This window comes from Halogranum rubrum, assembly GCF_900114455.1.
GTDB lineage: Archaea > Halobacteriota > Halobacteria > Halobacteriales > Haloferacaceae > Halogranum > Halogranum rubrum.
Window position 1 is genome coordinate 459,058 of record NZ_FOTC01000001.1, and the last position, 115,036, is coordinate 574,093.

A 115,036-nucleotide genomic window follows, 5' to 3' on the forward strand; every position below is an offset into this window, starting at 1 on the left:
GCCCGCTCTCGGGATTCGATTCTTCTTCCGCCATGAAACACGGTTCGCGCCCTGTCTTGATATAGGTTGAGGAGGTTCGCTCTATATTGAATCTCAATGGGCTATCAGGTATGGTTGGTTGTCCCTTTTCGGTTCCAACCCACACCGGGAGGGACCGGCGACACCACCGTTGTCGTCTCGGCTTGGCTACGTGGTGTGTGAACCACCCCACCCTACCGCTCGCCTGACGGCTCGCGCTTGAGGGTGTCGTCAGAACTCTCTGAGTTCTGACTGCTAACCAGAAGTCTGTGACTTCTGGTGATGGGGCTTCCTGTTTCGACGACGCGCTTTGCAGGAATCGCTAAGAACCTACCAGAAAGAGAATAAAAATTAAACAGACATATCGAAGACATATAATGCGACACAGGAGAATACCGACTGCGATATCGGTGCCATCTCTGCCCAGGGATGAAGCTGTATCGTGATTAGAGACCCCACCTTCTCTCCCAATCCCGAGGTGGGTGTCTCTCCTCAATGTGCCTCTCTCATTGACTAATCGTACCGGACACAGGATGTACTTAGGACACAACCCATTCACCAGAAACATCCAACGCACAGACAGATGCTCTCCAGACAGCCAGCTCATTCAACAGGCGTCACCCGCGGCCTGCATTCCTTTCGGACCCCATGCTTTACGCGGGGAGGATGTCAAGATACGGAGACGGTCACTCCTTGTTCAACCTCATCGTTTCTAAAACCCCACCTAAGCGCTCGAACGTGTCGGCGTCGTATGCTCGAATATCATAGCGATTCGCGCTGTTGCGAGCGGTGTGCAGTGAGATGATTCCGAATTCAACCACCAGTGGCAGCATTTTCCCAAAGACCTGTGAGCTGATTAGCTCATCATCGAGTGGTGCATAGAGTTGACGACTTGTTGGATAACTGTGAGTCGTGCCATCGAGAGCAGCTTTGAGTTCCGAATGATAGTGTTGCAGGTGACCAAACTGCTGTGGCGAACGGGCTCGTAGCGTCTCTGCTTGCGCTCTAAGACTCGTGACAGTCCGCGTTGAGACAGTCTCATCAGCATTCGGTGGTCGTCCATCAGTCATAACTTCGTTATTAATCAAGTTCACATGTGAATTGCTTGCTGATAACTATTTGGGTGAGAACAAGATAGAGAGTCTCACAAACCAGATAATTACACCAGTGTCTGTGTCGACTACCGCAGATCACCCACGGCCCACCGCAGGACACAACTCAGGTGAGACTGGACACGCCGCCGCTGGTCCAACGAACCCCGATGTCGAATGGACACGGAGTCGAGGGTCAGAGTCTGTCACACGACCTGCTGTTCGAATACCCCGATCAGCACCGTCGCGTACGCACCCAGCACAACGCCAATCATAAGAGGTACTCTAGGCAACGCCGGAGGCGGCGTCACCGACACCACTTCTGGGCCGACCTGTCGTGCGACAGTCGCCCACTTATGTACACATCTCCCCAAGCGAGTTTTATGCAGACACGTCACGCCGTATTGGGGCTGGTTCTCGTAGTGACAGCAATAATGGGCGCGCGCGGTATCGTCGCCATCCTCAATGGTGATGTCGGTACCTTCGCCCGACAGGTCGCCGTCGGTGGGTTTATTCTTGTGTTCGGTGTCGCGCTGTACCGCAACTGGGACGCGATTGGAACCTGAGCGGGTAGCCCACTGCGTTACGTCCAGTTCCTACGATCTGTGTGATATATTCTCGCACGTCAGTCCCCACTATTGCGGGAGAGTTGTCGGAGGACAAACCCCACCTTATGATGCTCGAATAGATAGCGATGAATATAAGCAGATTAGCCGACCTCGTTTCGCACAATGTTCAAATGTTAGACATACAATATCACGATCCATGATTGACCCAGTCCTCGGCAGTCGCTTGCAGTTCGCGCTCACGACGATCGTCCACATCATCTTCCCGGTGATGAGTATGGGGCTTGCACCCTTCTTGATCTACTTCACCTGGAAGGACATCCGGACCGGGAAACCGGTGTACGAACAGCTCAGACGCTTCTGGACGAAGATTTTCGCCGTCTCCTTCGTCGTCGGCACCGTCACGGGAATCGTCTTAGAGTTCGAGTTCGGGACGAACTTTGCGGCGTTCTCGACGGCCGCCGGCGAACTATTCGGTGGCCCGTTAGCCGTCGAGGGGATGATGGCGTTCATGCTGGAAGCGACTTTCCTCGGTGTGTTCGTCTTTGGCCGAGAGCGGGTCTCCGATACACTATATATGATCTCCGCGCTGGCGGTCGGCGCCGGGACGTGGCTGTCAGCGGTGTGGATTCTCATCGCCAACTCGTGGATGCAGGTCCCCCGCGGATACGAACTGGTGACTGAGAACGGCCAGACGGTGGTTCATCTCGTCGATCCCATCGCGGCGTACCTCAACCCGCGATTCGGGTTCATGTACATCCACATGCAGAACGCCGCCGTCGAGTCGGTCGCACTCTTCATGGCCGGCGTGGCGGCATACTACGTCTTTCGGCATCACGTCTGGGAGTATCCAGTCGAGAATATCTCCTTTTGGGAGACGACGCTGAAGATTGCCCTCGTCGCGTTGCTGATTACAGCGCCGCTGCAGGTTCTCCACGGCGACCTCTATGCCCGGCACGTCTACGAAACCCAGCCTCAGAAATTCGCCGCGATGGAGGCCGTCTGGGAGACCGAGTCCTACGTCCCCGAGTATTTGATTGCGGTCCCGACTGACCTTAGTGATATCACCGACCCACGTGCGAAAGAGCTGTTCGGCCTCGGCATTCCCGGTGGGGCATCGTGGCTTGCAAGCGGGGGTGATCCGAACGCCGAGATCACCGGCTTGAACGAGTTCGACACGGAAGCCCCGCCTGTCGCCATCGTTTTCTGGGCGTTCCGAGCGATGGTTGGGTTGGGCTTTTGGTTCATCCTGCTGGCGTTCTGGGGCGGCTACCGCTGGCTGACGGGTGACCTCTTTGAAGACGACCTCCTGCACAAGGCGTTGATGGGGTCGAGTCTACTCGGCATCGTCGCGGTCGAAGTCGGCTGGATCGTCACTGAAGTAGGCCGCCAACCGTGGGTTATCCAGGGCGTGATGAAGACCCACGAGGGTGTTTCACCCGGCCTCACCGGTACCGAGGCGGCGATTACCCTCGCTGGGTTCGCCCTCGTCTACACCACCCTGCTCGGCCTCTACACCTACGTCATTGCACGGATCATCCGCGCCGGCCCACCCGGCCGCGATGACCTCCGCGACCACCCAAAGCGTCGGGATACCGGCGACAGGCCTGAGGCACCCGCGGGGGTCGCAAGCGATGACTGACCTCGCAGGACTCGCCGACGGCCCACTGTTCGGCCTCCCGCTTCCCGAACTGTGGTTTGGCCTCATCTTCGCCATGCTGGGGACGTTCCTGTTTCTCGATGGCTTCGACTTTGGGGCCGGCGCGCTGTTTGCCACCCGCGAAGACGACGAAGACCGAGAGATGATTCTCGCGGCTATTGGGCCGTTTTGGGACGGCAACGAAGTGTGGCTCGTCGTCTTCGGTGGGGCGCTGTTCGCCGCCTTCCCAGCAGTATACGCCAACTTGTTCAGTCGGCACTACCTGCTGATGTTCGGGATTCTCGGTGCGCTGATCCTCCGAGGACTCGCCCCAGAGATGTACGAACAGCGCCACGACAAGCAGTGGCAGCGCTGGTGGGGGCGGTCGTTCGTCGCTGGCAGCATCCTCGCACCGTTTCTCCTCGGCGCATTCGTCGGCAACTGGGTCGCCGGGACGCCACGGTCGTTCACCCTTGTCGGCATCCTCGTCGGTCTGACAACCGTGGCGCTCACGATTGTCTCCGGAACCGCCTTCCTGCGTGTGAAAACCCGCGGGACGCTTCGTGCGGACCTGCAGTCCTACGGCGAGCGCGCTGTCGTCGTGTATCTACTCGCCGTCGTCGCCACCCTCGTCGCCCTCGCAGTGGACGGCCTGCGAGCGGCGATCCTGTCGCCGGTCGTCCTCGCACTCGTGGGTGCGTCTGTCCTCCTGGCAGGGGGCTACGTGCTTGCGCTCCGCCAGGGGCGTGATCTAGTCGCACTGGCCGCGAGCGCTGGACTGACCTACGGGCTGACCGTGGTCGTCGCGCTGTTGTTGTACCCCTCAATCGACCCAGTCTCGGGACTGACCGTCCGCAGCGCGATCGTCTCGACGCTCCCGCTGAACCTGATGTCAGTGGGTGCGGCGCTGCTCCTTCCGCTGGTGGCGAGTTACTTCGTCGTCCTCTACTCGGCGTTCAGTGGCCCCGCCGACCCCTCGGAGGCGTACTGATGGGTGAACGTACTGCAGAACAACCGACACCGGACACGACCCAGGAATCCGACACGGACACCGGGCGTCGGTCACGCCCGGCGATGCTTGCTTCCCGAGCGTTCGTCACGTGGGCACAACTGGTCGTCGTTGGGTTCGCGGGGTCGGCACTCGGCGGGGCGACGTCCGGACCGCCACAGTTGGTTGTGTACCTCGCGACGACGCTCCTCTCAGTCGGCGTCCTCTTCTACAACATCGACCAGCTGATTCAGGGTCGGACATCGGACGCTGCTCGCCCCTGAAGGGAGTCGCTGTCACTAGACACTCAACTGACGGACGCTCGACGCAGGACGCTCACTTCTGATACGGGAACCGATTCTACAACTGAACCAGAACAGATTCACCCGAGTAAGAACACCATCGAGTAATGCACGAGTTCCTGTTCTCGCTCACATACGAGACGGGGGTAGACGACTATGCTGATGTGTTCATCGAACACGACGACCTTCGCTCTGAGGCGGTTTACTCGTGTCTGGACCCCTCACAGTTGTGGCGGCTCGAAGTGCTCACGGGCGACATTCCGACGCTCGAGGAGGTGACTCCGCTTGCTCTCGACGAGTCGTGCGACCGGGAGTCGATTAGCGGACGGTCGTGCGAAGCAGCCCGCCAGTGCAGTCTTCTTTCCGATACCAGGTGCCGGCGCGTGGTGTACTCGCATCTCTCGGACGTCCGACGGTGTGATGCCGTCCCCGTGATCGCCGCGAAGTACATCTCCGGCGGACTGCTAATAGAACAGACGCGACGCGGCGCCGAATCCCAGTGGCGGATTCTGATGCAGAGCGAAGAGAAAGCTGGCATGTTGTACGACACCCTCGGCGCTCGGCTTGCCGACGGCGTCCGATTTCGCTTCGAGCGGTTCGCTGAGGTCACGACGTGGCAAAACACGGTGCTCACGGCGAACTCACTGCCGAACGAACAGTACCAGACGCTCGCACTCGCCGTTGAGCAGGGCTACTTCGAGACGCCCCGTGAGGTGACGCTCGACGAACTCGCCGAGCAACTCGACATCCCCAGATCGACAGTTTCCTACCGCCTCCGACGGGCGGTCAGCGAGGTCGTCAAGAACGTCGTCTGGGACTAAGTCGTCGAGAACGGCGTCGATCTCATTCGTGCCGTTTCACACAGATGCAAGGAGGAAGTCCACTCGTGGGAGGAAGCCGACGTCCTGCGAGAACGGTGGAGACGATCTGCCGTGAACAGATACCTGTCAGCGTCTACCCGGTCTAGAGACTGTTCTCTTCGTTAGGTTCGACTCGGAGAACGGGTATTTGCAAGTGAGGCTTGTCGGCGACGGTGGACGGCCGACTACAGCGATTCGGTGGCCTCAGCGTCGCGCCGTCCGGTGCCCCCGGTGAGTCCGATTCCCGCCAAGAGGAGAGCCGTCGGGACGAACAGCACCCCGCCAAGCGCCGTCACGATGTCGTTGTGCGTGAGTCCGTACACGACTGAACCGATTGCAAGCGACAACGCGAGCACAGCGCCGAGACAGTACCGGCAGTCTCGGTCGGCCTCTGCCACTCGGTCCGACAGCGCTTTGATCATAGTCGTATCGAACGACGGGATCAAGATAGCTGTTCAGTTGTCACGCGACAACTGTCACGCGAATCGACGCACTCTGCCGACCGAGGCGTGTCAGATGAACTGGCGCACGAACGTCAGGCTGTAGATTCTGGCACGAAGACAGTCGATTACCCGGTTGTGAGCAGCTGCGGGAGGAAGACGCCGATACCGACCAAAACGAGAAAAGCGAGCGCGAAAGCCGTCTGTTCTTCGACCCCGACCGATTCTAACAGAAGGTCTGTGAGGTACGCCACTGGGAGGGCGAGTACAACCAAGACCGCTGTGATTAGATTTCCCCGCGAAACCATCGCTGTCGCAATTGAACGGCCACTGGTAAAAATGTTACACAGGCGTCAGTTCGGCCAGTGAATCGTACGGTGATGACCGAGGTGTCCTCCTCAGGTGACGCGGCCCTGTTCAAGGAGTTCCCTGATGCGTCTGAGTTCGGTGAGTACGTCCCCGGACATCAGACGTTCCTCCGATTCACGGCGAGACCGATTATCCGTGTCGCCACCTTCGGTCGCCTCCGGCGGGCGTCGTCGAATCTTCGCCAGTATCTGGTCTTTAATCTCCTCGTAGTCGCTCACCCCGGAAATGGTGAGTTCGGCGCCGGTCTGGCCGCCGAATCCGGCGGTGTGGACGCCGACTGACCCGGCGTCGACCAGCCGCTGGAGCGGGCCCTGTGCGGCATCAACGTTAGTGATGCGGTTGTACGGGACGGTCGTCTTCTGTCGGAAGAAGACGCCGCGTCGATACTCGAGTTCGTCGTCGGTGAGCCGATAGTCGGCGGTCGCGAAGAACGCCGGGATCCACCACGCCACGAACCCGAACACGACGAGGAGGATACTTCCGCCGACCACGACGACCCACTGGTTGACCTCGAAGAGGATGCCACTGATGCCGAGGACACCGACGACCGCGAGAACGACGACCAGCAGGATTCCCTCAACAGCGAAGTAGTACTGCTTCAATTTCTCCGGTTTGAACCACTCGTTTTCTCGCCTCATACACTTAGATACGGCTGTCACGGCCTTCTACCCGTCAGAGATTCTCGAAGGATGAGAACGACGTCGGGTCGATTCTTGGAGGCGTTCGGTTGTCGGTTCGGGCGAGATAGACAGTACGCTCGTTGGTCGTACGCGACCAGCTGAATCGGGACGCTTCGTGACCAAGGTTTAGGCACATTGTCGCTCATCGTCCAGTAGGGGAGCGACGCACCAGTCTCAGTCTTGGCCTCGAACGGTCCTCGAGCTAGTCGGTCTCACCGTCCTCACGTTCGTGATTGCACTCCTCGCGGGCGTCGTGTTCACCTGGAATTGTATCAGTTGTAGTACTACTATTCACCCTCGTCCTCGCCATGGTTAGCCACCATGTGGGCTGCACAGCATCTGAGTCGAGTCAGTGCCTCGTTGAACGTCTCAGATGAAAACTGAGGTGGACGCCAAGTGGCCGACTATCGCTCCGAACTCAGCACACTCTCGGGCTCTATCAGAACTGGCGTGCTGAATACAGAAAGTGTTCAGCGCATGGGGCCGTATGCTCCAGTCAGTTAGCGGCGACCCGAGAGCGATAGCTGTGGGCTACTCGCTAACTTCGGTCTTGATGACGGTCGCCGGCCGCGTCGTCAACCGGAGGACTCGGTCGGTGACGCTCCCGAGAAGCGCCCGGTACTCTGCGGGTCGGCGCTTCGTCCCGAGCACCAGCAGGTCAACGTCGCTCTCGTCGGCGTACGCAACGATCTGCTCGGCGGGTTGGCCGTGCTGTAACGCCTCGACGATGTCGACGCCGTGTTCGCTCGCTCTGATACGGATATCGGCGATCGCGTCCTCTCCCAGTTCCTCTAAGCCGTGTTCTGGACCTTCAGCTTCGTCGACGTACTCATCACCACTGTAGGACGTCACCACGTCCTCGTCGACGACGTAGAGGACGTGCAGTACGGCGTCGTGGACTGCAGCCAACTCAATCGCGTGCGATTCGGCTTCCTTGGAGGCGATTGTGCCGTCCGTCGAGAGCAAAATTCGGTCGTACATTCGGCGGAATTTCGTCGACGAATGATATAAAACCAGTTCTGATTCTCTCCGTCCGAGATATGCCTCGAAACGCTGGACACGTCGCCGATGGGTTGTTTGTCCGGGTTTCGGTTGTGAGTGGCCCAGATTCTCCCCATACTGTCTGGAGAGGCGTACAACAGGCGGCGAGCCGACACGGCACTACACATTCCACGCTACCAACTATCCACCAACCACCAAACACATATTCGATGGGCTCGCTTTCTCAACGGTTTTGTTTGTTCGGTCACAACGATAGGTATGGCATCTGACTTCGTGCGCTCGGTAGCTCCACTGGTCGTGATCGTCGCCGTCGCGGCGGTCGCGCTCACGAATGTGATGACCCCCTCGACAGTCTTCATGATGGTCCTCCCCTCGATGATCGTCTTCTCAATCGTCGCGTTTTTCTTCGGGATGAAACACGGCGAGTCCCGCGCCAGTCAGTAGCACTCCGGGCCGGTTGCGCTGGCAGCCTCGATACGGAATTGGGACCGTTCGGCGTCGGTTGCCGATGGGTTCGACCCAGAGGCTGAGGAAACATCAAAAGCCACGGGCCACGTGCCCGTACTCGCTCATTCAGCCATCGAGTTCGTCCACTCCTCTGCAGTGACAATAAGACCGACGTCGCGAAGTCAGTCAGAAAGCAGTTCGACAATTCCCGAGCTTGGCGTCAAGACACCGCCAGAGAACGGGGAGTCAATCTCCTCACGTGTACGATACGGGCACCGGCGTCGACTGCCTCGTCGTGGCACCGGTCGACCATCTCCCGAATCCAGGTGACTTCACCGGTGAGGTCACAATTGTCGTCCCTGCGGCGACACAGGCCTCCACGAGGGTGGCAGCATCAACGATATATTGCGGACTGGGACCGTGTGCACCGTGGTTTAGGTACATTCCTTCACGCAACGCCGGGATATCCGCACGCAGTTCCAGTGGAGTCATCGGTTCTGACCCCCAGCCACTGCCCGTGGAGGAGTTTGACGACACTCATCTCCCTCGACAACTCTGAACGGTAACGATGTGTTCGACGCCATTCTTTGGGAGTTTATTGTCCGACACGAATAATCTTGTAATTATTGTACAATAATTACACCGCTACCAACGACTGGTTACGATTCGCTTTGGGTTACGCTCGTCTCAGATTGTTCGTATTTCTTCTCGAATTCAGCAATGAGCGGACCCATCTTCGCGTACCAATCGTTGAGCATCCGCTGTAGTTCACCGCTGATTTTCGAGGGTTCTGTCGGGCTATATACATGGTAGTACCCACCATTGTCGTGGTTAATCTGAGTTTTCTGGACGAACCCAGCCGTTCGCAAACGCTGGACGGAACGGTAGATGGTCGAGCGCTCTCGGTCAACCGCCGCTGCGACTTCGTCGATCGTCAACGGGCCGGGTGCCTCTGTGAGTACCTCGAAACAATCTTCGTCGAGTTGACTCAGCCCGTGGAAACATTCGAGGAGACTCTCACAGCCCATGTCCCGTTGGAGTTGTTCGACCATCGAAGTCATATCTATACAAAACTATGGACTGCCACAGCAAAAGTATTGCCCGAAATATACAATTCTGGTCCGGCTGTGTTCCACGTCGCTCGGTATTCGGTGGACTCGCTGGACAGCACCGGCTTGGAGGTCCGGTGTGTGGAAACGACGAAAGCCGTTGTGTCGAAGCGAACGCGCTTTGCCCCCTCGTTGCTTGCTCGCCTTGACTGTTCGTTGGAGGTGGGCTTTCTACATCGTCGCGTAGATGGCAACCGTGTGATTCCCTGTGAGCCACCTGCCCGGGGGTCCAAGTAGGACCTGCGTACTCGGCATCCCGTGTCTCATCTGCGAGCCGCCGATTCGACATGTGAACCAAGTGGTATTTGCTTGTGAGACTGCTTCTAGTACATATGGCTCGACGACACCCTTCTGTGATGGGACATTTTACTCGGCGACAGGCGTTGCTAATGGGGGCGGCCGTATCCCTCACTTCTGTGGCGGGTTGTCTCGGCGACGGTGGAAACGGCGACACCGATACCCCAGCGGCGATTACGCTTCCAGATGATGCTACGTGTGACGTCTGTGGGATGGTTATCAGCCAACACCCGGGGCCGACCGCCGAAATTTTCTACATCGACAATAGCCCAGAAGGACACGATAACCCCGCACGCTTCGACAGTACGTGGGAGGCCTATCAGTACGACTTCGAACACGCCAATCAGGGGTGGGAGCACTCAGCGTTCTACGTCACGGACTACTCGAGCGTCGAGTACAGCCTCCCAGAGGAGCGAGGAAGCACGTTCATCTCGACACACCCCGAAAAAGAGGCGTTTGCCCTCGTAGAGGACGTCACTTACGTCGTCGGGTCTAGAGTGCAAGGAGCGATGGGGAGCGATCTTATCGGGTTCACTGAGAAGTCGGACGCAGAGTCGTTCCAATCCGAACATGGTGGTGAGCTGATAACGCACGGAGATGTCTCCCCAGAAGTCATCGCCGGCTTGGGAAAGCGATAAGATGGCGCTGCTGACACCGACTGGGACTCGGTGGCTGAGTGGGATACTCACAGTCGTCTTGCTTGTGTCGATGTTCTCGTTCGTATTGACTCCGGTCGGTGGCAAAGAGCTGCGACCAGTCCCGTTTGAGGATACGGTTGACGCCGGTGGGACGAGTGTCGATATCCAACGATCCCTCCAAGAGGGGTTTATCATCCCGCAGGCAGAGGTGTTTTACTCCAACTACCGGTATGTCGTCGGCTACTATGGCGTACGGATGGCCGCAGCAGAACTCGCCGACCCTGGTACCGAGCGACAGTTCGGAACACCGTTGGCGGTGTACGTGTCGGATTTCTCGACAGTGACGCCGACGCTCACCGACGAGGGATTCATCATCCCCGAGTCGGGACGGGCGGTTGGATGGGTCGCTGCGGACAGAGCCATGTACGTCATCGACAGTGAGGCACACATACCGTCTGGACCTGCAGTGATGCCGTTCTCCGACCGTACCGACGCCGAGCAGTTCGCCGAAACCTACGGCGGCGACGTCGTCGGGTGGAAGACGTTGCAATCTCGTGTCGACACCCCGTTGGAACATCGACTTGCTCGCTTCGACGAGATGACCGCATCGTACCAGACGTGGGCGAATCAAACCGTGGCCTCGTCTCGAGGCCTCCTTGAGAGGCCACGCTCGTTCACCGTTGGAGAGGATGCCCCGAACGTGTCGGCCGCAATCGCCGCTGCACCGCCGAACACGACGGTATATGTACCGCCAGGGCAATACGAAACGACCGAACTCGTCGTGACGAAACCACTCACGATCGTGGGTGCGGGCAACGAAACCGTCATTCGGGGTGACGGTACTGGAAGCGTTGTTCACGTTCGCGCCGACAATGTGGCGATTCACAACCTCCGAGTCGCAGGTGTCGGTGATATCGGGAGCCGGAGTCCCGAGAGAGCGAACCAATCAGTCAACTGGGACACGAACATCCAACTTGCCTATGGATATGGTGATGCAGCGGTCGTGCTCGATGGGTCGAACAACTCCGTCGTCTCGAACGTCCATATCAAGACTGCTTCGAGCGGCATCATCGTCCGTGAGAGCAACCGCAGCGTCATCGACAACGTGACCGTCGACGGCGCACCGACACCGAACGAGGGGTTCATGGGAGCGATTCTCATCGACGGTCGGAGCATCGTCCAAGACTCGACGTTCCGCGACGGCCGTGACGGAATCTACACGCATCGAGCAGATGGAAGTGTTATCCGTTATAACCGGATGGAGGGCGGCCGCTACGGCGTCCATGAGATGTACACCTCCCGGACGCTTGTCACGCGCAACGACGCCCGCGACACGCAGACAGGAATCATCGTGATGGGGCGCCCGACAGAGAACATCGTCATCCACAACGCCGTCCGCGATAGCGTCATCGGCATCGTCTCGGCTGGTGGCAACTCCTTGTACGCGAACAACACCATAGTGCACAATCGGGACGGACTCAGAGTGACGGGTGATCAAAACATATTCATGGACAACGTCATCGTCAGCAACGACGTCGGCATCAAAACCAACGAAATTCTGCCAGCGAACTGGGTCCTTCGTAACGATGTCGTCGGCAATGCCAAATCGGTTGACTCGCAACTGGGTCCCCTGCGTACGTGGACCTATCGTGGCATCGGCAACTATTGGGGTCCGCTTCCACTCCCAGACAGAGACGACGATGGCGTCTACGACCGAGCGTACGAGCCGACAGGGACGGTTGATAGTCGACTCGGGACGACATCAGGGGGCACGACCCTTGCCCAGTCGCCTGCAGCAGCGACGCTCCGGCGCGTCCGTGACGTTGTTTCCGGCCTTCGACAGTCAGGCGTAATCGATACCGCACCACGAACAGTACCGTTTCACCCCCAGCGGCTCGCCGACCTGAACATGAACGCCACGGCAGGTACCACAACATGAGCGAGGAGCGTGCACCGACTGCATCCAAGGAGTCACCGCCACAAGAGCGTACTCAGTCACTCACCGACACGAAGAGATCTATTGCGCTGCAAGCGACCAATCTATCTCGGTCGTTCGGCGATGTCACCGTTCTCGAAGACGTCTCACTCTCCGTTGGACGCGGCGAACTGGCGGCGGTCATCGGTCCGAACGGGTCGGGAAAATCGACGCTGATGGAAGCACTCGCGGGAATTCGCGCTCCCGACCGAGGGACCGTTACAATCACGTCACCAACAGAGGCGACGGCCGAACGACGGGCTGTCGGCTACCTGCCACAGCGGCCATTGTTTCGGCGGGGGTTCTCGACTCGCGACACGCTCGAATTTTACGCCCGCTTCGTCGACGACACAGCGGTGGACGTCGCTGTGACGGAAACGCTCGACCGGGTCGGACTCTCCGACGTCGCTGGGCGTACAGTCGGGTCACTCTCTGGCGGGATGACCCGTCTTCTCGGACTCGGCCAAGCGATTCTCGGCCACCCGTCGGTTCTCGTGCTCGACGAACCTGGAAGCGGACTCGATCCTGCCATGGTCGAACGACTGTTTAGCATCCTACGTTCGCTTGCAGACGACGACACTGGTATCGTCGTCACTTCCCACAACCTCGAAGCAGTCGAAAAGTATGCCGACACCGTAGTGTTGCTCGACCGGGGGGAAGTGGTTCTCTCCGGGACGTCGAGTGACATCCTCGCGTCGACCGAGAGTGAGACACTGGTCGAGGCCTTTCTCACGACAGTCCAAGGCGAGGAACGTGAATCGACAGTCAGAGCTGGACAATCGTCTGAGGTAAATAACTCGTGAACGTCCGTGAGGCCCTGAGCGTCGTCCGTTCGGTTGTGAATGACCTGTTTGTCGTCGCGACACGTGAACTTCGAACGGTCATCAGAACACCTGCGCTCGTCGCCTTGGCTGGAGTGTATCTCGTGAGTATTCTCGCTGTTGCATGGGCAGGCACTGGCGGCAGTGGGGGATTCATCCCTTTGACTCTCGACTTGCTCACGTTCACCGAAGTGTTGATTCCGCTGTTGGCGCTCGCGTTCGGCTATCGCTCGATCCTCGATGACCGACTCACCGGTGAACTCGATATGCTCCGGACCTTTGATGTGAGCCGTATCGCCTATATCGGCGGTGTCTATCTCGGTCGAGCGATTGTCCTCGTTGGGCTTGTCGTCGTGTCGCTGTTCGCCGCTGGCCTGCTCGTCCCTGTACTCACCGCGGATCAACCGACGTTTTTCGCGCAGAACCAGGCGGCCGACTCTGGGATTCGTTTCGTCCGTTTCGTTGTTTTCGCGGCCGGGTTTGCCCTCGTCACGCTTGCTGTCGCACTTGCCGTGTCTGCTGTGACGCGCACACTCCGGACGGCGTTTGCGCTCGCAACCACGCTCGCCGCAGCGTTCGTCGTCGGTATCGACACGACACTGATTGCCGGACTTGCATCAGGCGTCCTCCCGTCGGAGAGTGTTCCCCTGCTTCTTGCGGCCAGTCCGAACAGCGCGTTCCGGGGACTCGTCCTCGCGGAGGCGGTTGGCGCCATCGGTGGGGCCGCGGTCAACGCTGGCAGCACGCCGCTGAACGTCGTCGGATTGCTCGGCTGGTGGGTCCTCGCACTCGCGGTCGCAATGTGGCGTGTCTGGCCGACTGTCGTGCTTGAGACGACCGTCTCGGCCGACGCTCACGAAACGTGATGACCGTCCCTGCGTTTTTGACGGTGAAGCTCTGTGAGGCTATGTCTTCACCATCCTCTCGGTGGCGAAGTGGGTGCCATATCGACGGTCGGTCAGGGCCTGCTGACTGCGACCGTTGTGACGATTGCTCTGCTCGTCGCTGTGTGGAAGGGGCCGGGACTCGGCTTGCCACGAACTGGGGATTCGTCTCCTCTCGAGCCTTCGGCTACAGAGTCGGACTGACTTGTGTCGAATCCACCACGTCCAGTACACCTTGCTCAGAAGGATATCGAGAACACGTGAACAGACGACTCGGATTCGGACGGTCTCAGGGCTACTCCGGGTTTCGCGAGCGCCCGATCGCACCTGCGAGTGCGAGAAGATACCCTAAGCCATACTGGACGTCTGGGTTCCGAATTTCCCGAGCGAGTCCAAGTGCACCGACACGTTCGGGGTCCTCGGCTTCGGCCGTGCCGACTCCTTTGAGCAGCCGTTGTAATCCGTCTCGAGTCTCCGTGTCTGCTGCAGTATCTGCGACTTCACCGAGCGCAGAGCCCGTACTCGCGAGCTCCCGGACCATCTCGTCGCTGAGTGCGGCACTGCCCAGCGAAGCTACCTGGGCTAACTCCACGAGATCGTCGAGCGCGCCCGACTGCTGTAACGTGACGATTGTCTCGAGTGCCTCTTGAAGCTCCGCCCCGTTCTCGCCGACGGCTGCGGCAAGGCCGACAGTCTCGTCGGTCGCGAGGCCGTCTGCGGACTCCGCGAGTGTCGTGGCCGTTCCCGAGAGCTCTCGGACCATCTCGTCGCTGAGTGCACTCTCACCAAGGGACATCACATCCAACAGTTCGTTCACGGCGTCAAGCCGTTCGACGAATGCAGCGACTGCTTCTGGGTTCTCTGCAATCGCCGCTTCGAGCGCTTCACGCGATTCCGGCTGTTTCTCCGCCATGATTAGAGCAGTCCCCGTGCAGTGAGCCAGTAGGCCTCGTTGTACGCCAACTTCGACCAGTGCAGTTTCTGTGACGGCGGAACCGGATTTGGTGGGTTCTCGTAGTCGAACGCAACGAACGACGCTTCATCCATGCCCGTCTCGAGGAAACAGATCGTCTTCCCATCGTAGGTCGCCGTCGCCGGATACCCACGGACAGTACTCGATAGCCGTTGTGCCACGACACCGGCCTGATAGTGTGCGACACTGCCCGCCTTCGGGACACCGGTCTCGGCCGTATCACCGAGTGCGTACACGTCGTCTGCGTGCTCTGCTTCGAGGGTGTGTTTGTCCACGCTGACCCAGCCGTTGTCGCCAAGACCAGCCTCCTTGATGAGGTCGATGCCGCGGTGTGGTGGGATACTGACGAGGAGGTCGTAGTCGAGGTCTGGTCCCTCCATCGACGTGATAACCTTGGACTCCGGGTCGACCTCTTCTGCGTTGAAGAACGTCTCGACGTTGATGTTACGCTCGTCGAGCAGTGGCTTGGCCCACTCGGCGATGTTCGGATTCCCGTGGACACGGTCGGTTGGGTACGTATAGGTAATCTCGATAGCCTCTCGAAGCCCACGCTTGCGGAACCAGTCGTCGGCCATGAAGACGAACTCCAGCGGTGCGGCCGGACACATGTGGGGCGTCCCAATGACACTGAGCACGAGGTGACCCTCGGTGAACGGCAGCAGTTCCTCGCGAAGTGCCACCGCGCCATCCTCGCTGTAGTAGTCGTGGCCGCCCTTGGCGAGCCCCGGAATCTCTTCGGGTGCGAGCGTTGACCCCGTCGCGAGAACGAGAGAGTCGTAGTCGACTGACCCGGCTCGGTCTTGGTAGTGGAGTTGTTTGGCGTCGGTGTCGATTTCGCTGACCCGCTCATTTCGGAGATCGATTCGGTCGTCGATGAGCTCCGAGAGGCGGCGACGACCATCTTCGGGTTCTCGCTTGCCGAACGGAACATACAGCCACACTGGCTTGTAAACGTGGTCGGGACCATCGTTGACCAGCGTCACGTTGACGTCCCCCTCGGTAATCTCGGTATTGAGGCGCTCTGCGAGGTTGTTCGCCAGGACGCTTCCTCCGGTTCCCCCACCGACGATAACGATGTGGTGGCTCATGGCTTCGCCACGGAGAACCCGTCGCTGTCGCCCTGTCCGGTGGTCGCCAGCATTGTGTTCCCTGACTGTTCGGCCCACGTGGGACCAGCACTGAGCGGCTGTTCGGTGTCACTCATGAGCCCTAGAAGCGCCCCCGACTCAGCGCGCTCACTCGCACCGAGAATAACCTTTAGCGGACCAGGGTACGTTGCATCTGCCGCAGTCACCATCTTGTCGAGTTCTATTTCCGAGTCTGACATTATGCATCTGAGATGCCATCTGAAGATAGTTAATCATGTGGCATGTTCAAACATCACAAACGCACAATCGAGTCTCAATCACTCCGTTCTCAGCAGCGATTTCAAAGGACTTGAGGAAGGTGTTTAATTGGACCCCTGTGGGGCGAGTGTCAAACACCCGCGGCGGAACTCTCTTGAAGATGGGTCGCAGGGAGTCTGTATGCGTCAGAATTTCCTCTCGGTCTTGTTTGCACTTGACGCGACACTACTTGTGCTCCTCGTCATCGCATTCCAGTTCGTAGAGGCAGGCACAAGTGAGTACGCCATCCTGCAGGTCTCGCTCGTGATCATCCTCCTCACGGTCATCGGCCTCGCTCTCGCCGCCCGACGTGGCCAGCGACTGTTCGAATCGTAGGGTTGGTTCTCCTTCCACGAGTTCCGCTCGACGTGGGTCGCAGGCGTGTCCGAAGACGCGAATTCTGAGTTGATGAAAACGTCAATGTAATTATTTATTAGTCTCCTACAGCAAAACTATCATGAAAAATATATATGTATTACGGGCAGAATTGAGTGTCCATGTCCAAGACTCACACAGGACGGGGACAAAGGGAGCTACGAAAAACACGCCGTCGTTTCCTCCAGTCAATTGGAGTGGCCGGGACCGTCGGCGTCGCCGGCTGTGCTGGCTCGAACAAGGAAGCCGCCGTTGACGACGCGGGTGCATCAACCGCATCCGACGATGACACTACGGGCGGCGACTCAACGACGCAGACGACAGAGAGCGTCGAGATGACCGACCGGACGTTCGCCACGGCGACAACGAACGTCCCGAAGGACATGCAGTTCAACCCATACGGGCAGAAGTACCCCGACCGGGCGGCACTCGCGTTGTTCGAGAACCTCCTCTACGTCAACGAGGCGACGAGCACGTTCATGCCCGGCGTCCTCAGCGAGTGGGAAATTGGCGACGAGTTGGTGACGCTCTCGGTACGTGACGGCTATCACTGGCACAGCGGCGAGGCGGTGACAGCCGACGACGTCGCGTTCAAACTCAAACTCGACATTCACGACGGAGCCACCCTCAGCAACATCGTCGACCCCGAGGACGTCAGCGTCGTCGACGATTCGACGCTCGAACTCGGCCTGAAGCGCCCCGTCGCCGAGGAGGTGTTCCTCTACTCGCTGAAACCCATCGCGCTCGACACGCCGCCGGCGGAGTTCCAAGAGTTCCTCGACGCCTACGAGGCTGACGGCGAGGCACCGGGACTCACCGAGAAGACACTCGACGAACCCAACGGCACGGGTCCGTTCAAGTTCGTCCACGCACGAAACCAAGAACTGCTCAGCGAGCGTTTTGCGGACCACCCGGACGCCGACAACGTCAACTTCGCGGGGATGCGCTGGGACTACCTCCAGTCGAATCAAAAGCAGTGGACGGCACTCCGGAGCGGCAACGTTGACGGCATCGACAACGTGTTTACGCCCGACAACATCGCCCAGTCCTACGGCGACGACATTCAAGAGATTCCGATGCCCGCTAACTGGGGGTTGGGAATTATGTTCAATCACGAACATGAACACTACAGCCAGCAGAAGGTCAAGCAGGCTATCCAGTACGTCATCGACCGCGAGAAGCTCGCTCGGACCGCGGGCAGCAAGATGCACGTCCCTGTCGAGGTCCCCTGTGGACTACCGGGTAACTTCGATGACAGTTACAAGGACTGGCTCGGCGACTCGCTCTCCGAGTTCAACAAGTACGAGCCGAGCACAGAGAAGGCCGCAGCACTCCTCGAGGAGGCGGGCTTCTCGAAACAAGACGGTACGTGGGTCGACGCCGACGGCAAGACACTGGAGTTCCCGTTCAAGATTCCCTCCGGCTGGAACGACTGGACCGCCGGCGGACAGTCCGTCGTGCAGGACCTCAACGAGTTCGGCATCGAGGCGTCGCTCAACCCGAGTCAGTCCTATTGGGGAGATATCTACGGGAATCAAGAGTACGTCGTCGCCGGTCTCGGGTGGCCGGACGGCAAGCTCTACCCGTACTTCTCGCTCAACAAACTCCTCAACGGCTTCCGCTCGCGGGGCATCCTGAAGTTCCCGCGTTCGGTGGAGGTGCCGCCACTCGGTGAACCGAACGGCGAGACACAGACGGTCGAACTCGAACCCGAACTGGAGGAACTCGCCGGGCTGACAGGCGAGGCGGCCAAAAAGAAGACGCAGGAACTCGCGTGGATTGTCAACCAGCATCTCCCGATGGCGCCGCTGATGGAGAAAATCGACCAGTCGTGGCTGACGACCGACGACTGGAACACAGTCACCGAAGAGGACGTCTCCGCCATTGTCGATTGGCCGCAGTACTACCTGCCCCGTGAGGGGAAACTGACCGCCAAGCCGGAGTAACTCATGAACGGCTACTTCGTCAAACGAACGCTCCAGGCGGTCTTCACGACCTTCGTCGTGGTGTCACTCTCGTTTGGGCTGGTTAGGCTCATGCCGGGCAATCCGGCCGATCAGCTTCGCGGCCAGCTCATCCGCAACAACCCCAGTCTCTCACAGCAGGAGATCAACCGCCGGGTCGCGAACTACATTAACGTTGACCTCTCTGCCCCGCTCCACGAGCAGTACATCGACTACGTGCTCGGTATCCTACAGGGCGACCTCGGGCAGTCCATCAGTCAGAACGCCCCCGTCACGGAGGTGCTCGGCGAGGCGCTCCCGTGGACGGTCTTCGCGTTCTCTATCGCCATCCTGCTTATGTTCGTTGTCGGCATCTCGCTCGGCTCGATTATGGCCTACTGGGAGGGCAGTCGCTTCGACGTGGGGTCGACTGGCCTCGGTATCGTCCTCAACTCGACGCCGAACTACGTGACGGGACTGCTGTTCCTCTACGTGTTCGGCTTCATCCTCGGATGGTTCCCGACGAGCGGTCACATCTCCTCGGAGGTCGTGCCAATTGTCAACCCGCTCAAGCCCGTCGCGACGTTCCAGTTCGTCGCCGACGCGGTCTACCATGCGAGTCTGCTCATCGGGGCCGTCGTCATCACCGGCTTCGGCGGCGTCGCCCTCGCCATGCGCGGCAACAGCATTCAGGTGCTCGGTGAGGATTACCTCCGGGTTGCCCGACTGCGCGGCCTGTCGGACACGCGCATCGCGCTGCGCTACGTCGCTCGCAACGCTATCCTTCCGATGTACACGGGCCTGCTGCTCGCGTTTGGCGGTGTCATCGGTGGCTCGGCCATCCTCGAACAGGTGTTCACCTACCCAGGGCTTGGCTACTACATCGTTGCCGCCGTCGAGGCGCGCGACTACCCGCTGATGATGGGTGGGTTCATCCTCATCACACTTGCTGTCGTCGTTGGTGCGTTCATCGCCGACCTGACGTACGGCCTCGTCGACCCACGTGTCTCCACGGGAGGTGACTCCGCGTGAGCCGCGAGAGCCCGACACGAAGCTTCCCGGGTGAACGCGGTGGCTTCGACACAGTCGCCGACTCCTCGCTTACCCGTTCCGAACGCGTCCGTCGCCTGCTCGACCTGTGGCTCGCCGCGCCCCTGCGGGTCGTCTGGAACGACGCTCGCGCCCGCATCGGCGCGACGCTCCTCTTCGGCTTCCTCCTCATGGGCTTCGTTGGGCCACAGGTGATTGCCGAACCCAGCATCGGCCAGGCACCGCAGTTGCTCGGGCCGTTCCACGGTGGTATCATCGGCGGTAGTTGGTACACGTTGACGAGCGTCGACCTGTTCGGCGTCTCCGTTCCGTGGCTGGGACTGGAGTGGCTACTCGGGACCGATAGCACCGGTCGCGGCATCCTCGAACAGGTGGTCCACGCCACCCCGCGGATGTTCACGATGATTGCGACCGCCGGCCTGTTCGTCACGGCGCTCGGTACAAGCGTCGGCGCGCTCGCCGGCTACAGCGGCGGTCGCGTCGACCAGGTGCTCTCGACGGTCATCGACATCGTGATGACGCTGCCGGGGCTGCCCCTGCTGCTCATCCTCGTCGCCCTGCTTGAACCGAAGAGTCCGGTCGTCCTCGGCCTTGTCCTCTCGTTGCAGGCGTGGGCAGGGATGGCTCGGGCGATTCGCTCGCAGGTACTCACCATCCGGTCGACGTCCTACGTCGAGGCCGCCCAAGCGATGGGGCTATCGACGCCCACGATTGTCGCCAAGGAGGTCGTCCCCAACATCATGCCGTTCGTGATGATCAACATGGTCAACGCCATGCGCGGGGTCATCTTCGCCTCCGTCGGGCTGTACTTCCTCGGTCTCCTGCCGTTCTCGGAGGTCGTCAATTGGGGCGTCATGCTCCAGTTGGCTTACTCAAACGGTGGGATGCTGACCCTCGACGCCGCCCACTGGCTGCTCGTTCCGATGCTCGCTATCGTCCTTCTGTCGATGGCACTCATCCTGTTCGCACAGGGGATGGACCGTGTGTTCAACCCGCGCGTTCGCGCGCGACACGCGAACACGACAGGCGGCAGCGACGACGACACAGAACCCACCGAGCCGAAGACGAGAGCCGTCTCGACCGAAGGTAACCTATGAGTAAGACATCATCAACTCTGCACGAACGACAGTCCAGTAACGGTACAGCCGACTCCGGGTCGACGGGCGAAGACATCATCCTTGAATGCCGAGATCTCTCGGTCGCATTCGAGATGGACCGCGGCACCTCGCGGGTCCTCCACAACGTCGATATCGACATCCGCCGTGGCGAGATTATCGGTATCGTCGGCGAGAGCGGTTCCGGAAAGTCGATGTTCGCCTCCGCCCTCCTGAACGCCGTCGTTGACCCCGGGAAGACCAGTGGCACCGTCACCTATCACCCGTCCGACGACGAGTCCGACCCGGTCGACGTCCTCGGACTCGACAAGGGACCGCTCCGGACCCTCCGCTGGGAAGATATCTCGATGGTCTTCCAGGGAGCGATGAGTTCGTTCAATCCGACGATGGACTTCCGCGAGCACTTCGTCGAGACGCTCGACGCCCACGATTACGACGTCGTCGAGGGTATCGAGCGCGCCGAGGAACTTCTCGCGGATCTCTATCTCGATCCCGACCGCGTGCTCGACTCGTACCCCCACGAACTCTCCGGCGGAATGAAACAGCGGGCGCTCATCGCACTCGCGCTGGTGCTCGAACCGGAGGTGCTCGTGATGGACGAACCGACGGCTGCACTCGACTTGCTCATGCAGCGTTCCATCATCAGTCTCCTCTCAGACTTGCGGGACAAGTACGACCTCACGATGGTCTTCATCACGCACGATCTTCCGTTGGTTACGAAGTTGGCCGACCGCATCGGCGTCCTCTACGCCTTCGAGTTCGCCGAGGTCGGCAATACGGCGGAGATGGTCGAAAACCCGCGGCATCCGTACACCCGTGCGTTGCTCAATGCGACGCCCAACCTCGACGCACCGCTGTCGGAGATGCGCCCCATCGAGGGTTCGGCCCCCGACCCGGTGAACGTCCCGGCGGGCTGTCCGTACCACGAGCGCTGTCCGATGGCGACCGCGGATTGTGAGGACGTGAAGCCGCCGATGGAACTCGTGACGGACACCCACGAAGTCGCCTGTCACCACTGGCGCGACGTGGACGACGAGGTCCCCCTCTCCGTGGGGGTGGAGCGATGAGCGCCGACGAACCAGTGCTGTCACTCTCGAACGTCGACGTCCACTTCGAGAAGGCCGGTGGCGGACTGAACCCCTTTGCGGCCCGTGACACCGTTCGCGCTGTCGATGGAGTCAACCTCGACATCGAGAGCAACGACGTCGTCGCCATCGTCGGCGAGTCCGGCAGCGGCAAGACGACGCTCGGCAAGACAGCAGTCGGTCTCCAGAACCCAACCGGTGGCTCGATTAGCTACCGTGGCCAGGACATTTGGCAGGCCAAGGGCTGGCGGTCGGACCCAGAGATTCCCTTCGAGGAGATTCGCCGGTCGTTACAGATTATCCACCAAGACCCCGGCGCGTCGTTGAATCCGAACCGGACGGTGCTCTCGTCGCTCGCTGCGCCGCTGAAGCAGTGGCAACCCGACCTCGGTCCTGAAGACCGCGAAGCGCGCATCCTCCACTTCATCGAGCGCGTCGGGATGTCGCCGCCGGAGGACTACGCCCACCGCTATCCCCACCAACTCTCGGGTGGCGAGAAACAGCGCGTCGCACTCGTCCGGGCACTCCTGATGAACCCAGACGTGATTCTCGCTGACGAAGCGGTGAGTGCCCTTGACGTGAGTCTTCGTGTCGAGATGATGGACCTGATGCTCGAACTACAAGCAGAGTTCGATACCTCCTTCCTGTTCATCAGCCACGACCTCTCGAACGCTCGATACATCGCCGAACACGCGGGTGGCCGCCTCGGCGTGATGTATCTCGGTGAGCTGGTCGAAATCGGTCCAGCCGAGGAAGTAATCCAGAATCCCCAGCACCCCTACACGAAGGTGCTGAAGTGGGCGACGCCGGAGCTCGGCGTCAACGAGGGACCGACCGAACCGCCCGTCCGAGAACTCGACATTCCTGACCCAGTGAACCCGCCAGCTGGCTGTCGGTTCCACACCCGCTGTCCGAACGCCACTGAACAGTGCCGTCAAGCGACACCAGACGTGACCGCCGTCGGTAACGATGGCCGACACCGCGTCGCTTGCTACCGCTCGACCGACGACGACGCTTACTGGAACAGCACCCCGCTCGACGGAGCGGAGAAGTAACACGCTACATACATGACTGACGAACACACGATAGACGATACGAACGCATCGAGCGAATCGACCACAACCCACTCACTCAGTCGTCGCCACTATCTCGGTGGCGTCGGTACACTCGGACTGGCCAGCATTGCTGGGTACTCTTCCGAGGGCCGTGCAGCAGATTCGAGTGTGGTCAGCGTCGGCGCTGGCAGTTACACCACGACACTCCCCAGCGGGGAGGGGTCGCCGCCGGCGACGATATACGCCATGGGTGATATCGCCGCACCGTATCCGACGAACGATTGGTGGAGCAGCATCCTCTTCGAGCAGTACGGGTCTCCGCTGTGGGCACACCCCCTTGCCGGACAAGCGACGAGTGAGGGGCTGGACCTCTCACACCCGACGGAGTGGACGTTTACGAACGACTCGGGGGACAGCAACCGCGACAACATCGCCGCGATGGACGACAGTACCGATGTCACTCTCTCGACGACGGGCGATTCCTTCGCTGACACGCAGTGTGCTGGCTACGGAGACTGGCATACCGACATTCGCTGGGGGGCGGATGACTCGACCACTCCGACGCTCGACATCACCCTCACACAGGGCTCGCCGTTCGCGTTCGCAGAAATCTCAGACGCGGACGCAGAACTCACGTTCGCTGTGACCCCCACCGTCTGGGCCGACCAGGGCAACGTTCTCGGCGTCTCGGTCAACGGCCACCACTACGGTCTCTTTGCCCCCAGTGGGTCGACGTGGAATGGGCTCGGATCTACGACGCTAACCAGCGCGCTCAACGGGGCCGGCTACCTCACGGTTGCCGTCCTTCCTGAGGCGACGACGACGGCGCTCTCGCGCTACGAATCGTACGCCTACAACCAGATTACGGGAACCACCGTCTCGTGGACCTACGATGAGGCGGCGGGTGAAGTTCGGACGACCCACACCTTCGAGACGACCAACCGTGCCGAGTCATCGGCGACCGGCACGATCGCTGCCCTCTATCCACACCAGCACAAAAACACCACTACCACACTGGATGGCGACACGTTCGTCTCCCCACGCGGGTCGATGCAGACGACGACCGGCACGTCATTCGAGACGGTCCTCGACCTTCCACCGCTCCTGCCATACATGCCGGACGTCGGTAATGTCGACCAGACTCGGCTCGCTGGCTACGTCGACGACGTCGAAGCGGAGTCACCCTTGGTTCGTGTTGGTCCAGACACGCCCGGTGACGGAACCTACTGGACGGGGAAGAACTACGAGCGGCTCGCTCAGTTACGCCCCATCGCCGAACAGGTCGGCGATACGACTGCTGCCAATACGTTCGTCACGGCACTCCGAAACGATCTGGAGACGTGGCTCGATGCGTCTGTCTCGGGGTCAACCGACTCAGAGGACGTCTTCTACTACGACGATACGTGGGGGACGCTCATCGGCTACAACGACTCATTCGGTTCCGGGGCAGACCTCAACGACCACCACTTCCACTACGGCTACTATATCAAGGGTGCCGCCGAGATTGCACGGCGGAATCCGACGTGGGCCGACGCGTCCAACTGGGGCGGGATGGTCGACCACGTCATCCGCGATTACGCAAACCCTTCGCGGACAGACTCGATGTACCCGTTCCTGCGGAACTTCGCTCCGTACGCTGGCCACTCGTGGGCGTCCGGCAACGCTGGTTACGAACTCGGTAACAATCAGGAGTCCTCGTCGGAGGCCATCAACGCCTACGCTGCGATTCTCCAGTACGGCGAGTACACCGGGGATAACGAACTCCGTGACCTCGGTGCCTACCTCATCGCCCACGAGACGGCCGCCGTCGACGAGTACTGGTACGACGTGGACGAGGAGAACCACCCTTCGTCGTGGAACTACAGCTACGCCGCGATCGTGTGGGGTGCAGGCTACAAGTACGACACTTGGTGGACCGACGATGTCGAAGCTATCCACGGCATCAACGCACTGCCCGTCGGTGGACATTCACTGTCGCTCGGACGGAACCGTGCAGCTGCGGCGTCAACCTACAACGAACTCGTCGACGCCAACGGCGGCGACTACTTCGACTACTGGCCGGACATCCTCTGGGCGTACCGAGCGTTCAGCGACCCGGCCGACGCGCTGAGCCTCTTTGAGGGACGGGCATCCAGTTATGCCGTCGAATTTGGTGAATCGAAGGCACACACCTACCGTTGGCTGACGGCGATGGACGGTCTCGGTGCGGTCGACGCCAGTATTTCGGCTGATACACCGCTCGCCGCCGTCTTCGACGACGGTACTGTGAAGACCTACGTCGCCTACAACGCCGGCGACACTGAGACGACCGTGAACTTCTCCGATGGGACGTCGCTGTCGGTTCCGGCGAACTCGCTGGCAACGACGGGCGGCAGTTGCGACTCGGGGTCAGGTGGCTCTGACGGCTCGAGTGCACCCACCATCGACTCGATGTCGGTGAACGCCTACTCCCGCGGGGCGTGGAACAACGCCACCGTCGACTGGGCTGTCTCCGACGTCGACGGAGATCTCCAATCCGTGACAATCGAACTACTCGACGATTCTGGCACTGTGCTGGATACACAGACGACCTCCGTCTCCGGCAGTTCGGCCTCGGGGTCGACGAACGTTCGGTCGAAAAGCACCCCGTCATCAGTTACCCTGACAGTGGCCGATGCGGCGAACAATACTACCTCTAACACGACAACTCTATGACGACTCACGAAACGCAGATGACGCAGGCAGAGAAGATGGACGAGAACGTCGAGACGCTTCTCGACGAGATGACTCTTCGCGAGAAGGCCGCCCAACTTGCAGGCACCTACGTTGGCACGATGGATGAGACCCGAACTGTCGACGACACGAAAGAGATGATTCGTGAGCACGGAATCGGGTTCGCGACTCCCTTCGGGTACGGTGCCTCGCCGCACCGCGCCTCCGAGGAGGTTGTTGAGATCGCCAACAACCTCCAGCGTATCGCCCGTGAGGAAACCCGTCTCGGAATCCCGGTTCTCATTCCTGTCGACGCCATCCATGGGCATGCGTACGTCGAAGATACGACGGTCTTCCCGCACAACATGGCCGTCGCAGCCGCCCGCGATCGGACGCTCACCAAGCAAATCGGCACCGTTACCGCGACTGAAGTCGCCGCGACGGGGTCAAGTCTCACCTACGGGCCAACCTGTGACGTCGCCCGCGACCCGCGCTGGGGGCGCGCCTTCGAGACGTTCGGCGAATCACCGTATCTCGTCGGGGAACTCGCCGCGGCGAAAGCCCGCGGCATTCGTGGTGCCCCGGTTGACGTCGCAGCGATGGCAAAACACTTCCCAGCATACGGCGAGCCCGAACGCGGTGAAGACGCCTCGCCAGTCGACAAGTCGCTCTCGTCACTCTACCGTGACTTTCTGCCGCCGTTCGAGAAAGTACTCGCCGAAGGGGTCGAAGGCGTCATGCCGAGCTACAACTCTATCAACGGCGAACCCTCTCACGGCTCACAGTACTGGCTGACCGAAGTCCTTCGCGACGACTTCGGCTTCGAGGGCTACGTCGCGTCCGACTGGAACGGCATCAACATGCTTCATCAAAACCATCGGGTCGCGACGAGTCCGCAGGATTCCATCTACCAATCGTTCACTGCTGGCGTCGACGTTCATTCGCTCGGCGAGGTCACACACGTCGACCACGTAGTTTCGCTTGTTGAGTCCGGCGCAGTCGATGAAGCGGCTGTCAATGCATCCGTCCGCCGTGTCCTCCAACTCAAGTCCGACCTCGGTCTATTCGAGGACCCGTTCGTCGACCCCGACGAATCCGCAGACACGCTCGAAACCGACGCCCACCGAGATGTCGCTCTTGAGGCGGCACGCAAGTCGATGACGCTGGTGAAGAACGATGACTGTTTGCCGTTCGAGTCTGACGTCGATGAGCTACTCGTTACTGGGCCGAACGCCGATGACTTGACGAACCAGGTCGGCGGCTGGAGCCTCAAAGAAGCGCACGAACTTGATGGAACGACCATCAAGGAGGGCATCGAATCTGTCGTCTCCGCTGACACGGCAGTTCGCTTCGAGCGTGGGTCGGGCATCGACGAACCTGCTGACCTTGATGCGGCAGTTACAGCCGCTGAAGATGCCGACGCTGCCGTTGTCGTGCTCGGGGAAAATTGGTATCTCCACGAGTTCGGTCCACAAGATGTGAACGGGCCGACCGAGGCGTTCCCGAACCGTTCGGAGTTGACGCTCCCTGACGCACAGCGCAGACTCCTCGAAGCAGTTGTCGAGACGGGAACGCCGACGGCGCTCGTCCTTGTCTCTGGGCGCCCGCTTGCTGTCTCGTGGGCAGCCGAACACGTCGACGCCATCGTACAGGCATACTATCCGGGGGCGGACGGTGGGCGGGCAGTCGCCGAGACACTGTTCGGGCATAACAACCCGAGCGGCAAACTTCCGATCTCGGTGCCACGCTCGGAGGGGCAGCACCCAGTCCGACACAACTATCTTCCGCATCCGTACCCGATCGGTGAGGACGAACATCTGCCATCGTACGACCCGCTGTGGGCGTTCGGACACGGCCTCTCGTACACTGACTTCGAGTATCGCGGGCTATCGGTCTCAGCCGAGTCGCTCGCCGAGGATGAATCAATCACAGCCACAGTCACACTTGCGAACACGGGCGAGCGGGCCGGCGACGAGGTTGTCCAACTGTTCGGCGGCCGTGAGCACGCGTCGGTCGTCACGCCGGTCGAGGAACTCATCGACTTCCAACGAGTCTCACTCGACCCGGGTCAAGAGACGACCGTCACATTCGAGATTGCAGCCGAGACGTTCGACGTTGTTCGTCCTGACGGGAGCAGCCGATTCGAATCGGGTCAACTCTCACTCCGGTGTGAGTCGCTGGACGCGTCGATCACAGCAGTCGCCGATGACTGAAAGCCACTGTGTGCTCGGTCTTGAGTTCTGAACTAGCCGTCGGGAAATAGTCGCTTTCCCGGGGTGATTCCAACAAGCGATATCGTCCGCATTTCGACGTCTTCGAAGACGGCACCCCAGCCACCGACGATGACGCTTCGGGATTCGGTCTCGAGTTGGACGGTCTTGTAAGACCCCAAATCCGAGAGGCTCAGAATCTCTCGTGGTTGCTGATCACCAAGAAACGAGAGGTCACGTACTGTCCCTTCTAATGTCGTTGCCGACTCTGTCTCTAAGTCGATGCCGTTGACGACGACCTCTAATTCGTAGTTGTCTTCGAAGAGGGGGTAGTAATCGCGGATGAACTCCTCGAGCGTAACGTAGGTCAGCCTGTCGGCATCGTCGACATAGAGCTGTGGATAGAGGTCCCACAGACAGGTGAGGTAGTACCAATGGAATACGAACGGCAGGATGCGGTCGTTGATTAAGACGCCGTAGTCCTCATCAGAGCGAGTGTTCGGCGCGAAACAGGTCCGATGCCGGTCGATGATGACAAGGAATGGACCCGGGATGGTACACGCCCGCAGTTCTGAGAGACCATCAGTCGGATCGAACTCCGGTGGCGGTGTCTGGTCGTCGTCGACGTAAACAGCGGCGCGAACCATTACACCTCGCTCGCGAGCATCTCGAAGCTCGGGTGCTAGTCGTTGCAATTGCTCGAACGTTCCCGCAACTTCGATGACGGTTTCGGCTTCTCCAATGAAGTTCTGTGCGTTCTCGACGGCTGTCTCAACACGTTTCGTGACTCCGACGCGTGTATCGACGCGACCAGGCTGTCGATACCGCTCACGTACCTCCTCGGCCGCATCGTGGAGGAGGTCACCTCTGGACTCCAAGTCGGTCATCGACTCCTCGGGCTCGCAGGGACGGACGTGAAGTTTCTCGCGCTCGATGGTCTCGACATATCCCTTCATTTCCAGATCTCGAAGCACGTCGTAAACCTGTGAGACCGGGACGGAGCTTTTGCGGCCCACCTCAATTGCTGGCGATACACCCATCTCTAAGAGAGTGAGGTATGCATCCGCCTGATAGGACGTCAAGTCCGCATACTCTAACGCCTGTGTGAGTGTGTCACGGTCCATAACCAGAATCAGTGGATACCGGCATATCAAGGTTCACAGTTCTGCTTGCGGTCTCACCGGCTTGGTTCGGCCCGTGTACTTCTTACACCTTCTCTCCCACTCACAAGGCGGAGTGTCTTTCCTCGAAGTCACTGTCTCATCGACAGCGCAGTGAAATACCCACAAACAATAGCGAGTCCTTCTTCGGCCGGACTGCATGCCATCCTCTCGTTGTCGACTCAGCCAAACAGACCGAGTTCCTCAATACGGTCGGTCACGACTCCGACAGCCGCTTCTGCATCTGCAACCGCTTTCGCACCTGTGATAACGATTTTCCCAGACCCAAACAACAACACGACGACGTTTGGCTCGTCAATTCGATAGACGAGTCCCGGGAACTGCTCTGGTTCGTATTCGACATCTTCGAGTCCGAGCCCGATGGCCAAGGCGTTCAGATTGAGCGTCGCACCCAAATCTGCGCTGGAGACGATGTTCTGTACTGTTGGTTCCTCACGACCGTCTGTTGGGATTCCTAACTCCTCGAGATCGGTGAAGACAATCTCAAGCGCTTCTGTGACTTCTGGGACGCTTTTCCCACCCGTACAGACTATCTTACCCGATCGAAAGATCAGATTCGTCGCTTTCGGCTGTGTCGTCCGATAAATCAGCCCAGGGAACGTGTCGGGGTTGTAGTCGGATCCCTCTAGATCCATCGACAATGACTCCAAATCAAGCTCCTGGCCGATCGCTGTGGAGGCGACGACGTTTTCGACCGAGAGGGACGCACGGTGAGGATTGCTCGACATGGAGCAACAGTAAAATGGCTCAGGTATAGCTGTTCTGCAGGCAGTCGGTGGCGACACTCAGACACAAATACGGATAGGAACGTGTCAAATTATCTCACCTCTGGGAGGAATATACTCTGATATATTCTTGACGCGACTCAGTCCAGGCGACGAAGCTCACCTCGGCGTTCCTGATGCATAATTCCCCCAGCGAAAAATCGGAGTTTCGTGACGAGTTGTGCCTCTGTGTCGTATGTCTCAACCCGAAGGTCCCACCGAACCCGCGCTGACCGAATCATCGCGCTTGTCACGTCGTTCTCATGGACGAAGAGCAACCGGTCACCGTGTGTTTCGGAGAGTGCTTCAAGAATGCTTCCAGCTTCTTCTCCGACCCCGAAGTTGTGACCAAGGAAGGGAAGCACGAACGCAGTCGCGTTGCTGCATCTTGTGTACTCGATACTTTGGGTTGCAGCATCCACATCATCAGTGTCGACATCGACGTCAAGCGCCAGAAATGCGTTCACCCCCGGGCGTACTCGGAGTGCACCTTGGACCCGCCGCAAAAGTGCTTGTGCCTCGTCGATTTCGTCCTTGCTTTGGAAGAGACGACGGAGCGGCCCCGGAAGATCTTCGACGGCGAACTTGCGGCGCTCTTCTTCGCTGAGCACGTAGTTCAGATTGAACGACTTGTACGGCCCCATCAAATAGAAGAGAAATCGGTCGTACTTCACCCGCCCCAACTGATCGATAATGTGGTCACGGGTAATATCCACAGCCATAGCTAACACTGTTTGGTGAGGTATTTAAATAGCGGTATTTTTGAGAACAGTTGGCTTGAGAAACGCTAAGAGTCATGCGCCCGAACTCTCGAATACGATGGCAACGAACCATGGACACGCAGTCGACAATCAGGTCCCGGAAGATCCGGCGGACCTCCTCCCTGAAGACAGCGTGCTCACACTCGATGAATATCTTGCAATGCACGCTGCCGTCGGCCATCGCACTCGCTACGAGATTTTGTATCGCCTCGTCCACGGCGGCGAGATGAGCCCCAAAGAACTCGAGGCTGTCCTCGACATCGACGACAGCACGCTTCACTATCACCTTAACAAGCTTGTCGAGGTTGGACTCGTCGAGAAGCGACAGCAAACTGAACGCGACCAAGACGGACTGTACACCTATTACCGAGCGACTGTCTTCGGTGAGGTGACGCTCACAGAGGGCGTTGATGAGCTCATCTGTGGTGAACAGGAGTTCGAAGCGCTGTACGACAGCTCAAGCGAGGCCTGAACAAGCCGCACGTCCAGCAGTGACGCTCCCACTCGCGTACAATCTCACCCCGTTGATCGCCCGTGGCCACCGCAGGAAACGAGCGAGCCTATTAACCAACAAAATTAGCATTATCGACGAATCGTTGGTTAAGGCACACTGATGACTCAATTCTTCAAGGCGCGAAGGGTGTCAATACTAGCGGTACTGCTCTTCCCACGCTTTGCGGGCGTCGAGTTCACGCTCTCCACGCTTGGTGATGCTGTACCCGTTTGTCCGCCTATCTTTCTCGGATTTGTCGATTAGACCTTTCTCAACAAGCTCATCCAAATTGGGATACAGTCGACCGTGATGGATCTCCTTCTCGTAGTACTCTTCGAGTTCTTCACTGAGCGCGAGGCCATGTGGGTTCTCAAAGCCCGAAACGACATACAGCAAATCTCGCTGGAATCCAGTTAAGTCGTGCATACTCAGGAAAGAATATTATTTCAAACACTACATATTTGTCGGATTGTCGTGGTTTGTTGGTGCGAAGCGTACGTGACCAGCGATTGTTAGTACTCCATCTGGCGCATTTCACAGCCAATGTGAGACGACCTTGGGACTCTCTCGGCGGTTCTCATAGACTCGCGGAGGAAGTCCCCCCATCTACGTGTGGGAAGGATCCGACAACAGGCCCTCGATGCATCACCGATGGCAGGCAGACTCCCGAACGTGTCTGAAAACCGAGTGACTACCGTTGATTGGCACCGAAAGCTATCAGTTGTATTTGTATCTCTGCCTGCAGATATATTTTTAACAGAATGACTCCCATGTAACTTGAGACAGTGTCCATTGACACCACATGACATGGTGTGGTGTGTAGAAGCTGTCTCATTCCGCTATGACAACACAACACCCCCCACAACCGCAATCGACTGGTTGGCTGCGACAGCTTGAGACGTCTACGTTCATCCGGCAAGGACTGTTCGTAACAATCACTCTCCTCGTCGTTGCCGTGACGCCAGCGCTCGCACAAACGGATCCAGTCTGTTCTGCAACGAAACTTCCAACCATGCTCGAGGGTTTCTTCGAGATCACGACAGCGATCGGCGTCCTCGGCGTTGCACTCGTCTGGCAGGGTGATTCGCTAATGGAGATGTTCACCATTGGGATCGACGAGAAACGTGCGCTGAAGCGACACAAGCGAACAGCGCTCAAGTCGGCAGTTATCCTGCTCGTCCTCGGGCCACTCTACACCGTCGCGGGGTCGATTATGGGACTCCCCCTCGCCTCGTGTATCAACCTCGTGCCGTGGTAACTCACTGAACAGCCAGTGAGATTCCCCCGTTCGCGTGTGACATCATGGTCGAACCTCAGTGTTGCACTCTGCCTCATAAGCCTCCTCGTCAGTGTGGGGTCTGCCACACCCCCGACACCGAGTGACGACAATGGCCTCACCGAGAACGAATCGGCGACACTGTGGTCACACGACCACGATACATACGTGAACGAATCGACCTATCAGACAGCGCACAACCGTTCTCGAGTGCCAATGCAGCAGTTGGCCAACGGTACGGATTTTGCGTTTACCCGGCCGCCACGGACGGCGGCGACGTGGACACAGAACGACTTCGAGGAGTTAGAAGCTGGTGACGAGAAGACGAGTGTCGCTCCGAGTCACGCTGCGCTGACCGACGGCGTACTCATTCGAGACGCCCACGTGACCGTCTTCGCCATGCATCCCTCGACCCGCGGGCATCTCACCGCGACGGAGACGCCACTGTACGTCGCTCCAAGCGGGTCGCTACGAGCACTCATCGACTACCGAGTCCAGCTACCGACTGCGAACAACAGCACCGACACTGACTGGTCGGTTACGTCGCACTCCATCGAGGAGGTTCGGCTCCGAGACGACGAGACGACGATTGCTCAGAGTGCAGGAACGCACACGCCCGTCCTTGGGTACGAACTCGAAACGGGTGGGCCAGCAACGCTCACCGTCGAAGCCGACATCGCCGTCGCAGTCGGTAACGGTATCACTTCGAACACGGAGACGCTCACAGTCTCGGAGACGATTGACGTCGTCGTCTACGATCTTACTGCGTACCCTCACTACACGACCTATCCAAACGGCGATACTGGCGTGGCAATCTTCCAGAGTCTGCCGTGGCATGGGTACACACTCGGTGAGAATGCGAGCGTCCGTGGTGTGTGGCGCTTCTATACCGCACGTGACAGACGCTGGGACACGCTTTCGGTGTCGACAGCAACTGACGCCGAGACCATCGAGTCACCGTCGCTGCCGGTATACGTCCACGCCTACCCGTCACGTATCGGCCCACGAGCCGAACCGCTTCGCGATGGTCCTGAACTACTCGATGTCTGGGGTATCGAGCGCGATTCTCCGAACGAAACGCTCGGCGAGAACGTCGCCGTCGAGGTCGTCGACGAGCCATACACGACGTCCTACGGCGTCGCTATTCGAGCAACCGCCGTCGACCGCGATGACTTGACCGTGAGTGGCATTGTCCATGGTGTCAACGCAACCGTTGTCGACACTGATGAGACCACCCGGCTGTTCAACGAGAGCAACCTCTCTGTTACCGTCATCTCACAGACAACATCGGAGGCAACGCTTCGCATCGAGCTTCGAGACAACGAGACGGACAGACCAATCGTGCTCGCCGACAATCCGCGACTTGATCCACTCCGAGAAGAGCGCCGAACTGGCTACATCACCGTCGCCGGCGAGCGCGTTGAGACGAACTCAACCGGCGTCGCCCTACTCACCGTCTCCCAGCCGGGCATCTACACCGCACGATATCACCCTGGGTCGTGGCTGAGCACCGACCCAGCGTACACTCCCGCCTCAGCATCGGCGCGATGGCATCCACTCAGCTCGATTGACGGGTGGGTTGCACTCGCCGTGGAGGTTCTCTGGATGTCCATCCCATTTCTCGTCACACTGTACGCTGGGCGACGAGTACTGACGTTCCTGCCCGGTGGCCGCATCGACTGATGACTATCACAAGATCGCTATGACACAACACAATACTCGACACAGACGAACCGTCCTCAGAACACTTGCAAGTTGCACCCTAGCACTCCTTGCTGGGTGTACTGGGAAGGCTACCCAAACAGACGAGACACAAGGCGCGACCGGTGAACGTAACGGCGTTCTCAACCGCGTCGCCATTGAGCAGACGACACTCGTCGTTGAGCTTGCGAACGATGACCCGGACGTCGTTAACCTCATCGAACCAAACGGCGAGCTCTGGAAATCACGCGACGTCGCAACCGGCGTTGAGCGTGTTTCCTTTGAAATCGGGACGTCCTACACACCTGGAGAGCACCGCGTGCTTGCGGTGAAAGACGACGAATCGATTGCTGAGGTTGCACTGACTATTCGACCCCAGTTGGAGATTGTGGACGTCGGCCTCTTTCGGAACCATCCGGAGAAACCGTGGGAAGAGGTGTACGGAGAAAGCGAGACGAATCGCAAAAAAGATGGAGAAGCATTTGTCACCATCGCCAACAGCGGTACTGGTCCTGATACTGTGACTAGACTACGCTTTGATGGTGACTTACCCAACCAGTCAGATGACTCTCGTGGAAGTGGTCTGTATGGGCGCAAGCAAGCTAAGATACTACCAACTGATAGTATCGATCTCTACAGTAGTACATATCCGTTCGGTCCGCCGCTTTACGAAGATGAGGTTCGTTGTTCAGAAGCCGGTACGGAGGGAGTGTTTACGGTTAAGATTGACTCTGATGTTTCTGGTGAAGGTATTGAGAAGCAATTCGCCATAACATACTCTGGATCTGAGGACTTCCACGATTGCGACATCGAAATCAAAGGAGTCATCGATGGTTGATCTAATCGACATCGTCTTAGAGGGCTTCAAGCAGGTCATCTCTTGGGTGACTAGTCAGTTCATCAAAGAGCTTGAGGTTGGATATAGCGCTTTGACCCAATCGCTGTTTGGAACTCCAACTCCCACGACCGACGGTAATTTTGTTTTTGGGGCCCCAACGAGTGAACCCTGGATTTCAATTCACGATGGACTTGTCGGCGGCGATGTATTGTTTATTTCTCTGCTGCTACTCATCGTCTCTGTCCAAGCACGGCACCTTCTGAGAATTTTCCACATAAGTAGTACGTATGGAGCGCGAAAAACAGCTAAGACAGCCTGGACAGGAGCAGTTCTGATTATCTGTTGGTACTGGATCGCCGTTCTCACCCTCTACCTCGTGGACGGCTTTACAATTGCTCTGCTTCCACAACTAGAGTCAATTGGCAAAGCTCTGATACGGATGACTGCCACGTCTCTTACTAGTCCCATCTTCGGCCTGATCTTCGCCGCCATCGGTGGTCTCTCGATGTGGACACTCCAAGCGCTCCTCTATCTGCGTGAGCTTCTGCTCTATGTCTACCTCTATGCGATGCCGATCGCCTTTGCCCTCTCCTACGGCAACGTCCCCATCCTCGCAGACATCGCCACGGGCTTCTCGAGACGCTTCGTTCCATTGGCAGTCCTGCCACTCCCAGCCGCCGTCGTCCTGAAAGGCTACGATCTGCTCTACCAGACGGGTGCACTCAACCCACCGACAGTGTTCTTCAAGCACCTCGTCGCGACAAGCCTGCCGCTCATCGCCCTCTACGTGACGTGGAAGACGTTCAAATACGCCTCACCACTCACCGCACGCGTCATCGGGACGGCAACGCAGACTGCTGTCACCGTCGGCGCCGTCGCGACAGGCGCATATGTCGCCGGCGGAAGCGTCGCAACGACTGCCGCTCGCTGGGGGCCACGAGCAGCAGCGGGGCAAGCGTTCGCCCAGCGTGCGACGGCGTACGCCCAGCCCACGACCGAATCACCGAATCAGCCCCCGTACAGACGAACCGAGAACGACCCTGACCCAACCTACCACTAATGGCTGCAGATACTGACGCCGCTTCGAGACGCATTATGAACCAGTTCGGCGACGAGAGCCGCATCCCCTTTCTTAACGTTGAGGAAGGAGACGTCGGCGTCCTCGTTGGCTGTCCCATCCTCGGCCTCTTTGTCGCAGCTCTTTCGGGCATCGACACACTGGCACTCCCCTTCGTGGCCGCAGGCTTCGGCATCGGCGTCGCCATCGTCTACGTCACCCCGACTCACCTAACGGCGTGGGCGTGGCTCACCGATGTGTGGCGCTTCGTCAAACGGCCACGCACGACTTACAACACGCCCGCGAACACGACGCACTCACGAAACGAAGGTGGGTTGGCCAACTACACACCCTTTGCCCCGGATGAGCGGACCCAAGACCTGACCAATATCAAGTGTGCATGGCCAGGCGCCGGCACAATCGAGCGCACGGACGGGACAATGGAAGCGTTCCTCGAACTCACACCGGGCAACATGGACTTCGCGATGTCCACCGACTGGGCAAGTCTCCAATCGATCGCCGAAGACTTTGCGAACAACGAACTGACGTTCTCCTTGCGACTCCATACCACAACCCGCTCGTTTCCCGTGGAGAAGTTGATAGATCAGTTCGGCACACGACTTACCGATGAGGATGTGAGAGCGAACCCGATCTTCCGTGAGCTGCTCGAAGAGTACCGCGAGACACGGCCGGCGGAGATGCACGCTCGTGGCCTGCAAGAGATTCGCTACTTCCTCGGCGTGGAGGTGACGCCACTTGAGGTGTACAACCGCTACGCAGACGAACCAACACCTACAGAGCGGTTGACGGAGTTTCCCTTCATCGGCTTTCTGTTTACGCCATTCGTGACGCGTCGTGAGCGCCTCACCGACGAAGAGCGACGGACGAAAATGTTCGAGAAACTTGACGAGCGGCTACTGACCGTTCGCTCAGAGCTCGTTGAGCCTGCATCCGGGTGGTCTGCCCGTCGACTGAGTACTGTCGAGTTGTTCGTTCTCACGATGGACTTCTGGAACGGCGAAGCACACAGCTACGGCGATGGCGAGTCCGTGCTTCGAACCGGACCAGTGGTTGGGCGCTCGCGACGCCAGGAGTCCACTCATGTATGAACTCCTCTTGCAGGTTGACCCGCGTCTTGAGTCACTGCAGTTGCAACTTTTCGTGGTCACGACGACCGTCGGTGCGATTGGGCTCTTGGTAGCCAGATTTGCACGTGCAAACGACGGATCTTCACCGCGCATTGAGGGTGGTGACCTATTAGCACTCGATGACGCTGAGACAACGCGCTCCGAAGACGGTGACTCTCCAGCAAGCGATGAGCCACACGACCACTCGAACAACACCGATGTCGATGTTGAGACCATCTTCTATGAAACGCTCGAAGAACACCACCAGTCAGCCGTCGCTCCGGCAGCGATCGAGTGGGAGACTCGCGCCGCACGCGTGGGTGAACAGTGGACGACGACGCTCTATATCGCCGAGTACCCGGATTACCCGAGTGATGGCTATTTGAGTGATTTGTTCACGCTCACAGATGTCGAGTTCGACGTCACTGCACGCATCAGACCGCGGAATCAAGAACGGGCCCGGAATGAACTCCAAGAGATCGCTGACGATCTACAGGTCGATGCCGACCTCGAGCGAAGTGTCCGGAGCACCTACTTACAGGAACGAGCCAACACCGCGGCTGCAACGTACAATGCCGTCGAGAGCGGCCAGCACGTCTTCAGCCAGAGTATTCTCATCACGGTTCGTGCCGAAACGCGGCCACAACTCCGTGAGGCAGCGCGAAAGGTTCGAAGTACGCTCCGTGAAGATCCCGCGAACCTCACCCCGAAGACAGCCCTCTGTCGACAAGACCTGGCACTTCAGTCAGCCGCACCCATTGGGCCGAACGTCTTCGAACGTGAGTCGATTGCCCTCGGCGGCGCTGTCGGCGCACTCTTAGCGTCACCACACAACGCAACGATTCTCGAACCCGGTGGTGTCGAGTTCGGAACGCACAGACACACCGGCAGCCCGGTCGTCATCGATCCGTTTGCTCGGGAGAACGGCTATGCGATGTTCGTCGTCGGCGATACTGGCTCGGGGAAGTCGTTTGCCTCGAAGCAGAACTTCATCCGCTCGATCGAACAGAGTCCTGACCGAATCGGCATCATCCTCGAGCCGCTCAACAACTGGGCGGGCGTCGCCGACGCACTTGGGGCGACCCGCATTACTGTGGGTGGCACGCTTGGGTTGAATCCACTGGAAATTCGACCGACACCTGCACACGTCCAGCGGGCGATGGGCGAGGATGCGAGTCCGTTCAACGAGAAGCTCGACGATGCGATGAGCTTTCTGACGAACTTCTTCGCACTTCGCGACATCTCGCTCAACGACCGGCGTACCACGGTCGAACGGGCGCTTCGTGAGGCCTACCTCCGGAAGGGTATCACTGACGACGTCGACACACACGGAAACGAGAGCCCGACGATTCGCGACATGATGGACGTCTTCGAAGAAATGATCGAGACGCCCGACCCGTTTGTCGTTCGGTCGGCAGCAGAGACTGCGAAGCTCCAAGCAGACGCTACGTGGTTACTCGATCAGTTCCGGCCGTTCGAAGCAGGCGGTCGCTACGAGAACCTCGGCAAGCCCTCCGAATTCGACATTCGCGATGAGAAAGTTGTCTATCTCGACCTCGCACAACGTGAAGGAAGCGTCGATAGTTCGACTGCGCTGACGATGCAGTTACTCATCTCGCTCGTCTATGAGCGTGCTAAATCCAGTGATGCGGAGATCGTCTTCTACCTGGATGAAGCGCGCTACCTGATGAAGGACGCAGCGAGCTTATCGTTCTTAGAGACGGTGTTTCGCCATCACCGCCATCACGATCTGTCGATTCGCCTCATCACGCAGACGGTCGATGAGTTTTTCCAGCATCCTGAGTCGGAGGCGATTCTCGACCAGTGTGCCGTCAAACAGTTCCACCGACTCGATGGGATGGACAAACACTGGGCCGACGAGTTCGGGCTCAACTACGCGCAGATGCGCTTCGTCCAGGATGCGATTCCTGGGAACGAGGACACTGGCTATTCGGAGGCACTCGTCGGTGTCGACGGCGAGTGGCGCGGGATTCAGGTTCGGGCACTACCGAGAGAAAAAGACGTAATCGACTTCGACCCACGAGCGTCGGCTCAGTCATTCACACCGCCAGCCGAGCACTCTGTGAGTGAGACGAACACCATGCCCGGTAGTGACCCAGCTGATGGGCCACCTCGTCGTTCGATGAAGTAGCGAGAGACACTGCACCGGTGACAATACCACCGCCGAGAGTGAGCGAAAGGGCCTATGCGGTCACGAGATTAGCCGAAGTGCCGACGACAATTTCGCTCGGTGGTTCACCTCGGGCAACTTACTGACCGATGACTATGCCAGTTAGCAGACCGGTATGGACACTTGCACCGAAGATGAGGTCGTCAGGAGTTCGATACTCGCCACCGAACTCTTCGCCCGTAATGCTCGTAACGAGCCATAGAGGACGATACTCGGTGTTCAACCTGAGTCGGCAACCGGTTCTCTAGTGCTGGGAACGACCGAGTGAGCTCATAGCCTTAGAAAACCAACGTATCATAGGTGAACGAACCGTGAGCGCACTAGAATCTCTCAATTGGAGGCTCGGCACGATGCGAGTCGCGACAGCAATGTAATGAAGATGATATCGGTCCTTGCCGGTCTCTTCAGGCTAGTTTCCGTCGTCCGAATGGCAATCGGCGACGTAGGCAACGCGGCGGCGTTCGGTCCGACCGGTCACGGCAGAGCCGAAGAATGATCGTCTACCCTGTTATGCTGTGGATGATCGTCTTCTGTGGCTACCTCCCTGGTGCCACTGAGAGAAAGTTGAATCAGTCGTCAGTTAAGGGAGCATAGACGTCTGACTGCCGACAAGTGTCGTTCATCGCTGATGGCCTCTCCTCAATGCTCTGCAGTAGTCGAGGTCACGTGGCCGATTCCCGAAAGAAATCGCTCTCTCCGCGACCGACAAACCACCCAAATATACCAAATATGAGATACCGTACCTTGCATCCATTCGTGCTACTTGTCGTCATTTTGACGCTCGTTTGTGCACCGATCGCCGCAGCGACCACCGTAACGTCCGCACCCGTCACCACACCCACCCAAGTCGAGCTATCTAATCAAGCAGCGACGGAGGCGTGGCTCGACGAGACGATGGCGGATCAGCTAGAACAGCACCACATCCCCGGCGCGGCCGTCGTAATCGTCACAGAAGGTGAGGTCGTTCTGGCGAAGGGATACGGCTACGCCGATATCGAATCGGAAACGCCTGTCGTGGCTGACGAGACCATCTTCCGTGTCGGCTCGACCTCGAAACTCGTCACATGGACAGCCGTCATGCAGGGCGTCGAGGATGGACGACTCAACCTCGATACTGACGTCAACGACTACCTCGGAGAGTCCCCGGTCATGATCCCCGAAACGTATCCACAATCAATTACACTCGAACATCTCGGGACGCACACTGCTGGATTCGAGGACTCTTATGGTGGGATGCTCGTAGATGACCCGCAGGATCTTCAGCCGCTCGGGGAGACACTCGCCGAGAACCGACCTGCTCGTGTTCGTCCGCCCGGCGAGTTCGTCGCGTACTCGAATTACGGGGCCGCGCTAGCCGGTCACATCGTCGCCGAAGAGTACGATACCTCGTTCACCGGGTACGCCAACGAGCACGTCTTGGAACCACTGGAGATGCAAAACAGCACCTTCGAGCAACCCGTCCCACCGGAACTGAGTTCTCGAGTTGCGACCGGCTACTCCTATCAGGACGGAGCATACCAACCACAGGAGTTCGAGTACTTCGGCATGGCTCCTGAGGGGTCGATGAGTGCAACTGCGACTGATATGGGCCACTTCATGCTTGCTCACCTGAACGGCGGGCAGTATGAGTCAGTGCGCATTCTCGACGAAGCAACCGTCGAAGAGATGCATCGACAGCACTTCTCGAATGTCCCCGGCGTGCCCGAGCAGAGCGGCATGGCGTACGGGTTCATCGAGATGAACCGCAACGACGAGCGGATCATCGGTCACTGGGGAACCACAGCGCAGTTCATGAGCCTCCTCGCGCTATACCCGGAACGGGATGTCGGTATTTTCGTCGCCTACAACAGTCCCGGAGGCGCTGAGGCTCGGTTCGAGTTACTCGACGCATTCTCCAATCGGTACTATCCCGACGACGACGCACCAGTCGTTGAACCACCAGCCGGCGCGGCCGAACGCACATCAAATTTCACCGGTGATTACCGGACGATCGCGCTCTCGGAGACCAAGTGGCACAAACTCCTGGGGCTCACGAGTACGATATCCGTCGAAGCGACCGACGAGGGGTATCTCACGACCCAGATGTTCGGGGGCGAATCGAGGCGCTGGGTAGAAGTTCGCCCGGCGGTCTACGAGGAAGTTGGTGGGGACGATTACCTCACCTTCCGGGTGGACGAATCCGGACGAGGGACGCATCTCTTCTTCGGGTCCATCGGATCGCGGACATACGAGCGACTCTCCTGGTTCGAGTCGCTACTCGTTACACAGGCGATTCTACTCGGCGGAGTGCTCGCCTTCGTCATGACGCTCGTCCTGTGGTTGGGACGGTCACTCTGGCGACGGATGCAAAACCAGTCTCCACCCGAACGAGGAGCGAGAGTTTCGACAGCACTACTCGGCACGACGAGCCTTGTCTGGATGACTGTCTCGGCGATTTTCCTCCTCACGCTGTTGAACTTCAATGACGAAGTCGCTTCGCCGTCGCTTCTTCTCCTACTCGGACAGGTCTTCACATTCATCGGGCTCTTGGCGACCGGTGGAAGCGCGGTCGCAACCGTCGTCGTCTGGCGTGAAGCGTACTGGGGACTACGTCGTCGCTTCGCATACTCGTTGGCCGTCGTCGTCGCGCTCCTCTTCACGTGGCAACTCTACTACTGGCAGGTGATCCCGCTGTGAGTACGGACCTGTGATCCCTACCTAGAGTCTCTACAGTGAAGTACCTCGGAGTCGAGCCCTGAGACACTCTGCCTTGATTTCTGCAGAAGTTGGCTCGCGCTCCGAGTCGATTGCCTAAAGGAAGCGAACCATCAAACCGAAACTGAGGAGTGTCAGATCCTCGAAAATTACTATCTGAGGGAGGGGAACCGCTTGCCGTCGTTGATCATGAAATACGCCATGGCCAACACGGCTCCCCCAAGGGCCGCAATTTTCACTAGTAGGACGACAGTGAACGCATATCCCCACGGCCGTCGCTTGTAAAGCCAGTACGAAGACAGGGCGAACGCGAGGACGATGACCCCAAGATCGAGAAAGTAGATGACGTTCACGGGAAGCCCCGCCTCTACGATACTCTGTGATGTTGTGCCCTCAATCGTCGCTGGAAGGATGTCTGAGAGCCACAGGAACGTGATCAGTACAACTAACAGTACTTGAAATGCGACGTACGGCCACGTCGACTGCTCACCGACTGCGCGTTTCAGCACGACCCCAGAAACCTACTCAGATGTTGTCAGTAGCGGCGTGCAAGATACAGAGGGTGTATGCAGCAGGTGACCGAGGAGAGTGAGCCTACTCCCACAACCCCAAGGGATTGTAAACCGCCCGCCGGCTCGAGGAGTCGATCGCCGCAACGTACAGCGGCGTCCAGCTCCCCTCGAGGATCGGTGATCCCGTGGGCCGTCGACGTGACGACGACTGCCGGTGACCGCGAGGCGGTCGCGGATGTTGTCGAGGCGGAGCTCGACGTTGTGGAGACGGTCAGGAAGGACCTCGTCGTGGGACGGGTCGACGTGTTCTGACGCCCGGTGTTTATGCCTGCGCGAGTGGTAGCAAAGACTATGTCAATCGACGCGGCGATGGAACGGATCGCGGCCGCCGAAGCTGAGGCCCGACTCCCCGACGACGACCGCGCCCAGCAACACGAGGTGTACGAGAAGACGTTCGATGCGCTCGAGGACGTCACGCCGGACGACGACGACGAAGGGATCACCATCGTAAGCGAGTGGATCGTCGAGCAGATTCGAACCGACGGCAAGCGCCCGAGTTCGCGGGCCGTCCGGCAGCGAGCCCGAAAGTACTGCGAGATGAACGGCTACGAAATCAGCAACAACGATTGGCTGGGAGCGTAACCGACGGATGCGAATCTCTCGAGGCGCGTGACCCGGTACGCTGGGGTTTACGGTTTCGTTCTTTTGTGACCGTTACCGAAGGTACTGCAATGGCTACCGACATCAGTCGACGGTTTCGACCGCGAATTTCGCTCGCCTCGGCCGCCGTCGCGTTCCTCCTCCGGACGTGACGACGTTCTCTGCAAGATACGCGCCCTGTATTCAGCACGCCAGCAGAAACCTCACCAATCGCTGTCAGAAGGAGCGTGCAACACTCAGAGGGTGTGTCTTGCACCGTCGTCGGAGTGAGGTTAAAGCCGGATGCCGCGTATCGGTAGATATGCCCGGTCCTGTCTTTCTGGATGGTGAGGATGTCGAGCTACGTACCATCGAGACCGACGACGCAGCGTTTCTCCAGCAAACACTCAATGACCCACAAGTTCGGTCCAGTCTCACCGCGTTTTCCCCGAGAAGTCGAACGCAGAAAGCTGACTGGATAGCCGCCCGAGACGACTCAGACGGGGTTGTCTTGCTTATCTGCGTTGACGGAGACCCCGTTGGAACGGTTGCGCTGAATCCACCGAACGACGTGTGGGGAGTAGCCGAAATCGCATATATGGTCGCCCCGGACAAGTGGGGTAACGGGTATGCGACAGAGGCAGTTCGCCTCATCTGCCGCTATGGATTCGAAGAACGACGCTTGAACAAGGTGTACGCGGAGCCGTTCGCAACGAACACGGGGTCGTGCCGTGTGTTAGAGAAAGTGGGTTTCAGCGAGGAGGGAACCCTGCGACAAGAGGCCTTCATCGAGGGGGAATACGTCGATGTACGACGGTATGGGTTGCTGGCCGAGGAGTGGAACCAGTAGTAGCCGAATGATGCACACGCGCTCTGTATTCAGCACGGCCATAGAAACCTCCCCGGACGCTGTCAGAAGCGGCGTGCAAGACTCAGAGAGTGAGTTCAGCAGACTTTGGTTACACCAGTGGGTACGGTAGCAAACTTTACCCAGTAGTATGTTCTACCCAAAAGCATGGTCACGTCGGTAAAGATGGACGACGACACCAAATCTCGGCTCGAACGGTTACAGGCCGAGATTCGGCTGAAGACAGGCAACCGAGTGACACAACAGGAAATCCTCGCACGACTCGTTGAGCATGCCATTGAGTCCAAGGCAGACCTTATTGACTCGTTCCGAGAGAAACGTGTTCCCCTCGCCGAATCCGAGCGCGAGAAGTTTCACGATGGGATGGTCTCGTCCGGAGTCTCGACGAGCGAAGAAGACATCGACGACGTGCTGTACGGATGAGTGTCTTCGTTGATACTGGCGTGTTCTTTGCGCACCACGATTCGGATGCGGATCAGCACGACCAGGCCGTCAGTGCATTCGACGAGTTGCTTGATGGGGAATACGGACAACCGTATACGAACGACTACGTTTTCGACGAGACCGTGACCCTCACGCGCGCTCGAACAGGTTCATTCGAGGCTGCGGACACCGTCGCCGGTCGCATTCTCGGCGAAGAGCCGTTTCCTCAAGTCTTCGAAATGATTCACGTCGAACCGGACGATGTTCGGACGTCGCTAGAAACGTTTCGTCGATACGACGACCACGACCTCAGCTTCACTGACGCGACGATAGTCACGCTGTGTGAGTCACGTGATATCGACGCTGTGTTGAGCTTCGACACGGATTTCGATGGACTCGTTGAGCGTATCGAACCAGGATACTAATAATTTTCTTGGAGTGTCTTACCCACTTCGTCCAGAAGCTGGTAGAACCGGCGTACTGAGCGTAGAGAGTGAACGGATTGAGTCGCATTCTTCGCTGGACTACGTTGATAGGCAAACACGGCTAAACAGACCCAAGAAGAACAGCAAGAACCCCGGGAAGAAGATACACGATATTCGGAGCGCATTCTCCACCTACAAATTCGAGAAGTGGCTCACTCTGTTTCGAGGGCTCTGTAGATTTCAGCATGGCGGCGTCTGTCGAGTCGCGCCATTTCAAGCGCGATTTTGCGGCGTTCTTCGTCGGTCTCTGCCGCGTGATACCGCTCGTAGAGTTTGCGGACTTCGTCGTCGGCAGAACGTGAGGTATCAGTGCTGGACGCCATCTCTTACTGTCGTGTAGTTTCTGGTGTTGTTTATCTGTTCCGCCGTGTACAGGCCCGGAAGTATACGACAGCCGTCTCGATGTCGACTCTCTCTGAATCGGTTGCAAAACGCTTCAGCAGTGCTCGAACCTCATCGCCATAGTCGAACGTGTACCCGTTGAGCATGTAGAACGTCGCTACTGTGTCGAGTGCAGTTCGTTTGTTGTCGTCGACAAACGGGTGATCGGCGATCAAGAGGCGCATCAGGTGCACAGCTTTGTGGTGAATCGTTTCTGGTGACTCACCGAAGTATCCTTCAGAGATGTATTGTACCGCGGACGTAATCGGTTTCTTCGAGCGGACGCCTGGCTCTGTGTTATCACCCTCCTCGACGATCTGTTCGTGAATCTCGAGGATGAGCTCAACCGTAGGATACACCAGTTCGTCGCTCACAGTGACAAATACAGGTCGACTTTGGATAGTCGTTTTTCTCTCTGCCGGACAGTGATGTTCTTTCTCCCTTCTCAGATGGCTGCCTACAGATACAATTGCGAGATATGCGCCCTGAGTTCAGCACGGCCACAGAAACCTCACCAGTTGTTGGCAGAAAGTGCGTGCAAGACTTAAAGGGTGAGTTCACCAAATCACCGGCGTTCGTTGTAGTGAATGGTCGTTGTACCTTTCGCAAAACCGGAGATACTACGCTGTCCCCACTGAGCGCCGCCGGTCAAGGAGATAGATGAGTGCAGCGAGCCAGCACACACCGACGAAGCTCAGGGCTCCAACGGGGGCGTCCCATGCGTTAAGCTCTGCTGCGTAATCACCGAGTATGAACGCGGCGATAGGAGTGCCAACGTACGCAACAACGTTTGGAATCCACGGTGAATTACTTTCATGGAGCTTTTCCGCATCCTTGTACACTGCAACGAGCAGAAATATTGCTGTACTATACGTAATTAACAGCAATAAGATTCCGAAAAGTGTCCCAACAGCACTTTGGGGCCTAAGTCCAAAGAAATAGCCCACTGTCACAGGCACGACGAAGACGTACACAGCCACGTATTTCGGCCATTTCGAGTCATTTGTTCCTCGCCAGTCTTCACTCGTCGTACCCTTCACTTCGGCCCGCCACGACCGCACAGCAGCAAGTCGGTCACCGAAATAGGCAGCCACACGGACAATGAGTACACCAATGGCAACTCCGAGAACGATAGCGATGAGAGTTCCAACCACGGTGAAGAGCGCTGCTCTGGGGGAGGATACGCTGAGGGTCGAAAACATGGTGGCGAGATAGACGATAACGAGTCCAATGGAAGCAACAAGCCCGGTTCGTGTACTCGCTCGACGTCCGCTCGTTGGTCGATTGTAGTAGAGGCATCCGACGAGAAAGCCAGCGGCTATGAACGCACCACCAGAGACGGTTCCACCAGCAACTAACGACTCGTCGGTTACTGTTGGCCACGATAGCGGCACGGTGAGTAGTGCTGACACGAGCCCGATGGCTGTAGCGAGCCGAAGCTCAGGCTCAGTCAGCTCTCGATAGAAGTGTGTGTGGAGGGACATTACGTCGGATACTCTGTGAATCGCTATCAGTAAGAGTGTTTTTCATTGGTCATCTCGTTTTCACTCTCAATATTCAATTTACGGCCACAGGAACAGAGACTACTCACTCAAGGTTTTCAGTTCGATCATTGAGACCCTCCCACTTTCTGCCGACTTGGAGGACAAATCGACAAGTTTCATTGGCGGCCAATGGCTCCTGATCGACTCGCGCCCTAAGTTCAGCACACCCGTAGAAACCCCACCGAATGCTGTCAGTAACGGCATGCAACATCCAGAGGTGAGTTCAGCAAAGACTAGACCACATTCACAAATATAATAGATGGCATACCAACGGAAGTTACGATTGCTTCGGGAAGAAGCCCGGGAACGCCGACCGGTCACGAAGAACGCCAATACCGACTACTATCAATGTCAACGCAGAGAGTGTGGCCAGGACGTAAACCCACAGCCGAGCCTCGCACACCCCAATTTCGACTAGAAACTGATAGCCAGTGCCAAAATATACCCCCTCAAAAAGGAACGACCCGCCAATAGTTCGCTGGACGTTTACAACGTTCTCACAGACAAAGCCAAAGAGGATTTTCAGCACGCCACTTACAAACAACGCCCCAACAGCAATTAGACTGAAACCTACGGTTAGATGTCCTAAGTTTGCCCATGCAAGGACACAGCTCGTGATAACTTGGATGATTCCCAAGCCGCCGAAAAATAGCTTGACTGTCATGTCATAAATCCCTGTAGTGGTAAGTTAATTCCACTGGAAGGTCGACCAACTGAGAGAAGAACTAGTCAGATAGTTACCAAGAGAAATAATCTACCGAGAGCACAAATAAGTGAGAGTTAATATTTCTTGGGTAGTGAATTGACCGACTTGCGCGCTCTATTCAGCACGGCCTCAAGAACATCACTGAACGCTGTCAGAAGTGGCGTGCAACACTCAGAGGGTGAGCTATCAGCGGTCAATCAGCGGGAGTTACGGGTTGAGATCGCTCCTCATCGGCTGATTTACTCATCTCTGCACCAAGCCCAATTCCTGCAGCTGCAATGCCCATCGCGAGCTGCACAAGTGTGAGTCGGTGCCCTCCAAGTTGAAGATCGGGATGAATACTATACAGAGGGAACACCACCAGTAGGGGGAGTAGAATCTGTGGAAAGAGACCACTGTCCTTCAGCGCAGAGCGATTTCGAGCTAGTAACCAGCCAGCGAGAGCCCAGATGAGACCAAGAGAAAGCAGCAGTTGCGGGTTCCCTGAACCATCAATAGAGTGGATCCAAGCTATCACTCCCCCCACGATAACACCGGCGGAGAGGGCTTTGTAATCGACCATGTCATCAGGACAAGTTATGAACACAAAAAGATTGAGTCAGACACCAAAAAGATAGTAATAAACAATCGCTAGCACCAATCTTGTGACCGACTTGTGCGCTGTATTCAGCATAGCTATTAGGAACTATCGTCGATTGAAGGGTTTCATCGAGCCCGATTGTCAGTAAACATTCTTATCGACATCTTGACGATGTTGCTCACGCTGACGTCTCTCGACGAGAATTGGAATTTGACGTGTCGGTATCGATAGGGAACGTAATTGAGAGATCAATTGCCTCGGTTCCATCGCGGAGTATCGGGCGCTTGCTGTTACCATCTGTAGTGAACTCAATGACGCCGAGCGCTTCGAGTTCCTTGAGATTCCGGTGAACCTCCTTGTAATCGCGATTGGCAAGTCGAGCAGTCTCACGGATACTTTCTGGGCGCTCACTAGCGACGATGTCCAAGAGCTGGAGGTTCAACCGACGCATGAGTCGTTCAACGTCGTCGAGGTCCTCGAAGTTTAGCACGAACGCTGCCTCCTGTTCTTCGAACTCTTCTCCAGATTCCGCCCGACGGAGTCGCTCGCGAGCGGCTCGCTGGTTATTCTCGCGCTGGCCGTACGTAATTTTGAGTATGTTTGCGGTCATGGAAGATCCTGGATTTCGTTCAGGAACCGGTCACGGAGTTCCATCATTCCGGGGAACTCAATTTCGTCGATGCCATCGGGTGTATGTCGTTCGTGGCGTCCGGGAGTTCGGTTCTCGTTGTCGTAGCGGAGAATGACGCCTTGGCCATCGAGAAACCCGTAGTGAAGCGCGTATCGGTACCCGCTCGGATACTGAGGGTCGTCAGTTCGGTAGATTTTCCGCCGAATGACCGTCTCACCCGTCCTGTCTTCGGTGTTCTCGATAACCTCGAACGTCATTCCTCACGCTATGGTATGAAGCCCATCAAAATAAGCATATGGGGTATTGCCCATCAAAGAGTGAAGAATCACCTGCAACTCCTGACCGACTTGCGCTGTGAGTTCAGGACGCCCGCAGAAACCTCACCGAACGCTGTTAGAAGCGGCGTGCAACACTCAGAGGATGTATGCAGCAATTCACCATCCTTCGCGGAGGGCACGAATAATTAAGAGTGCCCGAAAGCTGTGCCAATACATGGAACTCGTCAATAGATTAAAACGCTGGACAGAGGAGATTTCTCTCGCCGCATTGTGCATGGTCTGGATTTTTCTTTGGTTCATGAATGGTGGATTATCCACTCCAGATAGACTTTATCAGGTGTCTCTCCTTGTATTGTTTCTCCTCTCAGTCGGGTTGCTAGTCCAAAATATACGGCAGACAACATCAGACTGAGCAGTGCGCGCTCTATGTTTATCACTCCCGAGCGACCGCCAAATGATGACTGACTCATGACCGACTTGCGCGCTGAGTTTAGCACGACCACAGAAACCTCACCAGTTGCTGTCAGAAGGTGCGTGCAACATTCAGAGAGAGAATTCAGCAATGCGAGTCCCCAGTAGCGTGAATACCATCCGTGATGCTGCCGTCCGGTTCCAATGACATCCAGATTCCTTGCCCTCGGTCGGCTGCTGTTCTCTCGACTGAATACCGTTGCCCCTCACCGAGACGGAGGTCTATCATATAGACCCCCGGAGTACACCCGTCATACTCGTCGGCGAGGATTCGCTCGGAGGGAATTATAGTATGCGCCCCATCGTCCGTCGTCCTTGAGGAAGGGAGGGTGTACTTACTCCAGTGGACGAGTTCTCCGTCCCGTCGGACCAGCACATCGAGGGTTTGCGATTCTTCGGTCCTGTTCCGCAGTTCGATGAACGCGAGGGTAGTATCCTCGTTCAAATTCAGTGCTGAACAACCAGCGATGCCGACAATAGATCCGGCACCGAGGCTGAGGAGGGCACGACGTTTCATATACGCAGTCATCTGTTGGTAGTGAAGTGTTTTCTGGCGTACCGAGGTATGCTGAATAAGCGCCCTGAGCTCAGCACGACCACAACAAACTACTCAGATGCTGTCAGGAGCATCGTGCAAGACTCAGAGGGTGAGTTCAGCACGATGAGTTCGTGTTCAATCCTCTTGGTTTGGGTTCCAAGCGTAGTAGACTATGGTCAGCGAGAGTCCCATTGCAACAGCCTCAAAGGTCACAGAATCACCCATTAGCGTACCAATTGCAAGCACAGAAAGGGCAGACATCAACCCGACGAGAACAGCATATTGGATGCGAGATAAATTCCGCATCCATCCATCAAGACGATGGTACTGATGTCTTATATCGTTCATAGTTCAACTTGTAGTGGGAAGTACAATAATATTCTCCTGACCGACTTGCGCCCTGAGTTCAGCACGCTCGTAGAAACCTCCCCCGAATGCTGTCAGAAGATACATGCAACATACAGAGGGTGAATTCAGCACCACCTCGCCTATAGACTACATTGACCAGTCAGAAACCGACGTGAGACTGTCCGAACGCTTATCTGTAGCCACCGACTCGATTTTGATAGAGATGGCCAGCACGACTCGTGACAACGGTAATGGCGGCGTCGAGTTCGTCTATGAGGAGGATGGACGAGTCACGGCGAAAGACATCGAGACGGGTGTCGCTTCTTTCGGTGACGACCGCGCAGAGGCTCTGCGGATGCTCGCAGACGCACTCGATGCTTACCACGGGAAGGGAGAACCCGTCGACGATGACGAGCTGGCCGCAGAACTCGGTCTCAGCGAGGACGAAATCGGAAGCGAAGGCCGCCCGCCGTGGGACGAGTAACGTGGGCCGGACGACGTTCACAGGTCGAGAAGTCGCCAAGGTGCTGATGAAATTCGGGTACGAGCCGAAGTCACGGTCTGGGAGTCACCTCACGTTGGAGTACGTCAACCCCGACACTGGCGACGTTCGACGACCGACTGTCCCTCTTCACGGAGATATCCCTCGTGGGACGCTTGGGAGCATCGCAGAGCAGTGTGGTGCAGAAGATTTCCACTCGTTCTGTGAGTGGATTGACGACCACTGTTAGGGTTCGCCTCACGAACTGTGAGTTTTTCACTGAATCTGGTCTCAGGCTGCTACGACTCATCCAGAAGCTGTCAGCAATGGCGTGACACAGATAAAGGCTGAGTTCAGCACGCCCCGCTCGTTCAGCTCTGGAATATCCGTCTGAATCAACCGTTAAGTAGGTGTGCGAATGGGCTGTTATCCGAGGAGATACCGGGTCCACGGATACCGCTCAACGAGCGGTTGTCCTCCAATTTCATACCGTTCGATATACTGGTCAAGTCCAAGAATCCGGCCAGCCCCGAACGCTGCGACTGACAAGAACACGAGCATGTACGCAAAGTCGCCATTGATGTAGCCGTGGGCAATATCCCAGTTCCCGAAGTAGAACAGCACCATCATGAATCCTCCGAAGAACGCGGCGAGCCTCGTCAGACACCCGACGAGGAGTCCGAGCCCGATGAGGAGTTGTCCCCACGGGACAGCAACGTTCACGAAGTCCATGAACCACGGGGTTTGTGCCATCGAGACGAACAGGTCCGCCAGCGGGCTTCCGTTTGCGGACGGCGCGTTTTGGAGATATCCTGCAGCATCGAATCCCCCACCGGTCAGTTTCCCGAGACCTGCTTGGAGGAACGCCAATCCCATCATCAGCCGGAGCGCGAGGATGAACCAGACACTCAATGTGTGGAGTTTCCCTGCAGCAGTGAAGCCTGCAATCGTACTCCGGAGTTCAACTTCTCGTACAGACATGACATAGAAATATTTCTAGGCGGATTAAAAAAACCTATTTATTCAATTTCAAATACCAAAGTTCATAATAATATACGTCGACCCTGAATCGAACGATCATCCTGCTGCAAGACTCGCGCGCTCTATTCAGCACGACAACAAAAACCTCACCGAACGCTGTCAGAATGGTCGTGACACATACAGAGGGTGGGCCTTGTTTAGACGGTTAGACTCGGTCAGTCTGAGAAGTGTGTAACTAATATCGCCGTGCTAGCAGCTCCACAGAGGTGCCAAATTTACTAGGAACTGAAGCGGGACGGATTGGGTGTGCAAACCAAGACCTCCCGCTTCGCAGAGACGATTGTATCGCTCGCCAAAAAAGCCGTCGTTGGCGAGCCAGCTCCGGCATACTGTCCCGGAAAAGAGGGGTATGCCGACTGGGTGATTCTCGCCGTTCAAGGGTTCAAAGAGTACCTCGGTCACGACTACCGGAAGCTGCTGGATGTTCTCCGAGAAATACCGAGAGTCGCAGAGTCACTCGGTTTAACGGTTGAGACGCTTCCTCACTTCTCCACAGTTTGTGCACGGAAGCAAGAGATTCCGATGAAGCGGTGGCGAGCGATGCTCGACGCATCGGTCGAGCTGTACGAACTCGGTGATGTTCAAGCGATCGACACAACCGGCATGGATCGTGTCCAAGCTAGTCAGCACTACGCGAAACGGATAGACTATACGTTTGAGGCGGTGAAAACCACGCTGCTCATCGATTGTGAAACAAGTACGATACTATATATACACTGTTCGACGAAACAACTGCACGATACACAGGTCGGCTGGCAAGTGCTAGTGCGGAATCTCGACGATTTAACGGCTGTGGCGGCGGATAAAGGATACGACTGGGAAGCACTTCGGACGAAATTACGTTCTGAAAATGTCACACCGCTTATTCCGCAACGTGGACCGGGATTGCGGGGTTGGGCGAGAAACTTGATTATTTTCGATGGGGCGTATCATCAACGCTCGAATGCAGAATCGGTGTTTTTCGGATTGCGCCGTCGGTACGGCGAGACGCTGTGGGCGAGAACGTGGTTCGGTTAGTTCCGTGAACTTGTCATGAAATCAGCGGTGCGAAACATCGAACGCGCAATTGCGGGGTCGAGTCACTGAATTCAGGCGACTAAACAAGGCTCAGAGGGTGTAGTCAGCAACTGCTGAGGATTGTACTCCCGGCTTGCAGAGTGGAGTACCTGACAGACTGAGCGAGCGAAGCGACGGGGCAAGATATATTGAAGCTCATCTTCTCATCTCTCGTTGTGCCCGATCTCGAAGGCGGATACGCTGCTGTCGGCGCAACATTGGGAATCCTCTTTGGCTTGATGCTCGGTGGTCCGTTTGGTGTTGTCCTCGGTGCCTTAATCGGGGGAGGAATTGGATGGTATATCGAACGCAAATCGACCGATTAGTGTAGCGTAGTTATCGCGGCCGTTTCTATCAGGAACCGAGACGGTAGTATGGGCCGTGCGTCGTCTCCGACGCGAGCTGGTCACGGCATCCGGGTCGCCCAGTTTCACGAGTGGTTAGTAGTGTGAATACATCACATCTCTCAGAGGAAAATTCAGACGAGGTTAACAGTGGTCTGATACCAGAATTCTACACATGTGCTCCGCAAAACGCCGGAAACAAGGGTATGGGTGAATTTTGGAATACTGTTAAGTCGTCACGGGCCCTCGGTTAGTCTTGCACTAAGGTGACCAAACTATGGAAAAGAATGTCGGCGGATACGATCGGATTGCGCGGCTCATCGTCGGCCCGACCCTGATTATCGTGGGTATCGGGGCGTTCGGTGGATTCGTCACGCTCGCAGCGGGACAACTCGGATTCGTGCTCGCAGGCCTCGCAGTCCTGGTCGGCGCAATCCTGTCCGTGACTGCTACAACTCAAAAGTGCCCGCTCAACGCGGCAATCGGCCTGAACACGTACACTGACCGTTCTACCCAGCAAGCGTCGTCCGAGGAGCCAAACCCCAGCATAAAGTGACGCAGTCCACGTCCGTCGCTCGGATGTGGTGACTGGCACCCCCCAGGAGTTGCGACGGACGGGAGAGCTCTTACCCTTCCAAGGGTTGTGCCTCACACAGCCCCTATTTTCGGCATGCGGACACTGACAGCGTACAGAGAGTACGCGCTTTGGTGTGGTAACTCTCAACGATGTATCGAACGTTCCGGGGCGAAAGCGACCAGTGCTAATGACACACTCGCACGCTGAGTTCAGCACGACCAGAGAAACCTACCCGAACGTTACCAGAAGTGGTGTGCAACACTCAGAAGATGTAGTCAGCACGGTAAGCATTCGGTAATGGGCCATTCCATCGGCACATTTTTGTTCGAATAGAAACATTTTCAAACAATGGATTTCATTGGTTTCGCTGCACTAGCAATCATACTGAGTGCATCTATCCACAGTCTCGTAGTAAGCTATCGCCGTGGTGAGAAAGCTAATACACTGATTCAGTCATTGGGGTTAGTGGCTGCAGCGGTTGCCGGGTTGCAATACTTCTACGCGGGAAGATTCGCTAACCTCAAATAATCTCCACCGGTCAACAGTATGGACATCGCTCGTACGGTGAGCCAACAGTCGTTCCACAGTGTCGACATTCATAGACGACAGATTTCTTCAACCGACTCGCGGCGGGGTGCTCAGCCTCTGTCTGGACTTCGTTTTGAGACCGCTGAACCGCTACATCGATCCAGATGACAGATATTCTCGTCATCCATACAACATTTGTTTGTGCTATTTTGAACGATGAATTTATCGACTCTTGAGTGGTGTATGTGAACATACCACATAGAAATGAGTCATACACCTGCCGCTGACGACCCCAAACAGTCACCAAGTCCTTCGTCACGTCACCCACGTCGGTCAGCACTCAAAATCACACCCACAGACGACACGCTCACACTGGAGACGATTCACGCGCAGTTCCAGACGTTGCACCGACTCTGCCAGCAGACGGCGACTGACGTCGAATGGCTACTCGTCAAACCAGAGTCAACAGCCGAACTCGAGTATTATCTCTCGGCCACAGACGAATCCGGTCTTGCCCGGATTGAGCAGTTCGCACGACGCCTCTTTGCGGACCCGTACGAACTCACACAGACGACGCTCACACTTCCAACACAGACACTGGTTGCGCCAACCGAACCCAGCCCCGACGGCACTGACACGCCGACAACGTCGGTTGCGGGCATCGAATTCCACGGTCACGCCGAGCGCCGCCACGACTGGCAGCTGAAACTCACCGACTATGCTGCCTTCGAAAGTGACCATCGTCGCACTCGGAATCCACTCTCGACGGTCGTTGCAGCGATGGTCAGCGCCACCGTACCGATGGTGTATCAAGTGCTCGTCCGCCCGAAGCCCGACTGGACGGCCGATGCAGCCCTCCGTCGAGATGACTTGCTCACCTACGAGGACACGTTTACCCAGCGGTGGTTTGGCAGTATCGACGACCGCCCGGTTCGCGAGCGTTCGCTCGATGACGTAGATCACAGTCACGCCGAGCGTATTAGACAGCTCGACGCCAAAGACGCTCGCCGATCGTTCGACATGAACGTTCGGGCTGTTGCTATCGGCGACGACGACCACTCACTTGACGCAATTGCGACCCTCGAGACGGCGTTTAGCGACGTCAGTAACACCTACTATACGGTTCGTCCTCATGTCGTGACGGGTGAGTCAGCCCAGCGACTCGCTGCATCCATCACCGAACGGACCTTCCGGACTGGGCTGGGACGGACTCGCCGACTTACCCAGCGGTTGCCCATTACGGCCAACCACAGCCCGTGTCTCGTCGTCGACCCCACTTCACTGCCGTCGTTTTGTCTCGTCGACGGAGCGCGACTCACCACCGCTGGGAAACAAGGACTCGACATCACACACGGCGAAGCGTCGTCGGTGCCGCGACCCCCACTGGAGCGACTGTCGACGTACCGCCAACCCGGGCTTACGCTTGGGCGCCCGCTGACCGAGGATAACGAAACAGAACCTACGCCTGTTTCACTCCCTCCCTCGTTACAACCACTGCATATCGCTTGGTTCGGGAAAACGGGGTCGGGGAAATCGACGTCGCTGTTGAACGCGATGCTCGATAATCATGCGGCCACAGACGGCGCGGACATCCTCATCGACCCGAAGGGTGGCGATTTGCCCATCGACTACCTGCGAGCACACTACGCGCGGTATGGGTCGCTACAGAACGTCTATTACTTCGACTGTGCGGAGACGCTGCCCGCCATCTCGTTTTTCGATATTCGCGACCAGCTTGCCGATGGGATCGATCGGACAGCCGCTGTCGAGGACGTCGTCGACCACTATCTCGATATCCTGCGACAGGTGATGGGTCGTGAACGCTTCGATCAGGCCGTTCGCTCACCGGACATCATTCGGTATCTGGTAAAAGCGTTGTTCGACCCGGTCAACGGCCACGACGTGTTCGGGCATGATGATCTCGAGGAAGCGGCCGCACAGATGCACGATTCGCGTGACGCCCCACCTGTGAGTGATGACGGGCTTGCCCGGATGCTCGGCGGCATCACGACCAACAGCAAGCGATCGTTCGACGAGCTGATGCAAGGGGTCGCAAACCGGATCGAGAAGATTCCGGCTGACGAGCGATTAGGTCAACTCTTCAATCACGTCGCTGTCGACATCGAGGATGACACCGTCCACCCCCAGTTCGACTTTCGGACGATCATCGATGAAGACGCCGTCGTCATCTTCGACCTTGGCGCATTGCGCCCGGAAGCTCAACGCGTCATCACGCTCGTGTTGCTCTCTCAGCTGTGGACGGCGTTGAAGCGGCGGCACCGAGCAGGCGATGCCGAAGCGTATCCGTTGGTGAATCTCTTTGTCGAGGAAGCCTCAAGCATTGCCGTCTCGAACCTTCTGTCAGATTTACTGGCGCGTGGTCGGGAATTCTCACTCGCTGTGACACTCGCGATGCAGTTTCCCGCACAGTTGCAGGCAGCCGATTCCGGTGCGTATGCAGAGGTACTGAACAACGTCTCGACGATCGTTTCTGGAAACGTCGCTGTCGATGAGCGCTTCGAGCGACGATTTGCCACGGCCGATATGACCCCACCAGAGGTCGGCAACCGCCTTCGAGCCTTACAGCGGGGACAGTGGTTCGTGAGTCTTCCATCCCCCTTCGCCCAGCCAGAGCCACGACCGTTCGTCCTCTCTTCACAGCCGTTGCCTCCAGGCCACTCCGAAGGGTCCTCACCGTTTTCGAGGCAAGCCGAACAGCGCGTCACTGCCGCAATCGAGCGCGCCCACTCACGAACACAGAGTCAGTGCGGGCTGTTGCTCACACAGCGCCACGAAGCAGAGTCCCAGTCACCCCGAACTGCCGCACAGTCTTCGGCTGAATCCGCGCAGTCGGCTGTCGACCTCACAGAAACGACTCCTCACTCGCCGATTCAGAGCGCCCTCCCGCTGACGAAGCGTCTCCCCATGTGTGTCGAATATCACGAGGCGAGTCATGCACTCGTTTGCACGGCCTGTACGAACCGCTATGCACCGACGTTCGAAGGCATGCGTGATGCAATCGAGTGTTGTTACTCACTCGATCGCATCGATCGCGACGACATCCCGATCCACGCACTTAACCTGACGCTCTCGGCGACGGAGCGAGCTGATAGTGGCTATTCGGATCGCCAACTCGCCTTCTTACAGGCCGTCTACAACGCCCATCAGGGCCGCTATGACGATCTCGAATACAACCTCGTCACCGACAGTATGGTCCGACTCCGCGAGTACGTCGGCATCGACCCAGCGGCCGTCCAAGAACTCGTCGACGATGGCGTGCTTCGACACGACGGCAATCAACCCCATCGGTTGTACACCGTCTCAGCTGCGGGTCGCGAGCTCATTCACGAGGGATATCGCCGCGGACTCTCACACGGCGATGGCAAGGGTGATCTGGGCGAGTCTAGCCAGCATATCCTGATGGTCGAAATCGGCCGACAGTATATCGAGCAGGCGTTCGTCACCGACGAAGACTCGAGTGTCGTTGAGGCGGTTACGTACCATCCAACTCCCGATGGCGGCCGGTTAGATGCAGCCGGGTTGAATAGCCGAGGGACGGTCGTCGTCGCACTTGAAGCCGAGCGCGTGAACCATGACGTCAAGACGGGCGTTCCAGACGATTACGACAAGATGGCTGCCTGCGAGCCCGAGGAAGCCATCTGGATCACGATGAACCGAGCGGACGCGCACACGGTGTTGCAGGCACTCAACACGCCCGCTGAGGGGCCGCCTCGCGTCGAGAAGACCTACAGCGAGAGTTCACAGCCGCGGCGGTTTTCAATCGACACACCGGGCTGTACGGCCATCTATACGCTGCTCTACGTTCGCGATACACTACTCGAGACCTGACAGTCACACTTGCGCGTCGATGGTGCGATTTTCACAACCCCTGTCGGCGGATGAGCGTGGTGCTAGTGCGGCCTAGGGCGTTCTCTGCCCGTGTAAGAGGCGACACAACGGGCGCGTAACTCCGGAAACAACCCGGTGAGTTGCATGAGAGATAGGTACGATGGAAGTGCGATCGGTGGCACGTCAGCACGATGTCGCGAGCAGGCCTCGATGGGTGAGACGCCCGTAGAAGGAGGATGCGGTTGGAAATTGAGTGGTCGATATGTGTGGCTGCATTGGTGTCACAACGGCTAAAACCCGACGACGGAACGGGGTTGTGAATACTCGCCGTTCGAGCTGGAGTCGGCGGCGACGATGCCGGATTCGGGGTGGTCGTCGCCGCGTCGTTGTGGTGCGTCCATCTCCTGTGTGTGGTGTCGAAAAGCCCCTGTGAGGCAGTTTTCGGGGTTCGAGTCGACAGGGAGGAGTCGCCTGTAAGAGCGGTTCCAACTCACTGGCTGAGCCCTTTCACAACCACGCAAAAACGCACGACTGCAAGGGGTTGTGAAACTTCTGAAGGGGGCTGTAAGACAACCTCCATTCTGCGTCGGCATCTGTCGTGTCCTCATGGTCAGTGTCGTCGTTCGCGTTCCCTCGACGAGCAGTGTTTCTGTGTGCGGCGACACTGTCACTTCACCACTCAATCGATGCGATTCAACCGATTGCAGGGGGCTGTGTGCCTGGTGAGTCTTCTTCGGTTCGCCCCGCGATGGCAGATCCTCTGATTGCTCGCTCACAGATTCATCTGCTGCGTGTTGAGACACCGGTCTGTACTGACCGTTGATTGCTACCGTCGCTCCGGCTCGTTGCTCACCCCACTTTCGTCTTCTACACAACTGTTCTTCCGGCGATGAGCAACGCTTGTGAACTCACTGTCGAAGGCTAGTGCTTGCCGAGGCACTCTCTCCGTGCCCCTCTTCGCGCCGTTGCAGTTGTGAACCCAATAGACGCTCAGCTACCAACACCAATGACAGTCTGTAGCGACTAACAGAAATAGTTACCAGAGTGTGCGTGGTAGTAACAATCACACAGGCAAGGTGTACGATGCAACCAACGCTTCCACATACAGCTACCGTACCCACTGCATTACGCGATGTCGACCAGTGGGTCTGTTGGCGCACCCGTGATCGAAGTGGCGAGAAGTCCACGAAAGTCCCGATCGATTCAGCGACGGGGTCGTTTGCGTCGACGACAGACCCCGCTACCTGGACGTCCTACGACGACGCCTTCAGCGCTGCCCAACAACGAGGAGCGACTGGTCTCGGCTTCGTGTTCACCGCCGACGATACGTTCGTCGGCGTCGATCTTGACCACTGTCGTGATCCCGAGACCGGAACGTTCGAGCCCTGGGCTGCGGAGCTCGTCGGGCAGCTCGACTCCTACACCGAAGTGAGCCCCTCGGGCACAGGCTGTCACGTGCTCTGTCGAGGAACGATGCCTCCGGGTCGAAACCGAAGCGGCGACGTCGAAATGTACACCGAATCGCGATTCTTCACTGTCACCGGTGACCATGTGGCAGGGACTCCACTCACAGTCGAACACCGAACGGCTGTCCTCGGTGCCATCGCTACAGCGCATCTCTCAACATCCGAAACAACCCCAACAGAACCGAAATCTGAATCGGAATCGGGGTCAGAAGTGACAGCCGAAACATCGGCTTCATCCACGGCTTCGACGCTCTCTGACGACGACCTCCTCGAGCGAGCGAAGGCAGCTGCAAACGGCGAGAAGTTTACGCGCCTGTGGAGTGGTGATGTGAGTACCTACGATAGCCACTCGGAAGCAGACATGGCGCTGTGCTGTTTGCTCGCGTTCTGGACGGGCGGCGACACGAACCGGATGAACCAGCTGTTCTGTCGGTCAGGCCTTTATCGAGGCAAATGGGACGAGCAACACTTCGCAGATGGCAGTACATATGGTGAACGAACACTCCAGCGGGCGTGTGAGCGAACGACAGAACACTACACGCCGACGCCAACAGACACGAGCTCGACTCCAACTGCAGCGCGTCCGGGCCAGTCACCGACACCGCGTCCGCCTGTACCCACTGCAAAGGTGGTGCACCGACTCACGACAACCGAAGAGACCCTTGAGTACCTGGAAGCACGCGTGAGCACGGTAGAACAGGAGTGTGAGCGGCTGCGCGACGAACTTGCCGTCGCACGTGAGCCAACGCCAACAACTGACCAACGCACGAACACAGACTCGAAGGCGGGTGTGTTGGCTCGCGTCGGGCGACTCTTTCGGTAATGAGACACTGAACTGTGTCAACAGCGTTCAGCTCCCCACTCGTGTCACGTAAGTTCTGTGTTGAGTTCTTCGAGCGTCGCCGCATCGAACTCGCGGATATCGTAGCGATTGGCACTGCTACGCTCGGTGTAGAATGCGATGATCTTCAGCTCGACTAACAAAGCGAGCAACCGGCCAAAGGTGCGCGTGGAGAGCGGTGGGTCGTCGAGATGGTTGTACAGTTGTCGTCCAGTTGGGTAGGAGCGTGTCGCTCTCTCAAGCGCTGTTTGGAGGAGTGGCAGATGGCGTCTGAGCGTACTGTAGTGTTGTGGGGAACGAGCTTCGAGGGCTGCGACGCGAGTGGCGAGAGACGAACCCATGGAAACTGTGACTTCTCGCTAGTCGTGCGCTTGTGTTGATGAACCTTCTGATGAAAATCGGAGTGAAAATAGGCATACACAGACTTTAACCTCATGTCGTACTGGGTCTCCGTAGTTCACTACCAGTGGTGTCGGTCGCGACAGTTGGCTATCCCGCTCTGCAGAGCATGGCGCTCAATGTAACTCTCATCTCACTAAGACCAAACAAATATCTTTCAGAGATTCTAAGCAAGCGTATGATCTGGATTGTCGAACTGCTTGGAGGAACTGGATTTTCTGTGTTGGGTTTCCTGTGGGTTGGCTTTCCAGAGGTCTTAGACCGTCAGAAATCGAGACTGTGGAAGAAGAACGAGTTTAAGCCAACAGACTCAACCCTCACCGACATGCGACTGTCGGGGCTAGGTTTCTTGCTGGTGGGCGTCGCCTTTGTGCTGCAGGCACTCAGTGAACTTTTCGTCGTTTGAGACTCTTCGTTCGTTCATTTTGTCTCTTCCAGACACTACTCTTGAGACAACTGCGTCTACTTACAGCGAGAGCCGCTGTACGCATTCACACAGATACCTGGAGGAACCCCACGAGTTCACCCGTGGATTACTGACTACCACATTTTAGCCATCGAAATCTGAAGGCAAGTAGCACCTCTTCAAGGATTATTACCCTTCCTCTGGAAGTTACAAGGCTACAACCGTGCCCCAAAGGGCGAGACAGATGCCAAGAGGCTATGAGTACCATCATGACGTTGCTCGGTTGCTTCCGGAGAGGGACTCTCTGTGAGAGCTTTGCCATCGATAGCGTCTCTCTCGGCTATTGAGCTTCCAGTTCATTGACCCCTAGTGCTTACACTGTCGTCCGAGTACCACAACCCATGACACCGACCGAACTCCGTGCAGACATGCCCGCACTCGAAGCGGTCACCTACCTCAACACGGGCGCGAGCGGACCGAGTCCGCGCCGCGTCGTCGACGCCGCCGAGGAGTTCTTGGAGTACCACGAGTACCAGTCACCAGCCACCGAGGGGATGTACCCCGCCGCGTTCGACACGTACGAAGACGTGCGGGCGACAGTCGCCGACTTCCTCGGTGCCGACACGGACGAAATCGCCCTCACCCAGAGTACGAACGACGGCATCAATCGCATCGCCTGTGCACTCGAGTGGGAACCCGGCGACGTCGTCGTGCGGACGGACCTCGAACATCCGGCAGGCATCCTCCCGTGGAAACGACTGGAGCGAACGCGGGGCATCGACATTCGCGTCGTCGAGAGCACGGACGGACGACTCGATATCGACGCCTATCGTGACGCCGTCGAGGATGCGAAACTCGTCTGTTTCAGTTCGCTCACGTGGAACTACGGGACGCGACTCCCGGTCGAAAAACTGGTCAACATCGCGCACGATGCCGGCGCGTTCGTCCTCGTCGACGCCGTCCAGAGCGTCGGGCAAACGCCCGTCGACGTCCACGAGTGGGGTGCCGACGCCGTCGCCGCCGCCGGCCACAAGTGGCTACTCGGCACCTGGGGCGCGGGCTATCTCTACGTCGACGCCGAGGCCGCCGAAAAACTGCATCCCGGACCGATTGGATATCGCGGCGTCGTCACTCCCACCGACGACGAGTACGAGTTGAAGACCGGTGCGGCCCGACTAGAGGTGGGCACGACGAACCCCGCGCCGTACGTGGCCCTCCAGGAGGCCATCGAGATGATGGACGAGATGGGTGTCGACGCCGTCGAATCACGGATTCACGACCTCGCGACGAAACTGCGCGACGGGGTGCCCGACGAACACGTGGTGAGCCCGGCGACGCCCGAATCGGGGTTGGTGACAATCGACGTTGCCGACCCAGAGCGGACAGTAGAGCGACTGAACGACCAGGGAATCGTGATTCGCTCACTCCCGTATCCGGGCCTCGTTCGTGTCTCTGTGCACGTGTTCAACACCGAGGCGGATGTCGAGTCGGTGCTCGACGCGTTAGAGGGAGAGTACTGAACGGAGGCTGAACCTGCCTGGTGTGATTGGGAGTTACCTAGTAGTGACGAAGAACGCACACACTACTGTTAGGCCAAGTATATTACACTCGGAAATGTAGTGTAATTCAGTGGGTAGACTGATGATAGAATTAGAGTTCGTGGTTCCCTCCAACGTGGCTGATATCGCAGCAGGAGTGACCATATGAACCCCGACAGAGCGAAAATAACGGCAGCTACAGAGTGGCCTCAGTTCACGGTTAAGTGTGCGCTCGGTAGTCACATCCACGGAATCGATGCTGTGTTTGACCCTGACGAAGTGATTTTGTTCGACCCGACGCAGAAAGGTGGTTCTGCGTGGATCTCCGCAAAGAGCGGCTCGTACGTCCCAACCGATGAGACGTGTTGATCACTCTTTGTGTCACTGCCTACTGTCCGAGGAGCCACGACCCGATTTATAAAGATCTGTAGACCTATATCGCGTTATCGACGAGTGTATGTCACTTCTCGTTCGTCACTACCCGCGTACACAGTTGTCTCCGCAGGTGTCGTTCGTGCGATTTCGACACCACGACGAATCACACGGACTCTCGGTGCACGCATGCGCAGTGCATTGAACGGATCGTGTGCATCGAAAACGACAAGCGAGCCTTCAGCACCAGGTTCGATGCCATAGTTCTGTGCGCCGAACACAGTCGCGTTCGCCGTCGTCAACATCTCCCACAGTGGTTCGACGTCATCCCGACCGCTCATGTGAGCGTAGTGAAGCAACACAAAGGCTGCATCCAGTGGATCGCCAACCCCATAGTGATACCACGGATCCATCACTGAATCATGGCCGAGTCCGACCGAAACACCCGCTTCACGCAACTGATCGATACGCGTGTGCCCACGCCGTTTCGGATAGTCATCGTAGCGGCCCTGCAGGACAGCATTATCTGGCGGGTTCGTCACGACGCTGACGCCGCTTTTCGCGAGGAGCGAAATAAGCTTCTGCGCATAGGCGTTCGAATACGAATGCATCGCTGTCGTATGACTTGCTGTCGTTTTGGCGCCGATCCCCCGTTTGAGCGCTTCACTGGCTAACACCTCCGTGAATCTCGATTGTGGGTCGTCAGTCTCATCGATATGCAAATCGAGTGGAAGTCCATGCCTTTCAGCCAAATCGACGGCTGTGTGGACGTCTTTGACCCCATCCTCGCGCGTATGCTCGTTGTGAGGAATGCCACCAATAACGTCGACGCCCATCTCAACTGCATCAACGAGCAAATCCTCGTGAGAGTCGGCTGTGAAAATGCCATCCTGTGGGAATGCGACGACTTGGAGATCAACAACGTCCGAGATCTCCTCACGGAGTTCCACTAACGCCTCGACACCCGTTAGAGACGTCTCAGTTGTATCGGCATGCGTCCGGACACGAGTGACGCCATGACTGACCAACCACTCGAGTGTTTTGCGGGCCCGCTGTTTGACGTCTGACTTTGTGAGTGAATTTTTTCGGGCGGCCCACGTCTCGATTCCTTCCGCAAGCGTCCCCGAGCGATTCCACGTTGGTTCACCAGCCGTCAATGTCGCATCGAGGTGGATATGCGGCTCAATGAGCGGCGGCGTGACCAACCGACCTGCAGCGTCGAAGCGCTGTGACGCGTCAAATGCGTCCCAATCAGCTGTCGTGGCTGCTTGTACCCGCTCGATCGATCCATCTGTGATGACTATGTCGACAGAAGACTCATCCAGCAGCGTCGCATCGCGGACCAGAAATCGTGACATGTACTGTCGTTCTTCCAGTGTGTGTATATCTCTATTGACAAACTAAATACAACTTCATAAAGATTCAACAGCCATGTCACAAGTTACCAACGGGTATGGCAACACCGAAACCATCGCAGACGCAGGCAGATGAAACGCGATCTACCCTTCTCAGACGACTTATCTTTGGGCACGAAAATCTCCCCGATCCCGATTGGCCGGTTGATCACGTTCCCCGAGACGAACGCAAGAACTTACTGAGCATCTCGGCTGTTCTCCTCGGATTCGTGTTCTTCGCAGGGACGCTTTGGGCAGGCGCCGATGTTGGTGCCGCCCTCGGGTTTGCACAGACGTTGACCGTCATGGGCGTTGGCTATGCAATTTTGGGAATCTATGTCGCTGTGCTCTGTTTGATTGCGGCCCGTTCGGGGTTGACGACTGTATTGCTCTCGCGCTATACGTTCGGGCGCGTCGGCGCAAAGTGGGCTGACTTGCTGTTGGGTGGAACCCAAGTCGGGTGGTTCGGGGTGACCATCCCACTGATTGCAGTTCCGACGGCGAAATATCTCGGCATCAATACACCGACCTGGGTTGGGGCGCTTATCATCATCTGGGGGCTGTTGCACCTTGCGACGGCGTACGTTGGCTACGATGGCATGGAAAAACTGTCTCTCGTGGCTGTGCCAGCGCTTGTGGTCATTGGGACGCTGTCGATCGTCATTGCGCTTCAAGACGTCGGGGGCATCTCAGGACTGTTTGCACAAGCGGGAGCTGCAGAATCGACGATGACCTTCGGCGCTGCAGTCACGATCGTTGTTGGGACGTTCATCAGTGGCGGGACACAGGCACCGAACTGGGCTCGGTTCGCACAGAACCACCGCGTGGGGTTTTGGGCCGGCCTGGTCGCGTTCCTTCTCGGGAACGGGTTTTTGTTTCTCAGTGGAACAGTCGGTGGCGTCGCATACAACGTTACTCCCCAAGGCGATCTCTTCGAAGTACTTGCTGCACAAGGACTCGCTACCGTTGGTCTTATCGCACTGATTTTCAACATCTGGACGACGAACGACAACGCCGCCTATGCATTTGGTGTCGCCGGGAGCGAGGCCTTCGACTTCGACCGGAAACGTCCGTTCGTTCTCATTGGTGGGTTCATCGGCATCGGTCTCGCACTGGCCGGCGCTGATGGCTTGCTTATCCCGTGGCTGTCGACGCTTGGCCTCTACATTCCCCCGCTCGGTGGTGTCATCATCGCCGACTTCCTCGTCAGGTGGCGACTGCAGGTCCCGATTATGGACCACATCGAGTTCACTACCCTTCGTGTGGTTCCCGTTGGGGCGTATCTCCTCGGCTGTGGGGCGGCTGTCCTTACAGCTGGGTCGGTTATTCCGGGGGTCGCTGCGCCACAACTGCTCCCCGGGATTCCGTCACTGAATGGGATTCTGGTTGCGATGGCTGCACTTGTCGTTGGGCACTATGCGCTTGAGGCAACGGGGATTGCGCCAACACATTCAATTTCGCAGAATCCTCAGCTCACTCATCGATAGCCAGTTTTGCGATTGGTGTCTCTTTCACAAACACTCGATTGTCGTTCCTGTGTTTTCCCTGCGTCTCGTAGCCATATCCACATCGGTATTCTCGACATGCTCGTGCTCGGTCGGCTGTGAGAGTGGCTTCCGGCCGAAAGGAGGGTTGCAAAGACAAAACTAACGTGAGCCAACTGATTCAAAAGGCAAATTCGAAGCGCGCACCGCCTGTCGAACTTGCCGTCACTTCGATATCCCACCCGTGTGCACGAACAATCGCAGCAACGATTGAGAGCCCGAACCCGGTTCCAGAGCCATACGACACACCGGACTCGAGCACCTCAGAACGCCGTTCGGGTGGAATCCCTGGCCCGTCGTCTTCGACGTAGAACCCACCCTCCGCAAGTGGCCCAACGCCAATCGTCACGTCGTCACCACCGTGTTCGATTGCATTCCGAAAGAGATTCTCAAAGAGTTGGATTACGCGACTTCGATCCCCTTTGACAACGGGTACTCCATCGTGTACCTCGAGTGTTGCCTCATCGGTTTCTACGAACCCCCACGCGTCGCTCACAGCGTCTGCAACATCGAACTCGAGTGCGTCTTCGATTGCGGCCTCTCCGCGGGCTAGCGTCAAGAGATTCGAGATGAGCTGCTCGATTCGGTCGTGCGCTGCAGAGACCTTCTCGAAATGCTCGGGACTTTGCGATTCTTTCGCGGCGTCGAGATACCCGATGGCGACGGCCAATGGATTCCGCAAATCATGGGCGACGACATCGGTGAACTCACTGAGCCGGTTGTTCTGCTCTTGCAGTGTTGCTTCGCGTTTCGCTCGGATCATTGCAACCTCCACTGAGGCGCCGAGAATTCGGAAGAGGTCAATCTCGCGCTCTGAGAACTCTTCGATTCCTGTTGAGCCGGTCGCCAAGAGTCCATGTCGTCCGAGTGGAACGATTATCTCGCTTCGAATCTGTGTGTCCGGGTTGAACCGGCCTTCGTGGACCGAGACATCGTCATACACCTGCAGTGCCCCGTGTTCAAAGGCCTCCCAGGCAAGCCCATCGCCGGATGTGAGTGTCGGTGTGACACCAAACAGTTCAGTCGCTCGCTTTGTTTCCGCAATCGGTACTAAACTGTCTGTCTCTTTCGCGTAGCGCCAGACACTCGTCACCTCCAATCCAAGCACCTGTGCGGCAGCGTCGACTGCGATTTCACCGATTGCTTCAATCGACGACGCGGCCGTGAGTCGCTGGGCAATCTCTTGGAGTGCACGCAGTTGCCGTTCGTGTTCTTTCTGTTCTGTGATGTCGTCCATCACCGCGAGGATACTCGTGACTGCACCCTCTGAATCGCGAACCGGTGCCGTCGAGAGCAGGAGGTCCAGTACGGTTCCGTCTTTGGTCTGGCGTGTGACCTCCTTCCCGTGAATTGCCTCACCGGCGAGTGCTTGCTCCCGGTGCGCTTTATAATCGGAGTGATTCTCTGCCGGGACGAACGGTGCAAACTCCCCGACGATTTCCTCACGATTCCACCCAAACATCTCCTCTGCTCCACGGTTCCAGCGACTGACGACGCCCTCAGCGGTGACTTCCATGATTGTGAGCGGTGCAGCCTCGATGAGCGATTCGAGACGTGTGTTGGTCGCTTCGAGCTGCCGGCGGTTTCGCGACCGTGCCAGCTCAGCGGCAACAAGTTCACCCAACAGTCTGAGGAACGTCGTCGATGACTCCGTGAACTCCTGTGGTTGTGCCTTTTGACCCGAGAAATGAAGTGCCCCGAAGCGCTCGCCGTCGACTGTCAGTGGAATACCGAAGTACGACTCGAGTCCCAACTCACGAGATACCGAATGCGGTTCGTTTTCTGTATCGACGGCGTCAACAACCGAGCAAACCCGTTCTTGTTCGAAAACTTCAGCACAGTATGTTTCTGCGAGGTCAGCGACATCACTGACGTCGATGTCCACCCCGGGTGCATGTACTGCTTCGACGTGATACTCGTCGTCTGTGACTGCGGTGACGACGCCCATCTCTAAGTCGAGCGTTTCACATCCTACCTCAAGCAGACAACCGAGCCGTGCTACTGTGGTGAGGTCTGTGTCTGCCATCACCTCCTGCAGTGAACGGAGCGCGTCGCGCTCAGTTTCTAACTGCCGTTGTGCTTCGCTCTGTTCGGTAACGTCACGGGCGACAACCAACACCTCGTTGTGTCTCCCAGTACACGGCGTTAATCGGACGTCGAAACTGCGAATACCGAACGCAGTGGTGAGTTCGAGTTGTAAATCTGAGTCGTACAGTCCTGAAACACCACCGTCACCATGAGCCTGGCTGAACGCATCGGCGACAGCCTCACTGAACGCGTCGGCCGCATCGTCGGTGACCTGGTTGCCGATGAGCGTCGAGAGCTGTTCACCAACCAATGCAGTCGTCGATGGATACCCCGAGACACGCGCTGCTGCTGGATTTGCGAACTGTATCTCGAACGTCTCGTCGATGATGAAGACGACATCATGGACATTTTCAAGGATTGTTGCACTTCGCTCAAGTCGCTGTCTCTGTTCGTGCACCTCGGTTACTTCACGGGAGAAAACAGAGAGTCCAGTCTCGTCCGGGAACACACGTGTCTCTACCCAGTAGTCGAAGGGAGCCCCGATGTACGAGTTGAATGATGTCGGTTCACCACATTCCATCGCCTGTCGATACGTCCTCTCGAGGTCGGTTCCGAGAAGCGAGGGAAAGACGTCCCACACAACGTTCCCAATGAGTTGTGATCGTTCGTATCCGACTCGATTCGCCATCGTCTCGTTGACGTACTCGATACGCCAGTCAGTGTCGACGGTGTACACGCCATCAGTGGTTCGTTCGAGCGTTCGCTCAAGGCGAGTCGCAGCCTTGTCGGCACGATCTCTCTCACGTGCTGTGGCAACTAACGTCTGGATGCGTGTCGAAACCCGCTTGAAAGGCTTGTGTGGCGTGTGAAGTAAGATGTAGTCGGTGAACTCGCCGGTCGGAAGGGTAGTTGGGTCTCGCTGGTCATCAGAAACGAACAGAACCGGCATGCGAGCCCCACGTTCGTGAGCCCGTATCCGAGATAATAACTCGTCTTCGTCCCCGTCGGGAGGGTCGGTCGCAGAGACAACACAATCGATTGAATGCTGTGTGAGTGACTGAACTGCAGACTCGATATCGAGTGCCGAGAGCAGTTGTGCGTCCGTCTTTGTCTGGAGGGCTTTTTGAACTAGCTCAGCGAACTCTTTGTCGTCGCCAACGACGAGGACCGTGATCGACTGAGCGTCGCTTTCGTCGAGGTAGCTCACAGTATTCTCCTGTGTTATTCTTGAACATATAACTTTGTGAAATTTTATAGAGTGATGTTTGAACGGTCGTATCGGTGATCGTGGTACGTTAGAAATAGGGGGATACTTTGTGACGGTTTCACCACACGCGTCGGCGTTCCCACATCTGGGCTTCGACTGGTGGACTCCCTCTGAACACTAGTTTTTTCTCACCGGAATAAATTTTGATTCAAATTGATTCCACTCTCGTTGTTGCCATAGTCAGCCCTCTCGTCTCACTTTGTCTTCATGAAGTGTGTCATCTCGTCTGGAGCCCGTATCTATTTATAATTTCATTTAGACACGGTTCATGTCATGGATTCTCGTATTACAGACTTCTACAAGCAACCCCCAACAGAGCGTCTAGACACAATCGCAGAGCGTGCGGACCTCTCAGAAGAGGCTACATCAGCGCTCGAAGCTATCGGGCTCACAACGACGAACGCCGATAACGTCAGCGAGAACGTCATCGGAACAATCGAGTACCCACTGAGTGTCGCGACGAACTTCGTCATCGATGGTGCTGACAAACTCGTCCCCATGGCTATTGAAGAGACGAGTGTCGTCGCCGCGGCGTCCTATGGTGCACTGATGGCACGCGAGACTGGTGGCTTCGAAACCAATGTGTCAGGACCGATTATGATCTCACAGATACAGGCCACTAACGTCGCCGATCCGCATGCTGCCAAAGTGCGGATTCTAAACAAGCGGGACGAACTCATTGCACTCGCAAACGAGCAAGACCCCGTACTCGTCGAGCACGGTGGTGGCTGTGAAGACATCGAGGTGCGCGTCATCGACACACCAACGGGACAGATGGTCATCACACAACTCGTCGTCGACGTGCGGGATGCGATGGGTGGCAACGCCGTCAACACGATGGCAGAGGCACTCGCCCCAGAAATTGAACAACTCACGGATGGTACCGTCTCCCTCCGGATTCTTTCGAATCTTGCCGACCGGCGACTCGCTCGCGCTCGATGTCGGCTCGATCCAACCGTGCTGGCCGCAGATGAAGACGACCTCGCTGGCTCCGAGGTTCGTGACCGCATCGTCGACGCATGGGCCTTTGCCGCCGGTGATCCCTATCGAGCGGCAACTCACAACAAAGGCATCATGAACGGCATCGACGCTGTTGCGACTGCGACATTCAACGACTGGCGAGCAATCGAAGCCGGGGCTCATGCATACGCTGCCCAAGGCGGGTATGGCCCACTCACCCACTACGAAGTGGACGACGAGGGATATCTCGCCTGTAGTATTGAAATCCCGATGCAAGTTGGTACCATCGGGGGTGCAACGTCGCTCCATCCGACAGCACAGGCCTCAATGGAGCTGTTGGACGTCAATTCTGCAGACGAGCTCGCCGGCGTAATGGCTGCAGTCGGACTTGCCCAGAACTATGCCGGCCTTCGGGCGCTCGTCTCAGAAGGCATCCAGGCCGGGCACATGAGCCTGCATGCGAAAAACATCGCCATTCAAGCAGGCGTCCCCGAAGACCTCGTTGAGGAGGTTGCAGCACAGATGGTCGCTGAAGAAGCGATTCGCCAAGATCGAGCCGAAGCCATCGCCAATGAACTCCAATGAGTGTCCGTATCGCGAACGCCGCTGGCTTTTGGGGTGACTACCCGGATGCGACCGCACGGCTCCTCGAAGCCGGCGAGTTCGATTATCTTCAGCTCGAATACCTTGCGGAAGTGACCATGGGGGTCCTCGCTCGACTCCAAGCGTCGGACCCACAGCGGGGGTATGCCAATGACTTCGTCCGCTTTGTCGTTGAGCCTCATTTAGAAGAACTCCTCGACCGAGAGATTCGTGTCGTGACGAACGCCGGCGGTATCAATCCCGAAGCGTGTGCACAGCAAGTACGGGATATTGCAGCCGGGAAGGACCTCAATGTGACCGTCGCGACAGTCACTGGTGACTCTCTTACCGACGCTCTTTCAGAGATTGACTCAACGACACTCCAGAACCTCGATACTGGTGCGTCCTTCGAGACAATTGTCGACGACGTCGTCACCGCGGTTGCGTACCTCGGTGCCTTCCCGGTTGCAGAGGCACTCGAGACAGGCGCCGATATCATCATTACTGGTCGTGTTGTCGATCCAGCACTCACTCTTGGTCCACTCATCCACGAACATGGATGGACACGAGAGGACTACGACCGCCTCGCAAGTGGTGTCGTCGCCGGTCATCTCATCGAGTGTGGGACACAGGTAACTGGTGGAAACTTCCTGGGCGACTGGCAGTCCATCGACTTCGAGAATCTCGGGTATCCAATCGCAGATGTCACGTCAGCTGGCAACATCACCGTCACCAAACCGCCGGGCACTGGTGGTCGTGTGACCACTGAGACGGTTGCAGAACAACTCATCTACGAGATTGGTGATCCGACAGCGTACACGACCCCGGATGTCACAGCGGATTTCACGAGTCCCACCGTCTCGCAAGTGCGAGAGAACGCTGTTCGACTCAGCGACATCACGGGAACCGAACGGCCAGAACAGTACAAAGCAACGATTCACTATCAGAACGGTTACAAACTGAACGGGAAGCTACTGTACTCTCGCCCTGACGCACTCGAAAAGGCACGTAAAGCCACGGCGTTGCTCGAACAACGAATTAACGCGTTGGAGTTGGATATCGAGGCGACCAACGCTGAGTACGTCGGCCACGACGCAACACATGGCCCAGCGGCACCCGAACGTGAGGAGTACAACGAGATTTTGCTCCGCTTTGCCGCACGGAGTCATGACAAGGACGCTTTGCGACGTCTCGGGATGGAGTTTGCACCACTATCGATGGCCGGCCCCCCGAGTGTCACCGGACTCACCGACGGCGGCCGTCCACGACCACAACCAATCATCGACACGTGGCCGACGCTCGTCTCCCGAAAGAACGTCACCCCAGAGGTGACTGTCTATGCGTGAGTGGCCCCAGCCAACGACGGTTGGCGAACTCGCGCATGCTCGGTCTGGTGACAAAGGTGACCGTGTAAATATCGGCGTTATCGCCACCGACGAGGCTGCCTTCGAACGCCTTGGGGAGCAACTCACGGCAGCGCGTGTGGCAGCTCACTTCGAGGGACTCATCGACGGTGACGTCACCCGGTATCGTCTCGAGAACATTCACGCGTTCAACTTTGTTGGAACACAGGCCCTCGACGGCGGCGGGCAAGTCAGCCTTCGCTACGATACACAGGGCAAGACCTACGCAGCCCTGTTGTTAGCGTGTGAACTCCCCGCTACGACAGACCACTGACGCAATGAGCGACCCATCCGACTCGAAGACACAGCGTGGTCGTGTGTGGGCCAGCAAATGGTACCGTATTCGCCCCCAGACGTTCGAACACTACGAACTCTTCTTCGAACGCGATCGGATTTATGCGGCGTACGCCGAGGAGTCGTTCAAATCAGTCTTGCTCCGGCGTGATGGACGTGAACGGGAAGCAACACAGGTTGGCGATACGCTACGCGATGCACCCCCTGAGACCCTCCTCGCCAATGACCGAAGTTTTGTCATCGACACAGCCGAAGTAACCCGTCTCGAACTCCGCAGTGGAACGTTTCTGTTCAAACCGAAGCTAACCATCGAGACAGAATCGAAAACTTACGAGTTCTATCATCCCGAGCGGTCACACGACACCACAGCGCTGGCTGACCAACTTGAGACGCAGTTTGGGAATACCGTTCCAATCAAAAAGACAACAGCACCGCTTAGCTGGTGACGACGCGGTAGATATCCGTCGCAATCTGTTCACGAGCGCTTGAGGACGTCACGAAGCTCACCACGATGAGCGTGATTGAGGAAACCACGAGCGTGAAGGCGCCGATGACGACACCATTTGGGAGTGCAAAGCCAACGAATTCGCCGGCTACAGCCAGCCCAAGATTCGACACGAGCGACACGGCGACAGCAGCGATCGCACCCTCTCGCGACGCCCCATCCCAGTTGAGGCCAATCCCGAGCAACGGGACGATTGCGCTTGCAAAGAGTGCCCACCCGACGACACCGAGTAGGCCAACGAGAATCTGTGCGTAGTATGCGAGCAGCAGCGATCCCACAATGATGCTCGCTGCCGCAATCCGGTGTATCCACAACTCTTGGCTGTCAGAGGAGAACTCGTAGCCAAGACTTTCCGGGATATCTCGTGCCATATTGGCTGCACCGATATTGATGAAGGCGTCGCTGGTGCTCATGATGGCACCGAGTGCGGCTGCGAAGACGATACCAGCAATTACGGGCGGCGTGAAGTTCGTCAGGAAATACGGTGCGGCTGCGTCCGCATTTTCAAGCGCCGCAATGCCACCGGTTTCAACGCTTGCCCGAACGCTGATTCCAATGCCGAGCATCATCAGCGACGACGCGAAGTACGACAGGCCTGCGATGGGTGCACCCCATTTCAAGAGCTTCACATCGCGAATCATGTAGAGTTTGTGCGCCATATGTGGCTGCCCGGAGTTCCCAATCGTGAACAGGAAATACCAACACAGCACGAGCATCACCGGGAAGCTTCCGAAGGCGCCAGCAAACGTCGGGTCGTTCACAGCGATATCTCGGCTCATCTGCTCGAGCCCGCCACCGTAGTTGAGCGTCAGTGCAAAGACGACGATACTCCCGATGACCATTATCACCCCTTGCACAAGGTCGGTCATGACGCCCGCAATCATCCCCCCGCCGACAGTGTAGATGGCGATGACACTGACCGCAATCAAAAGCGCGACAAATTGACTCGTTCCAATAATCTCCGAGAGCACGAAGCCCATCGCCTTCAACTGAACAGCAAGGTAAGAAATGACGCCCAACAAGACCGACACAGCGGTCAGGCCACGCACTGCGTTGCTATTGTAACGTGCGTACGCTGCATCCGGAATCGTCAAAATCTCACGCACCTCCGCCATGAGTCGCATCTTCTTGCCAAGGACGAACCACGAAATCGGGAATGCAAGCGGGGCCGCAATGGCAATCCACAAGAAGGCATACCCGCCTTGGTAGAACAATCCTGGGCCACCGATAAAGCCGAACCCGCTCATGATCGAGGCGAACGCCGAGAAGGCGACTGCCCAAATGCCGAAGCGTTTCCCGGCGATGAGGAAATCTGCCGTACTATTCGTTTCTCGCGTCGCCCACAGTCCGACTCCAAGCATCCCGACCAGATAGAGTCCAACGATGCCAGCGATGATGTAATCGATAGCCATCAGTCATCCCCCGTCGTCGCCGACGTTGGCGTGCGCTCCATCTGTTCGAAGCGTTCGGCTTGGTCCTCATGCCAAATGAACCGCTCGAACAAGTAGGGGTACGCGAACATCAACAGTAGCGCTGGCGGCATCCAGAGTGCATACACCACAATTGCTGTCGCCCGCGGGAAGCCCAGCCAATACGTCGGATCTGTGTACGTTGGATTCTGGAAGTGGAAATACCACAATGCAGCGAAGACAACAGCCAGTATGCCGACGAGAGCCCCTGCAAGTGTCAGGAACGGCGCCCACTCGTACCGTTCGGCCGTTGATTGGACGCCAAGCAACAGATAGAGCCCAAAGAAGGTGATAATAGTGTACGAGAAGAGTACTTGGCCGACGGTGCCACCGAGTAGCATTGCCCCGAGCATGACGACGAGCGTCGCCAAGGCTGCAAGAATGACTCCATTCGAATTGGTAGTGTCTGTCATGTGTTCCCCTCACACGATTTGCTGACAACTAATAGAAGTTACTGTTGAATCAGTACACTCAACGACCGAATCCGAGGGGGTATACTGTCCTCAGTGACTTGGGAGACTCACGTAGAACTTTTACAAACGGCATCGCGGAGTTCTTCGAGTAAGTCTGGGTGGTGTTGAGGACTTCGACGTCTTTCGCAACTTCATCGACTCGATCACGAAAGAGCGACCGTGTCTTGTACCGATACGAATCGGAGGCGTTGCCAGCAATTACCTCTCGTTCACTTTCAATTTCACTCGTCGTCGATAACTGTCCACAGGTACGCATTCCCCACTTTCCGCGAAGACACACGCCCCTCATCATCTAATTCATGCAATTTGGCGTTGGCAGTCCGGTATTTACAGCCGACTTCGTCAGCGACGTCCTGTGTTCCGGCTGACCCACCGAGTGATGCAAGCGCCTCGATGAACACCTCAAGTGGATATGTCTCGGTATACCGCCCAGAATTGTCGTCGCGATGAGCCATATCGAATCCATTGCAGCCATCTGCATTAGTTTGTTCGAACGGGCATACGAAGTCCAATGCAGGTTACTGCAAAGGAAACACTTATACCCTTTGCAGGAGTCTGCAAAGGTAGAGAAGCCGTGTTCCTCGGGTGGTGCGATCTTGGAAAACACCCGCGTGTTGGCGCACGCGAGCACGGTCTTCTCAGGCTGAGATAGACCATGTTACGAGATGAATGCGATAGACAAGAACTTGACGTACTAACTGACGACCGACATTGTCTCGGGAGAGATGCAGAAGGGCGAGCACACTACTGTGACGTCACCGCTGGGGTAGTATGGGTTGTCGTCGGTGACGAGATCGTCCATGTTGAGCAGACGAAAGAGATTGCTCGGTGGGTAGACTACACTGCGACTCACGTTGGTTGGGATGTGTGTCGATACGACAATTGCTCGCTCTCTGAGTGGCTCGCCGATACGCTCTCTGAGGTTGCAGTATGACAGCGCTCGAAGAGTGTGCCATCTGTGGCGCGAAGGGCCTGCCTGAGCGGATTGCAGTGCACGAGTGCCAGGACTTTTTGGAACGTCGCCAGCGGCGGGTGATGTCGAGGTTTATACGCGAAGGCGGGGCCAGTGCGGGTCGGGCAAGTGAAAGCCAAGAGGAACTCAAATGACGAAGTTAGACAAAGCGACGTTGCTCGCTAACCTGCAAGCGTTCGCCGCTGAACTCGGTGAGACGCCGACGCGGACACAGATGAACGACGATGGCCCGCACTCGTCGACGCCGTACTACACACAGTGGGGCAGTTGGAACGCGGCATTAGAGGCTGCCGGGTTAACGACGAACCACGAGAACGAGATTTCGAAAGACAGGCTCGTCGCCGAACTCCAGCGGCTCGACACCGAACTTGACCGTCTTCCCCGTTTCGAGGATATGGACGAACACGGCACATTTTCGGGGCACACCTACCTCCGGACGTTCGGCTCGTGGGGCGACGCGAAGGACGCTGCAGGATTGGATCGTAGGAGACGGACAAATCGACGGCTCTCTCGGGTGGATCTTGTCGACGCGATGTGCGAGTTGGCACAGGAGTTAGGCAAGACCCCAACGCAGACGGAGATGGCCGATTACGGTCGCTACAGCCAGCGGCCGTACTACCGCGAGTGGGACTCGTGGAACGAGGCGGTGCAGGCGGCGGGGCTGGACCCGGAACACGATAGAGGAACACCGAAAGATGCGCTGTTGGGTGAACTCGAACGACTAGTAGACGAACTCGGTCGGACCCCGACGTTCGCCGAGATGAACGAACGGGGTCGGTACTCGGTGTTTCCGTATCTTCGGGCGTTTGGAACGTGGAACGACGCTCTCCGTGCCGCCGGACTCTCGATCAACAAAGCGCACGGTGTCGTGATTGGCCATCTCGACTATGGCTCGAACTGGGAGCGACAACGACAGAAGACGCTTGAACGTGATAATTATGAGTGTCAACACTGCGGTCTGACGAACGCCGAACACGAAGCTGAGTGGAATCAGGGGTTACACATTCATCACCGCGTCAAGCGACGGAAGTTTGACGACCACCGTAACGCGAATCGGTTAGAGAACTTGGTCACGCTGTGTCGGGACTGTCACTACGATGCCGAGAGCTGAGTGTCTAAGTCGAGACTGCTTCGAGTGTAAATCAGTGAACGGACCCACTGTATAGCCCCACGGCTACGGGAGGGTGGGCCCGAAAGAAAGATGGCTGGTTGCGTCAGCGGGTTAGAACTTTACTTGACGGTGTACTCGCCAATAACGGTGCTACTGCCTTCGTAAGTTGCAGTCACAGTGATCTTGTCACCGTCACTGAGCTTGCTTACTTCGATGGTGTCGCCAACTGCAATCGACGAGTCAGCTGTAATCGAGGTTTGGGTGTCGCCGTTGAGCTTGTACTCTTCGTCATCGTCATCCGACTTCACAGTGAATGAGTCCGCTTGCTGAATGGAGTTAACGGTGATTTTTACTGTTGCGCCATTATCAGCGTCGGTTCCTGACTGCTCAAACGTCACACCGGCCTGCGCGTTTTGCTGCACGTTGCTACCGAGCCCGAGCACGAAGGTACCTATCACTGCAGCCAGAATTACAGTAATAGCGACCATTAATATAACACCAATTACGGGTGAAACAGCACGATCTTCTTTGTTGAACAGATTTTGAATTTGCATTGTGTATTTCTCCCACGCCGTCGAAACGACCCCATCACCAGCGCACTCCGAGGCAACTGCACGGGTCCATGCCCGAAGCACCTCCTCTGACGTTGTGGGTGTGGTTCCGTCTATGACGTGTTCATCATTCAGGACTATCTGCATGTATATAAATACTGTGCTGATTCTCAGAATGTACAATTCAGTAAGGTTTTCGATAATCGAAAGACGGCGGCGCAATCGCCCACCTAGTTACGTGTGAGTAAGTAGCAGTAGTTACTGATTACTTAACAAGTCGACTATTTAAAGAGACCCGCTGTGCAATCTAAACGCGCACAGACATATCCATTTTCTGGTAGTTAGAATGAGACACCCGAATTGACTCTCTGTACCAGCGGATTTATCAAATACAATATCCCACTGACAGCAAATGAACTCGTCGCACCGTACACTGTTACTCACTATCTGTTGTATCGCCGTGGCAACAGTCACGAGTGGGCCGCTCGTCCACGCCGTCGACCTCACACCCACCGAGTCAGAGCAGCTTGAGCCGAGTGGCCTCGCATCTGTCGACGACGAAGCGGGTACACTCGTTGCCTCGAACATCTCCATCCCCGACACAGGCTACCACCTCGAGAAAGGTGTCGCCGGCTCGGGGATCTACAAAGTCTCGTTCCCACCAGCACGACTTCACATCGAATCTGTCACAAACACCGTGATGCTCACGTTCGCGATCGAGATTCCGGAGTTAGGCTACATGACCCAAGGAGTGAGCGCCGTCGACGCCGACTCCCCACGGAACTTCACCCTCGGAACACCCGAAGGTCAGATCGAGGCGTCGAAACTCACGAATCAGTCGTACCCAGCCACGGCAACGCTCTCAGTTCGCTCGAATGGCGAGACACGCACGCTCGCGACTCGAAACGTAACGATCGTCGTCGAGGGAGGCAGCCAGTAGATGGATTTAGATTTGGATTTGGATTTCTCGATACTCTCGTCTCGAAGCCACGGCGACACGGCCGACGGATCTACTGACACCGCCACGCGCCACACACTCACCACGGCACTCTTCGGCGACCACTATGGGCTGTTGCTATTCTTCGGGGCAGTCACCTTTGCGGGTCTCTTTTGGCACATTGGCGTTTTCATCAACGACAACTACACCATTGCGAACGCGCTCTATAACCTCGCCAATGGCCATTTCGCTGTTACTGACATCATCTATGGCCCCGAATCGGGTGTCACACCCGGGATGGTCACGAACAACGGGCAGCGGTATGGCCGCAACTACGGCCAGTTGTTCCTCACGCTCCCTGTGGTCTATGCGCTACGCGGGCTCACAACAGTCGGTGACCTTCGAATTGGCCTTATCGGCCTGTGGTGTCTCTCGTTGCTCGCAACGTGCTATCAAGTCGGTCGCATCCTGAATCGCGAACTCCTCGCTGCGCGCGTTGGCGCCATCCTTGCACTCGGTATCTTCGCGCTCAACACCGCCGTCGCAACACAGCTCGACGACAAATGGATCACCCTGCTGGCCCTCCAGCTCACCTCCATCCTCGCAGCGGCGTTCGTCGCCGTGCTCACCTATCGGCTACTCACGCGTATTCATACTCGACGTATTGGCCTCGCTGCAGGGCTCGCCATCGTCTTCGCCACCCCGGTGAGCTTCTGGGCGGCCATCCCCAAACGCCACACGTACATGGCGGCGCTCGTTCTCGCGGTCGTCTACAGCTTCTATCGGAGCCGTGAGACCGCCGCCGCAACGACGGCCCTTCGTTTTCGAGCACTTGCGTATGCCTTCGTCGGGCTGGCGACGTGGCTCCAAGCTGGGGAGGCACTCGTCATCTTCGTGGCGCTCGTCGCCGTCGACCTTCTCACAGCCGAGTCGAACTCGCCGCGTGAACTCGCCGTCGTCGGCGGCGTCTTCGGACTCTCTCTACTCCCGTTCATGCTCACGAACCTCCTCATCGCAGGCAACCCCTTCTCGCCGCCGCTGTTCTTGCCGCGCTACACAGGCCCCGAATCACTCGTGGGCAGTCCCTCGACGTCACCGGGGTCGTCTCCCGGAACTGGTAGCTCAGCCCAGCCAGTGTGGATTGCACTGCTCACGTCGCTCCAGGTTGTTGCTAACGGGCTCTTAGAATCAATCGACCAGCTTGCAATAAGAGTTGAAGGTGGCCTTCGAGCAGCGCTCGAACCACAACGCCTCTATCACGTGTTCATTCGGGGTGGGTACATCGAGGAAGTCGCACGCAAAGACTTGGGTCACGCAATCAATCTGTCACTACTTGAGTCGGCGCCGATCTTCGCTGCGCTCGTTGTCCTCCCGAAGGCACTCTACGGACGAGTTCGAGATGGGGTCTCTGTCGAAATACGAAGGCTCACACCACACCACGCGACCGACGTTCTCGTTGCGGGAATCGCGGTGCTGTTTTCGCTCTTCTATCTTCGTGTGCTCCCGCTGCACGTCATGATTACAGTCCGTTATCTGTTGCCTGTGATGCCACTGTTGCTCTACGCTGTCTTCCGCTTTCGAGCAGTTCATGACTTGCTCACCTATCCACGCACCCTTGGCATTGCTTTCACCGGTACCGTCTGTATCGGCGTGCAACTCCTCGTCGTCCTTCTCATCCTTCTCGACACCAACCTGGGTGAGGCAGCCCAAGTCCACGCGTGGCTCAATTTGACGGCGGCGACCCTCCTGGCACTCTGGCTTCTCGTCCAGACCCGTCTCCCCGAGCGATACACCCCGGTTGGCGCGGCCATCCTCGGCGTCACTGCTGGGGTCACCACCAATTTCCTCTTGCTAGCTGGCGTCGTCTATTTCGCACTCGAGCCGGGGTTCGTCTTGCCCATCATCGAACTGCTAAGTGAACGTGTGGGGTGGTTCTGACGCAACGCGCGCGTTTTCAGAGGCAGCGTACCTCGAATGAGGCCATCTGCCCATCACTGTGTGAACGACTGTACTCACAGGAGAGACACGGCTGCCACTCCTTCTGGTGACACCCCTCGTTCTAAGTGAAAACCGGGCGAATTCGAGGCTTAGACGAGTCCTCTGGACGGAATGGCTTCGTCGAGTTTCATCGAGCGTGCAACCAGCGGGCCCCATCGAACGCCGCCGTCGACGTCGTTGAGTGAGACACACCACCATTGCCAGTATTGCCAGGGCTCTGAGTGCACTGACAGCGGTCTAGTGTCTCAGACGTGCGAGAAGGACAACCAGAGAACACACTGAGGAGTCGCCGCACGCTACAACGTGTGCGGTCCGCATGGGGCGTCCGGGGTGGCGGTGTTCGTCGGTGAGGTGCAGATTGGTTCGTCTGGCTTCGACTCCCGTTGGCGGGATACAGTCGCGCTCGTGGGCAAGATGTACGCACGAGACGCTCCTCGACAACCAATCGTGGCCAGCAATCAAGACTCCGAGTGTGACTCGTCTCGGCGGGACGCAGTTGCTGAGCGTACACGTGCTCTACTCGCTGGTGGTGGCTGAGTGCTCGAGAGTGCTTTTGTCGCCACACTTGTCCCACGGGAAGTGGTGCCCCAACCGTGTACTGAGTACACGTAGTCGTCAGCCGAACGGTAGCGTCTGGCCACACGTCCGGATTCGCGGTGTCGAGGTGCTGAAAGAGAACGAGTGGAACACCTCAAAGACGTGTTCGGTGTGCGGTGACGATACGAAAGGGAACCGCAAACACCGTGGGTTGTACGTCTGCTCGTCGTGTGGATTGGTCGGGAACGCGGATTGCAACGGGGCGGAGAACATGCGACAGAAGATAACTCCGAGTCCTCATGGCGAGGATAGGAGTAACGGCTGTGTGGCACAGCCATCGGTACACCTGTTCGATTCAGAAAGTGGGGTGTTCGCCCTGCGAGAACAGGTTGTGTCGTAGACCGTCAAATATCCCACCTGCGGTACGGGAAGCCCCGTCGTTCACGACGGGGAGGATGTCACTTCAGAGTAGGCAATCCCAAATCTGATTTCGCGGACTGGTAGACACCGAGTAGCTGTCGCGATTCGAACGGCCCGTGCTTGAGGCGGCGAGTAGGTGTGCCGTCGCTGATGGTGGTACCGTGGCTGCGCGGACTTGGCACCCCAATCTCGGAATACAAACGTCCACGTACTACGACTACAGAATCGCTTCAAGCTCGGATAATCCGAATAGGTGCCACTCATCACCGAACTGCTCGTGGAGTTCGTCGGTGAAACCACTTTTCGAGAACAGAGCAAACTCTTGGTGACGGTCACCCGTTCGCCATCTCACTGAGTGTGCCTTTTCGAGAAGATTCTCAGCGAGCGCCGTTCCAACCGGGTCTGTGGTCCATTTGCATTCAGCAAGCAGCAGACGGTTGTCGTTTGGATTCAAGCCAACGATGTCGATTTCTTCTTCACCGTACCACCACCGACCGACCTGTGAATACCGCCCATCGAAGCGGTCTGTGCGTATTCCTTCCCAGACTGCCTCGATGCAGATGCGCTCAAAGACACGAGCAACATGATGGGTGAACGAGGGACGAATCACGTCTTCGAAGACGAGTTTCGGTGCTTGCTCGATACTGGATCGATTTGGTTCGATAAATCGAAACCAGAATGATAAGAAATTGTCTGCCACGTGGTACAGCGACCGTTTCGATTTCTTCTGTGACGCCGTCACGGGAACCTCTCGAGTGACAAAGCGCAGTCGACGGAGCGTCTGAAGGTATTGTGAAAGGGGGCCAGAATCGACGCCGGTCGCTCCAGAGATTTCTTTCGGTGTTGTGTGACCAGTTGCGATGGCTTCGAGAATACTCAGATATCGACCAGGGTTTCGAAGCTCAGTCCGCAGTAGAAACTCCGGTTCGTTGTACAAAACAGAGGTGTTCGAGAGGACATACTGGCGAATATTGTCTTCCAGCGACTGAGTATAGTCGAACAGCGTGAGATACATGGGTGTCCCACCGGTGACCGCATACGATTCAATCGAACTCTCAAGTTCGTATGATATCGCGCTCCGCGCTGTTCGAAAGTCGAACGGCTGCAAGTCGATTTGTGCCGTTCGTCGGCCGTAGAGTGGACTTTCGTGTCCAAGCACCTCCGACTCCATGACGCTAATACTCGACCCACAGAGGACGAGCAGTGACTGTGAGTTTGGTCCGTATTGATCGACGACCGATTGCAGATATGACGGAATTGAAGCGTTGTTTTCAACGAGGTAGGGGAACTCGTCGATAACGAACACGAACTGGTTTGTAGCGAGTTTTTCGCCGAGATACTCGAACGCCTCATCCCAGGTTTCGATTTGCGGAACGCGCTCCTCACAGTGCGCTGCAATCGCCTCGACGAACTTCTGTCGCTGTCGTTGTTCTGCCTCCTGTGACGCCAAGTGGTAAACGTGTGGTCGATCGCTACAGAACTCCTTGAGGAGCTCCGTCTTCCCGACCCGTCGACGTCCGTATACCACGACGAAGCCGAATTGATTCGCTTCGAACTCTCCTTGGAGCGCAGCAAGTTCGTCGGCACGGTCGTAGAAGGTCATAATCTAGATTATGATAATCTAGGTAATGACTTAGCTGTTCTCGTCGACTAAGTGAACGCGTGGGGTGGTTCTCAGTGACCACAGCTACTCCTTATCGACCGTCACGGCGAGCTATCTGGGGGAACGGCGAGTACGGGGACGCTCGCCGAGCGAACGACTCGCTCTGTCACACTGCCGAGGAGTGCACGTGGGAGGCTGCTCCGGCCGTGAGTGCCCATCACGATGAGCCCAACACTGTTGTCGGCGGCGTAGTCCACGATTTCGTCGTGGGTGACCCCGACTGTGATGGCTTCGACGACGTCGACACCCGCCTTGTCACACGCGTTTACGACGGCGCCGACGGCGTTCTGGGCGCGGTCTCGGAGTGGTCGACGGAGCTTTTCGGAGTCGATATCTGTGGGGGTCCGAAGTCCCAGTTCGCTGACGTCGACGACAGAGAGTGCATGGACCGTCGCGTCGTAGCGAGTGGCGAGATCGATGGCGTGGTCGACAGCCCGGGTGGCCGTTTCACTGCCATCGGTGGGGACCAAGATGATGGAGTACATGCGGTACTGTTGGTTTGGTAAGGATATGGCTGTGTCTTAGGGGTGAGCAGTTCGCTCTGTAATCGAGGAGAGAACTCCGCTGTTCACGACGAGCGTGAACCTGACCTGGGGCGAATCAGTATCAGTGCTTCTTCGCGTGAGGGAAGCCTCTGTTTACGGCGAGGGGACCTCAGCAAGGTTCTCCGTAATGTGAGCACCGCCATTCAACGTCGTCTTCACTTTGGGTAGACGGTATGCTTATTGCTAGCAATATGTGTAAGTCGCGGCATGCTGGCGCGTTTCGCCTCTCAGTCGTTCGGTATGGCACAAAAACGACCGTAAGCGTATCGCGCGAAGGTGCGCACTCGAAGGGGACGCCACCGAGAACGGCGGCGACGACCGCGCTGACGAGCGGTCACTCATCGCCGTGGCTAGTCTGCTCACGGCGCCCCTCCGTCTCTGCCGACCGACTCGACCGATTTATTCACAATCTGGAAATAACCACTGTGGTAGTTGACTATATCGCCAATATGCTGGATATTATTATGTATAGCTGTGCCTATAAGACATCATGGTGTTCAATCGAGGACGGCTAGCGGTAATCAGCGACTACACGTCAAACTCTATTGGGAGCGAGCACGGCCGCGCGGTCACGTCGGAAGGTGGGTAAGATGCCCGACGGTACCGACTCCAGGTTCGACCGTATCTGGTTGCTCGCGACGGGTGTACTGCTCGTAATCATGCCGGCGCTCACGTTGTTCGTCGCCTACGCAGTCTTGATCGTGACACAGAGTGTCGCTCTCGAACGAATCACACTCGCCGAAGCGGTCGAACTCTACCTCGTCGAACTAGCCGCGTTTGCGCTGTTCAGTTACTTCCTGTATCGACTCACACGATACACGATTCACCGACAGGAGATGCAAGAGACGGCACGGAACGAGCGTGAACGTGAGCAATCGCAGACTGACGGAGCGAGGCCGAGATGAAGACGCCAGAGAATCGGGGGACGGGCGAACCATCCCGGTACTGCCCGGCAACACCATCGGCAGGGTGGTCCTCGTGATCCTGCTCAACTACGGGCAGACAGAAGACCGATTCCCCGAAGGAAACGGTGCGCGCGCACGTCTCGGGTGGCGCGACTGGCTGTTCGGTTTCCGCGTCAGCCACCCCACGCAGTAGTGGTCGGCGGTCGTCCAGCCCTCGTCGTCCGTCTCCCGACTCACCCATCTCGTGGCGCGACCATCTCTGTCTCCTCGCGCCGAATCGCCTGTTGAATCCCCATCTCGGCGATGTTTCGTCCGTAGCTCGCGGTTCGGCGGACGCTGTCGAGCAGGAGGCCGAACGCGAAGGCGGCCGTGGCGTTCTCGTGTTGATAGAGCTGCTTGTCTAAGTCGTCGGCGGCGGCCTCGAGTTCGGCGACGTCCGAGAGGATGTCGAACGCCGTCGTGACGTCGACATCCGAGAGGACGACGTCGGCAGCACGTTCGACGATACGGCGAGAGGTGTTGGCGAGTCGTGTGAACTCGTCGAGGCTCACGTCGGTCAGGTCGCTGTCGTGTTCGACGACGAGACCGGCCATCTTCGTCGCGTGGTCGCCGATCCGTTCGAACTGGCGGGCCGTATGAAAGTACTCGAAGAGTGCCGAACGCGTCGTGTCGAGCGCGTCGACGGTCTGGAGGTCGTCGAGCGCCCGCTGGAACTGCCGACTGACGAGACAGAACAGTTTGTCCACTTCGTTGTCGCGGGCGACGACGCGACTCGCCAGCGCTACGTCGCCGTCGGTGACGGCGCGAACCGCATCGCGGTGCATCGACAGGACGACGAGCTTCATCCGGAGGACGGTCTTGCGAATCGAGATGCTCGACGGATCGACGATGTTCTGAAAGACGAGTGTTCGATCGCTCGTCTCCATGAGTTCGAGGCCGCTCAACTCCGCACAGAGGTCCAGCGCTGCCTCCAATCGAGCGTCGTCGTGGCCGTTCCGGTCGACGATAACGAGTTTGTCGATGCCGACGAGATACATTGACGTGACGGCCTGTCGGACCATCGCTGTCCTGTAGCCGGTGACGTCGAGGCGGACCGTTCGGTCGTCGTCGCTCCGCTCTGTGCCCGCTTCGACGAGTAACGTGCCGTCGTCGTCCGGGTGCAGATACAGGACCGACCCGCTCGAGATGCCGTGTTCGGTGGCCCACGTTTTCGGGAGTGAGACGGTGAACGTGGTGCCGCCCGACAGTTGGACCTTCCGTGTCTCCATACTCGATAGGACGACGAGTGGTTCAGCCCTTAGCCGTTCGTATGAGTACTTGCATCCGACCGGGAGCGCTACTGAGTGCTATTGAGTGTCGAACCACAGTCACGTCACAGACCTATGTACTGGTCCGGACAGTACGTGGCCAACGAATAACTACACCCGAGGGAGTTGACCGGACAGAATGCGTTGGAGCCAACCCAGTTTGACGCCGCAGGGTGGTCGTGAGATAACCCTCGCTCGCGTCATCGAGACTATCGACCGGACGGCACCGGAGACGAAGGCGGCACTCGCCGACGAACTCGGACTCTCGGAGCACTATCTCTCGGAACTCCTCCAAGAACTGAAAGGGCGCGGCATCGTCCGAAAGGGGTACGTCGTCGACGACGTGGCCGTCTACGACCACTCGCCGACGCTCTCGGAACTCCACACTGACGACGGAGCGATGTACACGCGACTCGTCGAGCAACTCGAACGGCTCGAAGCCGTCACAACCGACCAGTATCGGGCCGCCCGCACACAGTTCGCTGGCGACGACCCCGACCAGAGCGCCGACGACCTCGAACCGCTGGCGAACGAGCGCTGTCTGGTCGTCCTCCAAGAGTTGAAGTCGATGACGTTGACGACCGATTGGCCGGGGAATCGGGTCGCCTCTGATTTCGGTATCATCGCCACGAACCTCGAAATCATCGGTGATCGTGCGTGTTACATCGCCGATATCGCGGCGAAGATGGAGATGGAGTCGGTCGGTATCGTCCACGACCACGTCCTCGATATCTTCGACGGCGGACTCGACATCCACGACGCCGTCGTCGACGTGTTGTTCGACGCCGACGCGGGTCGACTCGACGACCTCTATGCGGTCGAAGACGAGGTGCATCGCCAACTCGACGAACTGTTCGAACTGGTCACCGCCTACGACCCAGAGATGTACGGCCAACTGGCGACGATGACGCGCGCACTGGAACGAACCATCTACTACTGGGTTCACACCGCAGAGATGGCCGCCCGGATTCACGTCGGTCTCGAACCCGACCATATCCCAACGTAGGGCGACTCGTTACTGGAAGAACTCTACTACCGACCCGACGTCTCGGTCGGTGAGCATCTCGATGGAGTGATCAGCGAGGGCGGCGGTGTCGAGCGGATACCAGCCATCGCGGTACGCGACGAGCAGTGAGCGTGTGCCGTAGTCTCGCGCCCACGCGCCCGGTGCGTGCGCTTCGACCGCCTCGACGTAGACGTACTCCCGACCGCCGAACCTGACGGTGAGCGGGTCGGACGCGAGCAGTGTGGCCGGCACGTCGGCGGTGTCGACGAGGACGGCGCAGTGGCCCTCTGGAATCACGAACCCGGTCCGGAAGTCGAGCGCCGAACTGGACAATAGACCGGCGAGCAAGAACGCGAGGTCCTCACAGTCGCCCATCCGCTCGGCGATGGTCTCGGCGGGATAGCGGATATACTCCCGTTGGTCGGTCGATTCGATGTCGCGTGCGTACTCGATGTCGGTCACGACTGCCTGCGCGGCGAGAAGGCGGTCGGCGTCCGAAGAGTACGTCCGAGCAATCTGTCGACCGAGTCGTTCGAGTGCCGGACTCTCCCGCGCGGCGTTGGCTGCGCGCGTGAACGACCGTGAGCGGTCGCGAGCCGTGACGTACTCCGACTTCGGGATGTCGACGTGGAACGCGGCTCGTCCCTCGTCGACGTCCACCGCGTACCGTCGCGAGATTCGTCCCGGGGTGGTCGTCGAGTCGTCGCTCCCGCCGCCGTCGAGACACCCTGCGAGTCCGGTAACGGCCGTCACCCCGAGTGTTCCGAGGACCTGCCGACGTGTTCGGCCACTGCCTCGTCCCGTCCGTGAGTGGTGACTCTCTTCAGACATGGTGACCCCAGTACTCACTCGACGGTACGCCGAAACGGAGTAAAAACACCTGCTAAGAGGGATATTGAGACAACCGTTGTCGAGAGTGTGGCTGTCTCACGCTCCGGCGGATTCGCCTCACCGACAGCCTACCGAGCGCTACTCCCGAGCGTACTGGTCGAGAAACGTTTCGAGGTCACGGAAGGCGTCGACTCGCTCGGCGAGCGTCTCGTGGTTCCACTCCCACCACTCGGTTTCGAGGAGTCGTCGTGCTGTCTCCTCGTCGAATCGGCGGTCGAGTGGTTCGGCAGGGACGCCAGCGACGACGGTGTAGGGGTCGACGTCGTGCGTGACGACAGCACCCGCGGCGACGACGGCACCGGTTCCGATTTCGACGCCCGGCAGTACTGTCGCTCCGTGTCCAATCCAGACGTCATGGCCGACGACGACCGGATTGTCGGCACGCCAGTCAAAGACAGTCTCGTCGTCTTCGCCCATGTCGTACATCTCCGCGCGGTAGGTGAAATGGTGCGCTGTCGGGCGGTCGATGGGGTGGTTCGTCGGACCGAGACGAACGTCGGAGGCGACGTTTCCAAAGTTCCCAATGTCGGTGTAGTCCAACTGAACCCGTTCCATCAGGTACGTGTAGTCTCCGATGGTCGACTCGTTGAGGCGACATCCCTGCCTGACCTCGGTCCACGCACCGAGTTCGCTCTTCGAAATCGACACCGGGTCATGCAGCGTCGGCGCTGGCTCGAGTTCGAGCGTCCGGTCCGGGCCGTATGATTCGATGAAAGTCACAGAATCACCGCCGCCCCACCGTCGACATGAGGATCTTTTTCGGCGCGGTCACGATGGCTTCGAGGAGGCCGGTCTGCTCGACGTCGTCTTCGCGGAGATACGAACGGACGCGTTGGCTCAGGAGTTCTACCGACCCAGCCAGTAGGAGAATCAGGAGGATACAGGCCATCATCTCCGTGTAGTTGAACGTCTTTCGCTGGATGTCGAGTTCGAGTCCGAGTCCCCCGGCACCGATGAGGCCAAGTCCGATGGCGACCCGGACGTTGTGTTCGAGGTCGAAGGCGATCCACGCGATGAACTGGCGGAACACCTGGCTCAGCATGCCGAAAGAGACGATCTGCGACTTGTTCGCGCCCGTGCTCCGGATTCCTTCGATGGGGCCGTCGGCGATCTCTTCGAGTTCGTCGGTGAACAGTCGGCCGAGATAGCCCGTCGTGTCGATTATAATCGCGAGCGTCGCGGTGAACGGCGTGACCCCACCGAGCGGGATCAAGATAAGCACCCACACGAGCGCTGGAATCGCACGGATGAGGCTCATCGTCGCCCGAAACACGAAGTTGAACGGGTAGGGGACGACGCGTTCGCTCGCCATGACGCCGAAGAACAGTGCTCCGGGCAGACCGAGTATCGTCCCCGCGATGGCGATGGCCATCGTCACCTGTGAGGCGGCGAAGAGGTTCTCTTCGACGATGAACTCCCAGTATTGCATCACGTCGACGAAGGGAACTCCGAAGTATGTCGTCGGCGGGAAGTAGTCCGTGAGCGCGTCGAGGAAGTGAGGTATCTGGGTGAACAGTTCGGTCAACGAGAACCCGACCACGACGAGACTCGCGTTCAGAACGACGACGGTGAAGACGACGCCGAGCGCGGCGTACAGCCGCCGAACTAGTTTCCGCCGTCGCAGGTCGTCGAGTTTCCGGTCGACCGGCGAGTCGCCGGCGTCACCCAAGCCGAGGAGAGTTCTGAGACTGCCGGTGTCGGACTCCGAACTCATGGTCTGACCCTCCGCTCTACGACGTCAGACGAGGGTTCGTCGCGCTTCTGTGCGGCGAGTCCGACCGTCTCGACGCTGCCGTACAGGTCGTCGACCAGGTCCGGTGTCAGTTCCTCCGGGCCGACGTCGAACAGGAGTCGGCCGTCTCGGAGCCCGATGAATCGTTCTCCGAAGTGGGCCGCGATGTTGACCTGGTGGAGACTCACCAGTGCGGTGACTTCGTGGACGTTCGCGGCCTTTTTCAGGTACGCCATCACGGTTTCGGCGCTGGAGGGGTCGAGACTGGCGACCGGTTCGTCGGCAAGCAGGAGGTCGGGATCCTGAACGAGTGCCCGTGAGATGCCGACGCGCTGCTGTTGTCCACCGCTCATCTGCGAGACGCGCTGGTGCGCCTCGTCGAGCAGTCCGACGGTCTGGAGCGCTTCGAGCGCCTGACGTTTCGTCTCCGAGTTCTGACGCTGCAGGAGACTCTCGACTGTTGTGGCTCTGTCGAGCGACCCGGTCAGCGCGTTCATGTATGCGGATATCCCTTCGACGAGGTTGTGTTGCTGGAAAATCATCCCCACGTTGGGCTGTGAGCCGGTAATCGGCTCCCCGTCGAGAGAGATGTGCCCACTGGTCGGCTCGGTTAGCCCGTTGATGCAGCGCAGCATCGTCGACTTCCCTGCGCCGGACTCGCCCAGCAAGACGGCGAACTCGTCTTCGATTTCGAAGGAGACGTCTTCTAGCGCAGTCACGTCTCCGTACTCCTTGGTGAGGTTTTCGATGGTAAGTGTGCTCATTGTGACTAAAAGAACGGCAGTTCTATCGACTACTCTCCGAGTTCGATGCCGAGGTCGTTGAGACGCTTGATGACCGGCTGATAGGTGTCCATCGACGTGTCTTCGATGGTCGTGAAGGGTAGTTCCTCCTCGTCGTAATCCTCGGGATAGTACTGCTCGACAGTCTCCGCATCAGAGTTGACGAGGACGTCTCCGATTTCCTTCTTCTTCGGTGACTCCCAGCTCTTGCGGGCGTAGATGGGCTGTTTCGGAATCGGGAAGGACCACCAGAACGGTCGGAACTTCGGCGACTCGTCGCCCATCGTGTCGAGGAAGGAACTCTTGTCATCGACACGGCTCGGGACCTCGGTGTCTTTCGGGATATGCGCGATGCCGTTGCCACCCCACGTCGTCGCGGCGTCGGCCTCGCCGTTACCGAGCTTTTCGAGGGCAACCTCGTGGTTGGACCAACTTCCCTCGAAGTCGACGGGGTCGCCGTCGGGAGCCTCACCGACGTCGAGTCCAGCCTCTTTGAGGGCGTAGACGGCGAAGATGGACCCACTCGTCGAGAGGCGGTCGGCGAACGCCATTGTCTTGCCCTCGATGTCGGTTCGCTCCTGAATATCCGAATCGGAGTTGGTCATCATCACGGAGAAGTAGAACGCCGACCCGCCCGTGACCGCCGTCCCGTACACGTCCATGATGTCGGGGTTGGAGATGAGCGTGATGTCGTCCATCCCGATTTCTGCCTGTTCACTCTTGAGTGCCGGGCGGATGGCCGAGTAGTCCTGTGGAACCTGCATCTCGACGTCGATGCCGTCGACTTCGCCCTGAATCAGGTTCTGGATCGGTTTGTAGCGTCGGCGGACGTCAGCCGGCGTGTCCGGCGTCAGGAGCATCGTAACCGTCTCGTTGTCACCGCCCCCCGAGCCTATCGTCCCGGCACAGCCAGCGAGGGCGACTGTGCCGACCGCACCGGCACCAGCGATGAAGCCGCGCCGAGTGGTATTCGAGCGTGAGCGTGTCCGGTTCGACTGCGTGTCGACTGCCTCCTCGGTGTTGCGCACCATTACAGACGGTGCAAACGGGGTTTCCCGGATAACCGTTGTCTGGGTACAGTACTGATGTCTGCACGGGGAGGCCCACGAACGCCCACTCGCCGAGTCGGCTCCATCCGGTTCCTGAGTCGAGAACACGCACCCCCGAAACGTCGGGGTCGGATTGTGAAGTCCAGACTCGTCCGGACGCCGCTCGGTCGGACCGGTGTTCGGTCTGCTCTCGCTGCCGGTAGGGGAGAGTACCCAGCGAACCCTTATGCGGATTCTTCGGCTGTCACCGACCGAGTGCATGGCCGACCCAACTGAGAGAACAGACCGATTCGAGTTGATCGCGGCGTGTGACGCCGACACGCTCGTCGGACTCGCCGACGAGGTGCTCGACGGCGAGACGCCAGTCCGTATCCTTCAGGAGCCGAAGCCACAGCTCTTGATGCACCAAGTCCGCGAACCGGTCGAACGACGACCGTTCAACCTCGGCGAGGTGGTCGTCACCGCCGCCGAAGTCACCATCGCGGGCGAACGTGGGTTCGCGATGGTCGCCGGGAAGGCCGAGTCGAAGGCCGTCTCCGGTGCCATCCTCGACGCCGCCGTCGCCGCCAACCACGCGACGGCCGACCGTATCTGCGAGTCGCTCGTCGACGCCGAGGTCGACCGAGACGAGACTCGTCGTCGCCAGTGGAACGAGAGTCGCGCGACCACGGTGGCATTCGAGACGATGGAGGACGAGGACGAATGAGGGCGCTCGACATCGATCCCGTCCACGACACGCGCGAGACGTTCCGTGCGCTCGTCGATGCGACGAGTCGCCCCGGGACCGTCGAGCAGACGCCGACCACCCCTGCAGTTCACGCCGTCGTCGCGACGCTCGTCGACCACGAGGTGACCCTCCACGGTGGCGGTGACGAACTCCGGACGACGCTCGGCCGCGAGAGTCGTCTCGACACCGCGCCGTTCGAGGACGCCGACGTCGTCGTCGTCGACGGACACACCGACGGCCGCGTCACTGTGGCCAAACGAGGCAGTCTGAAAGAACCGAGCGAGGGCGCGACGCTCGTCTACGAGGTAGCTGACCTATCGGCAGATACCGAACCTATCGACGGCGACGACGACCAGACGCTGACACTCGCCGTGAGCGGCCCAGGTGTCCCCGACACGCGCACGTTCGGTGTCGATGGGCTCCCTGCCACAGAAGTCGAGGCGATTGCGGAGGCGCAGTCTGGCTACCCGCGTGGCGTCGACGTCTATCTCGCGGCCGACGACCGTGTGGTCGGACTGCCGCGATCGGTCGACCTGTCGGTCGCGTCTGACGTACCGGACGAGGAGGTGGCGTAGATGGGCTACGTCGCCGTGAAGGCGGGTGAAGAAGTTATCCGCCGGGCAGAGGACCTCTTCGAGAAGCGCCGCGTCGACGGCGAAGACGAACCGGTCTCCGTCGAACAGGTCGAATCGCAGTTCAGCCGACTCGTCGGGCAGGTCATGAGTGAGGGTGGTCTGTACGCTCCGAAACTCGCCGCCCGCGCGGTCAAGCAGGCGCAGGGCGACGCCGCCGAGGCAGCGTTCCTCCTGCGCGCCTACCGGTCGACGCTCGAACGCTACGACGACTCGCTGCCCTCGAGTCCGGACGCGATGTTTGCCACGCGGCGCGTCTCGCCCGCGTACAAGGACGTCCCGGGTGGGCAGATCCTCGGGGCGACGAAGGACTACACGCAGCGACTACTGGACTTCGAGTTCGACGAGTCGGACCCGACCGACGAGTGGGACCTCGGTGACGACGAACCCGAGTCGCTTCGGAACGTGATGGAAGTGCTCCGCGACGAGGGACTGGTCTCGGACCCCGACCCCGTCGACGACACTGACGTCACGGATACGACCCGCGAACCGGTGATGTTCCCCGCGCCACGCGACGCCATCCTACAGGAACTCGCACGCGGCGAGACGGGTGCGGTGACCGCCCTCGCCTACAGCGCCCTCCGTGGATACGGACAGGTGCATCCGACACTCGGCGAAGTACGGGTCGGGTCGCTCCCGGTCGAAATCGAACACCCCTACACGGGAGAGTCGGCCGAGGTGACGAGCGTCGAAGTGACCGAGTCCGAGAGCGTCGTCCCGGTCTACGCCAAACGCGACGACCCGCAGTTCTCCTTCGGCTACGGACTGGTGTTCGGCCGCAACGAGCGCAAAGCCATCGGGATGACCATCCTCGACGCCTCCATCCAACTCGACGGCGACGAACCCGCCGAAGACGCGGAGTTCGTCCTCGATACGGTGGACGGTATCGACTCCTTCGGCTTCATCGAACACCTCAAACTCCCGCACTACGTCACGTTCCAGAGCATCCTCGACCGGATTCGGGCGATTCGAGAGCGGAAGGGATTGGACCCTGTCGATGGCGGGGAGCGCACGGACGGTGATGGCGGCGGCGACACACCGAGCGACCGCGAGGCACCGCAGGCGGTGAGCGACGATGACTGACCAGACCCAGATGCACGAGACGAGTCCGACGACAGAAGCGACCGACAACGAACAGCAGGAGTCCGCCACGACACCGACCGGCGTCTCCGACCTCCTCAGCGAGTCCGGCGCCGGAATGGCCGGCTACAACTACGCCTACCTCGACGAGCACACGAAGCGCGAGGTGCGACGCGGCGTGCTGAAGGCCATCTCACTCCCGGGCCACCAGGTACCTTTCGCCTCTCGGGAGATGCCGCTCGCTCGCGGATGGGGAACTGGTGGGATTCAGGCCTCGCTCTCACTGCTCGGTCCGGCGGACACGTTCAAGGTCATCGACCAGGGAAGTGACGAGAGCGTCAACGCCGCCAACATCCGCCGACTGGCGAAGACGACGGCGGACGTCGAGACGACCACAGACACGACCGAGGCGTCGGTTATCCAGACGCGACACCGCATCCCCGAAGAAGTCCTCACCGACGAGCAGATTCTCGTCTTACAGGTCCCGACGACCGACGCACTCCGCCGTGTCGACGGGAGCGACGACGCGAACCGTCGCCGTCACGCGCACAAGAACTACTCGAAGATGTGGGTCGCACTCTACGAGAACGTCGTCAAGTGGGACGAGATTCAGATCTCTGCCCGCTATCCGGCGATGGTGAACGGCCGCTACCTGATGGACCCTTCGCCCATCCCGCGGTGGGACACGACCAAACTCAACGACGCCGACTCGCTGTTCCTCTTCGCCGCCGGACGCGAGGCACGCATCTACGCCGTCCCACCGCACACCGACGTCGAACCGCTGGCGTTCGAGGACCGCTCGTTTCAGGTCGAACGGTTCGACGAGAGCTGTCACCGCTGTGGGTCGACTGATACCTACCTGACCGAGGTTACCGGCGACGACGGTGTCACGCGCTACGCCTGCAACGACGCCTCGTTCTGCGAGAAGCGTGCGGAGCATCCGGACCTCTCGAAGGACCACCACCTCGACGAGGACGACGTGGCTTGGGGGCCGGAGACGCCGGACCCGATTCTGTCCGACGAGACGGGAGGTGAGGACGCGTGAGCCTTCTCGACGCGGAGAACGTGACCCGATTCTACGGCGAGTTCGAGCCCTGCGGTGACTGTGTCGACCTCACTGGCCCGACCCACGGCCGAAACCAGTGTCCGGACTGCGGGACGGTCGTCGGCTGTGCCGACGTGGACCTCGACGTCGAACGCGGTGAAGTCTTGGGAATCGTCGGCGAGTCCGGCAGCGGCAAGTCCAGTCTCGCGGAGATGCTGGCGCTGGACCTCGCGGCGACGGCGGGGAACGTCGAGTTCGCCTCCTACGACGGCAACCTCCTCGATGCGAACTACGAGGAGCGCGTCGACCTGCGGAACACGAACGTCGGGATGGTCCACCAGCACGTCCGCGACGGCTTGAATCTGGAGTTCACTGGGGGTGGCAACGTCGCCGAGTCGCTCTTGGCTGCCGGGTGGCGCAACTTCGATGAGATCCGGGCGCGCGTCCGCGACCTCTTCGAGGAGACGGAGGTCCCGGTAGACCGGATGGACGACCCGACAGACACCTACAGCGGCGGGATGCAGCGCCGTGTCCAGATTGCGAAGGCCATCGCCAACGACCCCGAACTCGTCATTCTCGACGAACCGACCACCGGTCTCGACGTGAGCGTGCAGGCCCGCGTTCTCGATATGTTTCGCCGCATTCAGCGCGAGCAGGACGTCGCCACCATCGTCGTCTCACACGACCTCGGTGTGGTCCGCCTGCTCGCCGACCGAACCGTCGTGATGCGGCACGGGCGTGTCATCGAGTCGGGCCTGACCGACCGCGTCATGGAAGACCCGCAGCGCGAGTACACCCAGACCCTCATCAATTCAGTCATATGACAATCCTCGAAATCGACCAGCTACGAAAGGAGTTCCAGATGCACGTCGTCGGCGGGAAGCGCGTCGTCGGTCTCGACGGCGTCTCGTTCGACGTCGCAGACGGTGAGTTCCTCGCCATCGTGGGTGAATCCGGCAGCGGGAAGTCGTCGCTGTTGAAGTGTCTCTACCGGACCTACCTTCCCTCGGGCGGGGCGATTCGGTTCGAGAGCACCGACGGCTCTGTCGACCTCGCGTCCTGTTCGGAGCGTCGACTGCTCGAACTCAGAGACGACGAAATCGGCTACGCCTCACAGTTCCTCGACGAAATCCCACGCGTACCCGCCCTCGACGTGGTCGCACGACCGCTCGTCGAAGAGGGCGTTGAACGACCCGCGGCGCGGGATGTCGCCCGCGACCTGCTCACGGCGTTGAACCTTCCGGAAGAGCTCCACGACGCCTACCCGGCGACGTTCAGCGGCGGCGAGCGACAGCGGGTGAATCTCGCTCGTGCCATCGCACCCCGTCCCCGTCTCCTTCTGCTCGACGAACCGACTAGCGCGCTCGACCCGGAGACGAAAGCGGCCGCTATCGACCTGCTGGACCGCTACCTCACCGAGGAGACCACGGTCGTCGGCGTCTTTCACAACCGCGACGTCGTCGCACAGGTTGCAGACCGGGTCGTCGTCCTCGACGACGCCGCACTCCAGCGCGTCGTCGACGTGGAGACGTACGCCGAGGAGACGAGTTCCGAGATCGACCTCGCGGAATCGGAGGTGGGCGTATGAGTGGTCCCGAGACCGCAGAACGAGTTCGTCACGACGAACAGAGGACGTACGACGTCGTCGTCGCCGACGCTCGGGTAGTGACGCCCACGGAGACGGTTCGCGGAAGCGTCGCCGTCCGCGACGGCAAAATCGCTGCCATCGAGTCGGGTGAGTTCGAGAGCGACGCCGAGGCGACCACCCGCGTCGACGCCGACGGGCGCGTACTCATGCCCGGTATCGTCGACCTACACGGCGACGACATCGAGAAGCATCTCCACCCACGGAGCAACGCCGCGGTCGAACCGCCGATGGCGCTCGCCTCCGCCGACAGGGCCAACGTCTCGTCGGGTATCACGACCAAGTTCCACGCCATCGCCTTCGAGGAGGCCCCCGAGAAGGACCGCTCGCCCGAACTAGCGATGGACCTCGTCGACTCGATTCGCGCCAGCGACTCGCTCATCGCCGACCACCGTATCCACGCCCGCTGTGAGATTACGGACGAATCTTGCGTCGACGCTGTCGAACGGGTTCTCGACGGCGACGCCGCCTCACTCGTTTCGGTGATGAGCCACATCCCCGGCAAGGGGCAGTTCGGCGACATCGAGCGGTTCCGCTCCTACTACGAGAACGACGCGAACCTCTCGGTCGAGGAGGCCGAGGAACTCATCGAGGAGCGGACGAGTCTCTCCGAGGAGACGCTCTCGACGCGTATCGACCGCATCGTCGCCGCCGCCGAGGAGGCAGACGTGGTCGTGGCCTCCCACGACGACGAGACACCGGTCGAAGTCGAGCGACTCGACGACCGCGGCGTCGCCATCAGCGAGTACCCCATCACACTCGACGCGGCCGAACGCGCCCGTGACCTCGGGATGGTCACCGCGATGGGCGCACCGAACCTCGTCCGAGGCGGGAGTCAGTGGGGCAACCTCGCCACCGAGGAGGCTATCGAGGCCGACGCGGCCGACGCACTGCTCGCGGACTACCACCCGCCGTCGCTGCTCGCCGCCCCGTTCGTCGACACCGGCGAGTCGCTGGCGACGCGAGTCGCTCGCGTGACGACGAACCCGGCCGATGCCGTCGGTCTGACTGAACGAGGTCGCATCGAAGTCGGGGCGCGAGCCGACCTGATTCTGGTCGACCCCGAACCTACCCCAGTCGTCGAGCGTGCCTTCGTCGACGGCGAACCCGCGTTCGTCGCGGAGGCTCCACGATGAGCACCGAGTCCAGACTCGGGGCCGCCATGGACCTTCGCTTCGAGGAGTCGGTCCAGGAGTTCGCGGCGTACGTCACCGACCGTGGCCTCGACCACGTCGAACTCAAACGCGAGTACCTCCACGCGCATCCCGACGCACCAACGCCACACGAACTCGCCGAACTCGGCCGCGAGTCCGACGTGACGTTCACGCTCCACGCACCCTTTCGCGACTGGAACCTCGGGAGTTTCAACGACGCCTCGCGCCGCGCCTCGGTCGAACAGGTCAAGCGGACGCTAGACGACGCCGCGGCCGCAGACGCGGGTGCCGTTGTCGTCCACGGTGGGTCGGTTCCGCGGCGCTATCCCGACCACGTTCACGCGAAGGCGCGACAGAACGCGGTCGAGTCGCTGCGAGCGTGCGCGGAGCACGCCGCCCACGTGGGCGTGCCGCTGTGTCTCGAGAACCAGCCTCGTTCGGATACGAAACTACGCCACACGACGACACCGGACGACCTCGACTCGCTTCTCACGGCCGTCGACGCTGACCCCGAGTGGCTGAGAGTCACCCTCGACGTCGGCCACGCGAAGGTCAACGGTTTCGACTGGCGAACCTTCGCCGACCGGTTCGGGAACCGCATCGAAGTGGTCCACCTCCACGACAACGACGGCACCAACGACGACCACGAACCATTGACCGACTACGAGACTGTCGTCTCGGCCACGGACGCTACCTACCACGTCTTCGAGATGAAACGAGTGTGCGACGTCGACGCCTGTCTCGCAGTGGCGCCGTCGAGACTGTCGTGAGGTAGCCATTCCCGGTCGAATACGGCCGTTCTCAGGTCTACACTGACCGGTGGGAGTGGCTCCCCCAACCACCGAATCGCTCAACCCACCCCTCCGTTCGAAAGAGGTATATTGGTATATGCTAATATTAGAAATTACTAATATGAATCGGCAAGCGTCGAACACCGGTGAGACCGAGCAAGTGCAGACCGACGGCGACAGAGTGTGCTGTAGCGCCGAGCACTCGCTGAGTGAGGACGAACTGGCCGCAGACGTACAGTTGTTGTCTGCGCTCGGCAACGACACGCGCTACGAGGCGCTTCGGCTCATCGCCGGAACCGACAGCGACGTCTGCGTCTGCGAGTTAGAGCCTGCCCTCGGCGTCAGTCAGAGTGCTGTCAGTCAGGCGCTCTCTCGGCTCTACTCGGCAGGGCTCGTCTCCCGCCGGAAGGACGGCCGGTGGCGCTACTACGCCGCGACGCCGCAGGCCGAGCGACTATTGGACGCACTCGACGACGTCCGGGGTGGGGCCGATGCGTGACGACGCCGACACACCCGAGTCGACGACCGGTCTCGACCCGAACACCCAGCGCCGAGCGGTCCGTCGGCGCTACGCTCGTATCGCCACCGAGGAGTCGAGTTGCTGTGCTAGCTCAAGTTGTGGAGGCGACGACGACAACGACGACCTGAACCGACAGCTGGGCTACTCCGCGGCGGACGACGAGTCCGTCGCAGAGGGTGCGAATCTCGGACTCGGCTGTGGCAACCCGAACGCGCTCGCCGCGCTGCAACCGGGTGAGACGGTCCTCGACCTCGGATCGGGCGCGGGGTTCGACTGCTTTCTCGCCGCACGGGAAGTCGGCGAGACGGGCCGCGTCGTCGGCGTCGACATGACGCCGGAGATGGTCGAGAAAGCGCGAGAGAACGTCGAGAAGAACGACGCGCACAACGTGGCGTTCCGCCTCGGTGAAATCGAACATCTACCCGTCGCGGACGGGACGGTCGACGTGATCATCTCGAACTGCGTCGTGAACCTCTCGCCGGACAAACAGCAGGTGTTCGACGAAGCCCATCGCGTTCTCCGGCCCGGTGGCCGACTCGCCATCTCGGATGTGGTGCTAACTGCACGACTGCCGAGCGATGTCCACGCAGACCCGGAGTCCGTCGCCTCTTGCGTTGCTGGCGCGTCGCCGATTGCCGACCTCGAAACGATGCTGTCGACGGCGGGGTTCGAACAGATCACGATCGTCCCAAGGGAAGCGAGTGAACAGTTCATCCGCGAGTGGGACGACGCGCGTGACGTCAGCGACTACGTCGTCTCCGCGACTATCGAGGGTCGGAAGCCCGAACAGAACGTGTCGTGAGAACGAGTCCAATAGGAGAGGCTGGTGCGAGGATTGGGGTCGATTCGCTCGGCCACCGTGTCGTGTTCCGACTACGCGCTGACTCTCACGGTTTCGACGCGGACGTCTGGTCGACGTAGCCGGGGAACGCGGGAACCCTCTCGCCGTGTGAGAGTGCGTCCGAGAGGAGTTTCGACTCTGCCTTTCGGAGGTGTTCTAGCACCGTCGAGTGAGTGATATCCAACTCCTGTGCCAACTCCTCGCTGGTGAGGCGCCGTGGCCACTCGAAATACCCGCGTTCGAGCGCCAGTTCGAGCACTTCGTACTGCCGCGGTGTCAACGCGGCCGTCGGTGGATGAAACTCTTTGACGTGGCCCAGTGTCGCCGTCCCAATCTCTTTGAACTCCTCGATGACCGCACGGAGGTCCTCACGACGGAACAGCAAGACGGTGTACTCTCGCCGACTCGACGAGATATAGTTCCGTCGCCGCATGATACCGTGGTTCCGGTCGACCGCCTCGTAGGCACCGCACGACGTCTTCGTGACGAGGAACGTCGTCTCGGTGAGTCGTTCGATGTGGGTGACCTGCGACGATTGCTCGAAGAACTCGTACACTTTCTCGCAGGCTTCCTCCAGTTCGATGATGAACGTCACCTGGTGGTCGTGGAGTTCCTCGATGGCGACTTCGAACGAGGTGTCGAATCGCGCCGCGATGTCGGAGAGGACACAACTCTTCTCCTGCTGGAGGTGAATCTCTGCCTGGAACATTGTGACAGACTACCAATACACAAACAGTGACTTGAAACTGTGCCGTTTCCTCACGGCCGGTTGGGGGTGGAACGATAGAGCGCCCGCCGGGGATTTGAGCCGGACATTTCTCCTCAGGAACCGAACTCTCGCTCGGCGAGTGCCACCGCGTCGGCCAGATGTAGCGGCCCTCGGTCGTCGAGCAGGTCGAGGAAGGCAGCGACGGTTTCGTCGTCAGCGTCGACGCCGGCCCGCTGGAGGAGCTTTCGCGCACCGCCTTTCCCAGTCGGTTTCCCGAAGACGAGTCGTCGGCCCCCCCCGAACGTCGCTGGGTCGAAGGGTTCGAGCGTCGCCGGGTCGCTGAGCATCGCCGCGGTGTGAATCCCCGACTCGTGTTCGGCGATGGCCGACCCGAGGACGGCCTTTCGCTCGCCGTACGACTCACCGAGTTCGTCGAGGACGTCACGACACACCGGAATCAGTTCGCCGACGTCGACGCCGAGGGTGTCGTCGTCGTCGACCGTACAGGCGGCGACGACCTCTTCGAGAGAACTGTTTCCGGCACGTTCGCCGAGTCCACCGACGCTCACGTCCGCTTTCGCGACACCGAGGTGGTAGGCCGCGAGGACGTTGGCCGTCCCACACCCGAGGTCGTCGTGGAAGTGAACGCCGACACGGCCGAGGTCGACATCCTCTCGCAACGCTTCGAGAAACGTCTGCACACTCGCCGGTGTCCGCACGCCGACGGAGTCCGCGAGGGTGACCATCGGCACGTTCGGAAGCGACTCGAACACGTCGACGAGGTCCGCGTGGTCAGTACGAAACGCGTCGGCGAGCGTCACGTGCGGCGTCCCCCCGTGGTCGACGACGTGGTCGACGGCGTTCGTGAGCATCGCGAGCATCTCCGGTCTGGACTTTCCGAGCAGATGTTCGAGATGACGGTCGGAGACGGAGACGAATACCTCGACGACGTCGGCGCCGGCGTCGAGCGAGACGTCGATGTCGCCCGTCACCGCCCGGGCGAGTGCGACGATGTCCGCGTCGGTCGTCCCGGCGAGTTCGCTGACGACGGACCGGTCTTTCTCGCCGGTAATCGGGAACGCCGGTTGGATGAACGGGACGCCGAGTTCGTCGAGTCGGCGCGCGGCACGAACTTTCTGGTCGGCGGTGAACGCACGGCCGGGCATCTGGTCTCCTTCTCGGAGGGTGACGTCGTTGAGTTGCATCCGGGGCATCTAGATGACCCCGTCTGCCCGAAGGTCGGCCAGTTCGTCTGCCGAGAGACCGAGTTCGTCGCCGTACACCTCGCTGTTGTGCTCGCCGTGCTGTGGTCCCATGAACTCGACTTCGCCGGGCGTCCGCGAGAACTTCGGCGTCGGCGCGAACGTCTTGATGTCGCCGACGTCGGGGTCCGTCACCTCGATGATAGCGTCGCGCGCCTGGAACTGCTCGTCGTCGAAGATGTCCGCCATGTCGTAGACGGGGCCGACGATAGCGTCGTTCGCTTCGAGAATCTCGATGGCTTCGTCGGTGGTGTGTTCTCTCGTCCACGCCTCGATTTCGGCGTCGAGGGCGTCGACGTTTTTCACACGGGTCGCGTTGTCCGCGAACCGCGGGTCGTCGATGAGGTCGGGTCGGTCGATACTGTTGGCGACTCGCTCGAAGATTTTCTGATTCGAGGCGGAGAGCGTCATGTAGCCGTCGGCCGTCTCGTAGATGTTCCGCGGGGCGGTGTTGGGATGGCGGTTCCCCGTCCGCTCACGGACGTGACCCTGCCGGTCGTAGGCTTCGACCTCGCCGAAGAACAGTCGCCACAGCGGTTCGGTCAATGAGACGTCGATGACCTGTCCTTTTCCACTGCCGCCGCGGCCGAGGTCACGTTCGTAGACGGCCATCATCGTCGCCTGCAACGCGAACTGCGCGGCCGTGAGGTCGGCGAGGCTCACCGGTGGCAAGAGCGGTTCTCTGTCCGGGAAGCCGTTGGCGTGTGCCCACCCCGAGATACCCTCGGCGATGGTACCGAATCCGGGTTTCTGTGATTTCGGTCCCGTCTGGCCGTACCCCGAGAGTCGAACCATGATGGCCCGTTCGTTGACCTCGTGGATGTCGTCGGGGCCGAGTCCCCACCGCTCCATCGTCCCCGGCCGGAAGTTCTCGAAGACGACGTCCGCATCTTCGATGAGGTCGAGTGCGATGGCTCGTCCGCGCTCGTCGCCCAAATCGAGCGTCACACAGCGCTTGTTCCGACCGAGCGACTTCCACGAGAGCGAACTCCCGTCGTCGGTCTTCTGCGGCCACTCACGAATCGGATCGCCGACCTTCGGATGTTCTATCATCACGACGTCAGCCCCGAAGTCGCCCATCATCGTCGTCGCGAACGCACCGCTTATCATGCCGGACATGTCGATGACGCGGAGACCGTCGAGCGGTCCCTGTCGTTCGCGTGCGGTCATTCGTGGTTCTCCTGTGTACTCAGTGCAATCGTGGTGTGCATCGGTTTCGTCGTTCCCGTCGCTCCCGTCGCCGAGTCGGTCTCGGTCTCAGTTCTCGTACTCATGTGCTCTCGGCGTCGCTGGTCGAACCGTACGTCTCGTCGAGGTGCTCGCAGACGGCATCCGTCGTCACGACGTCGCCGTACTTCGCGTCGATGTCGAACAGGTTCGCCTCGTGTGGTCCCTGTGCTCTGTCGCCGACGGCGTCGGCCGGGACGATGGTGCGATAGCCGTGTTGGAGGCTGTCGACTGCCGTCGCCCGGATACACCCGCTCGTCGTCACGCCGGCGAGGACGAGCGTATCCACTCGCTGCGTCGTCAACTCCGTCTGGAGGTCGGTGCCGAAGAAGGCGCTCGCGTACTTCTTGAGGACGACTCGCTCGTCGCCGACCGGTTCGATTCGGTCGTCGACTTCGACGCGTTCCGTCCCGAGTCGAAGCTCTCGCAAGGCGGGCACCTTCTCGATGAACATGCCCGCGTCGCCGTAGGACTCCTCGAAGGCGACGGTGGTGAAGTACCGCGGCAGGTCGTACTCGCGGAAGGCGTCGAGGAGTCGCTTCGTCGCGTCGAGCACGTCGTCGACGTCCGACCCGAGGTTCGAGTCGGGGTCGGTGAACGCGTTGATGAGGTCGATGACGACGAGCGCCGGTTGCTCGCCGAACCCTACCGACTCGCCGAACTCGCGTTCGGCGTACAGTTCGCCAGCCTCGTCGAGCCAACTGGTCGAACTCATCGCTCACTCCCGGTCATCGAACTCACGCCGTTCCGCTGCGATGTTCGCCGCCAGTTCGTCGTAGTCGGGGAGCGGCCCGTAGTCGAACTCCGAGAGGTCCTCTCGGCTATCGCGAAGTTCCTCGCGGGCGTCGGCCGTCGCAGACTCGTCTACAGACCCGTCGTCGTCGACGACGACGCCGTACGCCGACTTCGCACTCGCCGCGGAGACGAGTCCCTGTCGGACCTCTCGGGCGACGACGGCGGCATCTCGGTCGAGCGGGTCACCCAGTCCGCCGCCCGCGGCCGTCCGGAAGACGAACTTGTCGCCGGCGCTGACCGCGACGTTCTCCGCCTTCGAGGGGAGTCGTTCTTCGGTGCCGTCGGTCCGAACGAGAACCTTCTCGCTCCTCTCGCCGTGCGTCCCGCCGTCGACGCCCCACGGGTAGGTGTGTGCGCGGTCGTCTTGGAACGTTATCGCGCCATCCTCTTCGAAGGTGTAGACCTTCGTGATGCCGTGGCCGCCGCGGAACTCGCCGGCACCGCCCGTATCTGCCCGCGTACTGTACTCGTCGATGGTCAGCGGGTAGTACGCCTCTTGATACTCGGCGGGAACGGTGCGGAACATCGGCCACCACGAGTGGCCGTCCAGTCCGTCACCGCCGGGGCGTGCCGGAATCCCTCCGTAGAGAATCTCCAGCATCTGGAACGAGTTCCCCTCGGAGTCGGTTCCGGCGTAGACGAGATTCGGCGAGGTGCCGTAACTGCCGGCGACACTGAAGCCGTCGATGAGTTTCGAGAACGTCGCCTGCAGGACGTCGAACTGCCGCGCCATGAGCGGAAGGCGATTCCCGAGGGCGGCGGGATACTCCGGTTGGACGACGCTCCCCTTCGGCAGGTTCACCTCGAAGAGGTCGTAGTAGCCGTCGTTGAAGGTGAGAAGCGGGTCGAACGCCATGATGAGAAACACCCCGACGAACATCTTGAACATCTTCTCGTTCAGGAGGAAGTTGACCGTGCCCGGTACCTGGTCGTCGGTGCCCTCCCAGTCGAGGTAGACGGTGTCGCCCTCGCGGTAGATTTCGAGGTGGAGTTTGATGGGGCCGTTGCCGAGGCCGTCGTCGTCGACGAAGTCCTCGAACGTGTAGCGTTCGCCTTCGGGGACGAACTCGCGGATGAGGTCTATCATCCCGTCGCGGGTTCGGTCGAGGATGGCGTCGGTCGCTTCCACGTACGTCTCTCGACCGAAGCGGTCACAGAGTTCGCGTACCCGCGTCTCTGCTGCCTTCGTCCCGGCGGCGAGCGCCTTGATGTCGGCTTCGGCGTGGTCGGGGAGACGCGTGTTGTGCGCGAACGTGTGGAGCAGTTCCTCGTCCAGCGTTCCCTCCTTGTAGAGTTTCACCGGCGGCAGTCGCATCCCCTCCTCGAAGATGGTGCGGGCGTTGACGGGCATGCTCCCCGGCGTCTTCCCGCCGACGTCCATCAGGTTCCCCCACTGACTGGAGAACCCGACGAGGTGACCCTCGTAGAAGATGGGCCGCAACAGCAGCATGTCGGGCGTGTGCGACAGCGCACCCGCACACATGTAGGGGTCGTTCGTCGCGATGACGTCGCCGTCGTTCAGGTCGTCCCACTCGAACGGCGAGTTCTCGATGATGGTGTCGATGGCGCTCCCGAACTGTCCCATTACCATCCGCCCCTTTCCGTCGGCGATGAGCGGGAACTGGTCGGACTGCTCGCGGATGACCGGGCTGATGGCCGTCGTCTCCAAGACGCGGTCCATCTCGTAGCGGGTGTTCGATAGCGTGCTCTCGATGATGTCTAAGGTCGTCGAGTCGACGTCGTGTTCGCCGACGAATTCGGGTGTCTGGTCGCTCATTGGCTCTCTCCTCGGGTAATTTCGAGATTCTCGTACGAGTCTACGCGCGCCTCGTGGTTCGGTTGGACGACGACGGTGGAGTCGTCGTCGACGACGATAGCCGGACCGTCGATTCGGTTGCCCGGTCGTAACTGCCCACGGTCGTAGATGGGGGTGTCGTGGTACGACTCGTCGAAGTAGACCTCGTGACTCCCGGTTCGTGCGTCGCTCGCGTCTTCGCCGCCGAGTTCGTGTTCGACGAGTGTGACACCGTCGACGGCACCTTTACCGACGATTCGGAGGTTGGCGATTTCGAGGGGCGCGTCGAGCGAGAAGCCGAAGCGCTGGTCGTGGCGTCGTTCGAAGTCGGCTTTGATCTCGTCGAGACCCGTCTCACGCTGGAGATTCTCGACGTCGACCGGAATCGACATCTGGATGTCCTGTCGGTAGTACCGGCAGTCCGCGAAGTACTCGAACGACTGGTCGTCGTCCGAGACGCCCTCGGAGTCGAGCCAGTCGGCGGCTTCGTCTCGAATCGCGTAGAGTCGTTCGGCGACGTCGGTGCCGGTGACGTCCTCGTCGGTCTCCAGATACGTCTCGGAGAACTCGTTTTGGATGTCGCTCGTGAGGAAGCCGAACGCACTCATCACACCCGGTCCCGGCGGGACGAGCAGTGGGTACGCTCCCATGACGTCCGCGAGGGCGTTCGCGTGCATCGGTCCGGCACCGCCGAACGCGACGAGTCCGAACTCGCGGGGGTCGTATCCGCGCTCGACGGAGACGACCCGGAGCGCGCCGTGCATGTTCTCGTTGACCAGGTCGACGATAGCCTGTGCAGCCTCTTCGACGGAGGTGCCCCGCTCGTCTGCCACCGTCTCGATTGCCTCGCGAGCGGCGTCTCGGTCGAGGTCCATCCGCCCGCCGAGTTGGACAGACGGCGGAATCCGTCCGAGGACGACGTTCGCGTCGGTGACGGTCGGTTCCGTCCCCCCTCGTCCGTAGCACGCTGGTCCGGGGTCCGCCCCCGCACTCTCTGGACCGACCTGCAGTGCCCCGGAGAGTTGGACGCGTGCAATCGACCCGCCGCCCGCACCGACGGTGGTCACGTCGACACCGCGCGATTTGAACTCTCGATACCCCACCTTCGTCTCTCGGGTCGACTCCGGCGTCCCGCCTTCGACGAGTGAGACGTCCGTCGACGTTCCACCCATATCGAGGGTGAGCACGTCCGGGACACCCTTCTTGCTCGCGATGGTCGCCGCGCCGACGACACCACCGGAGGGACCAGACAGCGCGAGTTCGACGGGGCGATGTTTCGCCGCCTCGGAGCTCATCAACCCGCCGTCCGAGCGGACGACGTTCATCGTTGCGCTCGAACCGGAGTCGCGCAGTGAGGCGTCGAGGTCGTCGAGATAGTCGATGACCTTCGGACGAGCGTAGTCGTTGATGACCGTCGTCAGGGTCCGCTCGTACTCGCCGTACTCGGGCACGATTTCCGACGAGATAGAGACTGGAAGGTCTGGATACTCCTCGGTGACGACGTCGCGGACGGCCCGCTCGTGGGCGGGGTTGAGATACGAGTTCATCAGCGCGATGGTGAGTGATTCGATACCCGACTCGTACAGGTCGGCGACGTGCTCACGTATCTCCGTCTCGTCGATGGGTTCGACTTCGGTACCGTCCGGTGACGAGATTCGCCCCGAGACACTTCGCGTGTCGACGAGGTCGGCCAGTGGGTCCGGTTTCTCCATCCCCATCCAGCCGTAGAGTGGGCCCGGTGTCCACGCTCGCGCGAGGTGGAGGATGTGCTCGTGCCCAGCCGTGGTGATGAGACCGACCCGAGCACCCGTCTCCTCCAGCAACATGTTCGTGACGACAGTCGTCCCGTGAAAGAGCAAGTCGAGTTCGGCGACGGTGGTCCCTGCCTTCTCGGTCGCTTCCCTGATACCCGTGACGACGCCGTTCGACGGGTTGTCCGGCGTCGAGAGCACCTTGTCTATCGTCAGTTCCTGCGACTCGCCGTCGAAGACGATGACGTCGGTGAACGTTCCACCGACGTCTACCCCTAGATTGTGTGTCATACGGTAACTACCCAACAGTCTGTTTGGGGAAAATAGGCTAAACGTTCCCCCCACACTTGTTGGTCGTATATCCGCCACCGTCTCTGATCGCCAGACAGAGACGCTACGACGGTCTACTCGCACACTCGAAGGTGTCCGGGACGAATCTGTCGTTCAGGGCGACTTCAGACGATGTAGAGTGACGTAGGGCAACTCAGAGTGAGTTGCGCAACTCAAGGTAACCGGAGTAGACCGTCGACTTCGTAGAGATACCCCTTCTGGAGGAGTTCCGTGAGGACGGCCGCCGCGTCGTCGTCGGTGAACTCGCGGTCCGCGAGACGGGACTCGGCTGTCGAGCGTGACAACCCTGTACTCGTGGCTTCGATCTCAGGCCGAAGCAGGTCGAGTGCCTCCTCGGCGCTCGCACTGAGCGGTGTCCGACTGTTCCGCATTGTATGGGTATTTCCGCTTTACCGCATTGTAGGTTCGGGTCGGTGAAAGTGGTCGTGACTGGTCAACGTGGGCTACTCTCTGCTCACACACCTCACGACGTGAGTGAACAGAACCCACGCAGGAAAGCTTATCTCGTCTGCTCGCGCCGAATACAGTCAATGTACCAACACTGTTCGACGTGTGCTACACGTGCCGCAACTCAGTACTTCGACCGCTGTCCGACCTGCCTGTACGTCCCGCCGCACGGGGCCGACTGAGACGACTGTCCTGTTACGGAGCGATATGTACTGACGCCTCGGGAGCGTGAGCTACATCCCGTTGCGACTCGTTCGTCCCGGCATGGGTTGGGTCAAACGCCACCTCCTCGTCACTTCGTTCGTCGGCCTCCTCCTGTCGGTGGGTCTCCTTACGGCGCTCGTCGGCTATCTCGGCGTCGTCGTCTACGCGGCACTCGTGAGCGGTGGCTCCATCGTCGGACCGCTCCTCGAACTCGCGCTTCCCTTTCTGCTCGGCGTCGCCGTCCTCCTCACGACTGCGACGCTGTCGGGTGTCGGGTTCGCCGTCGCCGTCCTGCGGCGACTCTCCCTCCCGCGGAGTGAGCGCGTCCACGCTGTCGTCGACCACGTCGAACGCGAGTACTCGCCACTGAGCTCGGTCGTCTTCGCCGACTTTCTCGCCCCACCGGAACCCTCCGCCGACGAACGAGCGGAACGAGCACTCGCCGATCTGAAACAGCAGTACGTCGAGGGTGACCTCACCGAAGCGGAGTTCGAACGGAAAGTCGACCGCCTCGTCGCCACCGACTCGGTGGACGAGGCCCGCGCGGACCGAGAGCGTCGCCTCGTCCACGAGCGTGAGCAGTCGCGCTGAACGCGTCGCTATGGGCGACTGTCGAGGCTCCCCGAACCACCCCCAACGGTTATCTTCGAGAAGGCTGTTACACAGAACCTATGAGTGCTATCGCCCCCGCACCTCCATACGGGGCACCGGACCCGTCCGTCCCCAGCCACGTCGGTCAGTCAGCGACGGCGTCGGCTGGCGGTATCCCGACGGCGAACTGTGCAGTGTGTGCCGAGACGTTGTACGAAGGCATGCGCGTGACCGGCTATCTCCGAACCGGCGACGACGTGCGCGACATCGCCGTCGCGTGTGAGACGTGCAGCGACCGACTTGACGTTCCCAAGACCGACTCCGCACGGTACGAGGTGTTCTCCGGAAGTCTCGTTCCGAACACCGTGTTCACTGGCTTCGAGTACCTCTACGTCGACACCACGGTCTAAAACGCGACCCCTTTTTCCGTCTATACCGCTGGAAGCACAGCGCTTTTCGACTCCCCGCGAGTCGGCCTCGACATGACTGACTCCGCGGTGGAAAGTGAGCAGGCGAGTGATGGGACTAGCGAGACAGAAACCCTCCGAGTCGGTGTCGTCGGCGGCGGGTTCATCGGAACGGCAGTCGGCGGCGAGTTCGTCGAACACGAAGACGCCAGTGTCGTCGCACTCGTCGACATCGACGAGTCGGTGCTCGAAGAGGCCGGTGCCGAACTCGGCGTCGACGACGCCTCGCGGTACACCGACTACGAGGCGATGCTCGACACCGAGACGCTCGACGCCGTCCTCATTGGGACGCCGCACACGCTGCACTACGACCAGATTCTCGCGGCGTTCGACCAGGACCTGCACGTCCTCTGTGACAAGCCGCTCACGACGGACCTCGACGACGCCCGTGACCTCGTCGAACGCGACGCCGAGCGTGACGAGGTGCTGATGGTCGGCTACCAGCGACACTTCTACGAGGGGTTCATCCGCGCTCGCGACCTGTGGGCACAAGAAGACCGCGAACCCCGTTGGATCACGGCCGAAGTCTGTCAGTACTGGGTCGACCGATTCGAGGGGACGTGGCGACAGAACCCCGACCTCTCGGGCGGCGGCTATCTGTACGACACGGGCAGTCACCTGCTCGACTGTATCCTCTGGAGTACCCGACTCACGCCCGAGGCCGTCTCGGCGAGCATGGACTTCATCGACGACGAGGAGCGCGTCGACGGCCGCGCGAACGTCACGGTTCGGTTCACGAACGGGGCGACGGCGTCTATCTCGCTCTCGGGTGAGACACCGTGTATGCGTGAGGACGTCCGAATGTGGGACGAGGAGGGTGCCGTCACGCTCGACAGCCAGGACTGGGAGCCGAACCGATACGTCGAAATCGACGACGAGAGCGGCGAGTACCGACCGAAACTGGCTCGTACCGACCGACAGACCAAGGTCGAAGCGTTCGTCGAGTCGATTCAGACCGGCGAGGAACCGGCGGCGACGGCGCTCGACGGTCTGCGCGTGACGGCCGTCACCGAGGCGGCTTACGAGTCTGCCAAAGGCGACGGCTCGTTCGTCGACATCGACCCCGACGACGTGAGACTGGAGTAACGGTTCGCGACGGACGCGAGAAACTCCTCCAGTGGAGCCGTCCGTCTCGCTCGCACTTCGGTCTTCACTCGGTGCTTTCCGGTCTGTCACTCGCCGTCCGCGAAGACCGCCGTCGGAGTGTGAAGAGGGCCGTCGACCCAACGAGAATCAACCCGAGGCCGAACAGGAGACCGAGCACCCACGCGGCCGTGCTGGGCCACGAGACGACGAGCAGTGCGGCGATGGCGACGAGTGCGACACCGACCAGTGCGGAACGCAGTTCCGTCGTTCCACGGACGACACCGACGAGTCGGCCGACGGCGTCGAGGAGGAGCAGTACGGCGAGGAGAGACGAGAGCCGAGTCGGTTCCAGCGGGAAGACGACGAGGAGGATGCCGACGAGAACGTACCCCGTCGCCCGGAGTGCCTCCGAGAGGACGAGTCGGATGTCGGCCGTCGGCTGATGTTTCAGCGACTCTATGCGAGCGACACCGAGGACGACGAGCAGTATCCCGAGCCAGAGGCCGAGGAGTGCTCCGGTGAGAAGCGGCATCGCGACGGCGACGACACCGACAGCGATGGCGATGACACCGACCGTCGCCCCGACGTCGTCACCTGCCGGAGTGGTCGACGCGACGTGTGTGGGGTCGCCGGTGTCGTCAGTAACTGACCTCATCGGTTGGCTGACCTCGCGTCGAGTCGAGCGGCCAACTGCTCTGAGAGCCCCGTGAGATACGCTGTCCCGAAGAGCGCGACCACCAGCCCACCGGCGGTGTCGTACATCAAGTCGAACACCGTGTCGTCCAGCCCGAACTGAGTGAGCACCTGCGCAGTCCCGAACAGCCGGGCCGCTTCGCCGATTGCGAACTCCAGTAGTTCCCAGACGACGCCGAACGCCATAGTGAACAGTAGGAGACAGACGAAGGTGAACGTCGGCGTGAGACGAACGCCGTCCACGTGCTTTTCGACTGCTCGGAGGGTCGCGTAGGCGGCCCCTGCGACCAGTGACGCAGAGAACAGATGCGTGAGGTGGTCCCACCACCAAATCGCTTGATACGGGCTGAGAAACTCCAACCCCGGGAGCGGGAGTGTTCCCAGTGCGTGGAGGAACATCGCAGTCGTAATCCACAACACGAGACCGACGTTCATGGTGATTCGGTAGTTCCGTTCGAGATACGTCGGTGCCAGCGTCACGAGGAGGCCGACGCCAGCGTTGACGACGACGCCCACGTTCCCGTACCACAGACCGAGTCCGAGGATGAGGACGATGACTGCCTGCAACGCGCGGACGAGGCGACGTTCCCATCGCTCCGTGCGGTGATGCCGTGACTGGTTCGTGTTCTTGGTGCTCATACGACCTCCTGTTCGTCGGGAGCACGTCCCGCTCGGGCGGTGTCCGGATGGTGAGTGAAGTACCATCGGAACCCGAGTCCGGCGAGCAACCCTGCGACGGCCGCTGCGGTGAACGCGTACATGAGTTCTTGGTTCGTCTCGAAGAACGCCGTCCCGAAGTACTGACTCGACAGCGCCGACCCGACAGCCCAGAACCCGACGAGTCCGAGCGTCGCCATGACGACGACACCGACTGCGAAGGTGGGCGTCATCCGGACGGGCGTCACCATCTGGAGCGCGGTGACGACGAGCATCGCGAGCGTCGCCACCGAAATCCCCACGACGACTTCGAAGAGGAACGACGGTTGAGAGACGCGGACGAGAAGCGGGATGGCGGCGACGAGCACCATCGGCCACGGCATCGTCCGTTTCCACGACCGGTGGACGACTGCCGGAACGGCGACGGTGACGACGACAGCCGAAGCGAGCATCACGTCGACGAGTCCGACTCGGAAGAAGGCGGCAACAGCCGTCGCTGTCACTATCGCGACCAGCGCCCAGACGACGACAGCGTTGGTGGTCGAGTCGGTGACGAACCACTCGTTTTCCGCGTCACTCATCGTCACTCCCGGCTTCGAGCCAAAAAACGAAACTCCCGTCGACGACGAACCGCTCAAACACCGCCGGCCCCGGCAACTTGACCACTCTCGGTCGGTTCGTCGGCCGTCCGTCCACCGAGGGCGATTGCCACCATCGACGTCCCGGTCAGGAGGAGGTTGATGCCGAACAGGAGTCCGACAGCCCAGAGCGCCGTGCTCGGGAACCCACTCCACAGTAACACTGCGAGAGCGATGCCGAGGACACCACTCACGACGCTCCAGAACCAGTTCTTCTCGCCCCGGAGGCGATAGCCCATCAGAATCTCGACGACGCCGGAGGCGAAGAGATAGCCGATGACGACGAGCGTCAACGTTAGAAGGCCGAACAGAGGATTAAACAGGATGACGAGGCCAGCGACGACCCCGATGGCTCCGAGTAGGATCTGCCAGACGAATCCGGCCCATCCCTGTCCTTTGAACGCACCCACGAAGTGGAACAACCCGCCGACGACGAGGAGCGCGCCGACCAACATCGCAATCGAGATACCGGTTAAGAACGGTGCAACTATCGCGATCAATCCGATGACCGAGAGAACGATTCCGGCGTAGAGTAAGGGCCGCCAGTTGCCCTGGAGAGTGTTCGAGAGAGCGACGTTCGTGTTCGATTCTGGGTACTCTGTCGTAGATTCCATCTCGTCTTCTACAATCGCTGTGTGTGGTATTAACCAACATCTAGCAAAAAATAGTTTATCTTCGAATAGAAAAAGAATATATATTCGGACATTTCTGATATTGGCACCCGAACACCAATATTCTGTGCCGATGTAGTAGAGCGGCTGTTTGGCCTCGATGAACCGAGGCCAACGTCGACGAGTTCAGGACAACGGGCTGGGTCGATACCGTCGACGGAAGACGAAGCTAACGGTTGAAGCCACGGACCAGTCGCGGACCAGTCGGTGTCGATGCCGTTCTCTCCGACACAGACGACGACTGCTGCTCCACCGACGCGGATGAGACTGCCGTCCCCGACTGAGGTTGGCTGTCGCTCGACTCCTCTCTCGAATCACTGTGGTCCGTCGGGCGTCTCTCTGTTCGGTTGGTCGGGTCCGTCGATTCGGTTCCCGCAGTGAGGACACCGGTCGACTGCCGTCGACTCCCCTGCTTGCTTGACGAATCCGGCTGCCAAGATACTCGACGGAACGGCGAAGAGTGCGATTCCGCCGAGCGCGGTCAGTGCACCGAGTAACCGACCGAGTGGGGTGACAGGGACGACATCACCGTAGCCGACGGTGGTGAGTGTCACAATAGACCACCACATCGTCTCGGGAATCGACGAGAACGCCTCGGGTTGTGCGGTGTGTTCGGCGAAGTACATCGAGACGGAACTGGCGACGAACAGCGTCGTCGCACCAGCGGAGGCGACGAAGAGGTCTTCTCTCTGCGCTCGATACGCCCCAACGAACCGCCGCCGAGACTCTACGTATCGGTCTCTCCGGAACAGCCGAAGGAACCAGAAGAGCCGAAGAAATCGCAAAAACTGGAGGTCGACGAACGCCCCAAGATAGAACGGAAGGATGGCGACGAGGTCGATGAGTGGATACGGACGACTCAGAAACCGGAGTCGCCCGGTGAGTGGTCCTGCATAGTCTGGTGCCGTAGTCGAGGACCAGACACGCAGGACGAACTCGATGGTGAAGACGACGAGAGAGAACTGGAGGATTAGGCGGAACACACCACTGAAACGTTCGTATACGGGGTCGACAGTTTCGAGGATGAAGATACCGAGATTCAGCACGATGAGCCCCAAGATGAACGCGTTGACTGCGACACCGAGAGCACTCCGGTCGTCCCCGTTTAACACTGCCCACACCCGTCGTTTGACCGGTTCGTCCATGGCACAACGTGACAACCCGGACAGTAATACACTGGTGGGTCGTCAGGCCCTCCCCGATATTCGACACACGGACGACCGTCTCGTGGCCTCACCCGCAACCTACTACAGGTAGACGGCCCTCTCGTCGGCTGTGATTCGCCTCTGTGGGGACCACGGCTACGTCGACGGCGAGTCGTGTCCAGTGTGTGCGAACGAGGGACGACACGTCCTCGACGACGACCGCCGCACTCGGCTCTCGACGTTCGTGAGCGGTGCGCTCCGGCACTTCCCCGACGACGTGGGCCTCTCGCTCGACGCGAACGGCTGGGTCGCATACGACGCGCTCGTCGACGCCGTCTGCCAGAAATATTCGTGGGCCGAACGCGACCACGTCGACGCCGTCGTCGCCACCGA

111 protein-coding genes and 3 pseudogenes (1 of these 114 cut by a window edge) are annotated in these 115,036 nt (G+C 59.0%); 66 read left to right on the plus strand and 48 right to left on the minus strand.

Features of this window, described 5'->3' with window-relative positions; all coding sequences use genetic code 11:
- Positions 1-1,492 precede the first annotated feature (1,492 nt).
- From BM083_RS02180 to BM083_RS02200, 5 genes are all read left to right on the plus strand, one after another.
- Complete coding sequence (locus BM083_RS02180; RefSeq protein WP_089865163.1) at positions 1,493-1,675, plus strand: DUF8073 family membrane protein; 183 nt, start codon at positions 1,493-1,495, stop codon at positions 1,673-1,675.
- A gap of 199 nt (positions 1,676-1,874) precedes the next feature.
- Positions 1,875-3,317, plus strand: a complete 1,443-nt coding sequence (locus tag BM083_RS02185; RefSeq protein ID WP_089865166.1) for a cytochrome ubiquinol oxidase subunit I — start codon at positions 1,875-1,877, stop codon at positions 3,315-3,317.
- Complete coding sequence (gene cydB, locus BM083_RS02190; RefSeq protein ID WP_089865169.1) at positions 3,310-4,305, plus strand: cytochrome d ubiquinol oxidase subunit II; 996 nt, start codon at positions 3,310-3,312, stop codon at positions 4,303-4,305. The genes BM083_RS02185 and cydB overlap by 8 nt, the downstream gene beginning before the upstream one ends.
- Complete coding sequence (locus BM083_RS23080; protein WP_245756824.1) at positions 4,305-4,586, plus strand: hypothetical protein; 282 nt, start codon at positions 4,305-4,307, stop codon at positions 4,584-4,586. The genes cydB and BM083_RS23080 overlap by 1 nt, the downstream gene beginning before the upstream one ends.
- Positions 4,587-4,711: 125 nt before the next feature.
- A complete protein-coding gene (locus tag BM083_RS02200; RefSeq protein WP_089865172.1) occupies positions 4,712-5,425 on the plus strand; it encodes a helix-turn-helix domain-containing protein in 714 nt (237 codons plus the stop codon).
- Positions 5,426-5,649: 224 nt separating this feature from the next.
- On the opposite strand, the gene BM083_RS02205 is transcribed toward BM083_RS02200, so the two are convergent.
- The 4 genes from BM083_RS02205 to BM083_RS02220 form a co-directional block, all read right to left on the minus strand.
- Positions 5,650-5,886 (minus strand): hypothetical protein, encoded by a 237-nt coding sequence (locus tag BM083_RS02205; RefSeq protein WP_089865174.1) that lies wholly within the window; start codon positions 5,884-5,886, stop codon positions 5,650-5,652.
- Positions 5,887-6,032: 146 nt separating this feature from the next.
- The gene (locus BM083_RS02210) at positions 6,033-6,212 is read right to left on the minus strand and encodes a DUF7987 family protein (RefSeq protein ID WP_089865177.1); all 180 of its coding nucleotides are present in this window, start codon (positions 6,210-6,212) and stop codon (positions 6,033-6,035) included.
- 90 nt (positions 6,213-6,302) lie between these two features.
- Positions 6,303-6,911 (minus strand): PH domain-containing protein, encoded by a 609-nt coding sequence (locus tag BM083_RS02215; protein WP_089865180.1) that lies wholly within the window; start codon positions 6,909-6,911, stop codon positions 6,303-6,305.
- A gap of 573 nt (positions 6,912-7,484) precedes the next feature.
- Positions 7,485-7,934: a universal stress protein gene (locus BM083_RS02220; protein ID WP_089865182.1), complete on the minus strand. Its 450-nt coding sequence runs from the start codon at positions 7,932-7,934 to the stop codon at positions 7,485-7,487.
- Positions 7,935-8,213: 279 nt separating this feature from the next.
- Here BM083_RS02220 and BM083_RS02225 point away from each other — a divergent pair, with 279 nt between their 5' ends.
- Positions 8,214-8,399 (plus strand): DUF7333 family protein, encoded by a 186-nt coding sequence (locus tag BM083_RS02225; RefSeq protein ID WP_089865184.1) that lies wholly within the window; start codon positions 8,214-8,216, stop codon positions 8,397-8,399.
- Between the two features lie 262 nt (positions 8,400-8,661).
- Here BM083_RS02225 and BM083_RS23735 read toward each other — a convergent pair.
- Together BM083_RS23735 and BM083_RS02230 are read right to left on the minus strand one after the other, a co-directional pair.
- Positions 8,662-8,846, minus strand: a pseudogene (locus BM083_RS23735) (hypothetical protein); the annotation flags it as partial.
- 215 nt (positions 8,847-9,061) lie between these two features.
- Positions 9,062-9,463 carry a helix-turn-helix domain-containing protein gene (locus BM083_RS02230; RefSeq protein WP_089865187.1) on the minus strand — a complete coding sequence of 134 codons (402 nt, stop codon included), beginning with the start codon at positions 9,461-9,463 and terminating at the stop codon, positions 9,062-9,064.
- Positions 9,464-9,900: 437 nt separating this feature from the next.
- Here BM083_RS02230 and BM083_RS02235 point away from each other — a divergent pair, with 437 nt between their 5' ends.
- Genes BM083_RS02235 through BM083_RS02250 form a run of 4 tightly spaced genes read left to right on the plus strand, consistent with a single transcriptional unit; the run spans position 9,901 to position 14,108 of the window.
- Positions 9,901-10,446, plus strand: a complete 546-nt coding sequence (locus BM083_RS02235; protein WP_245756825.1) for a nitrous oxide reductase accessory protein NosL — start codon at positions 9,901-9,903, stop codon at positions 10,444-10,446.
- A 1-nt stretch (position 10,447) separates the two neighbouring features.
- Positions 10,448-12,385 (plus strand): NosD domain-containing protein, encoded by a 1,938-nt coding sequence (locus BM083_RS02240; protein WP_089865193.1) that lies wholly within the window; start codon positions 10,448-10,450, stop codon positions 12,383-12,385.
- Positions 12,382-13,224 (plus strand): ABC transporter ATP-binding protein, encoded by an 843-nt coding sequence (locus tag BM083_RS02245; RefSeq protein WP_089865196.1) that lies wholly within the window; start codon positions 12,382-12,384, stop codon positions 13,222-13,224. The genes BM083_RS02240 and BM083_RS02245 overlap by 4 nt, the downstream gene beginning before the upstream one ends.
- Positions 13,221-14,108, plus strand: coding sequence for an ABC transporter permease (locus BM083_RS02250; RefSeq protein ID WP_245756826.1), 888 nt, complete (start codon positions 13,221-13,223; stop codon positions 14,106-14,108). Before BM083_RS02245 ends, BM083_RS02250 begins: the two co-directional genes overlap by 4 nt.
- A gap of 313 nt (positions 14,109-14,421) precedes the next feature.
- Here BM083_RS02250 and BM083_RS02255 read toward each other — a convergent pair whose 3' ends face one another.
- The 3 genes from BM083_RS02255 to BM083_RS02265 are packed head-to-tail and all read right to left on the minus strand — an operon-like array spanning position 14,422 to position 16,426.
- Positions 14,422-15,039, minus strand: coding sequence for a helical membrane plugin domain-containing protein (locus BM083_RS02255; RefSeq protein WP_089865199.1), 618 nt, complete (start codon positions 15,037-15,039; stop codon positions 14,422-14,424).
- Between the two features lie 2 nt (positions 15,040-15,041).
- Complete coding sequence (locus BM083_RS02260; protein ID WP_089865202.1) at positions 15,042-16,187, minus strand: NAD(P)/FAD-dependent oxidoreductase; 1,146 nt, start codon at positions 16,185-16,187, stop codon at positions 15,042-15,044.
- Positions 16,184-16,426, minus strand: coding sequence for a hypothetical protein (locus tag BM083_RS02265; protein WP_089865205.1), 243 nt, complete (start codon positions 16,424-16,426; stop codon positions 16,184-16,186). Before BM083_RS02265 ends, BM083_RS02260 begins: the two co-directional genes overlap by 4 nt.
- A 199-nt stretch (positions 16,427-16,625) precedes the next feature.
- Between BM083_RS02265 and BM083_RS02270 the strand changes: the two genes are divergently transcribed.
- The 8 genes from BM083_RS02270 (at position 16,626) to BM083_RS02305 (ending at position 28,011) form a co-directional block, all read left to right on the plus strand.
- On the plus strand, positions 16,626-16,820 hold the full coding sequence (locus BM083_RS02270; protein WP_089865207.1) for a hypothetical protein: 195 nt from the start codon (positions 16,626-16,628) through the stop codon (positions 16,818-16,820).
- 236 nt (positions 16,821-17,056) lie between these two features.
- Positions 17,057-18,805 carry an ABC transporter substrate-binding protein gene (locus BM083_RS02275; RefSeq protein WP_177197513.1) on the plus strand — a complete coding sequence of 583 codons (1,749 nt, stop codon included), beginning with the start codon at positions 17,057-17,059 and terminating at the stop codon, positions 18,803-18,805.
- Positions 18,806-18,808: 3 nt separating this feature from the next.
- On the plus strand, positions 18,809-19,834 hold the full coding sequence (locus BM083_RS02280) for an ABC transporter permease (protein ID WP_089865213.1): 1,026 nt from the start codon (positions 18,809-18,811) through the stop codon (positions 19,832-19,834).
- Entirely contained in the window at positions 19,831-20,949 is a 1,119-nt protein-coding gene (locus BM083_RS02285) for an ABC transporter permease (RefSeq protein WP_089865216.1), read from the plus strand. Before BM083_RS02280 ends, BM083_RS02285 begins: the two co-directional genes overlap by 4 nt.
- A complete protein-coding gene (locus BM083_RS02290) occupies positions 20,946-22,034 on the plus strand; it encodes an ABC transporter ATP-binding protein (protein WP_089865219.1) in 1,089 nt (362 codons plus the stop codon). The genes BM083_RS02285 and BM083_RS02290 overlap by 4 nt, the downstream gene beginning before the upstream one ends.
- Positions 22,031-23,107, plus strand: coding sequence for an ABC transporter ATP-binding protein (locus BM083_RS02295; protein ID WP_089865221.1), 1,077 nt, complete (start codon positions 22,031-22,033; stop codon positions 23,105-23,107). The genes BM083_RS02290 and BM083_RS02295 overlap by 4 nt, the downstream gene beginning before the upstream one ends.
- 12 nt (positions 23,108-23,119) lie before the next feature.
- Positions 23,120-25,801 carry a glycosyl hydrolase gene (locus tag BM083_RS02300; protein ID WP_089865224.1) on the plus strand — a complete coding sequence of 894 codons (2,682 nt, stop codon included), beginning with the start codon at positions 23,120-23,122 and terminating at the stop codon, positions 25,799-25,801.
- Complete coding sequence (locus tag BM083_RS02305; RefSeq protein WP_245756827.1) at positions 25,798-28,011, plus strand: glycoside hydrolase family 3 N-terminal domain-containing protein; 2,214 nt, start codon at positions 25,798-25,800, stop codon at positions 28,009-28,011. The genes BM083_RS02300 and BM083_RS02305 overlap by 4 nt, the downstream gene beginning before the upstream one ends.
- Before the next feature lie 32 nt (positions 28,012-28,043).
- Here the strand turns inward: BM083_RS02305 and BM083_RS02310 are convergent, their stop codons facing one another.
- From BM083_RS02310 to BM083_RS02320, 3 genes are all read right to left on the minus strand, one after another.
- Positions 28,044-29,132 (minus strand): TrmB family transcriptional regulator, encoded by a 1,089-nt coding sequence (locus BM083_RS02310; protein WP_089865227.1) that lies wholly within the window; start codon positions 29,130-29,132, stop codon positions 28,044-28,046.
- A gap of 218 nt (positions 29,133-29,350) precedes the next feature.
- A complete protein-coding gene (locus BM083_RS02315) occupies positions 29,351-29,917 on the minus strand; it encodes a TATA-box-binding protein (RefSeq protein WP_089865230.1) in 567 nt (188 codons plus the stop codon).
- 137 nt (positions 29,918-30,054) lie between these two features.
- A complete protein-coding gene (locus BM083_RS02320; protein ID WP_089865235.1) occupies positions 30,055-30,675 on the minus strand; it encodes a DUF7509 family protein in 621 nt (206 codons plus the stop codon).
- Between the two features lie 97 nt (positions 30,676-30,772).
- Between BM083_RS02320 and BM083_RS02325 the strand changes: the two genes are divergently transcribed.
- A complete protein-coding gene (locus BM083_RS02325; protein ID WP_089865237.1) occupies positions 30,773-31,186 on the plus strand; it encodes a winged helix-turn-helix domain-containing protein in 414 nt (137 codons plus the stop codon).
- A gap of 177 nt (positions 31,187-31,363) precedes the next feature.
- On the opposite strand, the gene BM083_RS02330 is transcribed toward BM083_RS02325, so the two are convergent.
- On the minus strand, positions 31,364-31,633 hold the full coding sequence (locus BM083_RS02330; protein ID WP_089865240.1) for a PadR family transcriptional regulator: 270 nt from the start codon (positions 31,631-31,633) through the stop codon (positions 31,364-31,366).
- Positions 31,634-32,048: 415 nt separating this feature from the next.
- Here BM083_RS02330 and BM083_RS02335 point away from each other — a divergent pair, with 415 nt between their 5' ends.
- The 8 genes from BM083_RS02335 (at position 32,049) to BM083_RS02365 (ending at position 42,073) form a co-directional block, all read left to right on the plus strand.
- On the plus strand, positions 32,049-32,465 hold the full coding sequence (locus BM083_RS02335) for a DUF7985 family protein (protein WP_394327580.1): 417 nt from the start codon (positions 32,049-32,051) through the stop codon (positions 32,463-32,465).
- A gap of 234 nt (positions 32,466-32,699) precedes the next feature.
- A complete protein-coding gene (locus tag BM083_RS02340; protein ID WP_245756828.1) occupies positions 32,700-34,166 on the plus strand; it encodes a DUF8186 domain-containing protein in 1,467 nt (488 codons plus the stop codon).
- 19 nt (positions 34,167-34,185) lie between these two features.
- Positions 34,186-35,022: a hypothetical protein gene (locus BM083_RS02345; protein WP_089868307.1), complete on the plus strand. Its 837-nt coding sequence runs from the start codon at positions 34,186-34,188 to the stop codon at positions 35,020-35,022.
- Positions 35,015-36,082, plus strand: a complete 1,068-nt coding sequence (locus tag BM083_RS02350) for a TrbL/VirB6 family protein (protein ID WP_089865246.1) — start codon at positions 35,015-35,017, stop codon at positions 36,080-36,082. The genes BM083_RS02345 and BM083_RS02350 overlap by 8 nt, the downstream gene beginning before the upstream one ends.
- Entirely contained in the window at positions 36,082-37,188 is a 1,107-nt protein-coding gene (locus BM083_RS02355; protein WP_089865249.1) for a TraC-like domain-containing protein, read from the plus strand. The genes BM083_RS02350 and BM083_RS02355 overlap by 1 nt, the downstream gene beginning before the upstream one ends.
- Positions 37,181-39,358 (plus strand): VirB4 family type IV secretion system protein, encoded by a 2,178-nt coding sequence (locus BM083_RS02360; RefSeq protein ID WP_394327581.1) that lies wholly within the window; start codon positions 37,181-37,183, stop codon positions 39,356-39,358. Before BM083_RS02355 ends, BM083_RS02360 begins: the two co-directional genes overlap by 8 nt.
- 412 nt (positions 39,359-39,770) lie before the next feature.
- Entirely contained in the window at positions 39,771-39,893 is a 123-nt protein-coding gene (locus BM083_RS23900) for a hypothetical protein (RefSeq protein WP_281244145.1), read from the plus strand.
- Positions 39,894-40,153: 260 nt separating this feature from the next.
- Positions 40,154-42,073 (plus strand): serine hydrolase domain-containing protein, encoded by a 1,920-nt coding sequence (locus tag BM083_RS02365; protein WP_245756830.1) that lies wholly within the window; start codon positions 40,154-40,156, stop codon positions 42,071-42,073.
- A 170-nt stretch (positions 42,074-42,243) separates the two neighbouring features.
- Here the strand turns inward: BM083_RS02365 and BM083_RS02370 are convergent, their stop codons facing one another.
- On the minus strand, positions 42,244-42,600 hold the full coding sequence (locus BM083_RS02370; RefSeq protein ID WP_089865255.1) for a hypothetical protein: 357 nt from the start codon (positions 42,598-42,600) through the stop codon (positions 42,244-42,246).
- Between the two features lie 180 nt (positions 42,601-42,780).
- Here BM083_RS02370 and BM083_RS23905 point away from each other — a divergent pair, with 180 nt between their 5' ends.
- The 5 genes from BM083_RS23905 to BM083_RS02390 all read left to right on the plus strand — a co-directional run bounded on the left by BM083_RS23905 (position 42,781) and on the right by BM083_RS02390 (position 44,958).
- Positions 42,781-42,915, plus strand: a complete 135-nt coding sequence (locus BM083_RS23905; protein WP_281244146.1) for a hypothetical protein — start codon at positions 42,781-42,783, stop codon at positions 42,913-42,915.
- A gap of 39 nt (positions 42,916-42,954) precedes the next feature.
- Positions 42,955-43,245, plus strand: coding sequence for a hypothetical protein (locus BM083_RS02375; protein WP_089865257.1), 291 nt, complete (start codon positions 42,955-42,957; stop codon positions 43,243-43,245).
- A gap of 319 nt (positions 43,246-43,564) precedes the next feature.
- On the plus strand, positions 43,565-44,092 hold the full coding sequence (locus BM083_RS02380) for a GNAT family N-acetyltransferase (RefSeq protein WP_089865259.1): 528 nt from the start codon (positions 43,565-43,567) through the stop codon (positions 44,090-44,092).
- Between the two features lie 165 nt (positions 44,093-44,257).
- Complete coding sequence (locus BM083_RS02385) at positions 44,258-44,533, plus strand: hypothetical protein (protein ID WP_177197514.1); 276 nt, start codon at positions 44,258-44,260, stop codon at positions 44,531-44,533.
- Positions 44,530-44,958, plus strand: coding sequence for a type II toxin-antitoxin system VapC family toxin (locus tag BM083_RS02390; protein WP_089865266.1), 429 nt, complete (start codon positions 44,530-44,532; stop codon positions 44,956-44,958). The genes BM083_RS02385 and BM083_RS02390 overlap by 4 nt, the downstream gene beginning before the upstream one ends.
- Positions 44,959-45,170: 212 nt before the next feature.
- Here BM083_RS02390 and BM083_RS23085 read toward each other — a convergent pair whose 3' ends face one another.
- The 7 genes from BM083_RS23085 to BM083_RS02420 form a co-directional block, all read right to left on the minus strand.
- Positions 45,171-45,341 (minus strand): hypothetical protein, encoded by a 171-nt coding sequence (locus BM083_RS23085; RefSeq protein WP_177197515.1) that lies wholly within the window; start codon positions 45,339-45,341, stop codon positions 45,171-45,173.
- A 30-nt stretch (positions 45,342-45,371) separates the two neighbouring features.
- Positions 45,372-45,773, minus strand: coding sequence for a type II toxin-antitoxin system death-on-curing family toxin (locus BM083_RS02395; protein ID WP_089865269.1), 402 nt, complete (start codon positions 45,771-45,773; stop codon positions 45,372-45,374).
- A 246-nt stretch (positions 45,774-46,019) separates the two neighbouring features.
- Positions 46,020-46,883: a hypothetical protein gene (locus BM083_RS02400; RefSeq protein WP_143085660.1), complete on the minus strand. Its 864-nt coding sequence runs from the start codon at positions 46,881-46,883 to the stop codon at positions 46,020-46,022.
- Positions 46,884-47,220: 337 nt separating this feature from the next.
- Positions 47,221-47,607 carry a hypothetical protein gene (locus tag BM083_RS02405; RefSeq protein ID WP_089865275.1) on the minus strand — a complete coding sequence of 129 codons (387 nt, stop codon included), beginning with the start codon at positions 47,605-47,607 and terminating at the stop codon, positions 47,221-47,223.
- A 235-nt stretch (positions 47,608-47,842) separates the two neighbouring features.
- Complete coding sequence (locus tag BM083_RS02410; protein ID WP_089865278.1) at positions 47,843-48,211, minus strand: hypothetical protein; 369 nt, start codon at positions 48,209-48,211, stop codon at positions 47,843-47,845.
- 196 nt (positions 48,212-48,407) lie between these two features.
- Positions 48,408-48,839, minus strand: a complete 432-nt coding sequence (locus BM083_RS02415) for an HVO_A0114 family putative DNA-binding protein (RefSeq protein ID WP_089865280.1) — start codon at positions 48,837-48,839, stop codon at positions 48,408-48,410.
- The gene (locus tag BM083_RS02420; protein WP_089865282.1) at positions 48,836-49,117 is read right to left on the minus strand and encodes a toxin-antitoxin system TumE family protein; all 282 of its coding nucleotides are present in this window, start codon (positions 49,115-49,117) and stop codon (positions 48,836-48,838) included. The genes BM083_RS02415 and BM083_RS02420 overlap by 4 nt, the downstream gene beginning before the upstream one ends.
- Before the next feature lie 1,601 nt (positions 49,118-50,718).
- Between BM083_RS02420 and BM083_RS02430 the strand changes: the two genes are divergently transcribed.
- The gene (locus tag BM083_RS02430; protein ID WP_049894483.1) at positions 50,719-50,979 is read left to right on the plus strand and encodes a type II toxin-antitoxin system HicB family antitoxin; all 261 of its coding nucleotides are present in this window, start codon (positions 50,719-50,721) and stop codon (positions 50,977-50,979) included.
- Between the two features lies 1 nt (position 50,980).
- Complete coding sequence (locus BM083_RS02435) at positions 50,981-51,226, plus strand: type II toxin-antitoxin system HicA family toxin (RefSeq protein WP_089865288.1); 246 nt, start codon at positions 50,981-50,983, stop codon at positions 51,224-51,226.
- A 176-nt stretch (positions 51,227-51,402) separates the two neighbouring features.
- On the opposite strand, the gene BM083_RS02440 is transcribed toward BM083_RS02435, so the two are convergent.
- Positions 51,403-51,957 (minus strand): DoxX family membrane protein, encoded by a 555-nt coding sequence (locus BM083_RS02440; RefSeq protein WP_089865291.1) that lies wholly within the window; start codon positions 51,955-51,957, stop codon positions 51,403-51,405.
- A gap of 285 nt (positions 51,958-52,242) precedes the next feature.
- On the opposite strand from BM083_RS02440, the pseudogene BM083_RS02445 reads away from it, so the two are divergent.
- The 3 genes and pseudogenes from BM083_RS02445 to BM083_RS02460 form a co-directional block, all read left to right on the plus strand.
- Positions 52,243-53,031, plus strand: a pseudogene (locus BM083_RS02445) (IS5 family transposase); the annotation flags it as partial.
- A gap of 663 nt (positions 53,032-53,694) precedes the next feature.
- Complete coding sequence (locus tag BM083_RS02450; RefSeq protein ID WP_089865297.1) at positions 53,695-53,973, plus strand: YgaP family membrane protein; 279 nt, start codon at positions 53,695-53,697, stop codon at positions 53,971-53,973.
- 813 nt (positions 53,974-54,786) lie between these two features.
- Positions 54,787-58,371 carry an ATP-binding protein gene (locus tag BM083_RS02460; protein ID WP_245756831.1) on the plus strand — a complete coding sequence of 1,195 codons (3,585 nt, stop codon included), beginning with the start codon at positions 54,787-54,789 and terminating at the stop codon, positions 58,369-58,371.
- 290 nt (positions 58,372-58,661) lie between these two features.
- Here the strand turns inward: BM083_RS02460 and BM083_RS22725 are convergent, their stop codons facing one another.
- On the minus strand, positions 58,662-58,865 hold the full coding sequence (locus tag BM083_RS22725) for a hypothetical protein (protein ID WP_143085661.1): 204 nt from the start codon (positions 58,863-58,865) through the stop codon (positions 58,662-58,664).
- A gap of 1,015 nt (positions 58,866-59,880) precedes the next feature.
- Between BM083_RS22725 and BM083_RS24110 the strand changes: the two genes are divergently transcribed.
- The 3 genes from BM083_RS24110 (at position 59,881) to BM083_RS02480 (ending at position 63,003) form a co-directional block, all read left to right on the plus strand.
- Positions 59,881-60,660 (plus strand): phage NrS-1 polymerase family protein, encoded by a 780-nt coding sequence (locus BM083_RS24110; protein WP_394327589.1) that lies wholly within the window; start codon positions 59,881-59,883, stop codon positions 60,658-60,660.
- A 595-nt stretch (positions 60,661-61,255) separates the two neighbouring features.
- Positions 61,256-61,483 carry a hypothetical protein gene (locus tag BM083_RS02475; protein ID WP_089865305.1) on the plus strand — a complete coding sequence of 76 codons (228 nt, stop codon included), beginning with the start codon at positions 61,256-61,258 and terminating at the stop codon, positions 61,481-61,483.
- A 401-nt stretch (positions 61,484-61,884) separates the two neighbouring features.
- Positions 61,885-63,003, plus strand: a complete 1,119-nt coding sequence (locus BM083_RS02480; protein ID WP_089865308.1) for an aminotransferase class V-fold PLP-dependent enzyme — start codon at positions 61,885-61,887, stop codon at positions 63,001-63,003.
- A gap of 461 nt (positions 63,004-63,464) precedes the next feature.
- On the opposite strand, the gene BM083_RS02485 is transcribed toward BM083_RS02480, so the two are convergent.
- Entirely contained in the window at positions 63,465-64,751 is a 1,287-nt protein-coding gene (locus BM083_RS02485; RefSeq protein ID WP_089865310.1) for a cytosine deaminase, read from the minus strand.
- Between the two features lie 95 nt (positions 64,752-64,846).
- Between BM083_RS02485 and codB the strand changes: the two genes are divergently transcribed.
- Positions 64,847-66,274 carry a cytosine permease gene (gene codB / locus BM083_RS02490; RefSeq protein ID WP_089865313.1) on the plus strand — a complete coding sequence of 476 codons (1,428 nt, stop codon included), beginning with the start codon at positions 64,847-64,849 and terminating at the stop codon, positions 66,272-66,274.
- A 178-nt stretch (positions 66,275-66,452) separates the two neighbouring features.
- Here codB and BM083_RS02495 read toward each other — a convergent pair whose 3' ends face one another.
- Entirely contained in the window at positions 66,453-69,308 is a 2,856-nt protein-coding gene (locus tag BM083_RS02495) for a PAS domain S-box protein (RefSeq protein ID WP_245756832.1), read from the minus strand.
- Positions 69,309-69,899: 591 nt separating this feature from the next.
- Between BM083_RS02495 and BM083_RS02500 the strand changes: the two genes are divergently transcribed.
- From BM083_RS02500 to BM083_RS02515, 4 genes are read left to right on the plus strand one after another with little or no spacing between them, the layout of a single operon-like run.
- Positions 69,900-71,171, plus strand: coding sequence for a hydroxymethylglutaryl-CoA reductase, degradative (locus BM083_RS02500; RefSeq protein WP_089865319.1), 1,272 nt, complete (start codon positions 69,900-69,902; stop codon positions 71,169-71,171).
- Positions 71,168-72,514 carry an acyclic terpene utilization AtuA family protein gene (locus tag BM083_RS02505; protein ID WP_089865322.1) on the plus strand — a complete coding sequence of 449 codons (1,347 nt, stop codon included), beginning with the start codon at positions 71,168-71,170 and terminating at the stop codon, positions 72,512-72,514. The genes BM083_RS02500 and BM083_RS02505 overlap by 4 nt, the downstream gene beginning before the upstream one ends.
- Positions 72,507-72,845 carry an AtuA-related protein gene (locus BM083_RS02510; protein ID WP_089865324.1) on the plus strand — a complete coding sequence of 113 codons (339 nt, stop codon included), beginning with the start codon at positions 72,507-72,509 and terminating at the stop codon, positions 72,843-72,845. The genes BM083_RS02505 and BM083_RS02510 overlap by 8 nt, the downstream gene beginning before the upstream one ends.
- Before the next feature lie 4 nt (positions 72,846-72,849).
- Complete coding sequence (locus tag BM083_RS02515) at positions 72,850-73,311, plus strand: hypothetical protein (RefSeq protein ID WP_089865327.1); 462 nt, start codon at positions 72,850-72,852, stop codon at positions 73,309-73,311.
- Here BM083_RS02515 and BM083_RS02520 read toward each other — a convergent pair.
- The gene (locus BM083_RS02520; protein ID WP_089865331.1) at positions 73,301-74,782 is read right to left on the minus strand and encodes a sodium:solute symporter family transporter; all 1,482 of its coding nucleotides are present in this window, start codon (positions 74,780-74,782) and stop codon (positions 73,301-73,303) included. The genes BM083_RS02515 and BM083_RS02520 overlap by 11 nt on opposite strands.
- Positions 74,782-75,252: a hypothetical protein gene (locus tag BM083_RS02525; protein ID WP_089865334.1), complete on the minus strand. Its 471-nt coding sequence runs from the start codon at positions 75,250-75,252 to the stop codon at positions 74,782-74,784. Before BM083_RS02525 ends, BM083_RS02520 begins: the two co-directional genes overlap by 1 nt.
- A 1,163-nt stretch (positions 75,253-76,415) precedes the next feature.
- On the opposite strand from BM083_RS02525, the gene BM083_RS02535 reads away from it, so the two are divergent.
- A complete protein-coding gene (locus BM083_RS02535; protein ID WP_089865340.1) occupies positions 76,416-77,396 on the plus strand; it encodes a homing endonuclease associated repeat-containing protein in 981 nt (326 codons plus the stop codon).
- Positions 77,397-77,515: 119 nt separating this feature from the next.
- On the opposite strand, the gene BM083_RS02540 is transcribed toward BM083_RS02535, so the two are convergent.
- A complete protein-coding gene (locus BM083_RS02540; RefSeq protein ID WP_245756833.1) occupies positions 77,516-78,094 on the minus strand; it encodes a type IV pilin domain-containing protein in 579 nt (192 codons plus the stop codon).
- Between the two features lie 265 nt (positions 78,095-78,359).
- On the opposite strand from BM083_RS02540, the gene BM083_RS02545 reads away from it, so the two are divergent.
- The 3 genes and pseudogenes from BM083_RS02545 to BM083_RS02555 form a co-directional block, all read left to right on the plus strand.
- On the plus strand, positions 78,360-78,887 hold the full coding sequence (locus tag BM083_RS02545; RefSeq protein ID WP_089865343.1) for a hypothetical protein: 528 nt from the start codon (positions 78,360-78,362) through the stop codon (positions 78,885-78,887).
- Positions 78,888-80,822, plus strand: a complete 1,935-nt coding sequence (locus tag BM083_RS02550) for a hypothetical protein (protein WP_143085662.1) — start codon at positions 78,888-78,890, stop codon at positions 80,820-80,822.
- Positions 80,823-81,531: 709 nt separating this feature from the next.
- Positions 81,532-81,819: pseudogene (locus tag BM083_RS02555) on the plus strand (zinc ribbon domain-containing protein); the annotation flags it as partial.
- 237 nt (positions 81,820-82,056) lie between these two features.
- Here BM083_RS02555 and BM083_RS02560 read toward each other — a convergent pair.
- Positions 82,057-83,442 carry an ATP-binding protein gene (locus tag BM083_RS02560; RefSeq protein WP_089865349.1) on the minus strand — a complete coding sequence of 462 codons (1,386 nt, stop codon included), beginning with the start codon at positions 83,440-83,442 and terminating at the stop codon, positions 82,057-82,059.
- A gap of 101 nt (positions 83,443-83,543) precedes the next feature.
- Positions 83,544-83,987, minus strand: a complete 444-nt coding sequence (locus BM083_RS02565) for a universal stress protein (RefSeq protein ID WP_089865353.1) — start codon at positions 83,985-83,987, stop codon at positions 83,544-83,546.
- Between the two features lie 650 nt (positions 83,988-84,637).
- Between BM083_RS02565 and BM083_RS02570 the strand changes: the two genes are divergently transcribed.
- Both BM083_RS02570 and BM083_RS22735 read left to right on the plus strand, forming a co-directional pair.
- Positions 84,638-84,952: a hypothetical protein gene (locus BM083_RS02570; RefSeq protein ID WP_089865356.1), complete on the plus strand. Its 315-nt coding sequence runs from the start codon at positions 84,638-84,640 to the stop codon at positions 84,950-84,952.
- A complete protein-coding gene (locus BM083_RS22735) occupies positions 84,915-85,145 on the plus strand; it encodes a hypothetical protein (RefSeq protein ID WP_143085663.1) in 231 nt (76 codons plus the stop codon). Before BM083_RS02570 ends, BM083_RS22735 begins: the two co-directional genes overlap by 38 nt.
- A gap of 40 nt (positions 85,146-85,185) precedes the next feature.
- Here the strand turns inward: BM083_RS22735 and BM083_RS02575 are convergent, their stop codons facing one another.
- The gene (locus BM083_RS02575; RefSeq protein ID WP_089865359.1) at positions 85,186-86,220 is read right to left on the minus strand and encodes a phosphate signaling complex PhoU family protein; all 1,035 of its coding nucleotides are present in this window, start codon (positions 86,218-86,220) and stop codon (positions 85,186-85,188) included.
- 178 nt (positions 86,221-86,398) lie between these two features.
- On the opposite strand from BM083_RS02575, the gene BM083_RS02580 reads away from it, so the two are divergent.
- Positions 86,399-87,265: a phosphate signaling complex PhoU family protein gene (locus BM083_RS02580; protein WP_089865362.1), complete on the plus strand. Its 867-nt coding sequence runs from the start codon at positions 86,399-86,401 to the stop codon at positions 87,263-87,265.
- A gap of 9 nt (positions 87,266-87,274) precedes the next feature.
- Here the strand turns inward: BM083_RS02580 and BM083_RS02585 are convergent, their stop codons facing one another.
- From BM083_RS02585 to BM083_RS02605, 5 genes are all read right to left on the minus strand, one after another.
- Complete coding sequence (locus tag BM083_RS02585; protein ID WP_089865365.1) at positions 87,275-88,096, minus strand: hypothetical protein; 822 nt, start codon at positions 88,094-88,096, stop codon at positions 87,275-87,277.
- A gap of 138 nt (positions 88,097-88,234) precedes the next feature.
- Complete coding sequence (locus BM083_RS02590; protein ID WP_089865368.1) at positions 88,235-88,876, minus strand: DapH/DapD/GlmU-related protein; 642 nt, start codon at positions 88,874-88,876, stop codon at positions 88,235-88,237.
- 4 nt (positions 88,877-88,880) lie between these two features.
- Positions 88,881-89,870 (minus strand): phosphonate ABC transporter, permease protein PhnE, encoded by a 990-nt coding sequence (gene phnE / locus BM083_RS02595; protein WP_089865371.1) that lies wholly within the window; start codon positions 89,868-89,870, stop codon positions 88,881-88,883.
- Positions 89,867-90,652, minus strand: a complete 786-nt coding sequence (locus BM083_RS02600) for a phosphonate ABC transporter ATP-binding protein (RefSeq protein WP_089865374.1) — start codon at positions 90,650-90,652, stop codon at positions 89,867-89,869. Before BM083_RS02600 ends, phnE begins: the two co-directional genes overlap by 4 nt.
- 29 nt (positions 90,653-90,681) lie before the next feature.
- Positions 90,682-91,701 carry a PhnD/SsuA/transferrin family substrate-binding protein gene (locus BM083_RS02605; RefSeq protein WP_218148920.1) on the minus strand — a complete coding sequence of 340 codons (1,020 nt, stop codon included), beginning with the start codon at positions 91,699-91,701 and terminating at the stop codon, positions 90,682-90,684.
- Positions 91,702-91,978: 277 nt separating this feature from the next.
- Here BM083_RS02605 and phnG point away from each other — a divergent pair, with 277 nt between their 5' ends.
- The 10 genes from phnG to arsM all read left to right on the plus strand — a co-directional run bounded on the left by phnG (position 91,979) and on the right by arsM (position 100,115).
- Positions 91,979-92,425: a phosphonate C-P lyase system protein PhnG gene (phnG, locus tag BM083_RS02610; RefSeq protein WP_089865378.1), complete on the plus strand. Its 447-nt coding sequence runs from the start codon at positions 91,979-91,981 to the stop codon at positions 92,423-92,425.
- A complete protein-coding gene (gene phnH / locus BM083_RS02615) occupies positions 92,422-93,021 on the plus strand; it encodes a phosphonate C-P lyase system protein PhnH (RefSeq protein WP_089865381.1) in 600 nt (199 codons plus the stop codon). The genes phnG and phnH overlap by 4 nt, the downstream gene beginning before the upstream one ends.
- Positions 93,022-94,161, plus strand: coding sequence for a carbon-phosphorus lyase complex subunit PhnI (locus BM083_RS02620; RefSeq protein WP_089865384.1), 1,140 nt, complete (start codon positions 93,022-93,024; stop codon positions 94,159-94,161).
- Complete coding sequence (locus BM083_RS02625) at positions 94,154-95,203, plus strand: alpha-D-ribose 1-methylphosphonate 5-phosphate C-P-lyase PhnJ (RefSeq protein WP_245756834.1); 1,050 nt, start codon at positions 94,154-94,156, stop codon at positions 95,201-95,203. Before BM083_RS02620 ends, BM083_RS02625 begins: the two co-directional genes overlap by 8 nt.
- Complete coding sequence (locus BM083_RS02630; protein ID WP_089865388.1) at positions 95,200-96,027, plus strand: ATP-binding cassette domain-containing protein; 828 nt, start codon at positions 95,200-95,202, stop codon at positions 96,025-96,027. The genes BM083_RS02625 and BM083_RS02630 overlap by 4 nt, the downstream gene beginning before the upstream one ends.
- Positions 96,024-96,791, plus strand: coding sequence for a phosphonate C-P lyase system protein PhnL (locus BM083_RS02635; protein WP_089865391.1), 768 nt, complete (start codon positions 96,024-96,026; stop codon positions 96,789-96,791). Before BM083_RS02630 ends, BM083_RS02635 begins: the two co-directional genes overlap by 4 nt.
- On the plus strand, positions 96,788-97,984 hold the full coding sequence (locus BM083_RS02640) for an alpha-D-ribose 1-methylphosphonate 5-triphosphate diphosphatase (RefSeq protein WP_089865394.1): 1,197 nt from the start codon (positions 96,788-96,790) through the stop codon (positions 97,982-97,984). The genes BM083_RS02635 and BM083_RS02640 overlap by 4 nt, the downstream gene beginning before the upstream one ends.
- The gene (locus BM083_RS02645) at positions 97,981-98,772 is read left to right on the plus strand and encodes a sugar phosphate isomerase/epimerase family protein (protein ID WP_089865396.1); all 792 of its coding nucleotides are present in this window, start codon (positions 97,981-97,983) and stop codon (positions 98,770-98,772) included. Before BM083_RS02640 ends, BM083_RS02645 begins: the two co-directional genes overlap by 4 nt.
- 142 nt (positions 98,773-98,914) lie before the next feature.
- Positions 98,915-99,292, plus strand: a complete 378-nt coding sequence (locus tag BM083_RS02650) for an ArsR/SmtB family transcription factor (RefSeq protein ID WP_089865398.1) — start codon at positions 98,915-98,917, stop codon at positions 99,290-99,292.
- On the plus strand, positions 99,285-100,115 hold the full coding sequence (gene arsM / locus BM083_RS02655; RefSeq protein WP_089865401.1) for an arsenite methyltransferase: 831 nt from the start codon (positions 99,285-99,287) through the stop codon (positions 100,113-100,115). Before BM083_RS02650 ends, arsM begins: the two co-directional genes overlap by 8 nt.
- A gap of 85 nt (positions 100,116-100,200) precedes the next feature.
- Here arsM and BM083_RS02660 read toward each other — a convergent pair whose 3' ends face one another.
- The 7 genes from BM083_RS02660 to BM083_RS02690 all read right to left on the minus strand — a co-directional run bounded on the left by BM083_RS02660 (position 100,201) and on the right by BM083_RS02690 (position 108,415).
- Positions 100,201-100,863 carry a helix-turn-helix domain-containing protein gene (locus BM083_RS02660; protein ID WP_089865404.1) on the minus strand — a complete coding sequence of 221 codons (663 nt, stop codon included), beginning with the start codon at positions 100,861-100,863 and terminating at the stop codon, positions 100,201-100,203.
- A 113-nt stretch (positions 100,864-100,976) separates the two neighbouring features.
- Entirely contained in the window at positions 100,977-102,068 is a 1,092-nt protein-coding gene (locus BM083_RS02665) for a LeuA family protein (RefSeq protein WP_089865407.1), read from the minus strand.
- 9 nt (positions 102,069-102,077) lie between these two features.
- The gene (locus BM083_RS02670; protein ID WP_089865410.1) at positions 102,078-103,295 is read right to left on the minus strand and encodes a CaiB/BaiF CoA transferase family protein; all 1,218 of its coding nucleotides are present in this window, start codon (positions 103,293-103,295) and stop codon (positions 102,078-102,080) included.
- A gap of 100 nt (positions 103,296-103,395) precedes the next feature.
- Entirely contained in the window at positions 103,396-104,067 is a 672-nt protein-coding gene (locus BM083_RS02675) for an isochorismatase family protein (protein ID WP_089865413.1), read from the minus strand.
- A gap of 3 nt (positions 104,068-104,070) precedes the next feature.
- Positions 104,071-105,924 carry a hydantoinase B/oxoprolinase family protein gene (locus tag BM083_RS02680; RefSeq protein WP_089865415.1) on the minus strand — a complete coding sequence of 618 codons (1,854 nt, stop codon included), beginning with the start codon at positions 105,922-105,924 and terminating at the stop codon, positions 104,071-104,073.
- Positions 105,921-107,984: a hydantoinase/oxoprolinase family protein gene (locus tag BM083_RS02685; protein ID WP_009376723.1), complete on the minus strand. Its 2,064-nt coding sequence runs from the start codon at positions 107,982-107,984 to the stop codon at positions 105,921-105,923. Before BM083_RS02685 ends, BM083_RS02680 begins: the two co-directional genes overlap by 4 nt.
- A gap of 212 nt (positions 107,985-108,196) precedes the next feature.
- Positions 108,197-108,415 carry a hypothetical protein gene (locus tag BM083_RS02690; protein WP_089865418.1) on the minus strand — a complete coding sequence of 73 codons (219 nt, stop codon included), beginning with the start codon at positions 108,413-108,415 and terminating at the stop codon, positions 108,197-108,199.
- Positions 108,416-108,755: 340 nt separating this feature from the next.
- Between BM083_RS02690 and BM083_RS02695 the strand changes: the two genes are divergently transcribed.
- The 3 genes from BM083_RS02695 to BM083_RS02705 all read left to right on the plus strand — a co-directional run bounded on the left by BM083_RS02695 (position 108,756) and on the right by BM083_RS02705 (position 110,839).
- Complete coding sequence (locus BM083_RS02695) at positions 108,756-109,286, plus strand: SHOCT domain-containing protein (RefSeq protein ID WP_089868317.1); 531 nt, start codon at positions 108,756-108,758, stop codon at positions 109,284-109,286.
- 80 nt (positions 109,287-109,366) lie between these two features.
- Positions 109,367-109,696, plus strand: coding sequence for a hypothetical protein (locus BM083_RS02700; protein WP_089865421.1), 330 nt, complete (start codon positions 109,367-109,369; stop codon positions 109,694-109,696).
- Between the two features lie 72 nt (positions 109,697-109,768).
- Entirely contained in the window at positions 109,769-110,839 is a 1,071-nt protein-coding gene (locus tag BM083_RS02705; protein ID WP_089865424.1) for a Gfo/Idh/MocA family protein, read from the plus strand.
- Positions 110,840-110,903: 64 nt separating this feature from the next.
- Here BM083_RS02705 and BM083_RS02710 read toward each other — a convergent pair whose 3' ends face one another.
- From BM083_RS02710 to BM083_RS02730, 5 genes are all read right to left on the minus strand, one after another.
- On the minus strand, positions 110,904-111,494 hold the full coding sequence (locus tag BM083_RS02710) for a DUF308 domain-containing protein (protein WP_089865427.1): 591 nt from the start codon (positions 111,492-111,494) through the stop codon (positions 110,904-110,906).
- Positions 111,491-112,171, minus strand: a complete 681-nt coding sequence (locus BM083_RS02715; protein ID WP_089865429.1) for a DUF2238 domain-containing protein — start codon at positions 112,169-112,171, stop codon at positions 111,491-111,493. Before BM083_RS02715 ends, BM083_RS02710 begins: the two co-directional genes overlap by 4 nt.
- Positions 112,168-112,770, minus strand: a complete 603-nt coding sequence (locus tag BM083_RS02720) for a hypothetical protein (RefSeq protein ID WP_089865432.1) — start codon at positions 112,768-112,770, stop codon at positions 112,168-112,170. The genes BM083_RS02715 and BM083_RS02720 overlap by 4 nt, the downstream gene beginning before the upstream one ends.
- Positions 112,771-112,823: 53 nt before the next feature.
- Positions 112,824-113,441, minus strand: a complete 618-nt coding sequence (locus BM083_RS02725) for an HdeD family acid-resistance protein (RefSeq protein WP_089865435.1) — start codon at positions 113,439-113,441, stop codon at positions 112,824-112,826.
- Positions 113,442-113,812: 371 nt separating this feature from the next.
- Positions 113,813-114,643, minus strand: coding sequence for an ion transporter (locus BM083_RS02730; protein WP_089865438.1), 831 nt, complete (start codon positions 114,641-114,643; stop codon positions 113,813-113,815).
- A 130-nt stretch (positions 114,644-114,773) separates the two neighbouring features.
- Here BM083_RS02730 and BM083_RS02735 point away from each other — a divergent pair, with 130 nt between their 5' ends.
- Positions 114,774-115,036, plus strand: partial view of an RNA 2'-phosphotransferase gene (locus tag BM083_RS02735; RefSeq protein ID WP_089865440.1) — the 5' end (the start) only. Its footprint extends 364 nt past the window's final position; the window shows 263 of its 627 coding nt (coding positions 1-263); the start codon lies at positions 114,774-114,776; its stop codon lies beyond the right edge, outside the window.

Bases quoted from the DNA above. Each gene is read 5' to 3' on its own strand.
- BM083_RS02180 (WP_089865163.1), top strand. From the start codon at position 1,493: ATGCAGACACGTCACGCCGTATTGGGGCTGGTTCTCGTAGTGACAGCA.
- BM083_RS02185 (WP_089865166.1), top strand. From the start codon at position 1,875: ATGATTGACCCAGTCCTCGGCAGTCGCTTGCAGTTCGCGCTCACGACG.
- cydB (WP_089865169.1), top strand. From the start codon at position 3,310: ATGACTGACCTCGCAGGACTCGCCGACGGCCCACTGTTCGGCCTCCCG.
- BM083_RS23080 (WP_245756824.1), top strand. From the start codon at position 4,305: ATGGGTGAACGTACTGCAGAACAACCGACACCGGACACGACCCAGGAA.
- BM083_RS02200 (WP_089865172.1), top strand. From the start codon at position 4,712: ATGCACGAGTTCCTGTTCTCGCTCACATACGAGACGGGGGTAGACGAC.
- BM083_RS02205 (WP_089865174.1), bottom strand. From the start codon at position 5,886: ATGATCAAAGCGCTGTCGGACCGAGTGGCAGAGGCCGACCGAGACTGC.
- BM083_RS02210 (WP_089865177.1), bottom strand. From the start codon at position 6,212: ATGGTTTCGCGGGGAAATCTAATCACAGCGGTCTTGGTTGTACTCGCC.
- BM083_RS02215 (WP_089865180.1), bottom strand. From the start codon at position 6,911: ATGAGGCGAGAAAACGAGTGGTTCAAACCGGAGAAATTGAAGCAGTAC.
- BM083_RS02220 (WP_089865182.1), bottom strand. From the start codon at position 7,934: ATGTACGACCGAATTTTGCTCTCGACGGACGGCACAATCGCCTCCAAG.
- BM083_RS02225 (WP_089865184.1), top strand. From the start codon at position 8,214: ATGGCATCTGACTTCGTGCGCTCGGTAGCTCCACTGGTCGTGATCGTC.
- BM083_RS02230 (WP_089865187.1), bottom strand. From the start codon at position 9,463: ATGACTTCGATGGTCGAACAACTCCAACGGGACATGGGCTGTGAGAGT.
- BM083_RS02235 (WP_245756825.1), top strand. From the start codon at position 9,901: ATGGGGGCGGCCGTATCCCTCACTTCTGTGGCGGGTTGTCTCGGCGAC.
- BM083_RS02240 (WP_089865193.1), top strand. From the start codon at position 10,448: ATGGCGCTGCTGACACCGACTGGGACTCGGTGGCTGAGTGGGATACTC.
- BM083_RS02245 (WP_089865196.1), top strand. From the start codon at position 12,382: ATGAGCGAGGAGCGTGCACCGACTGCATCCAAGGAGTCACCGCCACAA.
- BM083_RS02255 (WP_089865199.1), bottom strand. From the start codon at position 15,039: ATGGCGGAGAAACAGCCGGAATCGCGTGAAGCGCTCGAAGCGGCGATT.
- BM083_RS02260 (WP_089865202.1), bottom strand. From the start codon at position 16,187: ATGAGCCACCACATCGTTATCGTCGGTGGGGGAACCGGAGGAAGCGTC.
- BM083_RS02265 (WP_089865205.1), bottom strand. From the start codon at position 16,426: ATGTCAGACTCGGAAATAGAACTCGACAAGATGGTGACTGCGGCAGAT.
- BM083_RS02270 (WP_089865207.1), top strand. From the start codon at position 16,626: ATGCGTCAGAATTTCCTCTCGGTCTTGTTTGCACTTGACGCGACACTA.
- BM083_RS02280 (WP_089865213.1), top strand. From the start codon at position 18,809: ATGAACGGCTACTTCGTCAAACGAACGCTCCAGGCGGTCTTCACGACC.
- BM083_RS02290 (WP_089865219.1), top strand. From the start codon at position 20,946: ATGAGTAAGACATCATCAACTCTGCACGAACGACAGTCCAGTAACGGT.
- BM083_RS02295 (WP_089865221.1), top strand. From the start codon at position 22,031: ATGAGCGCCGACGAACCAGTGCTGTCACTCTCGAACGTCGACGTCCAC.
- BM083_RS02300 (WP_089865224.1), top strand. From the start codon at position 23,120: ATGACTGACGAACACACGATAGACGATACGAACGCATCGAGCGAATCG.
- BM083_RS02305 (WP_245756827.1), top strand. From the start codon at position 25,798: ATGACGACTCACGAAACGCAGATGACGCAGGCAGAGAAGATGGACGAG.
- BM083_RS02310 (WP_089865227.1), bottom strand. From the start codon at position 29,132: ATGGACCGTGACACACTCACACAGGCGTTAGAGTATGCGGACTTGACG.
- BM083_RS02315 (WP_089865230.1), bottom strand. From the start codon at position 29,917: ATGTCGAGCAATCCTCACCGTGCGTCCCTCTCGGTCGAAAACGTCGTC.
- BM083_RS02320 (WP_089865235.1), bottom strand. From the start codon at position 30,675: ATGGCTGTGGATATTACCCGTGACCACATTATCGATCAGTTGGGGCGG.
- BM083_RS02325 (WP_089865237.1), top strand. From the start codon at position 30,773: ATGGCAACGAACCATGGACACGCAGTCGACAATCAGGTCCCGGAAGAT.
- BM083_RS02330 (WP_089865240.1), bottom strand. From the start codon at position 31,633: ATGCACGACTTAACTGGATTCCAGCGAGATTTGCTGTATGTCGTTTCG.
- BM083_RS02335 (WP_394327580.1), top strand. From the start codon at position 32,049: ATGACAACACAACACCCCCCACAACCGCAATCGACTGGTTGGCTGCGA.
- BM083_RS02340 (WP_245756828.1), top strand. From the start codon at position 32,700: ATGCAGCAGTTGGCCAACGGTACGGATTTTGCGTTTACCCGGCCGCCA.
- BM083_RS02345 (WP_089868307.1), top strand. From the start codon at position 34,186: ATGACACAACACAATACTCGACACAGACGAACCGTCCTCAGAACACTT.
- BM083_RS02350 (WP_089865246.1), top strand. From the start codon at position 35,015: ATGGTTGATCTAATCGACATCGTCTTAGAGGGCTTCAAGCAGGTCATC.
- BM083_RS02355 (WP_089865249.1), top strand. From the start codon at position 36,082: ATGGCTGCAGATACTGACGCCGCTTCGAGACGCATTATGAACCAGTTC.
- BM083_RS02360 (WP_394327581.1), top strand. From the start codon at position 37,181: ATGTATGAACTCCTCTTGCAGGTTGACCCGCGTCTTGAGTCACTGCAG.
- BM083_RS23900 (WP_281244145.1), top strand. From the start codon at position 39,771: ATGAAGATGATATCGGTCCTTGCCGGTCTCTTCAGGCTAGTTTCCGTC.
- BM083_RS02375 (WP_089865257.1), top strand. From the start codon at position 42,955: ATGTCAATCGACGCGGCGATGGAACGGATCGCGGCCGCCGAAGCTGAG.
- BM083_RS02380 (WP_089865259.1), top strand. From the start codon at position 43,565: ATGCCCGGTCCTGTCTTTCTGGATGGTGAGGATGTCGAGCTACGTACC.
- BM083_RS02385 (WP_177197514.1), top strand. From the start codon at position 44,258: ATGGTCACGTCGGTAAAGATGGACGACGACACCAAATCTCGGCTCGAA.
- BM083_RS02390 (WP_089865266.1), top strand. From the start codon at position 44,530: ATGAGTGTCTTCGTTGATACTGGCGTGTTCTTTGCGCACCACGATTCG.
- BM083_RS23085 (WP_177197515.1), bottom strand. From the start codon at position 45,341: ATGGCGTCCAGCACTGATACCTCACGTTCTGCCGACGACGAAGTCCGC.
- BM083_RS02400 (WP_143085660.1), bottom strand. From the start codon at position 46,883: ATGTCCCTCCACACACACTTCTATCGAGAGCTGACTGAGCCTGAGCTT.
- BM083_RS02405 (WP_089865275.1), bottom strand. From the start codon at position 47,607: ATGACAGTCAAGCTATTTTTCGGCGGCTTGGGAATCATCCAAGTTATC.
- BM083_RS02410 (WP_089865278.1), bottom strand. From the start codon at position 48,211: ATGGTCGATTACAAAGCCCTCTCCGCCGGTGTTATCGTGGGGGGAGTG.
- BM083_RS02415 (WP_089865280.1), bottom strand. From the start codon at position 48,839: ATGACCGCAAACATACTCAAAATTACGTACGGCCAGCGCGAGAATAAC.
- BM083_RS02420 (WP_089865282.1), bottom strand. From the start codon at position 49,117: ATGACGTTCGAGGTTATCGAGAACACCGAAGACAGGACGGGTGAGACG.
- BM083_RS02430 (WP_049894483.1), top strand. From the start codon at position 50,719: ATGGCCAGCACGACTCGTGACAACGGTAATGGCGGCGTCGAGTTCGTC.
- BM083_RS02440 (WP_089865291.1), bottom strand. From the start codon at position 51,957: ATGTCTGTACGAGAAGTTGAACTCCGGAGTACGATTGCAGGCTTCACT.
- BM083_RS02450 (WP_089865297.1), top strand. From the start codon at position 53,695: ATGGAAAAGAATGTCGGCGGATACGATCGGATTGCGCGGCTCATCGTC.
- BM083_RS02460 (WP_245756831.1), top strand. From the start codon at position 54,787: ATGAGTCATACACCTGCCGCTGACGACCCCAAACAGTCACCAAGTCCT.
- BM083_RS24110 (WP_394327589.1), top strand. From the start codon at position 59,881: ATGTACACCGAATCGCGATTCTTCACTGTCACCGGTGACCATGTGGCA.
- BM083_RS02475 (WP_089865305.1), top strand. From the start codon at position 61,256: ATGATCTGGATTGTCGAACTGCTTGGAGGAACTGGATTTTCTGTGTTG.
- BM083_RS02480 (WP_089865308.1), top strand. From the start codon at position 61,885: ATGACACCGACCGAACTCCGTGCAGACATGCCCGCACTCGAAGCGGTC.
- BM083_RS02485 (WP_089865310.1), bottom strand. From the start codon at position 64,751: ATGTCACGATTTCTGGTCCGCGATGCGACGCTGCTGGATGAGTCTTCT.
- codB (WP_089865313.1), top strand. From the start codon at position 64,847: ATGGCAACACCGAAACCATCGCAGACGCAGGCAGATGAAACGCGATCT.
- BM083_RS02495 (WP_245756832.1), bottom strand. From the start codon at position 69,308: ATGCCGGTTCTGTTCGTTTCTGATGACCAGCGAGACCCAACTACCCTT.
- BM083_RS02500 (WP_089865319.1), top strand. From the start codon at position 69,900: ATGGATTCTCGTATTACAGACTTCTACAAGCAACCCCCAACAGAGCGT.
- BM083_RS02505 (WP_089865322.1), top strand. From the start codon at position 71,168: ATGAGTGTCCGTATCGCGAACGCCGCTGGCTTTTGGGGTGACTACCCG.
- BM083_RS02510 (WP_089865324.1), top strand. From the start codon at position 72,507: ATGCGTGAGTGGCCCCAGCCAACGACGGTTGGCGAACTCGCGCATGCT.
- BM083_RS02515 (WP_089865327.1), top strand. From the start codon at position 72,850: ATGAGCGACCCATCCGACTCGAAGACACAGCGTGGTCGTGTGTGGGCC.
- BM083_RS02520 (WP_089865331.1), bottom strand. From the start codon at position 74,782: ATGGCTATCGATTACATCATCGCTGGCATCGTTGGACTCTATCTGGTC.
- BM083_RS02525 (WP_089865334.1), bottom strand. From the start codon at position 75,252: ATGACAGACACTACCAATTCGAATGGAGTCATTCTTGCAGCCTTGGCG.
- BM083_RS02535 (WP_089865340.1), top strand. From the start codon at position 76,416: ATGACGAAGTTAGACAAAGCGACGTTGCTCGCTAACCTGCAAGCGTTC.
- BM083_RS02540 (WP_245756833.1), bottom strand. From the start codon at position 78,094: ATGCAGATAGTCCTGAATGATGAACACGTCATAGACGGAACCACACCC.
- BM083_RS02545 (WP_089865343.1), top strand. From the start codon at position 78,360: ATGAACTCGTCGCACCGTACACTGTTACTCACTATCTGTTGTATCGCC.
- BM083_RS02550 (WP_143085662.1), top strand. From the start codon at position 78,888: ATGGATTTAGATTTGGATTTGGATTTCTCGATACTCTCGTCTCGAAGC.
- BM083_RS02560 (WP_089865349.1), bottom strand. From the start codon at position 83,442: ATGACCTTCTACGACCGTGCCGACGAACTTGCTGCGCTCCAAGGAGAG.
- BM083_RS02565 (WP_089865353.1), bottom strand. From the start codon at position 83,987: ATGTACTCCATCATCTTGGTCCCCACCGATGGCAGTGAAACGGCCACC.
- BM083_RS02570 (WP_089865356.1), top strand. From the start codon at position 84,638: ATGCCCGACGGTACCGACTCCAGGTTCGACCGTATCTGGTTGCTCGCG.
- BM083_RS02575 (WP_089865359.1), bottom strand. From the start codon at position 86,220: ATGGAGACACGGAAGGTCCAACTGTCGGGCGGCACCACGTTCACCGTC.
- BM083_RS02580 (WP_089865362.1), top strand. From the start codon at position 86,399: ATGCGTTGGAGCCAACCCAGTTTGACGCCGCAGGGTGGTCGTGAGATA.
- BM083_RS02585 (WP_089865365.1), bottom strand. From the start codon at position 88,096: ATGTCTGAAGAGAGTCACCACTCACGGACGGGACGAGGCAGTGGCCGA.
- phnE (WP_089865371.1), bottom strand. From the start codon at position 89,870: ATGAGTTCGGAGTCCGACACCGGCAGTCTCAGAACTCTCCTCGGCTTG.
- BM083_RS02600 (WP_089865374.1), bottom strand. From the start codon at position 90,652: ATGAGCACACTTACCATCGAAAACCTCACCAAGGAGTACGGAGACGTG.
- BM083_RS02605 (WP_218148920.1), bottom strand. From the start codon at position 91,701: ATGGTGCGCAACACCGAGGAGGCAGTCGACACGCAGTCGAACCGGACA.
- phnG (WP_089865378.1), top strand. From the start codon at position 91,979: ATGGCCGACCCAACTGAGAGAACAGACCGATTCGAGTTGATCGCGGCG.
- phnH (WP_089865381.1), top strand. From the start codon at position 92,422: ATGAGGGCGCTCGACATCGATCCCGTCCACGACACGCGCGAGACGTTC.
- BM083_RS02620 (WP_089865384.1), top strand. From the start codon at position 93,022: ATGGGCTACGTCGCCGTGAAGGCGGGTGAAGAAGTTATCCGCCGGGCA.
- BM083_RS02625 (WP_245756834.1), top strand. From the start codon at position 94,154: ATGACTGACCAGACCCAGATGCACGAGACGAGTCCGACGACAGAAGCG.
- BM083_RS02635 (WP_089865391.1), top strand. From the start codon at position 96,024: ATGACAATCCTCGAAATCGACCAGCTACGAAAGGAGTTCCAGATGCAC.
- BM083_RS02640 (WP_089865394.1), top strand. From the start codon at position 96,788: ATGAGTGGTCCCGAGACCGCAGAACGAGTTCGTCACGACGAACAGAGG.
- BM083_RS02645 (WP_089865396.1), top strand. From the start codon at position 97,981: ATGAGCACCGAGTCCAGACTCGGGGCCGCCATGGACCTTCGCTTCGAG.
- BM083_RS02650 (WP_089865398.1), top strand. From the start codon at position 98,915: ATGAATCGGCAAGCGTCGAACACCGGTGAGACCGAGCAAGTGCAGACC.
- arsM (WP_089865401.1), top strand. From the start codon at position 99,285: ATGCGTGACGACGCCGACACACCCGAGTCGACGACCGGTCTCGACCCG.
- BM083_RS02660 (WP_089865404.1), bottom strand. From the start codon at position 100,863: ATGTTCCAGGCAGAGATTCACCTCCAGCAGGAGAAGAGTTGTGTCCTC.
- BM083_RS02665 (WP_089865407.1), bottom strand. From the start codon at position 102,068: ATGCAACTCAACGACGTCACCCTCCGAGAAGGAGACCAGATGCCCGGC.
- BM083_RS02670 (WP_089865410.1), bottom strand. From the start codon at position 103,295: ATGACCGCACGCGAACGACAGGGACCGCTCGACGGTCTCCGCGTCATC.
- BM083_RS02675 (WP_089865413.1), bottom strand. From the start codon at position 104,067: ATGAGTTCGACCAGTTGGCTCGACGAGGCTGGCGAACTGTACGCCGAA.
- BM083_RS02680 (WP_089865415.1), bottom strand. From the start codon at position 105,924: ATGAGCGACCAGACACCCGAATTCGTCGGCGAACACGACGTCGACTCG.
- BM083_RS02685 (WP_009376723.1), bottom strand. From the start codon at position 107,984: ATGACACACAATCTAGGGGTAGACGTCGGTGGAACGTTCACCGACGTC.
- BM083_RS02690 (WP_089865418.1), bottom strand. From the start codon at position 108,415: ATGCGGAACAGTCGGACACCGCTCAGTGCGAGCGCCGAGGAGGCACTC.
- BM083_RS02695 (WP_089868317.1), top strand. From the start codon at position 108,756: ATGGGTTGGGTCAAACGCCACCTCCTCGTCACTTCGTTCGTCGGCCTC.
- BM083_RS02700 (WP_089865421.1), top strand. From the start codon at position 109,367: ATGAGTGCTATCGCCCCCGCACCTCCATACGGGGCACCGGACCCGTCC.
- BM083_RS02705 (WP_089865424.1), top strand. From the start codon at position 109,769: ATGACTGACTCCGCGGTGGAAAGTGAGCAGGCGAGTGATGGGACTAGC.
- BM083_RS02710 (WP_089865427.1), bottom strand. From the start codon at position 111,494: ATGAGGTCAGTTACTGACGACACCGGCGACCCCACACACGTCGCGTCG.
- BM083_RS02715 (WP_089865429.1), bottom strand. From the start codon at position 112,171: ATGAGCACCAAGAACACGAACCAGTCACGGCATCACCGCACGGAGCGA.
- BM083_RS02720 (WP_089865432.1), bottom strand. From the start codon at position 112,770: ATGAGTGACGCGGAAAACGAGTGGTTCGTCACCGACTCGACCACCAAC.
- BM083_RS02725 (WP_089865435.1), bottom strand. From the start codon at position 113,441: ATGGAATCTACGACAGAGTACCCAGAATCGAACACGAACGTCGCTCTC.
- BM083_RS02730 (WP_089865438.1), bottom strand. From the start codon at position 114,643: ATGGACGAACCGGTCAAACGACGGGTGTGGGCAGTGTTAAACGGGGAC.